The sequence below is a fragment of the Virgibacillus sp. MSJ-26 genome (assembly GCF_018918075.1).
Lineage (GTDB): Bacteria > Bacillota > Bacilli > Bacillales > Amphibacillaceae > MSJ-26.
Genome location: NZ_JAHLPW010000006.1, coordinates 1 through 115343, shown reverse-complemented (window position 1 = coordinate 115343; position 115343 = coordinate 1). Strand labels below are relative to the sequence as shown.

General features: G+C 35.3%; 118 protein-coding genes, 1 other RNA gene and 1 riboswitch (1 of these 120 running past the window's edge). Of the genes, 46 read left to right on the top strand and 73 right to left on the bottom strand.

Features of this window, described 5'->3' with window-relative positions; genetic code table 11:
- The 3 genes from spoVK to KQI49_RS07580 all read left to right on the top strand — a co-directional run.
- Positions 1–819: the 3' portion of a stage V sporulation protein K gene (gene spoVK / locus KQI49_RS07590; RefSeq protein WP_371817534.1), read on the top strand. Its footprint begins 93 nt before the window's first position; the window shows 819 of its 912 coding nt (coding positions 94–912); its start codon lies off the left edge, out of view; the stop codon is at positions 817–819.
- A gap of 95 nt (positions 820–914) precedes the next feature.
- Positions 915–2150, top strand: coding sequence for a GTPase HflX (hflX, locus tag KQI49_RS07585; protein WP_216487767.1), 1236 nt, complete (start codon positions 915–917; stop codon positions 2148–2150).
- 7 nt (positions 2151–2157) lie between these two features.
- Complete coding sequence (locus KQI49_RS07580) at positions 2158–3408, top strand: methionine gamma-lyase family protein (RefSeq protein WP_216487766.1); 1251 nt, start codon at positions 2158–2160, stop codon at positions 3406–3408.
- 72 nt (positions 3409–3480) lie between these two features.
- On the opposite strand, the gene lexA is transcribed toward KQI49_RS07580, so the two are convergent.
- Positions 3481–4104 (bottom strand): transcriptional repressor LexA, encoded by a 624-nt coding sequence (lexA, locus tag KQI49_RS07575; RefSeq protein ID WP_216487765.1) that lies wholly within the window; start codon positions 4102–4104, stop codon positions 3481–3483.
- A 198-nt stretch (positions 4105–4302) separates the two neighbouring features.
- On the opposite strand from lexA, the gene KQI49_RS07570 reads away from it, so the two are divergent.
- The 9 genes from KQI49_RS07570 to KQI49_RS07530 all read left to right on the top strand — a co-directional run bounded on the left by KQI49_RS07570 (position 4303) and on the right by KQI49_RS07530 (position 12578).
- The gene (locus KQI49_RS07570; protein WP_216487764.1) at positions 4303–4944 is read left to right on the top strand and encodes a YneB family resolvase-like protein; all 642 of its coding nucleotides are present in this window, start codon (positions 4303–4305) and stop codon (positions 4942–4944) included.
- 127 nt (positions 4945–5071) lie between these two features.
- Positions 5072–5305, top strand: coding sequence for a DUF896 domain-containing protein (locus KQI49_RS07565; RefSeq protein ID WP_216487763.1), 234 nt, complete (start codon positions 5072–5074; stop codon positions 5303–5305).
- A 139-nt stretch (positions 5306–5444) separates the two neighbouring features.
- Complete coding sequence (gene tkt, locus KQI49_RS07560) at positions 5445–7451, top strand: transketolase (RefSeq protein WP_216487762.1); 2007 nt, start codon at positions 5445–5447, stop codon at positions 7449–7451.
- Positions 7452–7928: 477 nt separating this feature from the next.
- On the top strand, positions 7929–8882 hold the full coding sequence (locus KQI49_RS07555; RefSeq protein WP_216487761.1) for a tRNA dihydrouridine synthase: 954 nt from the start codon (positions 7929–7931) through the stop codon (positions 8880–8882).
- 936 nt (positions 8883–9818) lie between these two features.
- Positions 9819–10286: a sporulation inhibitor of replication protein SirA gene (gene sirA, locus KQI49_RS07550; RefSeq protein ID WP_216487760.1), complete on the top strand. Its 468-nt coding sequence runs from the start codon at positions 9819–9821 to the stop codon at positions 10284–10286.
- Positions 10287–10338: 52 nt separating this feature from the next.
- Entirely contained in the window at positions 10339–10560 is a 222-nt protein-coding gene (locus tag KQI49_RS07545) for a YneF family protein (protein ID WP_216487759.1), read from the top strand.
- Between the two features lie 175 nt (positions 10561–10735).
- Positions 10736–11440 carry a cytochrome c biogenesis CcdA family protein gene (locus tag KQI49_RS07540; protein ID WP_216487758.1) on the top strand — a complete coding sequence of 235 codons (705 nt, stop codon included), beginning with the start codon at positions 10736–10738 and terminating at the stop codon, positions 11438–11440.
- A 27-nt stretch (positions 11441–11467) separates the two neighbouring features.
- Positions 11468–11905 carry a Na(+)/H(+) antiporter subunit B gene (locus KQI49_RS07535; RefSeq protein ID WP_216487757.1) on the top strand — a complete coding sequence of 146 codons (438 nt, stop codon included), beginning with the start codon at positions 11468–11470 and terminating at the stop codon, positions 11903–11905.
- Positions 11906–12086: 181 nt separating this feature from the next.
- Positions 12087–12578, top strand: a complete 492-nt coding sequence (locus KQI49_RS07530) for a CcdC family protein (RefSeq protein ID WP_216487756.1) — start codon at positions 12087–12089, stop codon at positions 12576–12578.
- Between the two features lie 29 nt (positions 12579–12607).
- On the opposite strand, the gene KQI49_RS07525 is transcribed toward KQI49_RS07530, so the two are convergent.
- The gene (locus KQI49_RS07525) at positions 12608–13072 is read right to left on the bottom strand and encodes a DUF2621 family protein (protein WP_216487866.1); all 465 of its coding nucleotides are present in this window, start codon (positions 13070–13072) and stop codon (positions 12608–12610) included.
- A gap of 223 nt (positions 13073–13295) precedes the next feature.
- On the opposite strand from KQI49_RS07525, the gene KQI49_RS07520 reads away from it, so the two are divergent.
- From KQI49_RS07520 to KQI49_RS07495, 6 genes are all read left to right on the top strand, one after another.
- Positions 13296–14396 (top strand): ATP-binding protein, encoded by a 1101-nt coding sequence (locus KQI49_RS07520; RefSeq protein ID WP_216487755.1) that lies wholly within the window; start codon positions 13296–13298, stop codon positions 14394–14396.
- Between the two features lie 289 nt (positions 14397–14685).
- Positions 14686–17397, top strand: a complete 2712-nt coding sequence (acnA, locus tag KQI49_RS07515; RefSeq protein ID WP_216487754.1) for an aconitate hydratase AcnA — start codon at positions 14686–14688, stop codon at positions 17395–17397.
- A gap of 509 nt (positions 17398–17906) precedes the next feature.
- Complete coding sequence (locus tag KQI49_RS18740) at positions 17907–18062, top strand: FbpB family small basic protein (protein ID WP_371817536.1); 156 nt, start codon at positions 17907–17909, stop codon at positions 18060–18062.
- Between the two features lie 120 nt (positions 18063–18182).
- Positions 18183–18407: a small acid-soluble spore protein Tlp gene (tlp, locus tag KQI49_RS07505; protein WP_216487753.1), complete on the top strand. Its 225-nt coding sequence runs from the start codon at positions 18183–18185 to the stop codon at positions 18405–18407.
- Positions 18408–18520: 113 nt separating this feature from the next.
- Positions 18521–18946, top strand: a complete 426-nt coding sequence (locus KQI49_RS07500) for a YbgC/FadM family acyl-CoA thioesterase (RefSeq protein WP_216487752.1) — start codon at positions 18521–18523, stop codon at positions 18944–18946.
- A complete protein-coding gene (locus KQI49_RS07495) occupies positions 18946–19245 on the top strand; it encodes a hypothetical protein (RefSeq protein ID WP_216487751.1) in 300 nt (99 codons plus the stop codon). Before KQI49_RS07500 ends, KQI49_RS07495 begins: the two co-directional genes overlap by 1 nt.
- A gap of 49 nt (positions 19246–19294) precedes the next feature.
- On the opposite strand, the gene yidD is transcribed toward KQI49_RS07495, so the two are convergent.
- Both yidD and plsY read right to left on the bottom strand, forming a co-directional pair.
- The gene (gene yidD, locus KQI49_RS07490; protein ID WP_216487750.1) at positions 19295–19519 is read right to left on the bottom strand and encodes a membrane protein insertion efficiency factor YidD; all 225 of its coding nucleotides are present in this window, start codon (positions 19517–19519) and stop codon (positions 19295–19297) included.
- 118 nt (positions 19520–19637) lie between these two features.
- Positions 19638–20222, bottom strand: coding sequence for a glycerol-3-phosphate 1-O-acyltransferase PlsY (plsY, locus tag KQI49_RS07485; protein ID WP_216487749.1), 585 nt, complete (start codon positions 20220–20222; stop codon positions 19638–19640).
- Between the two features lie 252 nt (positions 20223–20474).
- Here plsY and KQI49_RS07480 point away from each other — a divergent pair, with 252 nt between their 5' ends.
- From KQI49_RS07480 to KQI49_RS07405, 16 genes are all read left to right on the top strand, one after another.
- Positions 20475–21536 carry an ABC transporter ATP-binding protein gene (locus tag KQI49_RS07480; protein ID WP_216487748.1) on the top strand — a complete coding sequence of 354 codons (1062 nt, stop codon included), beginning with the start codon at positions 20475–20477 and terminating at the stop codon, positions 21534–21536.
- Positions 21537–21538: 2 nt separating this feature from the next.
- Entirely contained in the window at positions 21539–23062 is a 1524-nt protein-coding gene (locus KQI49_RS07475) for an ABC transporter permease/substrate-binding protein (protein WP_216487747.1), read from the top strand.
- A gap of 15 nt (positions 23063–23077) precedes the next feature.
- Entirely contained in the window at positions 23078–23500 is a 423-nt protein-coding gene (locus KQI49_RS07470; protein ID WP_216487746.1) for a CoA-binding protein, read from the top strand.
- A gap of 279 nt (positions 23501–23779) precedes the next feature.
- Complete coding sequence (parE, locus tag KQI49_RS07465; protein ID WP_216487745.1) at positions 23780–25735, top strand: DNA topoisomerase IV subunit B; 1956 nt, start codon at positions 23780–23782, stop codon at positions 25733–25735.
- Positions 25736–25759: 24 nt separating this feature from the next.
- Entirely contained in the window at positions 25760–28207 is a 2448-nt protein-coding gene (gene parC / locus KQI49_RS07460; RefSeq protein WP_216487744.1) for a DNA topoisomerase IV subunit A, read from the top strand.
- Between the two features lie 819 nt (positions 28208–29026).
- Positions 29027–29641: a TetR/AcrR family transcriptional regulator gene (locus tag KQI49_RS07455; protein WP_216487864.1), complete on the top strand. Its 615-nt coding sequence runs from the start codon at positions 29027–29029 to the stop codon at positions 29639–29641.
- Positions 29642–29742: 101 nt separating this feature from the next.
- Positions 29743–30885 (top strand): acyl-CoA dehydrogenase family protein, encoded by a 1143-nt coding sequence (locus KQI49_RS07450; RefSeq protein WP_216487743.1) that lies wholly within the window; start codon positions 29743–29745, stop codon positions 30883–30885.
- 25 nt (positions 30886–30910) lie between these two features.
- Entirely contained in the window at positions 30911–32545 is a 1635-nt protein-coding gene (locus tag KQI49_RS07445; RefSeq protein ID WP_216487742.1) for an AMP-binding protein, read from the top strand.
- Positions 32546–32555: 10 nt separating this feature from the next.
- Entirely contained in the window at positions 32556–33911 is a 1356-nt protein-coding gene (locus tag KQI49_RS07440) for an acetyl-CoA carboxylase biotin carboxylase subunit (protein ID WP_216487741.1), read from the top strand.
- 12 nt (positions 33912–33923) lie between these two features.
- The gene (locus KQI49_RS07435; RefSeq protein WP_216487740.1) at positions 33924–34139 is read left to right on the top strand and encodes an acetyl-CoA carboxylase biotin carboxyl carrier protein subunit; all 216 of its coding nucleotides are present in this window, start codon (positions 33924–33926) and stop codon (positions 34137–34139) included.
- Positions 34140–34188: 49 nt separating this feature from the next.
- On the top strand, positions 34189–34971 hold the full coding sequence (locus KQI49_RS07430) for an enoyl-CoA hydratase-related protein (protein WP_216487739.1): 783 nt from the start codon (positions 34189–34191) through the stop codon (positions 34969–34971).
- A gap of 16 nt (positions 34972–34987) precedes the next feature.
- Positions 34988–36517 (top strand): acyl-CoA carboxylase subunit beta, encoded by a 1530-nt coding sequence (locus tag KQI49_RS07425; RefSeq protein WP_216487738.1) that lies wholly within the window; start codon positions 34988–34990, stop codon positions 36515–36517.
- 187 nt (positions 36518–36704) lie between these two features.
- Entirely contained in the window at positions 36705–40319 is a 3615-nt protein-coding gene (locus KQI49_RS07420; protein WP_216487737.1) for a dynamin family protein, read from the top strand.
- Positions 40320–40338: 19 nt separating this feature from the next.
- The gene (locus KQI49_RS07415; protein WP_216487736.1) at positions 40339–41208 is read left to right on the top strand and encodes a 5'-3' exonuclease; all 870 of its coding nucleotides are present in this window, start codon (positions 40339–40341) and stop codon (positions 41206–41208) included.
- 26 nt (positions 41209–41234) lie between these two features.
- A complete protein-coding gene (locus KQI49_RS07410) occupies positions 41235–41495 on the top strand; it encodes a metal-sensitive transcriptional regulator (protein WP_216487735.1) in 261 nt (86 codons plus the stop codon).
- A gap of 168 nt (positions 41496–41663) precedes the next feature.
- Complete coding sequence (locus tag KQI49_RS07405) at positions 41664–41870, top strand: DUF1657 domain-containing protein (RefSeq protein WP_216487734.1); 207 nt, start codon at positions 41664–41666, stop codon at positions 41868–41870.
- Positions 41871–41930: 60 nt separating this feature from the next.
- Here KQI49_RS07405 and mgtE read toward each other — a convergent pair whose 3' ends face one another.
- The gene (mgtE, locus tag KQI49_RS07400; protein WP_216487863.1) at positions 41931–43292 is read right to left on the bottom strand and encodes a magnesium transporter; all 1362 of its coding nucleotides are present in this window, start codon (positions 43290–43292) and stop codon (positions 41931–41933) included.
- A gap of 207 nt (positions 43293–43499) precedes the next feature.
- Positions 43500–43664, bottom strand: a riboswitch (M-box (ykoK) riboswitch).
- A gap of 159 nt (positions 43665–43823) precedes the next feature.
- Between mgtE and KQI49_RS07395 the strand changes: the two genes are divergently transcribed.
- The gene (locus KQI49_RS07395; protein WP_216487733.1) at positions 43824–44012 is read left to right on the top strand and encodes a hypothetical protein; all 189 of its coding nucleotides are present in this window, start codon (positions 43824–43826) and stop codon (positions 44010–44012) included.
- 340 nt (positions 44013–44352) lie between these two features.
- On the opposite strand, the gene KQI49_RS07390 is transcribed toward KQI49_RS07395, so the two are convergent.
- The 6 genes from KQI49_RS07390 to KQI49_RS07365 form a co-directional block, all read right to left on the bottom strand.
- On the bottom strand, positions 44353–45885 hold the full coding sequence (locus tag KQI49_RS07390; protein WP_216487732.1) for an FAD-dependent oxidoreductase: 1533 nt from the start codon (positions 45883–45885) through the stop codon (positions 44353–44355).
- A gap of 167 nt (positions 45886–46052) precedes the next feature.
- Positions 46053–46475 carry a hemerythrin domain-containing protein gene (locus tag KQI49_RS07385; protein WP_216487731.1) on the bottom strand — a complete coding sequence of 141 codons (423 nt, stop codon included), beginning with the start codon at positions 46473–46475 and terminating at the stop codon, positions 46053–46055.
- A gap of 81 nt (positions 46476–46556) precedes the next feature.
- A complete protein-coding gene (gene narI, locus KQI49_RS07380) occupies positions 46557–47288 on the bottom strand; it encodes a respiratory nitrate reductase subunit gamma (RefSeq protein ID WP_216487730.1) in 732 nt (243 codons plus the stop codon).
- Between the two features lie 73 nt (positions 47289–47361).
- Complete coding sequence (narJ, locus tag KQI49_RS07375; RefSeq protein ID WP_216487729.1) at positions 47362–47901, bottom strand: nitrate reductase molybdenum cofactor assembly chaperone; 540 nt, start codon at positions 47899–47901, stop codon at positions 47362–47364.
- Positions 47876–49423, bottom strand: coding sequence for a nitrate reductase subunit beta (gene narH / locus KQI49_RS07370; RefSeq protein ID WP_216487728.1), 1548 nt, complete (start codon positions 49421–49423; stop codon positions 47876–47878). Before narH ends, narJ begins: the two co-directional genes overlap by 26 nt.
- The gene (locus tag KQI49_RS07365; RefSeq protein WP_216487727.1) at positions 49413–53093 is read right to left on the bottom strand and encodes a nitrate reductase subunit alpha; all 3681 of its coding nucleotides are present in this window, start codon (positions 53091–53093) and stop codon (positions 49413–49415) included. Before KQI49_RS07365 ends, narH begins: the two co-directional genes overlap by 11 nt.
- Before the next feature lie 268 nt (positions 53094–53361).
- Between KQI49_RS07365 and KQI49_RS07360 the strand changes: the two genes are divergently transcribed.
- Positions 53362–53631 (top strand): acylphosphatase, encoded by a 270-nt coding sequence (locus KQI49_RS07360; RefSeq protein ID WP_216487726.1) that lies wholly within the window; start codon positions 53362–53364, stop codon positions 53629–53631.
- A 268-nt stretch (positions 53632–53899) separates the two neighbouring features.
- Here the strand turns inward: KQI49_RS07360 and KQI49_RS07355 are convergent, their stop codons facing one another.
- From KQI49_RS07355 to KQI49_RS07315, 9 genes are all read right to left on the bottom strand, one after another.
- Positions 53900–54106: a DUF6501 family protein gene (locus KQI49_RS07355; protein ID WP_216487725.1), complete on the bottom strand. Its 207-nt coding sequence runs from the start codon at positions 54104–54106 to the stop codon at positions 53900–53902.
- A gap of 36 nt (positions 54107–54142) precedes the next feature.
- Positions 54143–55099: a peptide-methionine (R)-S-oxide reductase MsrB gene (msrB, locus tag KQI49_RS07350; protein ID WP_216487724.1), complete on the bottom strand. Its 957-nt coding sequence runs from the start codon at positions 55097–55099 to the stop codon at positions 54143–54145.
- An 84-nt stretch (positions 55100–55183) separates the two neighbouring features.
- A complete protein-coding gene (locus KQI49_RS07345; RefSeq protein ID WP_216487723.1) occupies positions 55184–55657 on the bottom strand; it encodes a YqfQ family protein in 474 nt (157 codons plus the stop codon).
- 221 nt (positions 55658–55878) lie between these two features.
- Positions 55879–56109 carry a YozE family protein gene (locus KQI49_RS07340; protein WP_216487722.1) on the bottom strand — a complete coding sequence of 77 codons (231 nt, stop codon included), beginning with the start codon at positions 56107–56109 and terminating at the stop codon, positions 55879–55881.
- 33 nt (positions 56110–56142) lie between these two features.
- A complete protein-coding gene (gene tatC / locus KQI49_RS07335; RefSeq protein ID WP_216487721.1) occupies positions 56143–56886 on the bottom strand; it encodes a twin-arginine translocase subunit TatC in 744 nt (247 codons plus the stop codon).
- Between the two features lie 123 nt (positions 56887–57009).
- Complete coding sequence (locus KQI49_RS07330) at positions 57010–57183, bottom strand: twin-arginine translocase TatA/TatE family subunit (RefSeq protein ID WP_216487720.1); 174 nt, start codon at positions 57181–57183, stop codon at positions 57010–57012.
- 107 nt (positions 57184–57290) lie between these two features.
- Positions 57291–57869 (bottom strand): molybdenum cofactor guanylyltransferase, encoded by a 579-nt coding sequence (gene mobA / locus KQI49_RS07325; RefSeq protein ID WP_216487719.1) that lies wholly within the window; start codon positions 57867–57869, stop codon positions 57291–57293.
- A gap of 12 nt (positions 57870–57881) precedes the next feature.
- The gene (locus KQI49_RS07320; protein ID WP_216487718.1) at positions 57882–58373 is read right to left on the bottom strand and encodes a dihydrofolate reductase; all 492 of its coding nucleotides are present in this window, start codon (positions 58371–58373) and stop codon (positions 57882–57884) included.
- A 27-nt stretch (positions 58374–58400) separates the two neighbouring features.
- Entirely contained in the window at positions 58401–59357 is a 957-nt protein-coding gene (locus KQI49_RS07315) for a thymidylate synthase (RefSeq protein WP_216487717.1), read from the bottom strand.
- A gap of 212 nt (positions 59358–59569) precedes the next feature.
- Between KQI49_RS07315 and KQI49_RS07310 the strand changes: the two genes are divergently transcribed.
- Together KQI49_RS07310 and KQI49_RS07305 are read left to right on the top strand one after the other, a co-directional pair.
- On the top strand, positions 59570–60631 hold the full coding sequence (locus tag KQI49_RS07310; protein ID WP_216487716.1) for a C40 family peptidase: 1062 nt from the start codon (positions 59570–59572) through the stop codon (positions 60629–60631).
- Between the two features lie 84 nt (positions 60632–60715).
- Complete coding sequence (locus tag KQI49_RS07305; RefSeq protein ID WP_216487715.1) at positions 60716–61078, top strand: DUF2512 family protein; 363 nt, start codon at positions 60716–60718, stop codon at positions 61076–61078.
- 147 nt (positions 61079–61225) lie between these two features.
- On the opposite strand, the gene KQI49_RS07300 is transcribed toward KQI49_RS07305, so the two are convergent.
- Positions 61226–61825 (bottom strand): HD domain-containing protein, encoded by a 600-nt coding sequence (locus tag KQI49_RS07300; RefSeq protein ID WP_371817533.1) that lies wholly within the window; start codon positions 61823–61825, stop codon positions 61226–61228.
- Positions 61826–63496 carry a formate--tetrahydrofolate ligase gene (locus tag KQI49_RS07295; RefSeq protein WP_216487714.1) on the bottom strand — a complete coding sequence of 557 codons (1671 nt, stop codon included), beginning with the start codon at positions 63494–63496 and terminating at the stop codon, positions 61826–61828. It lies immediately after the preceding gene.
- A 348-nt stretch (positions 63497–63844) separates the two neighbouring features.
- On the opposite strand from KQI49_RS07295, the gene KQI49_RS07290 reads away from it, so the two are divergent.
- The gene (locus tag KQI49_RS07290) at positions 63845–64045 is read left to right on the top strand and encodes a cold-shock protein (RefSeq protein WP_216487713.1); all 201 of its coding nucleotides are present in this window, start codon (positions 63845–63847) and stop codon (positions 64043–64045) included.
- 70 nt (positions 64046–64115) lie between these two features.
- On the opposite strand, the gene KQI49_RS07285 is transcribed toward KQI49_RS07290, so the two are convergent.
- From KQI49_RS07285 to KQI49_RS07280, 3 genes are read right to left on the bottom strand one after another with little or no spacing between them, the layout of a single operon-like run.
- Positions 64116–64631, bottom strand: coding sequence for an isoprenylcysteine carboxyl methyltransferase family protein (locus KQI49_RS07285; protein ID WP_216487712.1), 516 nt, complete (start codon positions 64629–64631; stop codon positions 64116–64118).
- Positions 64632–64633: 2 nt separating this feature from the next.
- Positions 64634–65014 (bottom strand): 3-oxoacyl-[acyl-carrier-protein] synthase III C-terminal domain-containing protein, encoded by a 381-nt coding sequence (locus KQI49_RS18555; RefSeq protein WP_253286718.1) that lies wholly within the window; start codon positions 65012–65014, stop codon positions 64634–64636.
- Complete coding sequence (locus tag KQI49_RS07280; protein WP_253286717.1) at positions 64984–65718, bottom strand: type III polyketide synthase; 735 nt, start codon at positions 65716–65718, stop codon at positions 64984–64986. Before KQI49_RS07280 ends, KQI49_RS18555 begins: the two co-directional genes overlap by 31 nt.
- Positions 65719–65980: 262 nt before the next feature.
- Between KQI49_RS07280 and KQI49_RS07275 the strand changes: the two genes are divergently transcribed.
- The 4 genes from KQI49_RS07275 to KQI49_RS07260 all read left to right on the top strand — a co-directional run bounded on the left by KQI49_RS07275 (position 65981) and on the right by KQI49_RS07260 (position 68970).
- On the top strand, positions 65981–66136 hold the full coding sequence (locus KQI49_RS07275; protein ID WP_253286716.1) for a cytochrome c oxidase subunit 2A: 156 nt from the start codon (positions 65981–65983) through the stop codon (positions 66134–66136).
- 21 nt (positions 66137–66157) lie between these two features.
- The gene (locus tag KQI49_RS07270; protein ID WP_216487711.1) at positions 66158–66643 is read left to right on the top strand and encodes a cytochrome c oxidase subunit II; all 486 of its coding nucleotides are present in this window, start codon (positions 66158–66160) and stop codon (positions 66641–66643) included.
- Positions 66640–68292, top strand: a complete 1653-nt coding sequence (locus KQI49_RS07265) for a b(o/a)3-type cytochrome-c oxidase subunit 1 (protein WP_216487710.1) — start codon at positions 66640–66642, stop codon at positions 68290–68292. The genes KQI49_RS07270 and KQI49_RS07265 overlap by 4 nt, the downstream gene beginning before the upstream one ends.
- Before the next feature lie 90 nt (positions 68293–68382).
- The gene (locus KQI49_RS07260) at positions 68383–68970 is read left to right on the top strand and encodes an SCO family protein (protein WP_216487709.1); all 588 of its coding nucleotides are present in this window, start codon (positions 68383–68385) and stop codon (positions 68968–68970) included.
- A gap of 177 nt (positions 68971–69147) precedes the next feature.
- Here KQI49_RS07260 and KQI49_RS07255 read toward each other — a convergent pair whose 3' ends face one another.
- The 6 genes from KQI49_RS07255 to KQI49_RS07230 form a co-directional block, all read right to left on the bottom strand.
- Positions 69148–70284 (bottom strand): THUMP domain-containing class I SAM-dependent RNA methyltransferase, encoded by a 1137-nt coding sequence (locus KQI49_RS07255; protein ID WP_216487708.1) that lies wholly within the window; start codon positions 70282–70284, stop codon positions 69148–69150.
- A gap of 118 nt (positions 70285–70402) precedes the next feature.
- Positions 70403–70782, bottom strand: an RNA gene (gene rnpB, locus KQI49_RS07250) — RNase P RNA component class B.
- Positions 70783–70850: 68 nt separating this feature from the next.
- Positions 70851–71153: a cell division regulator GpsB gene (gpsB, locus tag KQI49_RS07245; RefSeq protein WP_216487707.1), complete on the bottom strand. Its 303-nt coding sequence runs from the start codon at positions 71151–71153 to the stop codon at positions 70851–70853.
- Positions 71154–71308: 155 nt separating this feature from the next.
- Positions 71309–71704 carry a cytidine deaminase gene (gene cdd / locus KQI49_RS07240; RefSeq protein ID WP_216487706.1) on the bottom strand — a complete coding sequence of 132 codons (396 nt, stop codon included), beginning with the start codon at positions 71702–71704 and terminating at the stop codon, positions 71309–71311.
- Positions 71705–71776: 72 nt separating this feature from the next.
- On the bottom strand, positions 71777–72139 hold the full coding sequence (locus tag KQI49_RS07235) for a DUF1798 family protein (protein ID WP_216487705.1): 363 nt from the start codon (positions 72137–72139) through the stop codon (positions 71777–71779).
- Positions 72140–72218: 79 nt separating this feature from the next.
- Positions 72219–72482, bottom strand: a complete 264-nt coding sequence (locus KQI49_RS07230) for a hypothetical protein (protein ID WP_216487704.1) — start codon at positions 72480–72482, stop codon at positions 72219–72221.
- 579 nt (positions 72483–73061) lie between these two features.
- On the opposite strand from KQI49_RS07230, the gene recU reads away from it, so the two are divergent.
- On the top strand, positions 73062–73646 hold the full coding sequence (gene recU / locus KQI49_RS07220; RefSeq protein ID WP_216487703.1) for a Holliday junction resolvase RecU: 585 nt from the start codon (positions 73062–73064) through the stop codon (positions 73644–73646).
- Between the two features lie 13 nt (positions 73647–73659).
- Positions 73660–76368, top strand: coding sequence for a transglycosylase domain-containing protein (locus KQI49_RS07215; RefSeq protein ID WP_216487702.1), 2709 nt, complete (start codon positions 73660–73662; stop codon positions 76366–76368).
- Positions 76369–76404: 36 nt separating this feature from the next.
- Here KQI49_RS07215 and nth read toward each other — a convergent pair whose 3' ends face one another.
- The 16 genes from nth to KQI49_RS18890 form a co-directional block, all read right to left on the bottom strand.
- Entirely contained in the window at positions 76405–77055 is a 651-nt protein-coding gene (gene nth / locus KQI49_RS07210) for an endonuclease III (RefSeq protein WP_216487701.1), read from the bottom strand.
- Between the two features lie 3 nt (positions 77056–77058).
- Positions 77059–77736 carry a DnaD domain-containing protein gene (locus KQI49_RS07205; RefSeq protein WP_216487700.1) on the bottom strand — a complete coding sequence of 226 codons (678 nt, stop codon included), beginning with the start codon at positions 77734–77736 and terminating at the stop codon, positions 77059–77061.
- A gap of 151 nt (positions 77737–77887) precedes the next feature.
- A complete protein-coding gene (gene asnS, locus KQI49_RS07200) occupies positions 77888–79180 on the bottom strand; it encodes an asparagine--tRNA ligase (RefSeq protein WP_216487699.1) in 1293 nt (430 codons plus the stop codon).
- A 39-nt stretch (positions 79181–79219) separates the two neighbouring features.
- Positions 79220–80401 (bottom strand): pyridoxal phosphate-dependent aminotransferase, encoded by a 1182-nt coding sequence (locus tag KQI49_RS07195; RefSeq protein WP_216487698.1) that lies wholly within the window; start codon positions 80399–80401, stop codon positions 79220–79222.
- Between the two features lie 66 nt (positions 80402–80467).
- Positions 80468–81013 carry a cell wall elongation regulator TseB-like domain-containing protein gene (locus KQI49_RS07190; RefSeq protein ID WP_216487697.1) on the bottom strand — a complete coding sequence of 182 codons (546 nt, stop codon included), beginning with the start codon at positions 81011–81013 and terminating at the stop codon, positions 80468–80470.
- Between the two features lie 243 nt (positions 81014–81256).
- Positions 81257–84049, bottom strand: a complete 2793-nt coding sequence (gene dinG / locus KQI49_RS07185; protein ID WP_216487696.1) for an ATP-dependent DNA helicase DinG — start codon at positions 84047–84049, stop codon at positions 81257–81259.
- A 90-nt stretch (positions 84050–84139) separates the two neighbouring features.
- Positions 84140–84523 carry an aspartate 1-decarboxylase gene (gene panD, locus KQI49_RS07180; protein ID WP_216487695.1) on the bottom strand — a complete coding sequence of 128 codons (384 nt, stop codon included), beginning with the start codon at positions 84521–84523 and terminating at the stop codon, positions 84140–84142.
- Between the two features lie 11 nt (positions 84524–84534).
- Positions 84535–85410: a pantoate--beta-alanine ligase gene (gene panC / locus KQI49_RS07175; protein ID WP_216487694.1), complete on the bottom strand. Its 876-nt coding sequence runs from the start codon at positions 85408–85410 to the stop codon at positions 84535–84537.
- A 14-nt stretch (positions 85411–85424) separates the two neighbouring features.
- The gene (panB, locus tag KQI49_RS07170) at positions 85425–86249 is read right to left on the bottom strand and encodes a 3-methyl-2-oxobutanoate hydroxymethyltransferase (protein ID WP_216487693.1); all 825 of its coding nucleotides are present in this window, start codon (positions 86247–86249) and stop codon (positions 85425–85427) included.
- Between the two features lie 6 nt (positions 86250–86255).
- Positions 86256–87245, bottom strand: a complete 990-nt coding sequence (locus tag KQI49_RS07165; RefSeq protein WP_216487692.1) for a biotin--[acetyl-CoA-carboxylase] ligase — start codon at positions 87243–87245, stop codon at positions 86256–86258.
- Positions 87221–88429, bottom strand: a complete 1209-nt coding sequence (locus KQI49_RS07160; protein WP_216487691.1) for a CCA tRNA nucleotidyltransferase — start codon at positions 88427–88429, stop codon at positions 87221–87223. Before KQI49_RS07160 ends, KQI49_RS07165 begins: the two co-directional genes overlap by 25 nt.
- Positions 88422–89573, bottom strand: coding sequence for an N-acetyl-alpha-D-glucosaminyl L-malate synthase BshA (gene bshA / locus KQI49_RS07155; protein WP_216487690.1), 1152 nt, complete (start codon positions 89571–89573; stop codon positions 88422–88424). Before bshA ends, KQI49_RS07160 begins: the two co-directional genes overlap by 8 nt.
- Before the next feature lie 17 nt (positions 89574–89590).
- Positions 89591–89986 carry a methylglyoxal synthase gene (gene mgsA / locus KQI49_RS07150; RefSeq protein ID WP_216487689.1) on the bottom strand — a complete coding sequence of 132 codons (396 nt, stop codon included), beginning with the start codon at positions 89984–89986 and terminating at the stop codon, positions 89591–89593.
- Between the two features lie 40 nt (positions 89987–90026).
- On the bottom strand, positions 90027–90833 hold the full coding sequence (dapB, locus tag KQI49_RS07145) for a 4-hydroxy-tetrahydrodipicolinate reductase (protein WP_216487688.1): 807 nt from the start codon (positions 90831–90833) through the stop codon (positions 90027–90029).
- A gap of 25 nt (positions 90834–90858) precedes the next feature.
- Positions 90859–91206, bottom strand: a complete 348-nt coding sequence (locus tag KQI49_RS07140) for a nucleotide pyrophosphohydrolase (RefSeq protein WP_216487860.1) — start codon at positions 91204–91206, stop codon at positions 90859–90861.
- A 577-nt stretch (positions 91207–91783) separates the two neighbouring features.
- Positions 91784–91888 (bottom strand): IS3 family transposase, encoded by a 105-nt coding sequence (locus tag KQI49_RS18890; protein WP_371817532.1) that lies wholly within the window; start codon positions 91886–91888, stop codon positions 91784–91786.
- Between the two features lie 382 nt (positions 91889–92270).
- Here KQI49_RS18890 and KQI49_RS07130 point away from each other — a divergent pair, with 382 nt between their 5' ends.
- Positions 92271–93140: a YitT family protein gene (locus tag KQI49_RS07130; RefSeq protein WP_216487686.1), complete on the top strand. Its 870-nt coding sequence runs from the start codon at positions 92271–92273 to the stop codon at positions 93138–93140.
- 135 nt (positions 93141–93275) lie between these two features.
- On the opposite strand, the gene KQI49_RS07125 is transcribed toward KQI49_RS07130, so the two are convergent.
- The 26 genes from KQI49_RS07125 to KQI49_RS07000 form a co-directional block, all read right to left on the bottom strand.
- Complete coding sequence (locus KQI49_RS07125) at positions 93276–93962, bottom strand: zinc metallopeptidase (protein ID WP_216487685.1); 687 nt, start codon at positions 93960–93962, stop codon at positions 93276–93278.
- 59 nt (positions 93963–94021) lie between these two features.
- The gene (locus KQI49_RS07120) at positions 94022–94291 is read right to left on the bottom strand and encodes a sporulation protein YpjB (protein WP_216487684.1); all 270 of its coding nucleotides are present in this window, start codon (positions 94289–94291) and stop codon (positions 94022–94024) included.
- A 140-nt stretch (positions 94292–94431) separates the two neighbouring features.
- Positions 94432–95010, bottom strand: a complete 579-nt coding sequence (gene lhaT / locus KQI49_RS07115) for a lipoprotein heptaprenylglyceryl N-acetyltransferase LhaT (RefSeq protein WP_216487683.1) — start codon at positions 95008–95010, stop codon at positions 94432–94434.
- Positions 95011–95085: 75 nt separating this feature from the next.
- The gene (locus KQI49_RS07110; protein WP_216487682.1) at positions 95086–95862 is read right to left on the bottom strand and encodes a menaquinol-cytochrome c reductase cytochrome b/c subunit; all 777 of its coding nucleotides are present in this window, start codon (positions 95860–95862) and stop codon (positions 95086–95088) included.
- 15 nt (positions 95863–95877) lie between these two features.
- A complete protein-coding gene (gene qcrB, locus KQI49_RS07105) occupies positions 95878–96552 on the bottom strand; it encodes a menaquinol-cytochrome c reductase cytochrome b subunit (RefSeq protein ID WP_216487681.1) in 675 nt (224 codons plus the stop codon).
- 6 nt (positions 96553–96558) lie between these two features.
- Positions 96559–97071 (bottom strand): QcrA and Rieske domain-containing protein, encoded by a 513-nt coding sequence (locus KQI49_RS07100; protein WP_216487680.1) that lies wholly within the window; start codon positions 97069–97071, stop codon positions 96559–96561.
- A gap of 133 nt (positions 97072–97204) precedes the next feature.
- Positions 97205–97663, bottom strand: a complete 459-nt coding sequence (locus KQI49_RS07095) for a DUF2487 family protein (protein WP_216487679.1) — start codon at positions 97661–97663, stop codon at positions 97205–97207.
- A 73-nt stretch (positions 97664–97736) separates the two neighbouring features.
- On the bottom strand, positions 97737–98309 hold the full coding sequence (locus KQI49_RS07090; protein WP_216487678.1) for a ReoY family proteolytic degradation factor: 573 nt from the start codon (positions 98307–98309) through the stop codon (positions 97737–97739).
- Between the two features lie 42 nt (positions 98310–98351).
- Complete coding sequence (locus tag KQI49_RS07085) at positions 98352–99596, bottom strand: tetratricopeptide repeat protein (RefSeq protein WP_216487677.1); 1245 nt, start codon at positions 99594–99596, stop codon at positions 98352–98354.
- Positions 99597–99671: 75 nt separating this feature from the next.
- Entirely contained in the window at positions 99672–100958 is a 1287-nt protein-coding gene (gene aroA, locus KQI49_RS07080; RefSeq protein WP_216487676.1) for a 3-phosphoshikimate 1-carboxyvinyltransferase, read from the bottom strand.
- Entirely contained in the window at positions 100955–102034 is a 1080-nt protein-coding gene (aroB, locus tag KQI49_RS07075; RefSeq protein WP_216487675.1) for a 3-dehydroquinate synthase, read from the bottom strand. The genes aroA and aroB overlap by 4 nt, the downstream gene beginning before the upstream one ends.
- Entirely contained in the window at positions 102034–103197 is a 1164-nt protein-coding gene (gene aroC, locus KQI49_RS07070; protein WP_216487674.1) for a chorismate synthase, read from the bottom strand. Before aroC ends, aroB begins: the two co-directional genes overlap by 1 nt.
- A gap of 19 nt (positions 103198–103216) precedes the next feature.
- Positions 103217–103990 carry a CheR family methyltransferase gene (locus tag KQI49_RS07065; protein WP_216487673.1) on the bottom strand — a complete coding sequence of 258 codons (774 nt, stop codon included), beginning with the start codon at positions 103988–103990 and terminating at the stop codon, positions 103217–103219.
- A 100-nt stretch (positions 103991–104090) separates the two neighbouring features.
- Positions 104091–104537, bottom strand: coding sequence for a nucleoside-diphosphate kinase (gene ndk, locus KQI49_RS07060; protein ID WP_216487672.1), 447 nt, complete (start codon positions 104535–104537; stop codon positions 104091–104093).
- An 86-nt stretch (positions 104538–104623) separates the two neighbouring features.
- On the bottom strand, positions 104624–105595 hold the full coding sequence (hepT, locus tag KQI49_RS07055; protein ID WP_216487671.1) for a heptaprenyl diphosphate synthase component II: 972 nt from the start codon (positions 105593–105595) through the stop codon (positions 104624–104626).
- Positions 105596–105721: 126 nt separating this feature from the next.
- Entirely contained in the window at positions 105722–106438 is a 717-nt protein-coding gene (locus tag KQI49_RS07050) for a demethylmenaquinone methyltransferase (protein ID WP_216487670.1), read from the bottom strand.
- A gap of 3 nt (positions 106439–106441) precedes the next feature.
- A complete protein-coding gene (locus KQI49_RS07045; protein WP_216487669.1) occupies positions 106442–107236 on the bottom strand; it encodes a heptaprenyl diphosphate synthase component 1 in 795 nt (264 codons plus the stop codon).
- 112 nt (positions 107237–107348) lie between these two features.
- A complete protein-coding gene (mtrB, locus tag KQI49_RS07040; RefSeq protein WP_371817531.1) occupies positions 107349–107573 on the bottom strand; it encodes a trp RNA-binding attenuation protein MtrB in 225 nt (74 codons plus the stop codon).
- A gap of 122 nt (positions 107574–107695) precedes the next feature.
- Positions 107696–107968 (bottom strand): HU family DNA-binding protein, encoded by a 273-nt coding sequence (locus KQI49_RS07035; RefSeq protein ID WP_216487668.1) that lies wholly within the window; start codon positions 107966–107968, stop codon positions 107696–107698.
- A 386-nt stretch (positions 107969–108354) separates the two neighbouring features.
- Positions 108355–109833: a stage IV sporulation protein A gene (gene spoIVA, locus KQI49_RS07030; protein WP_216487667.1), complete on the bottom strand. Its 1479-nt coding sequence runs from the start codon at positions 109831–109833 to the stop codon at positions 108355–108357.
- A gap of 181 nt (positions 109834–110014) precedes the next feature.
- The gene (locus tag KQI49_RS07025) at positions 110015–110743 is read right to left on the bottom strand and encodes a hypothetical protein (RefSeq protein ID WP_216487666.1); all 729 of its coding nucleotides are present in this window, start codon (positions 110741–110743) and stop codon (positions 110015–110017) included.
- A 20-nt stretch (positions 110744–110763) separates the two neighbouring features.
- The gene (locus tag KQI49_RS07020) at positions 110764–110940 is read right to left on the bottom strand and encodes a DUF2768 domain-containing protein (RefSeq protein WP_371817535.1); all 177 of its coding nucleotides are present in this window, start codon (positions 110938–110940) and stop codon (positions 110764–110766) included.
- Between the two features lie 273 nt (positions 110941–111213).
- Positions 111214–111474 carry a stage VI sporulation protein F gene (locus KQI49_RS07015; protein ID WP_216487664.1) on the bottom strand — a complete coding sequence of 87 codons (261 nt, stop codon included), beginning with the start codon at positions 111472–111474 and terminating at the stop codon, positions 111214–111216.
- Between the two features lie 98 nt (positions 111475–111572).
- Entirely contained in the window at positions 111573–112610 is a 1038-nt protein-coding gene (locus tag KQI49_RS07010; RefSeq protein ID WP_216487663.1) for an NAD(P)H-dependent glycerol-3-phosphate dehydrogenase, read from the bottom strand.
- 14 nt (positions 112611–112624) lie between these two features.
- The gene (der, locus tag KQI49_RS07005; RefSeq protein ID WP_216487662.1) at positions 112625–113935 is read right to left on the bottom strand and encodes a ribosome biogenesis GTPase Der; all 1311 of its coding nucleotides are present in this window, start codon (positions 113933–113935) and stop codon (positions 112625–112627) included.
- Positions 113936–114049: 114 nt separating this feature from the next.
- Positions 114050–114637 (bottom strand): YphA family membrane protein, encoded by a 588-nt coding sequence (locus KQI49_RS07000; RefSeq protein ID WP_216487661.1) that lies wholly within the window; start codon positions 114635–114637, stop codon positions 114050–114052.
- Between the last annotated feature and the right edge of the window lie 706 nt (positions 114638–115343).

Genomic DNA, 115343 nt, shown 5'->3' with positions numbered 1-115343 from the left:
TATATTACTAAAAATCCTTTTAATCATATTGATGATAAATTTTCTTCTTTTGTGGGTCTTTCGAAGCTTAAACAAACCGTTAATGAAATATACGCTACAATCATTATTAATAAAAAAAGACAGGAAATGGGTTTATTTTCAACGAAACAAGTCCTTCATATGTTATTTAAAGGGAATCCAGGAACAGGAAAAACTACTGTAGCTCGTCAACTTGCCAAAATTTATTACGATTTGGATATCTTGTCTAAGGGACATTTTATCGAAGCGGAAAGAGCAGATTTGGTAGGAGAATATATAGGTCAGACAGCGCAAAAAACACGAAGCATCATTCAAAAAGCCATGGGTGGTATTTTATTTATTGATGAAGCTTATTCTCTGGCTCGGGGTGGGGAAAAAGACTTCGGCAAAGAGGCCATTGATACCTTAGTAAAACATATGGAAGATAAGCAAAACGATTTTGTACTCATACTAGCCGGATATCCATATGAAATGGAGCGGTTTCTAGATCAAAACCCAGGATTACAATCTAGATTTCCGTTTATTATTGATTTTAAGGATTATAATATTAATCAACTTATGGAAATTGCTAGGCAGATGGCATCCGAAAGGGAATACCAATTGACTAAAGAGGCTGAATGGAAACTGAAATCTTATCTATATAAACAGAAGTCTGAATCAATTCAAAACTTCTCTAACGCACGTTGTGTTCGAAATATAATTGAGCATGCTATCAGAATGCAAGCAGTGAGATTGATTTATTTAGACGAATGTACAACTGATGATTTGATTTATTTAACAGAAAAGGATTTAAACTTATAAGATAATGAAGAGATTTTGTGAAGTAAAATGATATTTGCTATGATGGAGTTGTGTGGCAGAAATTATCGCATGTATGAGAAAGAGGTATTGTCTTAATGTCTAAAGAAAAGATACTAGTAATCGCAGTGAAAATGCCTGATGACAATGAACATCGTTTTAAATCCTCACTTAAAGAATTAGCGGCATTAAGTGATACAGCTGGCGGAGAGGTTAAAGAAGTTGTCACTCAAAACCGTCAACATATCCATCCCGCTTTTTATCTTGGCGAAGGAAAAATTAATGAAATCAAACGATTAGTAGATGAACTGGAAATAGACTTAGTAATCTCCAATGATGAATTGTCCCCGGGTCAGCTCCGAAATTTAAATGATCGATTAGAAACACCAATTATTGACCGGAGCCAACTTATTTTAGATATCTTTGCTAAGCGTGCTCATACGAAAGAGGGCCAAATGCAAGTAGAACTTGCTCAATTAGAATATATGCTTCCAAGACTACACGGTAAAGGAATAGAATTATCAAGACTTGGCGGTGGGATTGGAACAAGAGGTCCGGGTGAAACCAAGCTCGAGACAGACCAAAGGCATATTAGGAGACGCATTCAGGATATCAAACGTCGTTTAAAGATTGTAGTTAAACAAAGGGACCAGTACCGGAAACGAAGAAGAACAAATGAAGCTTTCCAACTTGCTATTGTTGGATATACAAATGCTGGAAAATCGACTTTATTCAACCGATTAACGGAAAGTAAATCTTTAGAGGAAGATCAATTATTTGCGACATTGGATCCCTTAACACGTAAAATAAGATTACCTTCAGGGTTTCAAGCACTAATAACCGATACAGTAGGTTTCTTGCAGGAATTACCAACAACTCTTATAGCTGCTTTCCGTTCAACTTTAGAAGAAGTAACAGAAGCTGACTTTATTCTCCATGTTGTGGACGCCTCAAATCCTGATAATGAGCAACAGCAAAATACTGTAATCGAATTATTAAATGAGCTTGATGCCCAAAATGTCCCTATTTTAACAGTTTACAATAAAAAAGACTTACTTAAGAGGGAGCTAATCCCTATGCATTATCCATATATTTTTATAAGTGCCTTTAATGAAGATAGCCTTCAGGAACTTGTTGAAAAGATTGAATCGTTATTAAAAGAAGAGTGGGATAACTTTATTATTGAATTAAAACCATCTGAAGGTCAGTTATTAAATCGATTAGAAAATGAAACAATTATTAATGACAAATCTTTTGACGAGAACGCTAATAGGTATATTATCAAAGGATACATGCAGACTAATCATCCATTACAGCACATATTAAAGGAGTAAAAAGTTAATGATTGAACAACTAGCGAAACAAGCAGAAATTGACTGTAGAAACCAATTTGATGAAATTAATGCAATTGTTGAAGTTAACCAGCAACGAGTTTTAAATATATTTAGGGAAAATCGAGTAAGTGATACTCACTTTAATTCAACAAGTGGGTATGGTTATGATGACCTTGGACGAGAAACGTTAGAGCAAGTTTATGCAGATGTTTTTGGAGGAGAAGCAGCGCTTGTAAGACCGCAACTTGTCTCAGGAACACATGCGATTTCTACAACATTATTTGGTATTTTAAGACCAGGTGATGAACTGGTATATATTACGGGTAAGCCATACGATACGCTTGAAAAAGTAATCGGAGAACCGAATGATAGTACTGGTTCACTTAAAGATTTTAATATTAAATATAATGAAGTGTATCTCAATGATGATGGAACGGTTAACTTTAGTAAAATCAAAGAAGCGATAACAAGCGAAACAAAAATGATTGGCATTCAACGTTCAAAAGGATATGAAGATAGACCATCCTTTACGATTGCAGAAATTGAGGAAATGACTTCTTTTATTAAAAAAATTGATGAGAATCTTATTGTTTTCGTTGATAATTGTTATGGTGAATTCGTAGAAGATAAAGAGCCTACACATATTGGTGCAGACGTCATGGCTGGTTCGTTGATTAAAAATCCTGGTGGTGGAATTGTTCCCGCTGGTGGTTATATAGTTGGTAAAGAAGAGTTAATCGACATGTGTGCTAATCGTTTAACTGCTCCAGGTTTAGGTAAAGAAATGGGAGCTACTTTTAGCGTTTTACAGGAAATGTATCAAGGTTTCTTCCTTGCGCCACATGTTGTTGGAGAAGCTTTAAAGGGAGCAGTTTTTACATCCCGTTTTCTCGAACTGTTAGGTTATACAACAAAACCACATTATCAAGCAAAACGAACGGATTTGATTCAATCGATCACTTTTAATGATTCTGAGCAAATGATTGCATTCTGTCAAGCAATCCAAGAAAATTCACCTGTGAATTCACATTTTACGCCTTTTCCTAGTGAAATGCCGGGCTATGAAGATGAAGTGATTATGGCTGGAGGGACTTTTATTCAAGGTTCAAGTATAGAGTTGTCGGTGGATGGTCCAATTAGAGAACCTTATATAGCATTTTTACAAGGTGGCTTAACATATGCTCACGTGAAAATTGCAGTCATCGAGACGATCAAAAAAATGAAAGAAAAGAATTACCTAATAATTAAACAAGAATAGCGGTATTTTTAAAGAAATCTGCATAACAAGAAAAAGCTCTTTGATCTGTTCTGTGTCAAAGAGCTTTTTTTGTTATTTTATGTTTCGATATAAGGCAACTACTTTACCTAAAATGGTCACATTGGAATATATTAACGGCTCCATCGTGGCATTTTCAGGTTGGAGACGTATGAAATTCTCTTCTTTGAAAAATCGTTTAACTGTTGCTTCATTTTCTTCTGTCATGGCCACAACAATGTCCCCATTCTCAGCTGAACTTTGTTGCTTAACTATAACCATATCATTATCAAGTATGCCGGCCTCTATCATACTTTCACCTTCAATCGTAAGGACGAATACATTGTCATCGGCTCCAGCAGTAGTATTGGGGATCGGAATGAACTCTTCAATATTTTCTACAGCAGTAATAGGGATACCAGCGGTTACTTTACCAATAAGTGGTGCATAACGCACTTCCTCTTTTGGTATATTAGCTTCTTGTGATTGATCGAGAATCTCTATGGCCCGGGGTTTTGTAGGATCTCGCCGAATATAACCCTTTCCCTCCAACCTGGACAGATGGCCGTGAACCGTAGAACTAGATGCCAACCCGACGGCTACCGCTATTTCTCTAACAGAAGGAGGATATCCTTTTGTTTGAACTTCTTCTTTTATATAATCTAGAATTGATTGCTGTCTTTTTGATAGTTTAGTCATCTTCTTATCATCACCTCGCACATATGTTTTATTAAAATAATTGTACCATTCATAATAACATTAAGCAAACGTTCGTTCGAATTCCATTGACAAGATCGTACGTTCTATTATAATGGTATATGCAAACGAATTATGAGAGGTTCACTATCTTTAAACAGTGCATAGTACTAACAGGAATGTTAAATAGGAGAGAACTATATGAAGGTTATTATCTATTGTAGGGTAAGTACAAATAAAGAGACTCAAGAGGTTTCTCTGGTAAGGCAAAGAGAAGAATTGATAGAGCATGCAAAGCGGAATCAATTTAAAGTTATTGACATTATTGAAGAGCAGGCTAGTGGATATGATATTGATCGTGATGGGATTTTTAAAATGCTAAAATACTTTTCTGAACATCAAGCTGATGGGCTTTTAATCCAAGATGAAACTAGACTTGGAAGAGGCAATACAAAAATAGCATTACTTCATCAACTTCAAAAAATGTCGATAACAATTTATACAGCAATTCAAGATGGTGAACTGGAAATAAGTGACTCAGATTCGATGGTCCTGCAAATAGTTAGTATTGTAGAGGAATATCAACGTAAAATCCATAATATAAAAATAAAACGAGGGATGAAGCGAGCACTCTCAAGAGGGTATGATCCATCTAAAAATCTTACTAACAAAGATGAAGCTCCCGGTAGAAAGAGAATTGAATTTCCTATTGAAGAGGTTGTTCGTCTAAAAGACAACAACAATATGACTTTTGAAGAAATTACAAAAACATTAAACGGCTTAGGTTACAATGTCTCCAAAGCAACAGTTCATAGAAGATATAAAGAACACCAAAATGCTTGAACATGGTTAAATATCACGTTATGATAAAAAAGCAAGACTTATACAGTTCTTGCTTTTTTATAATGCACAAAAGTAATTTATATAAAAAGGGATTTAACCTCTTGTTAAAAGTAAGGGAGGGTAAAAGTTGCTTGATAAGAAGAAAATAGAACGAATAAACCATTTAGCAAATAAATCAAAAAGTGAAGGGCTTACGGCTCGAGAAAAAGAGGAACAGCAGAAATTAAGAAAAGACTATTTAAAAAACATTCGTCAATCATTTAAAAATCAATTCAAAACAATGACAGTAATTGATCCAGAGGGAAACGACGTCACTCCAAAAAAAGTAAAGGATTTACAAAATCGACATAAAGATGATTAATGTATAATATTTTGTGTCTTTTTATCGATTAATATTGATATTATATAGAATGTCATTTTAAATAACTTGTTATTACAACCTAGCCATAATAAGATAATAATAGAAAGAACCTTTTAAATAAAGAAAGGGGTAAATATAATTGTCAATTAATGTAGAACAATTATCTATTAATACAATCAGAACCTTGGCCATTGATGCTATAGAAAATGCTAACTCCGGTCACCCAGGACTCCCAATGGGAGCAGCACCCATGGCGTATACGTTGTGGACAGAGTTTATGGACCACAATCCAAAACATTCGAAGTGGTTTAACCGGGACCGTTTTGTATTATCTGCGGGACACGGCTCAATGCTTCTTTACAGTTTACTCCACCTATCAGGATATGATGTAACGATGGAAGATTTGAAAGGCTTTCGCCAATGGGATTCCAGAACGCCTGGACACCCTGAAGTCCATCACACTGATGGTGTTGAAGCTACGACAGGACCTCTAGGACAAGGTATTGCCATGTCAGTTGGAATGGCAATGGCTGAAGCACATCTTTCAGCAAAATATAATAAAGAAGACATCTCAATCATAGATCATAACACATACGCGTTGGTGAGTGATGGTGATTTAATGGAAGGTATTTCACATGAGGCTGCTTCTTTAGCAGGTCATCTCGGTTTAGGAAAGCTTATAGCATTATATGACTCAAATGATATTTCATTAGATGGGGATTTGGATAAATCATTTTCTGAGAATACCGCGCAGCGTTTTAAATCATACGGTTGGCAATACTTGCGTGTGGAAGATGGTAATGATTTAAACGAAATTAGATCAGCCATAAAAGAAGCTAAAAGTAACCTAAATCAACCGACAATTATTGAAGTTAAAACGATAATTGGCTATGGTTCTCCAAATAAATCTGATTCCAGTGCGTCGCATGGTGCTCCATTAGGTGCAGAAGAAGTTAAACTTACGAAAGACTATTATAAATGGACATTTGAAGAAGACTTTCATGTCCCTGAAGAAGTTTACAATGATTTTGGTGAGAAAATTGTAAAACAAGGTGAACAAAAAGAAAACAAGTGGAACGATATGTTTAAATCATATAAGGATAAATATCCAGAAGAAGCTAAAGAACTTGAATTTGCTATGAATGGTGAATTACCGGATGGATGGGATAGTAAACTTCCAGTATACCATCCTGGTAATGATGAGTTAGCCACAAGAGCTTCATCCGGAGAGGTTTTGAATGCCATCGCAAAGTCAATTCCTAACCTATTCGGTGGTAGTGCGGATTTGGCTGGTTCCAATAAAACTAAAATGGAAGCCGATGACGATTTTACAAGAGATAATTATAAAGGAAGAAATATTTGGTTTGGAGTTCGTGAACATGCAATGGGGGCGGCTTTAAACGGAATGGCTCTCCATGGTGGGTTGAAAGTTTATGCTGGAACATTCTTTGTTTTCAGTGATTACTTACGTCCAGCGGTACGTTTATCTTCGATTATGCAAACGCCAGTCACGTATGTGTTTACCCATGATTCGATTGCTGTAGGAGAAGATGGTCCTACACATGAACCGATTGAACAATTACCTTCATTGCGAGCAATGCCAGGCCTATCTTTGATAAGACCTGCCGATGGAAATGAAACGCAAGCTGCATGGCGTTTGTCCCTTGAATCAACAGACCAACCAACCGCACTTGTCTTAACTCGACAAGGGTTACCGACCTTAAATGGGACAAAAGATAAAGCGTATGAAGGTGTTAAAAGAGGAGCTTATGTCATTAGCGAATTGGATAAGGAAAATCCTGATGCCCTACTTTTAGCTACCGGATCAGAGGTTCAACTCGCGGTTAAAGCACAGAAAGAACTCAAAGAAAAAGGCATTAATGTTAATGTAGTGAGCATGCCTTCATGGGATCGTTTTAATAAACAAGACAAAGACTACCAAAATTCAGTGATTCCTCCGCATGTCACAAAACGTGTTGCTATCGAAATGGCTTCTCCATTTGGTTGGGAACGTTATATAGGTGACGAAGGAAAGGTTATAGGAATAACAACATTTGGTGCCTCTGCGGATGGCAACAAAGTGATGGAAGAATATGGTTTCAATGTTGATAATGTAGTTAAACATGTTGAGTCTCTTATAAAATAAATATAAATAATTATAGACTTAACTGACAAAATAACTTAAAATGGTTCCAGTCGTCAAAAACGATGACAGGAACCATTTTTATTTATTATTGGTAAATTATACTATTTAAAACTGTGGATAACTTTATACTGAAATTGGCCACGTCCAGCTTCAGCGACCAGCCCCTCTAGGTCTTAAGCAATAATCCTACGTGGCAAAGATCGCCACTGCGGTTTTTTGCTTAAGCTTCTCGGGACTATCCGGGCGCTTCAGCTTATGATTGTCCAGCTGGGGGCGCCCCGCGCTTTTGTTTATTGGCTTATCTTTATTATTTTATTACAAAAAAGGCTGCTGGATTTCCAGTCAATTTGTTTTGTATTTTTAATTCACTTATATTAAAGTATATAATGATTAAGAATTACATTAATTTAAAAAGGGTTTGACTTTGAGGGCAAGTATTTTTTAATGCCTTCTAAATGAAAGGAATTAGACTAAGTTATGAAGAATAATTTTTGGCGGGATTTACCACGACCGTTTTTTATATTAGCACCAATGGAAGATGTTACAGATGTCGTTTTCCGACACGTAGTGAGTGAAGCAGCTAGACCTGATGTGTTTTTTACAGAGTTTACAAACACGGAAAGTTACTGCCATCCAAAGGGTAAACAGAGTGTGCGTGGGCGTTTGACTTTTACAGAAGATGAACAGCCAATAGTGGCCCACATATGGGGAGATAAACCCGAGTATTTTCGCCAAATGAGTATCGGTATGGCAAAACTAGGATTTAGTGGTGTCGATATTAATATGGGCTGCCCTGCTCATAATGTAGCGCCTAAGGGAAAAGGATGCGGTCTGATTCGACGTCCCGATGTTGCAGCAGATATCATAAAAGCAGCAAAGGCTGGAGGATTACCCGTCAGTGTGAAAACTCGTCTAGGTTATCTAGAAGTAGACGAATGGCGCAGTTGGTTAACCCATATATTAAAACAAGACATCGTCAATCTTTCTATTCATTTGCGTACTAAAAAGGAAATGAGTGATGTGGACGCCCATTGGGAATTGATTCCGGAAATTAAAAAACTTCGTGATGACGTAGCTCCACATACTCTTTTGACCATTAATGGAGATATTCCTAACCGTCAAACTGGCTTGGAACTCGTGCGAAAATATGAGGTTGATGGCGTCATGATCGGACGAGGTATTTTTAAAAATCCGTTCGCTTTTGAAAAGCAGCCGATAGAGCATAATAGTAAGGAATTGCTTGGTCTCTTAAGGTTGCAATTAGATCTTTTTGATAAATATTCAAAAATAGAGCCACGTCAATTTAGGCCGTTGCGTCGCTTTTTCAAAATATATGTCCGTGACTTTAGAGGAGCAAGCGAATTAAGAAATCAATTGATGAGTACAGAATCAACAGATGAAGTACGTGAATTACTTGATAACTTTGAGTAAAGATGTGGAGGGGTAATAATATTGCCCCTCCATTTTTATTTAAAAAATAATACATAAAATACATATAATGCGCAGTAACATTAGACTGAATTTCCCCTATCCTATCCTCTTGAAAAAGTATTAGGCCATCGCTACGGAAATACATTTCGCTTTCCAGGGACGGCTGGTGAGCCTCCGAATGCTAACGCATTTCGGGGTCTCACCGAGGCCTCAGCTCCCCTAGGAGTCTCCATGTATTTCCTCCACTATAAATATGATTCCTGATTTTAGTAAATACAACTACTATTATGGTGGTGGTTGTTTAGAGTGAAGGACCGTTGACTCCTGCGGGAACAGCAAATGGTTTTCGATGGGACGAACGTTTAGTGCAGTCCCACGAGTCTGAAGACCCCGCAGAGAGGGCACTACTTGAATTAATCTTCTTTGTTCCCTTGCGCCGAGGAAGCCTGCTGCGTAGCGTTACTAGAAGACGCAGGCGCACATACAGTTTTCTCGAGGAGGCTGAAGTGGGAAGAATAAACACCAAATTCTTCCTGGCACCGCAGAAAGCAATGGTCTGGAGCGGAAAACAATCTCGCACTTTTCTAAGCTTCGTAAATTTGTGATAAGTCTTAGAAAGAAATTACTGCATATAATATATCAAATGCTCAGTAATTAAGATTTTGTGGGCTTGATAATCCAGTTTTCTTAGGATTAGTTCATCAAAAAGTCAACTGGTGTTGTGTATTTTTATTCCTCCGCCATGATCCAAAGGATTATATGTTAAATTTATTCTGTGAAAGTTGAATACTTAGCCTATGAAAGATTTAAATAGTTTCTAAAATCTATCAATTAAATCTCCCTCCGACAAAACTAGTGCTTTTTTCAAACAAGATATGACAGCATTTGTACAATCATATCTTTATAATAGAATAAAACATAGTAGGAGGGACCGTTTTGAAAGATTATTATATTTATTGTATAAAAGATGAATTTGCCGATCATTACTATTATAAATGTGATTTATTATATAGATTTATACAAGCTTACCAGGAAGAAAAAAATAGATCCGATTTAGCTTTACAATTTAATTATATTACAAGTCATTTTCCAAGTGACTTAATCGTTGCGATTAAATCTAAATTAAAAAAGTCCTATTCTTATAAAGTAGAAAATGAGGGAGTAAATTGTCTCGAACTAATAAGTAAGGGTAGATGTTTATATATATACATATACAAAGAGAAAATGATATTGAAATGTGAATCTTTACATGATGCAGAAACAATTCTCTTTCCTTCTCTTAGAGGTGTCTATCCATACCTGTTTGTTATTGGTCCTCTATTAAATGAATATGGATGGATTTCACCTGATTTAAACAAATTTCCCCTTATAGAAAAGAAAGAAGTATTGTATTCTTTTCTTTGATTTACTATACTATATAAGAGATAGGAGACAACACGAAGGAGGAAAGTTTGGCATGAGCACAATTTGGGTCGTATTAATTGCTTTATTAGCATTGATTGCTGGTGTTGCTCTTGGGTTTTTTATTGCAAGAAAGTATATGATGAACTACCTAAAAAAGAATCCACCAATTAATGAGCAAATGCTTCGTACACTAATGATGCAGATGGGTCAAAAACCATCCCAGAAGAAAATTAATCAAATGATGCGCGCAATGAATAATCAAAACACGAAATAATTAGCAATTATAGGAAATTAATCGATATTGAAATATGATTGCACATTACCCCGTACTGTTTCTAGTAGGGGGTATTTTAATGAAAGAGTTGTTATTTTGTCAGATTTGTTTCGTGTAGATTCGTTAACTTTCTGTTAAAATAAACTAAGAAGTTTATCTGGGAGGTTCGATAGTAGTGTCTGACGTTAATGTTTTTATAGCCTTTGGAGCCGGCTTCTTATCATTTATTTCTCCATGTGTATTACCGCTATTTCCAGCATTTTTATCGTATATCACTGGGATGAGTGTCAGTGAACTTAGAGATGACAATAAATCATTAAATAAAAAGAGTGTTTTACATACAATTTTCTTTTTACTTGGTTTCTCGAGTGTTTTTATAATGCTTGGTTTTACCACTTCGTTTATATCGGAATTTTTACTTACCTATCAGGATATTATAAGACAAATAGGGGCTATTTTAATTATCTTTTTTGGTCTTGTTATTGTAGGAATCTTCAATTTTGAATTTCTAATGAAGGATCGAAAAGTATCGTTTAAAAATCGGCCAGCAGGGTTTTTTGGTTCATTTATTATCGGACTGGCTTTTTCAATGGGCTGGACTCCCTGTATGGGACCGATTCTGATGATTGTTATAGCTTTAGCAGCAACGGAGCCTCAACTCGGTATGATTATGATGATAAGTTATACATTAGGTTTCGCAATTCCTTTTTTAGTGCTATCATTCTTTGTGGGCAAGATGAAATGGATTAGAAAACATAGTTCAAAGTTGGTCAAAATCGGCGGTTATATTATGATATTGGTAGGGGTTGCTCTGTTCTTCGATTGGATGACAAAGCTTACTTCTTTCCTTGCTAGTTTATTTGGATTTTATGGTTTTTAACGTAATCGTAAGAAAAGGAGAGCATATATGTATAAAACAAATAATATTATATTAAAGACAACTACAAGTCTTATTGCATTTATTTTATTAGGATTTGCTGTATATTTATTTTTTGCAGGACATAACTCACCAGGGGGAGGCTTCGTTGGTGGCCTTGTTACGTCAGCGGCTATTGTGCTTTTGTATATGTCTTACGGCATGGATGCAATTGAAAAAATTCTCCCCATCGATTTTAAAATTCTTATACCGATAGGCTTAATTATAGCTCTATTTTGTGGGGTAGGTGCCTTTGCGTTTAATATGCCTTTTTTAACACATACATTTGGTGAGATTACAATACCGATTTTAGGAGAGTTTGAACTGGCTACAGCAATGATTTTTGATTTAGGCGTCTATCTTACTGTTTTAGGAACGACCGTTTCAATTATTATCAATATAGCGGAAAATCAAAATAGAACCGAATAAGCAATCAAGAGAGATGAAACATGTGGGCGATGCTTTTTTGCTGTGTTTCATCTTATTTATCTTTGACCTGAGGGTCAACACTTCAAAAGCACCCCCGAAACTTTATTACAAAAAATTAAATAACAGCCTGTCATATTTGGAAGGCTAAAATAAACTGATTGAAAGAAGTGTGATTTACTGTATGTTCTGGGCTGTTGCAAGTACTGTTATCGCTATGATTATGGCCATTACTATGATATTTTATCGTTTAAAAGCTGCTAAAAAACCTGCAACTGTTAAAAAAATTATTTTACCGCCTGTCTTCATGAGTACCGGGGCATTTATGTTTTTGTTCCCGACGTTCCAGGTAAGCTTCATGCAAGTAGTTGAGGCTATAGTTGTGGGAATGATTTTTTCTTTATTTCTAATAAAAACTTCAAATTTCGAAATAAAGGATAAAGAAATTTACCTCATACCGTCCAAAGCTTTCGCGTTTATTTTATTTGGATTATTAGGTGTTAGAATCATTGCTAAACTTATAATAAATAGCCAGATTTCGTTAGGAGAAACAAGTGGTATGTTTTTTCTACTAGCTTTTGGCATGATTGGAACTTGGCGTCTAGCTATGTTATATAAGTTTAAAAAAATAGAAAAGAATTTAAAAAAGACACCTCGACAAGCTAGGCGTCTTTAGTTGTTTTTATATTCATCTTTGTTGATATATCATCGTTGATTATATCGTGATTTCCAGTTGGCTGAATAATCTTTTTGAGATAGTTCAAATAAATGTTCGTAAGGAGCTGCGTCAATATTTTCCTGTTTTAATTTTTTACGTAAAAATTTATGATCTCTTTTCGGAGTAGCAAGAATATAGCCTTCAATCAATGATTCTTCAGTAATCTTCTCATGGTTCTTATTTAAAGCTACTTCCCCGATTTTACTAGCTATTTTATGCCTCGCCACATCTCTGAAAAGTTCTGGTACAGGAGAGACCAGTTCCTCAAGTAACTCTTTTTCTTTGGAATCCCACATATGGATTGTTTTTTCCATGTAATATTCTTCCCAATCCATCATCGACTTTCCATCTTCTTTTGGGAGCCGTTTTAGAAACTTTCGGAACATGAAAAATCCGCCAATCCCCATAATGACAATTAAGAAAAATCCCCAGAATACAACAAACCATTCCATAATACTCGCCAAAATTATCACCTTTTCTATATTTAACAATTTCTAGAAATAAATACAACACTCTATAATATAAAAGTTTGCCCACTATTTTCCTTATTCATATGATACTATAATTATAAATGGAATGATTTACATAAACAAGTTTCATATTTTGTCGGGTTCAGCATATAAATTAAGAAAGAAGATAAATATTGTTGTATTTTAGGCAAAAGGGGCGAATGTGATGGTCTCGGATTATGAACTGAACAAAGATTCATCAAAAAAATTAAGGGGAAGTAAGTATACAAATCTAATTTCCTCTCAATCTTTTGATAGGTTATTTAATTGGATTGAAGAGACGGCAAACGATGTTTACTTAATTCTGGATGAATCCGGAAAAATTATTTATGCAACAAAATCTATAGAATGTTTATTAGGATATAACCAACATGAAATTAAGGGAGTAAACTGGAGAAACTTACTTAATGAAGAAGAAGCTGATATGTTAGGACAAAAATTTAATAAACATTCAGATGAAAAGCAGTCGTTTAAGATTAATGTCCCACATATGAATAAGAGATATATTTGGTGTGAAGGCACGATTGGTAGAGATATTGATCATGATAATAATACGATATATTTTCTATGCACACTTAAGGACATTTCAGAGAAAAAAGAAGTTGAAGAGATGATGATTCGTTCTGAAAAAATGTCCATAGCTGGGCAGTTAGCAGCTGGTGTAGCACATGAAATACGTAATCCTTTAACGTCGATAAAAGGTTTTCTACAGTTGCTGCAAGCTGGAATAAGTAAAAAAGAGGAATATTATAAAATAATGATTGACGAAATAGAAAAAATGGAAGCAATTACGTCAGAAATGCTCTTTATTTCCAAACCGTTGACAGATCACCAAGAAGAAGAGAGCGTTAACGAAATGGTCGAAGATGTGCTTATATTATTAGGAGGACAGGCTAAATTAAAAGATATTGAACTCATACATAGTGAAGCTATGGATACTTTTATCTATTGCGATAAATCTCGGATAAAGCAGGTTATCTTAAATATAATTAAAAATGCAATTGAAGCAATGCATCATCCCGGAGATATATTAATAAACCATATAAGGAAAGATGCTTATGTGGAAATTAACATTATTGACGAAGGAGAAGGAATACCTGAGGAAATTATCCACAAACTAGACGAACCTTTTTTCACTACTAAAGAAAGTGGAACAGGCTTAGGGTTAATGATATCTAAAGAAATATTAAAGCAGCATAATGCTACGATGCACATTAGCCAAAATGAGACTAAAGGAAGTACCTTTCAATTAAGATTTTATAAATAATCAAGCAGATGTTAATATTTTCGCAAAAATACTAGACTTGTAGTATAACATTTAGTTATCATGTTAAATAAAAAATTAATATATAATAAATCACTTGTAACATTTGTCTTATTCGGTAGATTCATTTAATATATACATTGGATGGAGACTTCTTTCTTACGGTATCAATGCTGAGTTCTCTATTTACTTTGTGGGAAAGTATTTCTTATATAATCTATGAAAATACTTTTCCTTTGAGTGTGTTCATCTTTAGAATATTGTTATTAAACATGAAAGGGGTATTTTTTTAATGGGTGAGAATTCTTTATTTAATTCAAAAAAGCAATTTGAATCTAACGGTAAAACGTATAATTTCTATGAATTAAAAGCTCTAGAAGACGCAGGAATTGGCAAAATTTCACGTCTGCCATTTTCTATTCGGATTCTTCTAGAATCACTAGTCCGTCAATATGATGGTCGTGTAATTAATGAAGAGCATGTTAAAAGCTTAACAAACTGGGGAACTAAAAAATCTGAAGGTGGAGATGTGCCATTTAAACCTTCACGAGTTATCCTGCAAGACTTTACAGGGGTTCCTGCTGTCGTTGACCTCGCATCACTTCGTAAAGCTATGGTTGATTTGGGTGGAGAGCCTGACAAAATTAATCCAGAAGTTCCGGTCGATTTAGTTATTGACCACTCTGTTCAAGTAGACCAATACGGAACTGCAAATGCTCTAAAAGCAAATATGGAACTTGAGTTTGAGCGAAATGCTGAACGTTATGAGTTTTTACACTGGGCACAAAAAGCTTTTGATAACTATCGTGCTGTACCACCAGCTACGGGTATTGTTCACCAAGTCAACCTTGAGTACATTGCAAATGTCGTTCATGGTTTAGAAAATGACAATGGTGAGTATGATGCTTTTCCAGATACACTTGTAGGAACTGACTCTCACACAACTATGATTAACGGTTTAGGAGTACTAGGGTGGGGTGTAGGAGGAATTGAAGCCGAGGCAGGAATGCTTGGACAGCCTTCTTATTTCCCAGCGCCAGAAGTCATTGGTGTTAAATTTACTGGCAGTTTTCCACAAGGAACAACAGCCACCGATCTTGCTTTAAAAGTGACACAAGTACTTCGTGAGAAAAATGTTGTAGGAAAATTTGTAGAGTACTTTGGTCCAGGTTTAAAAGATATGCCACTCGCAGACCGTGCTACAATTTCAAATATGGCTCCAGAATATGGAGCAACATGTGGTCTTTTCCCAGTTGACGAAGAAACGTTAAATTATTTACGTCTAACAGGTAGAAGCGAAGAGCAAATTGATTTAGTCGAAACATATTGTAAAAATAATAATCTCTGGTATTCTTCAGATCAAGAAGATCCGGATTATACAGAAATTGTCGAAATCAATCTTTCTGAGTTAGAACCAAATCTGTCAGGACCAAAACGTCCACAAGATTTAATTTCATTATCGAACATGCAGAAAGAGTTTAACAAAGCTATTACAGCTCCTTCAGGAAACCAAGGTTTCGGCTTAAACAAATCTGAGTTTGAAAAAGAAGTTCCTGTTGAATTACCAAGTGGAGATAAACCGACGTTAAAAACGGGATCACTTGCCATTGCTGCGATTACATCTTGTACAAACACATCTAACCCCTACGTTATGTTAGGTGCGGGATTACTTGCTAAGAAAGCAGTGGAAAAAGGATTAGAAGTGCCTAGTTATGTGAAAACGTCACTTGCACCTGGATCAAAAGTTGTTACTCGCTATCTTGAAGATTCCAATTTAATGACTTATCTAAATAAATTAGGCTTTAATCTAGTTGGTTACGGTTGTACGACATGTATTGGTAATTCTGGACCATTATTACCGGAAATCGAAAAAGCAATTGTTGAAAATGATTTGACAGTTTCATCAGTTTTATCTGGTAATAGAAACTTTGAAGGGCGTATTCATCCTCTAGTTCAAGCTAACTATCTTGCATCACCACCATTAGTAGTAGCATATGCACTAGCAGGATCGGTCGATTTCGATTTAACCAAAGATGAAATCGGAAAAGATAAAGATGGAGAGTCTGTATTCTTAAAGGATATTTGGCCATCAATGGATGAGATTAAACAGGAAGTTAATAAAGTTGTGACTCCTGAAATTTTCCGTAAAGAATACGAAAGTGTATTCGACTCGAATGAAAAGTGGAATGAAATTGACACAACGGATAAACCTTTATTCGATTGGGATCCAGAATCTACTTATATTCAAAATCCACCATTCTTTGAAAACTTAACAAAAGAAGCAGGTACAGTGACACCGCTTAAAGATCTCCGTACAATTGGATTATTCGGTGATTCTGTCACAACTGACCACATTTCACCTGCAGGTGCGATAGCAATGGATATGCCTGCTGGACAGTATTTACAAGATAAAGATGTGTCACCAAGAAACTTTAACTCTTACGGATCACGTCGTGGAAACCACGAAGTTATGATGCGTGGAACATTCGCTAATATTCGTATCCGTAACTTAATTGCTCCAGGAACAGAAGGCGGCTACACAACGTATTGGCCAACAGGTGAAGTCATGCCTATTTATGATGCTGCTATGAAATATCAAGAAAATAATACTGGCTTAGTTGTTATGGCGGGTAAAGATTATGGTATGGGATCATCACGTGACTGGGCAGCAAAAGGAACGGATCTGCTTGGTATAAAAACAGTTATTGCTGAAAGCTATGAACGAATTCACCGTTCAAACTTAGTAATGATGGGTGTTCTACCACTTCAGTTTGAAAAAGGCCAAAGTGCGAAGAAACTAGGTCTAACTGGGAAAGAAACAATTAATGTTGAAATTGACGAAAATGTAAAACCACATGATCTTGTTAAAGTAACAGCAACTGCAGAAGATGGAAAAGTTACTGAATTTAACGCGGTCGCAAGATTCGATAGTGAAGTCGAAATTGACTACTACCGTCACGGTGGTATCTTACAAATGGTATTACGTCAAAAACTTAATGCATAATAAATCAAAAGATATCTCCTACTTTTATAGGAGATATTTTTTTGATTTTTTTTATATTAGTTAGTTCACTTTATCCATAAACTTGAGTGTGTGCACCTCGCTCCGGCAGAATACTTCGCTTTCCATTGGCCAGGAAGAATTGGGGTTCATTCTTCCCACCTCAGCCACCTTGCCCCGGCAAGGGGTATGCCGCCGTTGTCCCCAAAGGACGGTTTTAGTCGGTCTTCATTAGATTTACCATCCTGCGAGGCTTCAGGTTCGCGCTATTCCCATAGGATAAGGAAGGCTTAGAAACATTTGGATTACCGCTTACTTTAACAGGACGGGAAGAGAGTCTTCGTTAAAACTATGTCGCAGTTTATATCCACAGCACAGGGACAACAGTACATCGTTAAAGTGAAGGTATCTGATAAAATTTATTTTATTTATTTAAAATAATTTTTTAAAAATTGTAATTTTGATTATAAACTTTGAAGGAATTGGCAATACTTATTAGTAAAAAGGGGTGAATTGCCATTTCTTTAAAAAGAAAACCTTCATTTGAAGAACTTGTTAGGGAAAATCGGGAACAAATTCTGCAGGATAAACAAAGATTAGCGGAAATTGACCAAAATATAGAAGTGAGAATGGAAAAAATTATTAGAGAATCAAAAAAAAATGCTTAAATATTTAAATCTCTTTTACCGGATAACCCTTGGTGAAAGAGATTTTTTGTATATTAAATCAATTATCAGGAAAAATAAAACTAGCCTAAGAAGGCAAAATTTTAGGGGAGGGAAAATACAATGAGAGATAAGACACCAAAACCAGATGATCGAAGTGATAACGTAGAAAAACTTCAGGAAATGGTTCAAAATACCATTGAAAATATTGAAGAAGCACATGAAACCATGGAGTATTCCTCCAGAGAAGCAAAAGATCAAATTAAAGCAAAGAATAAACGTCGCGAAGAAGCAATCGAAGGTATGCGTGCCGAAATTAAAGACGAATATCATGACCAACAAGAGTAAAATTGATAAAAACGTTGTAGATTATCTCCGTTTTCCTGGAGGTTCTACAGCGTTTTTCTTAGTTTAATATGATAAACTAAATTCAATTCATATAATTGTTTGGAGGGATATCATTGGAGGAAGTAAGTACGTCGACAGAAATCAGATATCAAAAGATAGAACAAATGGGGGCAGTATATCATGCGAATTATTTGGTCTGGTTTGAAATAGTCAGAACAAAATTCATTGAGAAATTAGGGTTTCAAATTGCTGAAGTTGAAGAGTGTGGCGTAGTTTCTCCAGTTGTTGATGCGAAGATATCGTTTAAAAAACCAATAAGGTATGGAGATAAGGCTACTGTTGAAACATGGCTAGAAAATTATAATGTCCTTTGTACCATTTATGGTTATCATGTAAATAAAGTTAATCAAGAAGTTGCTGTTTCAGATACGACTGAACATGTCATTGTAAAAAAAGATTCTCTTCGGCCTTTATCATTGCGAAAAGTATTTTCAGATTGGAATCAAGCCTATATTAAAGTATTAAATGGTGAATTTTAATGGCATTCGGTATTAAAAAAGAAGAACTTTCACAATGGCAAAATCAAGTCAAAAATGGTAATATAGCTATCTTAACCCACTACTGGATGGATGCTCGGTTTCCTAATTGCTATTCAGTGACAAAGGTTGGCTGCTCTAATATTAACAAGCTCATCGAATGGGGTAGTAAATACCATCTCAAGGCAAATTGGATACATAGAGATAAGAACTACCCTCATTTTGATTTATTTGGAGAAAAACAAAAAGAAGTACTTGAGAGTGAGGAAATGTGGGATCAAATTCAGCGGTTTAACATATAAAAAAAGCTACGTCTTTTTTATATAAACGTATTCATTACGCGATTACATTTTATTGTTTCTTTTTATCGGGAACTAAGTCTACTCCGCCCTTATGAAATGGATGACATTTACTCAGTCGTTTTATCGTTAAGTAACTGCCTTTAAAGAATCCAAATCGTTTATAGGCTTCCAATCCATATTCAGAACATGTGGGATAAAAGCGACATGAAGGTGGTTTAAAAGGACTAATGGCTTTTTGATAAAATTTAATTAATCCAATAAAAATATATTTCATTATATAACCTTCTTATTTTAGTATATTAAAAATAGATAAAATGACATCTATAAAGGTGAGAATTTAAGTTAATTATACTTAAACTCTCACTATAATTCAATTGCCCTGTTTAATGAGCTTACATCCATGTTATCTTTGGTTCTGTCCTATCTTTAATTCGCTTAATATTATCTTTATGTCTAAGGAAAACAAAAATAGTTAATACACTTGTTATAATAATTAAAGGTATGTCTTTAAAAATAATCGAAGCAATGATGGCAACTATTCCCGTAATCATTGAAGATAAGGATACGTATTTTGAAAAATATAATGTAATCAAAAAGGAGAGAACCATGATTACGAATAATAATGGATTGACCCCTAAAACAATCCCTCCTGAGGTTGCTACGGCTTTACCGCCTTTAAACTTAGCAAAAACCGGATAAGTATGTCCTAGAACAGCGAATAAACCAATAATTAGCCGGTTTAGTTCTAAATCAAATAAGATAAATGGTAAAAGAGTAGCAGCCGTCCCTTTTAAAATGTCCGCTAAAGTAACGATTGAGCCAGCTTTAATTCCAAGCACTCTAAATGTATTAGTTGCCCCCATATTTCCGCTTCCATGTTCTCTAATATCTAATTTAAAACCTATTTTACCAACAAGTAAGGCAGACGGGATCGATCCTAATAAATATGCTAAAAGAGCTAAGATAAAAAATTCCATAAAATCAATACACCTACTTTCTTTTCAATTACTTTAGAAGAAATAATGAGATCAGTGTATTTCATTTTACCATGAAGTAAACAATGATAGAACTAATAATTTATAAATGAAAGTTTTTATCATTTAATTTAGTAGTGAAACCAGTGGTATAGATTGCATTTTAAAAAGAAACTATTGTGTTTAGATTGTTTATTAATACTTATAAAGGGTAAAAACTTTAGGAACTAAAAAACTTTGAACAAGGAGTTTATGATGATATCTTTTAAGAATATTAATAAAGTCTATAGTGACGGGACTAATGCAGTAAATAATCTTTCATTTGAGGTTGAAAAAGGTCAATTTACAACAATCATAGGTCCTAGTGGATGTGGTAAAACAACCACTCTAAAAATGATTAATCGCTTAATTGAACCTTCTTCAGGTCATATTTTTATCGAAAATCGGGATATTAGAGACTATGATATTCATGAACTGCGCTGGAATATCGGTTATGTTCTCCAAGAAATTGCTTTATTTCCCCATATGACAATAGAAGAAAATATATCAATTGTTCCAGATATGAAAAAATGGTCTAAGAAGAAAATGAAGGAGAGAAGTAGAGAGTTACTTGAGTTGGTTGGGCTCGACCCTTCTATATACGAAAAAAGAAAACCCGAAGAACTCTCTGGAGGTGAACAGCAAAGAATCGGGGTCATAAGAGCTCTTGCAGCAGATCCAAACATAATTTTAATGGATGAACCATTTAGTGCACTTGATCCCATTAGTAGGGAGAATCTTCAAACAGACATTAAAACATTACAAAAAGAAATAAAAAAAACAATCATATTTGTTACCCATGATATGAATGAGGCAACAGCACTAGGAGATAAAATTTGTTTAATGAGAGACGGAGAAATAATCCAATACGATACACCAGAGAATTTGATATTAAACCCTATAAATGAATTTGTGAAGCAATTTATTGGCAATAAAGAGTCACCTTGGCAAACGGCAGTTGGAGTGATTGCAGATCGAAATAATGAATTTATAAAAAATGAAAATGAATGGCGCCAAATACCCAGTAACCCCCAACAAACTGTGATTTTAAAAGATAACAATGGAAATTACATAAACATGGTTAAAAATAGCGAAATTTATGATGGTGAAACGTTGACAAGTGATATGTCACTTTATGAAGCAACAGAAATATTTAAGACAAGTGATCAACAACTATTCCCTGTTATAAAAAATGAAAGATTAATCGGTGCTCTAACCTATCGAGATATTGTTGTTTATCTTAGAAATCACTCAGATATAAGAACGGGGAGTGTCTAAAAATGAGAGAGTTTATGTCTGTCTTTCAAGAAAGACAAGATATTTTATTAAAAACAATATGGGAACACTTACAAATATCCCTATTATCCCTAATTATCGCAATTGTTATTGCAGTGCCTTTAGGAATCATATTAACAAGATACAAACGGGTATCAGAACCAGTTATTGGTCTAGCTGCTGTTGTGCAGACAATTCCTAGCTTAGCTATTTTAGCATTTCTAATTCCTTTGTTTGGTATAGGTACTGTTCCAGCAATAGTTGCACTTACTGCTTATGGGCTATTACCGATATTACGTAATACATACACAGGAATTCGCGAAGTCAGTCCAGCTTTAAAGGAAGCAGCAACTGGAATGGGGATGACATCTGTTAAAAGGCTAGTGAAGATAGAGTTACCTATAGCCATGCCGGTAATAATGGCGGGGATTCGGACATCTATGGTATTAATTGTCGGTACAACGACAATTGCTGCTCTTATAGGTGCTGGAGGGTTAGGCGAATTGATTTTACTAGGTCTTGATCGAGGGGCAGATATTAATCTTATATTATTAGGAGCTATTCCTGCTGCATTGTTAGCAATTATCCTTGATTTAATACTAAGAGGTTTCGAGCATCTCTCCAAACGGGCTGGTTTTAAATCCTTTATTGCTATGTTTCTTATTGCGGTATTAATCATAACTATGCCATTTATTGTTCACACTGAAGAAAAGGTTGATATAGTAATTGGAGGTAAACTCGGTGCAGAACCTGCAATACTAATTAATATGTACAAACTATTGATTGAAGAAGATACAGATTTAAACGTAGAGTTAAAAGCCGGACTTGGTAAAACTGCTTTTGTATTTTCCGCTTTAAAAGAAGGAGATATAGACATATACCCAGAATTTACAGGAACAGTCATTAACACTCAATTAGAGGAAGGAGCGGTTAGCAATGATGCTAGTGAAGTATACGAGCAAGCTCGTATAGGAATGTTAGATCAATATGATATGCTATTATTAAAACCAATGTCGTTTAATAATACGTATAGTGTAGCCATAACAGAAGAGACTTCTTCTAAATATAATATTGAATCAATTGGTGACCTGCAAAAGGAAGAGGATGATTTAGTTGCTGGGTTTACATTGGAATTTAAAAATCGGCAAGATGGTTATGTTGGCATGCAGGAACTTTATAATTTAGATATCAAAAACATTCGAACGATGGAACCGGGCGTTCGCCAAAAAGCATTAAAAAATGGTGAGGTTGATATCATTGATGCATATGCAACCGATAGTTATATGATAGAATTAAACTTGAAGACATTGGAAGACCCTGAAAATCTCTTTCCACCTTATCAAGGAGCCCCACTCTTAAGGCAGGAAACCCTTAAGAAATATCCTGAATTGGAAAACATTTTAAACCAACTGGGCGGAGAAATTACAGATCAGGAAATGAGAGAAATGAATTATGAGGTCGATTATAAAGATAACGACCCTGAACAAGTGGCTCGAGATTATCTACAGAAAAGGGGTTTAATCAAATAAAAAGGAGGAATTAAATTGAGTTGGGAAAATCCACAAAATGAGGAAATAAAAAAGATACTTGAAGAATCAAAAACGATTGCCGTTGTGGGACTATCTGATAATCCAAATCGAACATCTTATGAAATATCAAAGATTATGCAAGATAATGGATATAAAATTATTCCGGTCAATCCAATGGTAGATGAAGTATTAGGAGAAAAAGCATACACCTCGTTAACTGAAGTTAAAGAAAAAGTTGATATTATAAATGTTTTTAGACGATCTGAGTTTTTGCCAGAGATTGCTAAAGAAGCTGCTAAAATAGATTGTAAGGTATTTTGGGCACAACAAGGCATTATTAATGAAGAGGCATATTACTATTTAAAAGAACATGATGTTACAGTAATCATGGATCTATGTATTAAAGTTGCTCATTCGGTTCTAAAAGTTAATAATTAAGATAAAGCAATATCAAAACGTATCCGAACAAATCGAATCTTCCAGATAAGACTCGAATGATTGTTCGGATTTTATCATTCATTTACACCTCAACTTTTTCATCTTTATAAAATAAACACCAAGAAACTATGGTCTATACATTTTTAATGTGATTGTAGTATACTAAAGAGCGTATTCTTATACGGACAATCGAAAAGCGTAATATTTATTTACAAATGAAAACACTTGTTCTACAATTGGAATAACCTAATAACACAATTAAAAGGGAGTCGATGGGATTTGGTAAAAAATACAGAAACATATTCAGATGATTCCATCCAAGTATTAGAAGGGCTGGATGCAGTTCGAAAAAGACCTGGTATGTATATCGGAAGCACAGATCATCGTGGTCTGCATCATCTTGTCTTTGAAATTGTAGATAACGCCGTGGACGAAGCATTAGCGGGATATGGAAATGTTATAAAAGTTACCATACATAAAGACAACAGTATATCTGTTGAAGATGGCGGTAGGGGAATCCCAACTGGAAAACATAGCACCGGGAAATCTACAATGGAAGTTATTTTTACTATTTTACATGCTGGAGGAAAGTTTGGCCAAGGAGGCTATAAAACAAGTGGTGGTCTACATGGTGTAGGTGCTTCAGTTGTAAATGCTTTATCAGAATGGATGGAAGTTACCACTTTCCGTGATGGTCATGCATATTTTCAACGGTTTGAAAACGGGGGTCATCCTGTAAATACATTAGAAGTTAAAGGACGAACAAGGAAGACTGGAACGATTATCCACTTTAAACCTGATACATCAATTTTTTCTACAAATGTGTATGATTTGGAAGTTATCGCAGAACGCCTTCGTGAATCCGCCTTTCTGTTAAAGGGCTTAAAAATTCAGATATTAGATGAACGTGTTGATGTTGAGGAAAACTTTGAATACCCCAACGGCCTCCAGTCTTTTGTTCACTATTTAAATGAAGAAAAAGATACTCTGCATGAAGTAGTATCCTTTGATGGTGAACAACAAGAAATTGAAATTGAATTCGCTTTTCAATTTAATGACGGCTATGCCGAAAACATGCTGAGCTTCGTCAATCATGTTCGGACAAAAGATGGCGGAACACATGAATCTGGCGCTAGAGCTGCCATGACACGAACATTTAATGATTATGCAAGGAAAACTGACATATTAAAAGAAAAAGACAAGAATCTGGAAGGCTCTGATATTCGTGAAGGCTTAACAGCTATTGTATCTGTTAGAATACCAGAAGATAAACTACAATTTGAAGGACAAACTAAAGGGAGATTAGGAACTTCAGAAGCTCGTTCAGCAGTTGATGCAGTAGTATCTGAGCAACTAACCTATTTTCTGCAAGAGAATCCAGATATTGCTGGTCTATTAATTAAAAAGTCACTTAAAGCAAAACAGGCTCGAGAAGCCGCAAGAAAAGCACGAGAAGACGCCAGAAACGGAAAACAACGACGTAAGAGAGATGCATTGTTAAGTGGGAAGTTAACCCCTGCCCAATCCAGAAACCCAAAGCGGAACGAACTATACCTTGTTGAGGGAGATTCTGCTGGTGGTTCAGCAAAACAGGGTCGTGATCGTAAATTTCAAGCAATATTGCCTCTACGTGGAAAAGTGATTAACACTGAAAAGGCGAAATTAGAAGATGTAATGAAAAATGAAGAAATATCAACTATCATTCACACTATCGGTGCAGGTGTTGGTGGTGACTTTAATTTGGATGATGTTCAATACGATAAGGTCATTATTATGACGGATGCTGATACGGATGGTGCTCATATCCAAGTTCTTTTATTAACTTTCTTTTACCGTTACATGCGCTCACTCGTTAAAGCAGGTAAAGTGTATATTGCTCTTCCACCTTTATATAAAATTTCAAAAGGGAAAGGAAAACGAGAGAAAATTATATACGCTTGGGACGAACAAGAAATGCAAGAAGCCATTAAAACATTCAAAAATGGTTATATGATTCAACGTTATAAAGGTCTTGGAGAAATGAACGCAGATCAACTTTGGGAAACAACGATGAATCCGGAGACAAGAACATTAATCAGAGTCACAATAGATGATCTTGCAATCGCTGAGCGAAGAGTGACCACCTTAATGGGGGATAAAGTAGTCCCAAGAAGGAAATGGATAGAAAATAATGTAGCATTCGGGTTGGATGAAGATGATAATATTTTAGAAAACGATAAAATTCAGTCAGAGTAATTGAATATTTGAGGGGGAGTTAGTTTGTCACAATCACAAAACTACCTTGACCTTCCTTTAGAGGAAGTTATTGGCGACAGATTCGGTCGCTATAGTAAATATATTATACAAGATCGTGCGTTACCTGATGCGCGTGACGGTTTGAAACCTGTGCAACGCCGAATTTTGTATGCGATGTTTCAAGAAGGTAACACGCATGATAAAAATTTCCGAAAAGCTGCCAAGACGGTCGGAAATGTGATAGGTAATTATCACCCGCACGGGGACACATCTGTCTATGATGCGATGGTACGATTAAGTCAAGATTGGAAAGTGCGAAATGAACTTGTTGAAATGCACGGTAATAATGGAAGTATTGATGGAGACCCTGCCGCTGCGATGAGGTATACTGAAGCTAGACTATCAAGTATTGCTTCAGAATTACTGCGGGATATAAAGAAAGAAACAGTAGATTTCATGCCTAACTTCGATGATACAATTAATGAACCCGTTGTCTTACCAGCTAAGTTTCCAAATTTGTTAGTTAACGGCTCAACAGGGATCTCAGCAGGTTATGCAACAGATATTCCTCCCCATAATTTAGAGGAAGTTATCGAGGCTGTCATATTAAAAATTGATAAGCCGAATGTAGATGTCAATGGTCTGATGAAAGTCATCAAAGGACCTGATTTTCCAACTGGAGGAATAGTCCAAGGGATCGATGGAATTAAAAAGGCTTATGAAACTGGAAAAGGAAGAGTCATTGTTAGAGGCCGAGCAAATATAGAAAAATTACGTGGTGGCCGTGAACAAATTGTAATAGACGAAATTCCTTATGATGTAAACAAAGCTAATATGGTGAAAAAAATAGATGAGTTAAGACTAGATCGAAAAGTAGAAGGAATTGCTGAAGTAAGAGATGAAACAGACAGGACGGGGTTACGTGTTGTTATAGAACTCAGAAAAAATGTTAACGCAGAAGGGATTCTACATTACCTATATAAAAACACTGACCTACAGGTATCTTTCAACTTCAACATGGTAGCTATTCAAGATAAGACGCCAAAACTCTTATCTTTACCTAATATGCTCGATGCTTATATAAATCACCAAAAGGATGTTGTTACAAGACAGACGACTTTTGATCTAAAGCAGGCTACAGATCGTGCCCATATTGTCGAAGGACTTATAAAGGCTATTTCTATTTTAGATGAATTAATTGATACGATTCGAGCGTCGAAAGATAAAGCAGATGCTAAAAAACGAATCATCGAGAAATATGAGTTTTCAGAGCCACAAGCTGAAGCAATTGTCACGTTGCAGTTGTATCGGTTAACAAATACAGATATAACGTCACTCGAAGAAGAGGCAAAGGAACTTAGAGAACAAATAAAAGAGCTAAAATCAATACTTGAAAGCGAAAAAAAATTATTACAAACAATCAAGAATGATCTCAGGAAAATTAAAAAGACTTTCGCTTCACCACGTCGCACCCTAATTGAAGATGAAATAGAAGAAATCACAGTGGATATAGAAGTGACTGTGACAAGTGAAGATGTTCTTATTTCTATAACTCGTGAAGGTTATATAAAGCGTACAAGCCTTAGATCTTATGCTGCTTCCAATGGTGAAGATTTTGCAATGCGAGAAGATGATTATCTTATCAAGTTAATGGAGATCAATACAACAGATCATATATTATTATTTACAAATAAAGGTAGATACATATACCTGCCAGTACATGAATTACCAGATATAAGATGGAAAGATATTGGGCAACATATATCAAATATTATCTCAATTGAACGTGATGAGTTCATTGTACAAAGCTTTCCTATTCGTGACTTTAAGACAGATGATTTTCTTATTTTCTTTACTAAAAATGGCATGATCAAGAAAAGTGAATTGAAATTATACGAAGCACAGCGCTATTCACGAGCTTTAATTGCTATGAATCTTAAAGAAGAAGATGAGTTGATTAGTGTAAGTCGAACTGACGGGAATTCGGATATATTTATTGCCTCCAACACTGGTTATGGATTATGGTATCATGAGTCAGAAGTCACACCAGTAGGCTTGAGAGCAGCAGGTGTGAAGTCAATGCAATTAAAAGAAAATGAACACGTGGTCAATGGGCTAACCTTTGATGATATGTCAGACCCGTCACTAGTATTAGTGACCCAACGTGGGGCTTGCAAACGAATGACACTTAAAGATTTCGAGAAAACTAGTAGAGCAAGACGAGGTTTACTCATGTTGCGCGAATTAAAAAGTAAACCACATCGTATTGAGGGCTTTTTTGTCACAGGTGAAGAAGATACAATTGCTTTCCGTACTGAAAAAGATGAAAAACATGAAATCTATCCAATTGAATTACCAATAAGTGATCGCTATAGTAATGGATCATTTGTCATTGATTCAGATAGGCACGGAGAAATTAATACTGTCTGGAAAGATGCAAAATATAAAGCACCATATAATACCCAAAGCTAATCAAACAAAAGATACAAGAACTAGAATGAATTTTCTAGCTACTTGTATCTTTTTATTTTGGTAAGATGATTCTATTATCTATGTTAGAGTAGCATTTAATTTACTTAATCCATAAACTGCGACACAATGAGAATTATATTGTCTGGTTTTTCGTAACAAATTAAGTGCGTAGCCATCGCCCCGGCAGAATACTTCGCTTTCCGCGGGCACGGCTTCAGCCTCCTTGCCCCGGCAAGGGGTATGCCGGCGTTGTCCGCAAAGGACGGTTTTAGTCGGCCTTCATTAGCTTTACCCTCTCTGCGGGGTCTTCAGACTCGTTGGACTGTACTATCGTTCGCCCCATCGAAAACCATTTGCTCTTCTCGCAGGAGTCTTCGTATTCTGCCACGCTAACATAGACTCTACGATTAATGATTAAGCATTCTTGGGAAAATTATTACGGACGTTATCACACTATGGAAGAGAGTTTCTATGAGGCTCCTGGAACTGCAGCTAGCTTCGTCCCACCGAAACCCTTTTTGGGAGCTACTGTTTTCGGTGGGACGAGCATTTAGCGCAGTCCCAGAGGCCTAGATGATGCCCCGGAGTGCGGTATGTAGTACGTAGAGGCTCATCAGCCGCCCACGGAAAGCATAGCGTTTTTTTCGTAGCGTTTTATCTTATCGCTTACTTTAACAGAGCGGGAAGAAAGTCTTCGTTCAAACTATGTCGCAGTTTATATCAACCACGTTAGGTCTTATTTTTTGAGTTAGAATCTAATTTTGCACTTTATTTATTCTGAAAAATATGATAAAGTTATATAAAAGTTTCTGAGGAGGGATTGGAACGGGGTTACGGGAGAAGATTATTGATACTGCCTTGCATTTATTTGAAGAACACGGTTTCCATGGAGTCACTGTTAATGAAATTGTAAAAAGTGTCGGTACTTCAAAAGGCGGGTTCTATCACCACTTTTCATCTAAAGAAGAACTATTATTTGTCATCCATGATACTTTTATTTCATATGTTTTAGAAAAGGCTACAGTAGCTAACGATACTTATAAAGCCCCAGCTAAGAGACTACAAGCCATTCTTAAAAGTTTTGTGAAAGTATTTGATTTGTATAAACCACACATAACAGTATTTTATCAGGAATACATTTATTTGAACGAACACTATGAATCTTTAATAAAATGTAAGCGTAATCAATTCAAGGGTATCATCATTGAAGTAGTCCGGGAAGGGAAGAAAGAAGGAGAGTTTAGAGAGGACCTGGCAGTGGAGATTACAGCAATGGCTATCTTAGGCATGGTGAACTGGACTTATAAGTGGTATAAACGTTCTGGTAATAAATCAATCGGGGAAATTGCAGATATTTATATTGATTTAATTCTACATGCAGTACTTGAAGAATCAATCTTAAGCAAAGAGAATTTCTATCAGTTGCTAATTTAGGGAGAAACTTGGATAATTTGCTATCCATTATTTTTTAAACAAATACAGACCAACCAGTCGGTCTTTTGGGAGAATTAGAAATATATAGGGGGGCTAAATTTATGGATTTTAATTTAACAAAAGAACAAACAATGATTCGTAAAATGGTTCGAGACTTTGCTGAAGAAGTAATTAAACCAAGAGCAATTGAGATTGATAAACAAGCTAAGTTTCCAAAAGATATATTTGACGAAATGGGGAAACTCGGTCTTATGGGAATACCTTTTCCGGAAAAGTATGGTGGTTCTGGAGGCGATACAGTTTCTTATGCGATTGCGGTAGAAGAAATTGGTCGAGTGTGTGGAAGTACAGGTTTAAGTTATGCAGCTGCTGTATCACTTGGCGCTAGTCCAATATTTTATTTCGGTACCAAAGAACAAAAACAAAAATTCCTCACGCAAAAGGCCGAGGGTAAAACTTTAGGTGCTTTTGGATTAACAGAGCCAAATGCTGGTTCAGATGCTGGTGGGACAAAAACAACTGCGGTACTTAAGGATGATAAATATGTAATAAATGGTGAAAAATGCTTTATTACAAATGCTAGTTTTGCAGATACAATCATTGTTACGGCTGTTACAGGCAAAAATGAAAAAGGTAAGAATATCATATCGGCATTAATCGTTCCGGCTGATGCTGAAGGTTTAACCATAACGAATAATTACGATAAAATGGGCGTACGAGGTTCTGATACCGCTGAAATTGTGTTAGACAATGTTAAGGTACCCAAAGAAAATTTACTTGGTGATCCGCAAAAAGGATTTAAACAATTCTTGTACACACTTGACGGTGGAAGGATTTCCATCGCAGCATTAGGGCTGGGTATTGCTCAAGCTTCTTTAGATAAAGCATTATCCTATGCAAAAGAACGTACGCAATTTGGTCAGTCCATTTCTAAGTTTCAGGCCATACAATTCAAGCTTGCTGACATGGCAATGGAAGTGGAATTGGCTCGAAATATGATTTATAAAGCAGCTTGGCTAAAGGATCAAGAAAAACCTTTTACAAAGGAAGCAGCGTATGCAAAACTATTTGCTACTGAAACAGCATTTAAAAATGCTAATGAAGCAATTCAAATTCATGGTGGCTACGGTTATATGCGCGATTACGAGGTGGAAAGATATTTACGAGATGCGAAGCTACTAGAAATCGGAGAAGGCACATCAGAAGTGCAACGCCTAGTAATATCTCGCCAACTAGGATGTTAAAATAAAATTGGGAAAGGGGACTTTCATGAGTCTAATTAACTTTACTGTCGGTGAGTTACTTGAAAAACAAGTGAATTTATATCCCCATCATGAAGCAGTTATCTACCCAGAATTAAATTTGCGTAAAACTTATCTTGAGTTTGATGAAATGGTTGATGAAACAGCGAAGGGGTTAATGGCTTTAGGTATTGAAAAAGGTGAAAATGTCGCTATATGGTCGGACAATAAACCTGAATGGATCACATCGCAATTCGCTACTGGTAAAATGGGGGCAGTGCTCGTTACTGTGAATACGAACTATCAAGCGGCCGAACTAGAATATTTATTAAAACAGTCAGAATCCACAACGCTTATTATGGCCGAGTCTTATAAAGGTACTTCATATTTAGATGTTTTAAAACAAATTTGTCCAGATTTAAACTCATCAATAAAAGGAGAGTTATCCTCTGACACTTTGCCACATTTAAAAAATGTAATCCTGATAAGTGATGAGAAAAAGCCTGGTTGTTATACTTGGACTGAAGTTATTGAACTAGGTAAAAACGTGACAGATGACATGTTAGCTAAAAGAAAGCAAGAACTTGATATTCATGATGTCATCAACATGCAATACACCTCTGGAACAACCGGGTTTCCGAAAGGTGTTATGCTAACTCATTATAATATCGTTAATAATGGAAAACAAATTGCTGAATGCATGAGTTTTTCCCATAGTGATCGCTTATGTATCCCCGTTCCTTTTTTTCATTGTTTTGGTTGTGTCCTTGGTATTTTGGCTGCTGTATCAAAAGGGGCAACCATGGTTATTTTAGAACAATTTGATGCTACGAAAGTATTACAGGCTGTTTCAAATGAAAAGTGTACAGCATTACACGGCGTTCCAACAATGTTTATTGCCGAGCTAAACCATCCTGACTTTGAAAAGTTTGATCTATCACATCTGCGTACAGGGATCATGGCAGGTTCCACATGCCCAGTTGAAGTCATGCGAGATGTTATGAATAAAATGGGGGCAAAAGAAATTACGATTACTTACGGCCAAACGGAATCATCGCCTGCTATAACGCAAACAAGAACTGATGACCCGTTAGAACTCAAAGTGAGGACAGTTGGAAAGCCTCACCCTAACGTTGAAGTCAAAATTACCATTCCAGGCACAAAAGAAGAACAAATCACCGGTGAGCCGGGAGAATTATGTACACGTGGTTATCATGTGATGAAGGGTTATTATAACAACCATGAAGCTACCGAAGAAGTTATAGATAAGGATGGCTGGTTACATACTGGCGATTTGGCAATCATGCACGACAACGGCTATATAGAAATTACTGGAAGAATAAATGATATGATCATACGTGGTGGCGAAAACATATATCCAAGAGAAATAGAGGAATTTCTCTATCAACATCCAGATATTTTGGATGTTCAAATAGTAGGGATTCCAGACGAACGTTTAGGTGAAGAGATAATGGCCTGGATTATTCTAAAAGAAGGTAAGGAAGCAACACCTGAATCCATTATTGAGTTTTGCAAGGGGGAAATTTCCCATTTTAAGATACCAAAATATATTGAGTTTATCGAAGAGTATCCGATGACAGCGAGTGGAAAAATACAAAAATACAAATTAAAAGAAAAAGCTGTAGAAAAACTTGAATTGTAGGAGGGATGCTATGATTAAAAAAGTATTAATAGCTAACCGAGGAGAAATCGCTTCTCGTGTCATAAGAACTTGTAAAAAATTAGGCATTAAAACAGTTGCTGTTTATTCTGAAGCCGATCAACACGCTCCATATGTTAAAATAGCAGATGAAAGTTATCTTTTGGGGCCACCACGGGTAAATGAAAGTTATTTAAAAGGTGATAAAATTATCTCAATTGCTAAAGCGGCAAAAGTAGATGCTATTCATCCAGGATATGGGTTTCTCAGTGAAGATTATGAGTTTGTTCGAGCCTGTGAAGCTGCTGGATTAATTTTCATTGGGCCGAGTAGTGAGATAATGAAACAAATGGCAAGTAAAATAGAAGCACGAAAAACAATGGAGCAAGCAGGTGTCCCAATTATTCCAGGAACAAAGGAAGCCGTAATTAGTTCAGATGAAGCGATAGAAGTTGCTCAGAAGATTGGCTATCCTCTCATGTTAAAAGCCTCTGCAGGGGGCGGGGGTATCGGAATGCAAATAGTTCATTCAGATAAAGAATTAGAACAGGCATTTTCGAGTAATACAAAAAGAGCAGAGGCCTTCTTTGGAGACGGCTCGATGTTTTTAGAGAAAAAACTAACGAATGCGAGACATATCGAAGTGCAGGTATTAGCAGATGAGCATGGTAATGTCGTTCATTTATTTGAGCGCGAATGTTCTATTCAAAGAAGGAATCAAAAGGTTATTGAGGAAGCGCCTTCATCATTTATCTCAAGTGATGTACGACGTAGTATGGGAGAATCAGCCGTTAAAGCAGCTAAAACACTTGGTTATACGAGTGCCGGCACTGTTGAATTTTTAGTTGACCAACACGGAAAGCACTATTTTTTAGAGATGAACACCCGTATACAAGTTGAACATCCAATTACTGAAGAAATTACCGGCGTGGATATCGTAGAAGAGCAAATTAATATTGCCAATAATCTACAACTCGCATTTACTCAAGCCGACCTGCGGATGGAAGGGCATGCAATTGAAGCAAGAATTTATGCGGAGGATCCGAAAACCTTTTTCCCTTCCCCCGGCCATATTACAACATTTGATCTGCCGGAAGCCGGGTATATTAGGCATGAAACAACAGTAACAAGTAATTATCAAGTGACTCCTTTTTATGATCCTATGATTAGTAAATTAATTGTAAAAGGGGCAAACAGAAAAGAAGCAATAAGTAGATTAAGTGATGCATTATCAAAGTGCAAAATAGAAGGAATTAAAACAAACATTCCTATGGTAATTGATATTGTAAATAATCAAGAATTTAAAAATGGAAACACAACAACAGCGTTTGTAGATGAACATTATTTACCAATGCTCGCTAAAAACTAAGGAGGAATAATCATGAAAGAAGTAAAAGCAAATATGGCAGGTAACGTATGGAAAATAACAGTAAGTGAAGGGGACAAAGTAGACGAAGACCAAGATGTGGTTATTTTAGAATCAATGAAGATGGAAATCCCTATTGCTAGTGAGTATGAGGGATCTGTGAAAGAATTAAAAGTTGCAGAGGGCGACTTTGTCAATGAAGGAGATCCACTTCTTGTTATCGATGAGTAATCCATTACTTTTAATACTTGGAAATCTTGAGTAGAAGAGGGGACTATACATGGCAACGCTTATGAAGTTTGAAAAAGTTGAAAAACATATCGCCTTAATAACTTTAAACCGACCAAAGGCTGCAAATTCTCTTTCAAAAGCCCTACTCCAAGAATTAGACAATATAATTGATCAAGTGAATCAAGATAAATCTATTTATTGTACCATTATTACAGGGGCAGGGGATAAAGTTTTCTCAGCAGGAGCAGATTTAAAAGAAAGAAAAGGAATGAACGATGAAGAAGTCATTTCAGCTGTTCGGTATATTGGTCAAACAATTGATCGTATCGAAAAGATGGATATGCCAGTCATTGCCATGATTAATGGAGCTGCCTATGGTGGAGGACTGGAACTAGCGCTTGCATGTGACTTTAGACTTTCTGCCAACGATGTCAAGCTGGCATTAACAGAAGCATCTCTTGCAATTATTCCCGGAGCCGGAGGAACCCAAAGACTCCCCCGTATAATTGGAGAAAGTCAGGCGAAACGTTTAATATTTACTGCGCAACCAATCGATGCAAGTGAAGCGCTAAATATTGGTATTGTAGAGCAAATTACTGATAAGGATGCTTTGTATGATGTTTCTATAAATCTGGCAAAAGAAATTACTCAAAATGGCCCAATTGCTTTAAAGCAAGCGAAAAGAGCCATTAATCAAGGGCTTCAAACTGATATTACAAATGCTCTTGAAATAGAACATGCTTGCTATAAGGAGACTATTCCAACAAAAGATAGAATTGAAGGTTTAACTGCTTTTAAAGAAAAGCGAAAGCCAATCTATCATGGTGAATAAGACTAGGAGGATATGAATGTCTTACATTGAAGAACTAAATAAACGAATAGAACGTATCGAAGAGGGTGGAAAAGAAAAATATCACGAACGTAATGAAGAAAAGGGGAAGCTGTTTGTTCGAAAGAGATTAGAACTATTGTTTGATGATGGGTTAAACGTTGAAGATTCATTTTTCGCCAATTGCATGGATGATAGCTTACCAGCAGATGGGGTTGTGACAGGGATTGGTAAAATCAACGGTCAAGATGTATGTGTCATGGCAAACGACTCCACTGTGAAGGCAGGTTCATGGGGAAAACGAACTGTCGAAAAAATTATTAGAATACAAGAAACAGCTTTAAAACTCGAAATTCCAATGCTTTATTTAGTAGATTCCGCTGGTGCGAGAATTACCGACCAAATTGAAATGTTCCCAGGTCGTCGAGGGGCAGGACGTATTTTTCATAATCAAATAAAGCTATCAGGACGTGTACCACAAGTTTGTCTTTTATTTGGCCCATCTGCAGCGGGAGGCGCATACATACCAGCTTTTTGTGATATCGTTGTTATGGTCGATGGGAATGCCTCAATGTATTTAGGTTCTCCAAGAATGGCTGAAGCGGTTATTGGTGAAAAGGTGACCTTAGAAGAAATGGGTGGCGCCAATATGCATTGTTCTGTGTCAGGATGTGGAGACGTATTGGTTCAATCTGAAGAGGAAGCACTCGAATATGCACGGGCATACTTGTCATACTTCCCACCTAATTTCAGAGAGAAACCTAAATTGTTAGAATCTAGGGAAGTTAAATACTTAGAAAAGGGCATAGCTGATATCATACCTAAAAATCAGAACGCTGCATTTAATATGCACGACCTCATAAACCGTATTATTGACGAAGATAGCTTTTGTGAAATTAAGAAAAAATTCGCACCAGAGCTTATCACGGGCTTAGCAAGAATAAATGGTAAATCTGTTGGAATTATTGCCAATCAACCGAGAATGAAAGGGGGAGTTCTATTCCCTGACTCAGCTGATAAGGCAGCTAAATTTATTCAACTATGTGATGCTTTCAATATCTCACTTCTATTTTTGGCTGATATACCAGGTTTTATGATTGGAACTCATGTTGAACGGGCTGGAATTATCCGTCACGGAGCAAAAATGCTTGCTGCTATGAGTGAAGCGACGGTACCAAAAATTTCAGTTATCGTTCGAAAAGCGTATGGAGCTGGTTTGTATGCCATGGCTGGGCCTGCGTTTGAACCAGATTGCTGTTTAGCATTACCTACAGCACAAATAGCAGTTATGGGACCAGAAGCAGCAGTTAACGCGGTTTATGCGAATAAAATTGCCGAGCTCCCAAAGGAAGAGCAAGCAAAGTTTGTTGAAGAAAAGCAGGCTGAGTATAAAGATGATATTGATGTCTATCGCCTAGCTTCAGAAATGATTATCGATGATGTTATTGATCCTAATAAATTGAGAGATGAGTTAGCTAAACGTTTTGAAGTATACGAAGCAAAACAGGTAACTTTTACAGAGAGAAAACACGGTGTTTATCCAGTTTAATTTTTAATTACAGATCTTAGCGTAACATTAAGCTAGGATCTTTTTAATGATTACATATTTACTTGTTAACTATAAATATATTATGTAAACTTAAACCTAATTAAATTTAGAAAGCTAGAAATTAACACTCACATTAAGTATAATTAATATCGTAATCATGAAACGTGGAGAAAGGATTGTACAACTATTGTCAATATTTAGCTTGGAAAAGTCAGAACTGACGCTTACACATATTGCAGCACTTTATGAATTCATGAGCGATAATCAAGATGAAAATAATGCCGGTAAAATATTGGAGTTATATGAAAAGAAAATGAAGGACGAAAAAGTAATCGGTTTTGCAGGACATTTTTCAGCAGGGAAGTCCTCGATGATTAATGCTCTGATGGGTGAGGAGATTTTACCGAAGAGTCCTATCCCCACAAGTGCTAATATTGTTAAGTTAACATCAGGTGAAGGCGTCGCCCGAATTTTTTTTCATCAAGATGACCCAATAGAATATAACGAGCCATATGATTTTGGAATTATAAAAAATTATTGTAAAGATAAGGATGCAATCAGTAAAATTGAATTAAGTACGTCTAAAAACGTCATACCCAGAAATAGCGTCATTTTTGACACACCTGGGATTGATGCTGCCGATGACACGGATCGACTTATAACTGAGTCATCGCTTCACTTAATCGATTACTTGTTTTATGTCGTCGATTATAATCATGTTCAATCAGAAGTTAATCTTCAATTTTTACAATCAATTCAGAAGATGAATATCCCGTATTATCTAATAATCAATCAAGTTGATAAGCATAATGAACAGGAAATTCCATTTTCAGTATTCAAAAATAACATTAAACAAACGTTTGATCAATGGCAAGTTAAGCCAATAGATATTTATTTCACTTCTTTATTGGACTACTCGGCAAAGTATAATCAATTTGCAGAACTCAAAAATATAGTTTTCACATTATTGAATAGTAATACAGAAAGTGTCTCCCGTATCGAAAATAGTGTAAAACAATTAGTTGAAAGCCATGAAATATTTTTAAATGATTCATTTGAAGAAAGTGTCAACCAATTGAATTTAGGAGAACAAGAACCTGATCAAAATCGTTTGGATAGGTTAAATGATGAGATTGAGAAGATCAATAATAAACCTAATAATATTGAGTCTCACTTTAGAATGACACTTAATCAAACATTTAAAAATGCTTATTTAATGCCCGCGAACTTACGCGAAAAAGCAAGATTGTTTTTGGAGTCACAACAAAAAGATTTTAAAGTAGGTTGGTTCGGTTCAAAAAAGAAAACAGAAATTGAAAAAGAACGTCGTATCGAGGTATTTTTTAATAGTTTGCAAGAGAGTATAGAAGCACATCTTCATTGGAAAGTGCGTGATAAACTCCAGCAACTTGTAAAAGAATATCATCTTGAAACGTCTATTTTAATGCATGAAATTCAAAATATAAAAATCATCTATACGATTAATGATTTACAAAACTTAACAAAGTCCGGTGCTACGGTAAACGGTGATTATGTTCTAAATTATACGAATGATGTAAGTGCAAATATCATTCAAAAATATAAGCGAAAATTAAATTCAATATTTCAATTGATTTATGATTTAACCGAGAAAAAATGGGCGGAAACTTTAACTCACTATAAAGAAGAGCAAAAAGACCTTGAAAAAGCGGTTGAAGATTCCAAAGTTGTTGCAGATCTTGAGAGAGACTTGAAATCTAAATTAACTGAGCTAAATAATCAGTTACTTAACCCTAAAATAACTGAAAGTGTTCTTGAGGAACTAGAACGAAAAATCAACGAAAAATATGATTCAATTTCAAAGGCTGATACATTAAATCATTTAACTACAGACTCAAATGTAATAAAATCTAAGAATATTGACACGAGTCGTCTAAATAACAACAAACAATCAGCGGAGTCAACTATTCAATCAATCGATGAAACAATGACTATTATTAATAATTTGCCAGGATTTGAATCAGTTATATCCGAGTTAAAAAATAGTCGAGAACGATTAAATAATCGTGAATTTACCATTGCACTTTTTGGAGCGTTTAGTGCGGGTAAATCATCTTTCGCTAATGCTTTATTAGGATCCCGATTATTACCGACATCACCAAATCCAACAACAGCAGTAATTAACAAAATAACGGCACCCACTCAAACTGACGTGCATGGAACCGTTAAAATCAAATTAAAGAATGAATCAACTCTGATAAACGATATTAAACCCATTGTTAAATCCGTATCGAAGAAAAGTCAAGAACTTACTGAGTTTACAAGTATGATTGAGTGGATTAAAAATAATAACGGTAATATTAAAAAACATATTTCTAAAATACATCAATCGTTTTTACAAGCATTATTATCCGGCTATGCTGATAATAAAAAGGTTATAGGTGAAAAAATTGAAATTGATCTAAAAAATTTTAGTGAATATGTCACTGACGAAACAAAAGCATGCTATATTGAAGAGGTTACAGTTTATTATGATTGCCCAATTACTAATAAAGGAATTACTTTAGTCGATACGCCAGGTGCTGATTCAATTAACGCTCGACATACAAACGTTTCTTTTGATTATATAAAATACGCAGATTCAATTTTGTATGTAACCTATTATAATCACGCATTATCTAGAGCTGATAAAGATTTCTTACTGCAATTAGGTCGAGTGAAAGAAGCATTTGAATTAGATAAAATGAACTTTATAATTAACGCTGCTGATTTAGCAACCGACCAAGATGAGCTAGACTTGGTTTCTAATTATGTTGAAGAACAGTTGCTTGAACTGGGGATTAGACAGTCTAAGATTTATACTTTATCAAGTAAGAAGGCATTGGAAGACTTATTAAACCAACGTAAAAATAACCAAATGGCAAAATTTAAGAATGATTTATTTAATTTTATAGAATTTGAGTTAACAGGTCTTATTATACAATCTGCTTTTCATGAGATGAATCGAGCGAAGCATATTCTTGCTAATTACATTGATACAGCAAGTCTAGATGTTAAACAGCAAGAACAATTGCGTATTGATTTATTAAAAGCACAAGAAGAGATGGAAGCTGCGATTCACGATTTGCCAAACGATTTGTATATCAATCGTCTTGAGCAGAAAATATCTAAGCAATTATATTATGTAGAAGATCGGTTATCTATTCGGTTTCATGATATGTTTAAAGAACATTTTAACCCGACTACTATTAATGAGACAGGGAGAAAGGCTAAATTACAATTAGAAAATAGTATGCAGAAGTTATTAGATTATACGGGATATGAATTACTACAGGAAATTCGAGCCGTTGCTCTTCGTATGGAAGCTTATATGCGTGATTTGTTCCAAGAAGCCGATAGTGGGCTTGAAACGGATACGAACAAAATCGATCCAAAATTTATTGCTTCAAGTGCAACTGAACCAGAATGGGAAACGCCTAATTTTGATATGGCGTTTAAAGAAATGAATGTAGATGTATTTGAAACTGACTTGGCGATTTTTAAAGGGACAAAATCCTTCTTTGTAAAAAATGAAAAGGACATAATGAAGGAAGCGATTTACCAAACGCTAGTACCTTATATAAAAGATTATATTGTTGATGCCGAAAGCAGTATGAATCAATCCTATTCAGCGCAATGGCAAAAAGGTATGGAAGATAGAAAAAATGGAATGAGAACCGAAGTGTCATCGTTTGTTGATAATAGTCTAGAAATAATGGGAACAGCCACAAATGTTAATGAATTGAAAAGAAAATATACAGAAATGAGCACGATTTTATTATAATGCAAAAGGAAGATAGTCAATGAAAAAGAAAGTATTATTAGTCGATGGAATGGCATTGTTGTTTAGAGGTTTTTATGCAACAGCTTATCGTGGAAATTTTATGAAAACAAGCAAGGGAGTTCCCACGAACGGAGTTTATCAATTTTTACGTTATTTATTTGACGCTATAAATAAATTTGAACCAAATCAAATTGTATGCTGTTGGGATATGGGCAGTAAAACATTTAGAACTGAAATTTATGAAGGCTATAAGGCAAATCGATCTTCACCTCCTGAAGAACTCGTGCCACAATTTGATCTTGTTAAGCAAGTTACAGAGATTATGGATATACCGAATATTGGTCTTGTGAATTATGAAGCAGATGATTGTATTGGAACATTAGCACGTCGATATGCTGAAGAGAATCAAATCATTATTTTAACAGGTGACCATGATCTTTTACAGCTCGTCGATAAAAATATAGAAGTAGCCATTATGAAAAAAGGTCAAGGTAATTATGAAGTGTTTGATCACCTGAACTTTTATGACAAAAAGGGAATTAATCCTAATCAAATCGTTGACTTAAAAGGATTAATGGGTGATTCTGCTGATAATTATCCTGGGGTTAAAGGAATTGGTGAAAAAACTGCTTTAAAATTGCTTAAAGAGCATGAGTCAATTGATAATTTACTTGAACGTCTAGATGATTTACCAAAAGGAGTTCAAACAAAAATAAAAAACAATCTTGATATGCTCGAACTATCAAGAAACCTGGCAGAAATAAATTGTAACACACCGGTCACGCATGAGTTGAATCATAAAAAGTGGATACCAAATCATCACGTTATCCAAGAAAAACTTACACAGCTTGAGTTAAACCATATGACGCGTTTGATTAATTCTAATTAAATAAAAATTGAATAGGAGGAAATATCTTGGAATACCCACAAGCAATAAAAAATCGATTGAAAAGAATAGAAGGACAAGTTCGTGGCATTTTAAAGATGATGGAAGAAGGAAAAGAATGTAAGGACGTAGTTAGTCAATTATCAGCTTCACGAACAGCAATAGACCGAGCTACCGCACAAATTGTAGCACAGAATTTACAAAAGTGTGTGCAAGAACAGCAATCCATGGGTGAAGACTCATCTGAAGCCGTTGAAGAGGCTATTCAGCTATTAGTCCGAAGCAGATAAAATAATTAACATACCCCCTTACCGTACTCCTTGTACGAGTAGGGGGTATATTTTTCGTGAAATTTAACTAGAGGGGTATATACCTATACCCCCTAGAAAGTTATGTTGGTTTAATTACATAGAAAATTGTCTTCATGGTCATTATAAAACTGTAGGAGGTGATCTTTAATGACAGTTGGAACTCAATTACAACAAACAGTAGCAGATTGCCACAGTCTGTTGGGGAGCCTCAACAGCTTTGCTTTAGAAACGCAAGACCAGAACGCGAAGCAAATGTTTCAAAACTTAGCGCAGCAACAACAAACCATTTTAGATAATTTAAATGCACGATTACAATATGTACAATCAGAAGAGCCACAGTATAAGCAAAATTAATTATATCTCAAAAATAAAAAGATCATCTACTTAAGAGATGATCTTTTTATACTAATTAATTTATAGCAAATTAATTAAGTTAGTCGCGATAGTAAAATAAATAAGCAAACCAATAATGTCATTCAAAGTGGTAATAAAAGGACCTGATGCAATCGCTGGATCAAATTTCAACTTATCAATTATTAATGGAACTGTCGCTCCTACAACCGCAGACACACTTAAAGTACAAAGAATTGAAAAACCAACAATCAATCCTAAAGCTAGGTGCTGATAGAATAAAGCAACTAAAAGTGTTATAACAATCATACATATAAGTCCAATTAAAAATCCGGAACCTAGTTCTCGTCTGATCATTTTAAAGTAACTGTTTTTTTCAATTGTTCCTAGAGCAAGACCGCGAACAGATACGGCTAGGGATTGTGTCCCAACATTTCCAGCTGAATCCATGATCATTGGAATAAAAACGGCTAGTAATACTACGGACTCTAGTGTTTCTTCGAAGCGACCAATCACACTACCCGTAATGAGACCAAAAAACATAAGTGCAATAATCCATGGTGATCTCTTTTTCGCTGCGGCAAATGAACCTATATTAACGTCTGTTGCCCCTTTAGTAGCAGAAATCTCCCCAAAATCTTCAGTCGTTTCGTCTTCTAGAATATCCATAATGTCATCAACCGTTACAATACCTAATAGGTGATTGTCACTGGAAACAACTGGGGCGGCTAGAAAGTCATATTTTTTAATTAGCATCCCTACATCTTCTTGATCCATATTATCTGGAACGGAAACAACCCTAGTACTCATAACATCCTCAATAATTTCATTTGGTTTTGAAATAATCAAATCCCTTAAAGAAACCACACCAACTAAGTGACCTTCCTCATCTATAACATATAGATAATATACGATTTCTGCATCAGGGGCTTTATCTCTCAACATATCGAGCACATCGGATACTGTCTCAGCACTAGATATACTGATCAATTCCTTTGTCATAACAGCTCCGGCTGTTTCTTTCTCATACGATAAAAGATTCTTAATTTTATCTGCTTTAGGTTTATCTAAATTCTGCATAAGTGCATCAGAACGTTCCCGATCTAGTTTAGACAAAAAATTAACTATATCGTCGGTAAACATACTATTGAACATATCTGATGCGTAATCTTTATCCATTTCATCTACATAATCGATTTGCTTATTAAACTTCAACCCACCAAATATGTCAGCCATTTCTTTAGGGGACAAAAATGTATAAACCGTTTGACGATCTTCTGGGCTAAGAGTGATGAAAATATCGATTTGATCTGATGGATGAAGATCTAAAAAGGTGTCCCTGAAATCAATTAGCTCTTCTTCATGAAGGGCAGTTAAGATTACTTTACTGTATTGTTCTCTTGTCTTATCAGTGAGTTTTATCATTGTCACTCATTCCTCCTTAGTAAATTTTGAAGTTAAATTAACATGTTAGGAGGTACCTGTTTGTTCATTTATAAGCTAATAATTCACCTGTAAATATATACCTGTTATTAACAATAAAAAAACACCAACAATGCGTGAAGGTGTTTTGTATATTAGCAAGGATAAAATTATACGCTACGCTAAAATAAGCTAAAATAGCCTAAAACAAATGTCCTCCAATCGTAGAGCTTTAGCACTGTGAGGCATAGGATTAAACCAGCTACATTAAAAATTACCTTAAGTCGATAATTTCTGCTGACCCATTGGCGTCTTTGGACGTTTTTGGGCAGTAGCGTATCTCCACCACAGGAACCTTACCTAACGAGGGATATTTAATTCAGATATGATATTACATGAACTATTCCTATTAGTCAATGGGTAAGGATAAAATAGATTATTTGCCTATGCTAAATATTGTAATTTTCCATTTTAGGAAGATACAATGTACTTAATTAATGATTAATTTATTTTTTAGGTGGGACGGCTTTTAAAATGAATAGAAATCAAGTTAAGCAGGAAATCAAAAAGTGTTCAGTAGATGAATTAAAACAATGGAGAAATCATGCGGTGAAGTGTTTAAACTATTTCTTAAAATATCGTGATGAATTTGAATTAGAAGAATGTAACTTTGTCATTTCACATATTGATAACAGGCTAGATCAATTAAGTGAGACGGATTAAAGACAAAATTAAATGTTATCTAAGTTTATATGAAGCTTATGATAGGTCGATAGAAGGTAAGGCGGCTGTTGATGAAAGTCGCTTAATTTTAAAAGAGGTTGACCACTTCTTTACGGAATTAAAAGAATCGTTTCAACAAAACAATGAAAGGGAGTTGATTAATCGATCCTTACATAAATAATTATTTCCTTGTTTACATAATATATATTATCGGAAGTTAGTGCGAAAAAGATAAAATTAATCTCATATACCAAGTATACTTATGATAGTGAGATAAGATAAAAAATTACGTTACAACAACATAAATTATTGTAACGTAATCTCTTAATACTTTTTTAAATTAATCATTTAGTGATCTTTTTTCCAGTGGTTCTTTTGCTGGGCCTTCAATAACTTCTCCAGTGTATGAAAATCTCGATCCGTGACATGGACAATCCCATGTTCTTTCACCTGAGTTCCATGCAACTTCACACCGTAAATGTGTGCACGTTGTATCAACTAAATGAAGTTCAGCATTCTTATCTTTATAAACGCCCGTACGTTCACCATTGACTCTAGTTATGGTAGCTTCATCTATATCTAGATTATTTATATTTTCTTTTGTATCATCAAGTTTGCCTTTAATTAAAGATTTAGCCACATTAGTATTAAATTGTGCAAACTTTTTCACAGATGGATCCCCCTGAAATCTCGCTGGTGTGTAAAGATTTTTGTACGGGTTTTCTTTTTCTAAAATGGAATCTGCAAGAATTTGGGCTGCAATTGTTCCATTGGTCATTCCCCATTTCCTATAGCCAGTAGCAACTAATACTGAATCTTGGCCTTTGGTAACTGGCCCAATGTAAGGAAGTTTATCAAGGGTTGTCAAATCTTGTGCTGACCAGCGGTAAATAAAATCTTTAACTCCAAATTGTTTTTCAGCAAAGTTTTGAAGTGCAACGTAGTGATCGATTGTTGACTTACCTTGACCTGTTCTATGATTTTCTCCTGCGATTAACCATAAATTCTCATCATCAATAGGTGTGCTTCTTATAGAACGTGTTGGTGATTCTGCATTTATATACATACCACCAGGATATGACTTATCTGTCTTAATACCAATAATATAGGAACGCTCTGGTTTTAAGCGTGTCGGATAAAAGCCTTGCCCATCGTAAAAAGGATAATGCGATGCCTCGATGACATAACGGCATGTAACTCGATAACCATCGCGTGTAATAATCGTAGGATGTTTGTTATATTCAACGTCAATTGCTGCTGTATTTTCATAAAATTGAACGCCATTGCTGACACTTTCATCAACTAGTTGCTTTAAATACTTTAAAGGATGAAATTGACCTTGGTTTGGCATAACAAGTGCAGACTTTATTGGTATATCTAACGGGATATTCGTTTTCGTTTCATGAGGTATTTTAACTTTATCATATGCTTTTTGCTCATGTTCCAACTTCAATAAATAATCATCTGAATTGGTATAAAGAAAGGCATTTTCTTCTTTATAGTCGCATTTCAAATTATATTGGTCAATCGTTTGTTTGATGAATTTTTTCGCATCCATATTAGCTTGATAATATAATTGTGTTTTTTCTAAACCGAAATGAGATATAAATTCGTCATATATCAAGCCATGCTGGGCAGTCACTTTAGCTGTTGTATGCCCGGTAGTACCATTTAAGATAACATTAGAATCTAACAACGCTACATTAATATTTTCTTTAGCTAGTAAATAGGCAGTAGTTATGCCTGTAATTCCCCCACCGACAATCCCTACGTCAACCTTCAAAGAATCTTTCAATTTGGAAAATGAAGGTAAATCAATTAATTCTCGCCAAAAAGGTTCGGGGTTTTCAGGCATATTATTATGTTTAGTCATTTATACACCTCGCTCTCCGGGTTGATAAACATATTGTTCCCTTTATTTCGGAAAGTATAAACGATAGGTATCAGGATGTTTTAATACTTAGCTAATTCCATATCGAATGAGCAAAAAAGCTGTAAATCATTATGATTTACAGCTTCTGTTCCGCCACTTTTTATTCTTTAATCTTCCAACAATTTCTCTTCTTCGCTTCGACTATGTATTTCGTTAACAATTAAAATAGCGTTAAATTGATTGATCATTGTACGAGTGACTTCTTTTTTACTTTCTAACTGTTCTTTGATTTTACTTAAAATCACTCTCATTAAATCATGATCTCGAGTCAGCATATGTATATCTGTCGTTAGTTTCGGGTTTTCTTCTTGAATTTCTTGATACAGTCCTTCCTCTTCTGCATCCGCGTGGGCAATGATTCGTGATTCAATATATTCAATCAATGCCTCGGCTGCTTTTAAGCAATCTTCCATGCGATTATCTTGAAATAATTTTTCAGTAACGTCAGTAAGATCTCGAGCCTCTGCATGTGCTCCATCGTGTATTGACCGATGGGCAGCTAGTTTCCTTAAAGCTGGTCCTGTAGCCATCAATATTTTCCCCCAATAAATGAGTTTCTTATATCTTATCATAATTCCCCACAAACTAGAATGATTGTGGGGAATCTTTTCTTAATTTAATTCTTTTCTTTCTGGAGCTTGGCGTTTATTATAAGGTTTAGCATTCCGATAGACTACATACCTTCTATTCAAATATTTCAATGGGAGGCTAAATACATGAACAAGTCTAGTAAAAGGCCAAGCTGCAAACAACACGAAAGCTAAAAATATGTGGAGCTGAAAACCTATTGGAGCCTGAGCCATCGCAGCAACCATGCCTTGTGATGGTCGCAGTGTTAACAATTCCCTTGCCCATGGACCTATGACAACTCGGTAATCAAAAGTACCTCCTGATGCATTATAGCCCGCTGTGTTCGTAAACCCAACAAGCACTACTGCACCAAGAATAATTAATGATACATAATCACTCACTGAACTATTCTTAATAACTCTCTTTACAGACACACGGCGAAGAAAGAGAAAAAAACCACCAACCACTACTGCAAGTCCAGCTAAGCCCCCAAACCAAATAGCTCCGAAATGGTACATATCTTGTGTGATCCCAATCCAATCAAACCATGCTTTGGGAATTAATATTCCGGCAACATGGCCAAAAAACACAAAAATAATACCCCAATGAAAGACCGTACTTCCAAAACGTAATCGCTTTTGTTCTAAAAATTGGCTTGATTTGGCTGTCCAACCAAATTGGTCTGTATTATATCGATAAATATGACCAAGAACAAATATCGTCAATGATATATATGGAAAGACAATCCATAAGAAGATGTCAAGGCTTGACATGAAACCAACCCTTTCTAGTAGTATAAAAGTGATAAGATACAGATTACTCAAATGAAAACACATCTTACTTAGCTTAAGAAGAAATTTGTTCGTTCTTTAAAAAAGTATTTAAAGAAATTTCAATAACCGCCTTAAGTAAAAAATGATAAGGACTATCATTTTTGACGAGTTCTTGTTCCAAGTGTTTTAAAGAATTCAAATGGAGTCTTAGCAAACGAATTGCATATTTCTCATCAGCAATTGCTACAAATTCTAATATCATTGGTAAATAATCAGGTAACTCATCAGACTCAGCTTCTAAATCTGAGTCTGATAAGATTTGCCTTAGTTTCACTAAAGCTTCTCCTCTTTTTCTAGAGTCTTTAAACACATTATAAGTTAGGTTTAAAGTTGTTACTCCGTGAAAATCGAATGTGTAGACATAGTTTAAACATAATTGTTCAAATGGTGTTGTTTCCAAGTAGTGAATAAAAGAATTTAAATAACTATTTACTAAGCTGTTATGATAGGTTGATATTTCTTCTTTCACCGCAGTTAATTGCTCAATCCATTGTCTTTGTGGGTAAAGCATAAGTGTTGAGGTTAACTTAAAAACCTTTTGGTGTGCTTTCATCTAGCTCCCTCCAAAATCCACTTTCGTAATAGGAGAGCGGATCTGCTGCTTGGCCGCCATCCATACAACTTTTACATGCTTCCATAAATTCGAAGCCTGCAGAACCTTGTCTTGCGTGCATATCACCAGCATCTTCACGATGAGATTTAGGGATAACGTAACGATCCTCGTATTTAGCAATCGCAGAAAGTTGATACATTTCTTCCGCCATCTCTTCAGTCATGTCTGCTTCATCAAGGATTGACTTATCAAATTCTTTATCTAGCTCTTTATATCTCATATATGTTCTCATAGCTACTAATTTTTGTAACACCTTTTTGATAATTTCTGAGTCACCTGCAGTAAATAGACTTGCCAAATAATCAATAGGTATACGGAATTGATTAATGGTTGGGAAAATCACATTAGGATCTAACGTATTCACCTGTTCACCTAAAGCATTCATAAACGGACTTAATGGTGGCACGTACCATACCATGGGCATTGTGCGGTATTCAGGATGAAGTGGTAAAGCTATACGTTGTTCAACTGCCATTTTATAAACAGGTGATCTTTGTGCTGCTTCAAGCCAATCTTCAGGAATACCTTGTTTGATAGCTTCTTTTTGAATCTCTGGATCAAATGGATCTAAAAAAGTGCTCAACTGTGCTTCATACAAATCTTTTTCATCTTCTACTGAAGCTGCTTCCAGGACCTTATCGGCATCATATAAAACAATACCAATATATCGTAGACGACCAACACAAGTTTCCGAACAAATGGTTGGTTCTCCCGTTTCTATTCTCGGAAAACAAAATGTACACTTTTCTGCTTTGTGTGTTTTCCAATTGAAATAAACTTTTTTATAAGGGCATCCAGTCATACAAAAACGCCAACTTCTACATGTATCTTGGTCAACCAAAACAATACCATCTTCTTCTCTTTTATACATTGCACCTGAAGGGCAGGATGAGACACAAGACGGGTTTTGACAATGTTCACAAATACGCGGTAAATACATCATGAACGTTTCTTCAAACTCAAATTTAATCTCTTCATCTAAATTGCGCATATTAGGATCATTTTTCCCTGTTACATGAACACCTGCAAGATCATCTTCCCAGTTAGGTCCCCATGTGATATCCATGTATTCACCTGTCAGCTGTGAAACAGGACGTGCAACAGGTTGATGTTCTTTTTCTGGACTATTAATTAAATTATCATAGTCATAAGTCCAAGGTTCATAGTATTCATCGATTTGGACTAAATCTTTATTATAAAATATATTAAGTAGCTTACTGACTTTTCCTCCTGCTCTTAATTGGAGTTTACCATTTTTTACATGCCAGCCCCCTTTTCTGGCATCATTGTCTTCCCACTCTCTTGGGTAACCAACCCCTGGCTTAGTCTCAACATTATTCCAATACATATATTCTGTTCCAGGACGGTTCGTCCAAGTATTACTACAAGTAACACTACATGTATGGCATCCGATACATTTATCTAAGTTCATTACCATTCCAAACTGTGCTTTAATCTTCAAGCCAATCCACCTCGTCCCTTTCCATTTTTCGAATAATAACCTGTTCATCACGTTGGTTGCCGGTCGGTCCATAATAATTAAATCCATAGCTTAATTGAGCATAGCCGCCAATCATTTGCGTTGGTTTAATATGAATTCGCGTTGGACTGTTAAATGTACCTCCGCGTGTCTTGGTTATTTTTGAACCGGGAACATTTATCAAGCGGTCTTGAACGTGATACATATAAACTATCCCACTTGGAATTCTATGGCTAACCACTGCACGAGCAACCACAACACCATTTCTGTTATACATTTCAATCCAATCATTATCTTCAATGCCTACTGAAGCAGCATCATTGTTATTCAACCAAACATGGGGTCCACCTCTAAACAGTGTCAGCATTGGTAATGTATCACCATACGTTGAGTGATAAGACCATTTAAAGTGTGGTGTTAGATAGCGTAATGTAATTTCATTTTCAACTGCTTCTGGCTTCTTGTCATTATTATAAAATGTTAACTTTTGAAGTGGTGGTTTGAATGTCGGTAGTTCTTCGCCAAATTCAAGCATAACATCATGATCCAGATAAAAATGTTGCCTGCCTGTCAAGGTTCGAAATGGAACCAACCTTTCGATATTCGTCGTAAACGAAGAATACCTTCTATCATCTTCATTCGTTCCACTAAATACAGGAGTTGAAAGGACACGTCTTGGTTGATTTGAAATATCATTAAAAGTAATTTTCTCTTCTGCACGCCCGCTGATTAAATCAGTTAACTCTTGGCCTGTGTTCTCTTCTTGAGCTTTCCAAGCTTTGACAGCCATGTCACCGTTCGTTGCACTTGAGAGCGTAAGAATTCCTTCGGCAACTTTCCTATCAGATTCAAGGCTTGGCAAATGTTTATAATGCTGTAACCGTTTATTTGTACCAAGTGTTTTTCTTAACCTATCATGCTCTTCTTCAGCTTGCCAACTAACTCCGTGTGCACCAATTTGATTACGCACATTTTCACCTAAAGTAATAAATTTCTCGTATACTTTGGAGTAATCTCGTTCCACGACTTGGATTCTTGGGAAATTCACCCCTGGCGTTGGTTCGATAGAATCATCGTATTTCCAATCAGGTACTTTCCCGTATGCTTGTGCAATTTCGTCTTTGGAGTCATGCTGCAAAGCAGTAGCAACAACATCTTGTACAGGTTCTGAAAAGTAATGCTCAGACATCTCAGAGAATTTTTTAGCAAGTAATTTAAATGCATCCCAATCTGATCTTGACTCCCACGGAGGAGTGATAGCTGGATTGAATGGATGAACAAAAGGATGCATATCTGTACTTGACAAGTCGTGTTTCTCATACCATGTAGCAGCTGGAAGGACAATATCCGAGTATAAACCTGTTCCACTCATTCTAAAATCATAATTTATGAGTAAATCAAGTTTCCCCTCTGGAACATCTTCAATCCACTTTATTTCGTTTGTTTGCTTTTCTTCTTCTTGCTCACTTAACGTTCCTTCATGTGTTCCTAGTAAATGCTTCAGAAAATATTCATGGCCTTTTGCAGAACTACCGATAAGATTAGCTCGCCAGACGAACAAAAGTTTAGGAAAATTAATTGGGTTACTTGGGTCATCACTTGCAAACTCCAACTCTCCAGATTTAATTTGCTCCACAACCATTTTTGATACTTCCTCGTTTGATTTTCCGTTCGCCATATTAATCGAGTTTTTATTAAACTGCGGATAAGATGGAAGCCAACCAAGTCGAGTCGCAAGAGAGTTATAATCTCCTAGATGTTTGTAGCGAGCTTCTTTTGTTAAAGGAGAGGTAAGCTGATCGACTTTTTGATCTTCATAGCGCCATTGTTCAGTTGCAAAATAGAAAAATGACGTACCCGCATGAAGGCGAGGTGGACCTCCCCAGTCACGAGCCATTGCTATAGATTGCCATCCTTCCAGCGGACGAACTTTTTCTTGTCCTACATAATGTGCCCAGCCGCCTCCATTAACACCTTCACATCCGGTCAGCATAACTAGATTCAATATTGTCCGGTATATTATGTCTGAGTGATACCAATGATTGATGCCTGATCCCATAATAATCATGGATCGACCATTGGAATCAATTGCATTTTGAGCAAATTCTCTAGCAATTTGAGCAACATCTCCGCCAGGTACTCCTGTTAATTTTTCTTGCCAAGCAGGAGTGTATATACTGTTTTCATCAGTATAGTCTAGTTCTTTTTCACCAAGTTGTTCTCTTGTTACCCCATTATTAGCTAAAAGAAGGTCGAACACAGTCGTAACATATTGTTCGTTCCCGTCTATTTCTATTTTTTTCACAGGCACTTTTCGGGAAAATGTATCTTTTGTATTAACCATAAACTGAGGAAAGCTAACCTCAACTACCTCATCTGCATTATCAACAAAACTAAGTAAAGGATCGATATCCCCAAGTTGATTATCTGTATCCTTCAAATGTAAATTCCAATTTTTATTATCTTCCCAGCGGTGTCCAACCGTACCATTTGGCGTCGCAAATTTATTTGTTTTTCGATCAAACATAACTGTTTTCCATTCAGCATTCGAGATTTCCATGTCAAGATTTTCCGCACGAAGAAATTTGCCACTACGAAGTGTATCTCCTTCTTTGGATAAAGTAATTAAAAATGGAAGATCAGTATATTTCTTAACGTACTCTTTAAAATAAGGAGTTTCTTGCTGAACGTAATATTCATTTAAAACAACTTGTGTCATTGTCATACCAAGAGCTGCATCCATACCTGCTTCAACTGGCAGCCAAGTATCTGCAAATTTAACGTATTCAGCGTAATCTGGCGCAACGGCTACTACTTTAGTTCCTTTATATCTCGATTCAATCATAAAGTGGGAATCTGGAGTTCTTGTTTGTGGTAAATTAGATCCCCAAACTAATAAATAACTAGAATTATACCAGTCCGAGCTTTCAGGAACATCAGTTTGTTCTCCCCATACTTGAGGAGAAGCTGGAGGTAAATCTGCATACCAATCGTAAAAACTAAGCAGAGAACCACCTATTAAATTTAAAAAACGTGAACCCCCCGCATAACTAACCATTGACATAGCGGGAATTGGAGAAAATCCAAAAATTCGATCAGGACCCTCTTTTTTTATTGTATGGATCAAAGAGGCTGAGATTAACGTGTTAATTTCCTCCCACGTTGTGCGAACAAAGCCACCTTTTCCTCGTGCAGATTTATACTTGTCTGCTTTTTCTGGATCTTCTATTAAGTTCTGCCAAGCCTTAACTGGATCTTTCTCTTCGTTAAGAGCCTCAGACCACAAAGACAATAATGAAGAGCGAATATATGGATACCTAACACGATGTGGACTATATGTGTACCAGGAGAAAGAAGCTCCCCTTGGACAACCCCGCGGTTCATATTCCGGCATGCCAGGCCCTGTTGAAGGATAATCTGTTTGCTGGGTTTCCCATGCAATAATTCCATCCTTAACATGTACCTTCCAACTACAAGACCCTGTGCAGTTTACCCCATGTGTTGTACGAACCACTCTATCATGCTGCCATCTGTTACGATAAATTTGTTCAGAATGTCTGTCTAATGGTGATCGTTCATATTGATCATTTAACTTCTCTGACTTACCAAAATACGATAATCTTTTCCAAAAAGGTGTAGAAGATTTTACCATGACGCCACCTCCGAAATCTTTTTTTACTTTATTAATGTCCAAATAATTTGTTTCTTTTTACCATATCATGTCTAAATATATACACCAAGTAATATTAATGATTATTTCAATGAGTGTGATAATTGTCACACTTTTAGTTTAAGACAGAATAAAACATTAGTATGCAGTTTACCCTTACTTTTAGTTTTTTATAATTCTTGTTAAACTTTAAGTTAGTAGTTTTTCAGTAGTGGTAAAGAATAGTATCTATATTAAGGAGTGTATATCAATGCATTTTCATTTAATTATTAGCGGTCATGTACAAGGTGTAGGATTTCGATATTCTGCCCAACAAAAAGCGAATGAATATAATCTTTACGGGTGGGTCATGAATCTGGAAGATGGAACAGTAGAAATGGAAGTTGAAGGACCTGAAAACCAAGTGAATCAATATGTAACAGAAATTAAAAATGGGTTTCACCGCTTTATTCGAGTTGATGATATTAATATAGAAAAAACAGAGGGAGAAAAAGGTTATAAGCAATTTACAATTAAATAAAATGACCTGTCACCACTAGAGAACAAAAGCGCGTGGCGCCCGCTTAGCAACGCACGGACTGCGCCTCGCCAAGCGAGGTAGGGTCAATGTTGATGCTCAGGAGCATCGGTTTTAATTGAGACTATTCATTACGTAGGAGATAAAGGAAACATGCCCCTGCAAAAGGGGTATGCCGACGTTGGTCGCAAAGACCGACTTTAGTCGGCCTTCCTTATTATTTTGAGCCGATGTTGACTTTTATAAACTAAAAATAACAGGCTTTAGCCTGTTATTTTAACTCTTTAAAGTATTCCTTTTTAAAACCACCGATTCGATCGCTATTGTCGATGATAAAATAAAATTCTTCAGTTTCATTTTTAACATCGTATTTTTTTCCAGGAGTTAACTTATTATGAACAATGAATTTTTTAGCATCGGCATGTACACATTCGATTTGTTTAATTACCGGTGATTTTTCCCAATTCCAATGAATCATGTATAGAACACCCCCTCTTTTTTTGACAGATTACACCTATTTAAAAAGATATAAGTAATCGCTATAGCCTTCTTCTTTCATGTCACTTTTTGGTATGAATCGCATCGCAGCTGAATTCATGCAATAGCGTAATCCACCATGTTCTTTTGGCCCATCGTTAAACACATGTCCTAAATGCGAATCCGCCTCTTTACTTCTAACTTCCGTTCTAATCATACCGTGAGTTGTATCCACTTTTTCTTTTAGTTCATAATTATCTACAGGCTTGGTAAAGCTTGGCCATCCACAACCCGCATCAAATTTTTCTTTTGACGAGAACAATACCTTACCAGAAATAATATCTACATAAATCCCCTCTTCTTCATTGTCCCAATATTTATTTTGAAAAGGAGGTTCTGTTCCATTATTTTGTGTGACCTCATATTGTAATGGAGTTAATTTGTCTTTTATATTTTCTTTTTTATCATTATTCCAATGAGTATCTATAAATTCTTCTCTTCCAGATCCCTTTTTGTATAATCGGTAATGGAAAGAATGTTTTTTATAGTAATCCTGATGTTCCTTTTCAGCTGGATAAAATGCTTTAGCTGGCAAGATTTTAGTAACAATAGGATCAGAGAATTTGCCACTTGTTTCAAGATTTTGTTTTGAATCTTCGGCTACTTGTTTCTGATTATTATTATGATAGAAGATTGCAGTCTTATATGATTCACCTCGGTCGTTAAATTGACCCTCGGGATCAGTTGGATTTATTTGCTGCCAAAATGTTTCAACGAGTTTTTTATATGGCATAATATGAGGGTCATATGTGATTTGCACAGCTTCCATATGACCTGTTGTATTTGATGTAACTTCATGATAACTAGGATTTTTAACATTACCTCCGGTGTAACCTGAAACAACCGAAATAATTCCTGGTCTTTCATCGAACGGTTCAACCATACACCAAAAACAGCCACCTGCAAATGTTGCTACTTCGTATGATTTACTCAAACGAATCCCTCCTTAATTGATGTTAAGTTCTATTTTCCTTTATTTACTGTAAAAATCAACCAGAATGTTTTATAATTTATTCATTTATATAAAGAGTTTTGGTTTTGATTGACCAAGTGTACTGGTTTTAGATTGTTCTTGTTTATTGCTTTCATTCTTTAAGTTATCTATTTCTATATCTGGGGAAATAGCGTCTGATGAGACTTCTTGATTTAGCTCACCGGATTCTAATGAATCCCCAGTCCCAAAATTATCAGCATCATTAAGTGCTTTCATCATTTTAAGCATGGCAGGAAGATTTTTTACAAGAGGGCCGTATTGCCTTATGAGAGGGGCTGTTGTTTCAACTACTCTAAGTACTTGCTGAACATTATTTAATGTTTTAGACATCCCCCCTATTCCCTTGCTTGCTATATCAGTAAGTGCTGGCTTCGCTTGTTTAAATTGCTCTATAATATTACCTGTTCCCTGTGTTGATGCAGGTAAGTTATTACTCATAGGTCTTAGAGGCCGATGCCCTGGTGGTATTTGATTTGATGGACGTGGTCGGAATACCATATATATGCCTCCTATCACGATAATATATTCTAAAGTTATAGTATGCCCTATTTATATTAGTGTGTAGGCAATAATATATAAAAGAAGGGAGAATGGTCGGTTAATATTTCCCGGGCAAGCGCAAGAACTAACAAAATTCCACAACACAATAGTCATTAAATGACGAATAACCAAGAAAAAACTCCCTATTTATCTGCAAAGGGAGTAACATACGTTCAAATTTATAGATCAGGATTGATTTTTAAATTGTAAGCTTCAAAAAGATCGTCAAACACAGTTAGCGCATTTGAAAAGGGACTATTCATTTCCAAATAATCACTAATCTCATGATAAGATGTAGCTTGTTTTGGAAAACCATGGTCATTAAAAATCCAATCGGCTAATTTACTCTTGTCATCAGGTATTGTTTTACCTCGATAGGCCATGACAAAATGATAAAATGAAATTTTCAACGTTCTCCCCCTCAATTAAGCTTATTCTTTTTATCATAACTCCTGTTGTTTTCGAAGTTTTTTTCTGTAGATGATTGTTGATAAATAGATACTGACTTCATATAGCAACATTAATGGGACGGCTACGACAATCTGTAACACGACATCCGGTGGTGTAACCAAGGCACCCACAATAAGTAAAATAAAATAAGCATACTTACGATATTTTCTTAAAAACTGAGGTGTTAGAATACCGATACTAGTAAGAAACATTGTAATGACTGGTATTTCAAATAAAACAGCAAAGGGTAATGTCAACCGGAACATAAACTTAAAGTATTTATCAACCGTAAATAACTCATTAAACATCCCATCGTTTAAAGATATTAAAAACGGTAGAATTAAATTTATAAAAATAAAATAACCGAATACAAGCCCTATAACGAACAAAAGAAAGACAGATGGAATATAAGCTAAGGATACTTTTTGTTCAGATTTTGTTAATCCTGGTTTTACAAATAACCATATTTGCAGACATAAAATTGGAAGTGTAAGGACAATGGCCATAAGTCCTGCAATGGTAAAATAGATCCAAATTGTATCTCCAGGACTTGTAATATTAAGGACAAAGTCAATATCCTTTTCAAAAAATTGGTAAATATCTTTTACAAAAATGAAACTAACTATAAAAGAAACGATAAAAAAGATGGCTGTCATGATCAGCCTTTTCCTTAATTCCGACAGATGATCAACAATGTTCATTTCAATGTCGCTATTCAGCTCTGTATTCGAAGGCATACTTCTTCACTCTCCCTATCGATGAAGCTACTTTTTTAATCAATCTAGATCAATAAACAAAATAAAAAATTTAGCATAAAAGAAGATGTAAGGTCATCCCCTACACCTTCCCTGAGAATATGATTATTTATCTTTTTCCTCTTTTGACTCATCATCCACTATACCTTTGGTAGCATTTTTAAATTCTTTTAAAGAACTTCCTGCAGCTTTTCCAATCTCCGGTAGTTTAGAAGGACCAAAAATAATTAACGCAACAACAAGAATTAGAATTAAACTAGGAATTCCAATTTGTGCCATTTATATCACCTCAGAAGTTTATTTGCAAAATCTTTTGATCTTACTCACATACTTAAATAAGGATTTTCCCTCATTATTTTAACATGATTTGATTATGAATGACAAGCTTAATAACCCCTCGCTTGTTGGTATTCCTCAGGATTATTCATATTGAAAAAGTGCTTTTTAAGCAAAGTCTCATCAATGTCATTAAATTTTTTAACAAATTTAACATTTAAGAAATCAAAAAAACTTTTCACTCTTAAATTACCCCGTTCTATTTGACTTTTTATAACATTTAAAGCATTTCTACGAAAAATACCAGAAAGAGGATGTAATTGGTCATCATATTCAGGTACGATTGCATCGTAAATCCCAAGATTATCAAGTAAATATTGGTAAACATGGTGATTAATAAACGGCATATCACATGCAGAAATTATATAATGATCTGCCTCAAAATGGTACATGGCGGTTTCAATACCAGCAAGAGGGCCTTTATTTGGATAACGATCGCTCACTAAAGGTAAATTTAAGAACTTATAATCTGCGGGTTCATTTGTAACAACGATAATTTTATCACTTACTAATTGAAGTTCCTCCGCTATTGTTTCGATAACAGTCTTATTATCTATTGTTAATAAAGCTTTATTCGTCCCCATTCGCGAAGATTTACCTCCTGATAAAATCACACCACACGTGTTCATTTTAAACCCCTCTCAAGATCTATCATATTGTAAAAAGAAATAGTCATACGGATTTTTTTCATCTTTCTCTCCCGCAACCTTAGAAGTCAATGTCCATTCTTCCTCAGAAAAATTTGGGAAATAAACATCCCCTTCAAATGTTTCATCAATAAGTGTAACATACATTCGATCAGCAATTGGTAACACTTGTTCGAATACTTTCCCGCCACCTATAACAAATAATTCGTCATTTGGATGATTATTATCAAGGTCTTTAATCCCAGAAATATCATAAATTACTTCTACACCTTCAGGAAAAGTCACATTCTTATTTCTAGTGAGAATCACATGTTTTCGATTTGGTAAAACACGACCAATTGAATTAAATGTCTTTCTTCCCATAACAATAGTATGTCCGACTGTTTTTTGTTTAAAAAATTTTAAGTCTTTCGGTAAGTGCCATGGCATATCATTATTTAAACCGATAACACGATTTTGATCCATGGCTACAAGTAAAGAAATCATTTATAATTACGCTCCTTGATATAATATTTAAACAGCTATAGGTGCTTTTATAGTTGGGTGTGGATTATAATCAATGATCTCAAAATCATTAAGTTCAAAATCAAAAATTGATTTTTTATCTGTCTTGATTTTCAACGTCGGAAAAGATCTCACATCACGTGTAAGCTGAGTATTTACTTGTTCAACATGGTTGGTGTATATATGCGTATCCCCAAATGTATGTATAAATTCTCCTACCTCAAGTCCCACTTCATGTGCAATGAGATGTGTTAGCAAAGCATAGCTTGCGATATTAAATGGAACGCCTAGAAACACGTCTGCACTTCTTTGATAAAGCTGACATGAAAGTTTGCCATCAGCAACGTAAAATTGGAATAAAGTATGACATGGAGGTAAGGCCATAGATGGAATATCTTCAGGATTCCAAGCCGACACAATATGTCTACGTGAATGAGGTGTTGTCTTGATGGATTCAATTACTTCATGTAGTTGATCAATCGTTTGATTTGTAGATGTTTTCCAGTCCCGCCATTGTTTGCCATACACAGAACCTAAATCACCGTACTTATTGGCAAATGATTGGTTATTTAAAATTTCTTGCTTAAAGTTCTCCATCTGTGTTTGATACTCTTTTTTAAATTGACTATCTTCAAGACTCTTAATGCCGAAGTCAGTCATATCTGGACCGTTATATTCATCGCTTTCCACCCATTTTTTAAATGCCCATTCATTCCATATATTATTATTATTCTCTAGTAAATAACGGATATTCGTATCCCCTTTTATAAACCACAATAGTTCACTTGCAATGAGCCGAAAAGGAACTTTTTTTGTAGTCAATAATGGAAATCCTTCATTTAAGTTATAGCGTATTTGATAGCCAAAAATAGAATAGGTTCCTGTTCCTGTTCTATCCGTTTTTTGTGATCCATTCTCTAAAATATAATTACATAAATCTAAATAAGCTTGTTCTCCGGTCCTCATTGGATCTCCTCCATTTTAGTTATATCCGTACCCCATTACTTAATGTAAGAATACCTTAATATAGTAAGTCAATCAACAATTTTAAATTATTCGTAGCGACTTAGTCAAACAAAAATTGGTTATTGTAATTTATTTGTAACTTACTTGTAACTCATATAGACGGAACTAGACCATAAAATAATTTTAGATGGTCAACAGAAAGGAGCTTTTATATGAATGGCACTGCTGCGCAAGTCCTTAAACATTCATTCCTTTATAGCTTTGCGGCTACACAACCATTTGCAGTTTATGTTGATGCTTATCCCGCTTTAGAAAATAAGTTATTAATCGAATCTGAAAAGCTTAATTACGGGGAACACAGCCAGGTTGTTCGTCTACTTCAAGAAAAACTTAGTCATTTATCCTATTATAAAGACCCAATAGATGGAGAGTTTGACGTCATAACTGAGCACGCACTGAAAAAGTTTCAAAAAGACTTTGATATAGATGTAACTGGCTTAGCTAATCCACAAACTGTCCATGCTGTCGTTAATGCGGAAAAGAAAAAGTTACTATCCAAAGTAGAAAATTTAACAGAATCAATAAATATACAGATGCAAAGTGAAGAAGTTGAGACCGTGCAAGAAGTAATGCAATACTTCGGTTATTATGAAGGAGAAATTGATGGGATTTATGGTCCACTAACTGAAAATGCTTTAAAAATTGCAGAAGAAAACCATAATATAGAACTATTAAACAACTTAGCAAATGTGTCTTTAAAGGAATTATACGCATCTGAAGAAAAAGATAATGAGCAAAACGAAGTGACTGTAAATGATTCACAGTCTGAGAATGCCGGTGAGAACGAAGATACAACAAAAAATGAAAATGAGGATGATGAGCAAGAAACAGTAAAAAGTGTTCAAATCGAAGGAGCGAATGATGTTGGAATTATTGAAACCGCTCAATCTTTAGTAGGCACACCTTATGTATGGGGTGGAGATTCTCCAGGTGGCTTCGACTGCAGTGGTTTTATTCATTATGTTTATCAAACAAGAAATATAACTATCCCCAGAACTGTTAGTGATGTTTGGAATTTTGGCGAACATGTTGACAATCCTTCAGTAGGTGATTTAGTGTTTTTTGAAACATATAAAGCTGGTCCCTCTCATATGGGTATTTATCTTGGTGATAACAAGTTTATTCATGCAGGTGAATCTCGTGGAGTAGAGGTAAGCGAAATGTCCAATTCTTACTGGAGAGATAAATATATAGGGGCAAAACGTATTAATTAAAATATGTTAAATTTTTGTTTATCTATTTAATAATTTTCGCTTTATAACAAATACTAATCCTATTACACTCAAGGTGGGATAAAAATGGGATTAGTAGTGAAACTTATTATTACTCCAATTGGCATTATCTTTGCTTCATGGATTTTACCCAATGTGAATTTTGCTAATTGGTATCAGCCAATCATATTAGGTATCGTAGCAGCGCTTATTGGCTACTTTTTGGAAGTCGCCATGTTAAGAGAAGACACGAATTGGATGATGGCAATTATAGATTTTGTACTGTCTTCTGCTATCATATATTTTGGAGCTATGTTTTTCGCTGATTCATTTGTCACATTTTGGGGTTCCCTGTTAACAGGTGCCATTTTGGCTGTAACTGAAATTTTTCAACATAATTGGTTACTAAATAGCGGTCGGGCAGAAAAAGAAGGATCAGTAAGTAGTTAGAAAGAGAATTTATAATTTTATTTAAAGAGATTGGAAAAATAAAATAACCTTTATAAATTATAGTTCAAAAGCCGAACGTTTGGATTGAATATTATCCACCGTTCGGCTTTAATTTTCACTCGGATAGTTATATTCCGATTTCTTTTTTTATCCTTCCCACTCTTCATAAAAGTGATCTAAAAATTCCATCATGATGGTGTGTCTTTTCATCGCTAGACTTTTTCCTGTACTCGTATTCATTTTGTCTTTTAATAATAATAATTTATCATAAAAGTGTTGAATGGATGTGTTGGGATGCTTGTCTGGGTGGTGGATCAATTGATTACGAGCTCCTCCAAAAGCAAATGTTCTAGCAATCCCGATAGCACCAAGGGCATCAAGACGATCAGCATCTTGAACAATTTCCCCTTCCAATGTGGTAGGTGTTTTAGCTCCTTTACTGAAAGAAACATCCTTCATGGCAACTTGGATTTGATGGATTTCATGATCACTAATTTGAATGTCCTTTAAAAAAGTATTCATTTCTTTTACTGCCTCATCAGGAGTGTCAAATAGCTTTTTATCCCCAATATCATGAAGCCAGCCTGCCGCTTCACAGATGAATGTATCTCCGTGTTCTTCACTAGAGATAAACTTGGCCATTTTAGCTACTCTTCTCATGTGATAGTAATCATGCCCGGTACTATCATCATGAAATAACCTATACACATAGTCGTGGATTTTTGCTAACTGTTGTTTTTTCTTCACTTAAAAGAGTCCTGTCACTTTTCCATCGTTAGTGACATTCATATTAAGAGCCGCTGGTTTCTTTGGTAATCCTGGCATGGTCATAACATCTCCTGTTAAAACAACAATAAACCCTGCACCAACCGATGGATGTAATTCTCGAATATTAATCGTAAAATTCTCTGGTCTTCCTGTAAGTGCTGGATTGTCTGATAAGGAATATTGCGTTTTAGCCATACAGATTGGCAACTTGCCCCACCCTTGCTGTTCATAAAACATCATTTGTTTTTTAGCTTGTGGTGATATTTCAATATCATCTGCCCCGTATACTTTTTGGGCAATTTTTCTAATTTTAGTTTCTAGTGTTTCGTTCAAGTCGTACACTCTCTTAAAGTTTCGTTCTTCTACTTCAATTTTTTCAATCACTTTTTCAGCAAGGGATATACCGCCTTCTCCTCCCTTAGCCCAAACATCAGTTAGAGCAACTTGAACGTTTCTTGACTCGCACCATTCTTCTATAAATTCAGTTTCCGCTTTTGTATCTGTAGGAAATTTATTAATTGAAACGACGAATGGTAGACCAAATTGCTCAATCGTTTCAATATGCTTTTCTAGATTTTCCATACCAGCTTTTAATGCCTCGACATTTTCTTCAGTTAAGTTATCCTTATCTACTCCACCATGTAGTTTCAAGGCACGGACAGTTGCCACAATGACGACAGCATTCGTTTCAATATCTCCTGCACGCGTTTTTATATCTAGAAACTTTTCAGCACCTAAATCCGCACCAAAACCAGCTTCAGTGACAACATAATCACCTAACTTTGAAGCGGTTTTAGTTGCCATAATACTATTACATCCGTGTGCGATATTGGCAAATGGACCACCATGAATAATGGCAGGTGTATTTTCGATAGTTTGTACTAAGTTTGGTTTCATAGCATCTTTAAGTAATAAAGCCAGGGCACCTTCAACAGCCAAATCCTTAACCGTAATCGGCTCTTCATCATAAGTATAAGCAACTACCATTCTTGCTAATCTTTCTTTAAGATCGTCTAAGCTCGTCGCCAAACATAACACCGCCATGATTTCTGATGCTACTGTTATGTTGAAGCCATCTTCTCGTGGGACGCCTCTTAATGGCCCACCTAAACCAACAACTATTTGACGTAAAGCTCTGTCATTCATATCCATTACTCGTTTCCATTCGACTCTTCTAGGATCAATGTTTAGATTATTTCCGCGCTGGATATGGTTATCGATTAAAGCAGAGAGCGCATTATTTGCTGTGGTGATCGCATGGATGTCTCCCGTAAAGTGCAGGTTTATATCTTCCATTGGTAGAACTTGTGAGTTGCCTCCCCCTGCTGCCCCGCCTTTTAATCCCATTACAGGACCTAGTGATGGTTCACGTAAAGCAATGACCGCTTTTTTCCCTATACGATTCAATGCTTGGCCTAACCCCACAGTGACAGTTGATTTTCCTTCTCCTGCCGTGGTTGGATTAATAGAAGTCACTAAGATAACTTTTCCATCTTCTTTCGAATCCAATTTTTTTAGTAAATCAGTAGATAGTTTAGCTTTTGTATTACCATATGGCTCCCAATCTTCAGATGATAATCCAAGTTGATTAGCGATATCTTTTATTGGTTTTAGCGTTGCTTGTTGAGCAATTTCAATATCTGTTTTCATATGTAAGGTACACTCCTTTATATTTTGACTAGGTATTCTATCATTATTTTAACATTATACAGATAATTATTCATTTTATAAGCGCTTACAATATTAAATATACAGCAAAACTTAAAGTTAAATATATATTGAGAAAGTTCTACTTTTTAATGTTAAAATCTTGACTGAGTTTATGAAATGGGCTATATTAAAGGCAAGCAATGAAGATTTGAGACTAAAAAGAAGTATGCGCTCATAAAGCACCAATCTGATGATTCATTTTAATGATTATCAGTTTATCTTTTTTATTTTCATATCTGATTTGTATTAACACGTTTGACGTGAAAGTTTTTAGGAGGCTTATTTAACATGGAAAACGGAGTAGTAAAATGGTTTAACGCAGAAAAAGGTTATGGTTTCATTCAAGTTGAAGAGGGAAATGATGTTTTCGTACATTATTCCGCTATTCAAGAAGAAGGATTTAAAACGCTTGAAGAAGGTCAAGAAGTAACTTTCGAGATTGTTGAAGGTGAACGTGGCCCGCAAGCTGCTAATGTAGAAAAGAAATAAATAAAAAAATACAAAGCGGTAATCATTTATGATTACCGCTTTTTTTGGTGTCATTGTAAGTTTTAGAGTTTTAATTTAGGGATACACTTTCTAAAGCCTTATTTTCTTTAGGAATCCGTACACGCAATAAAATATAGTGTAAGACAGGAAAGACGATCGCTGTTATATATGAACCGAACATCAAGGGGATAATTAATAGCTCCATCCCTACTATAATATAATTAGGGTGTTTGACATACTTATAGGGACCATTCCTTATTAAAGTAACGTTTGGAAGGATAATAATTTTTGTATTCCAAAAACGACCTAATGATGCAATACACCAAACTCGTCCTAATTGAGTGACAATGAATAAAAAAAGCAATAAATAATTTAAACTCCTATTAACTTGATTGTATATAGTCGATTCAAAAAACAAACTAACAAAGAAAAAAACATGTAGGATAATAAACCATTTATAATGGCCTTCCCCAAGCTCTATTCCACCTCGTTCTTTCATCCATTTCTCATTATTTTTAGCAATAACTAATTCTCCTAAACGCTGACTAATAATAATAAGAAGCATCATCCACATCCATATTGCCATACTTATATCCACTCCAGTAAAAGAAGTTCCGAACTAAATCCTGGTCCTAAAGCTGACAAAATACTATAAGATTGATCAGGAATTGAATCTTTCATCCATTCATTTAAAACATATAAAATGGTAACAGACGACATGTTTCCGTGGTTTTTTAATACTTCATAGGAATGACTGAGTTTATTCACCGATGTATTTAGAGCTTCTTTCATAGCCTCTAGCACCTTTTTTCCGCCCGGATGAGCAATAAATGAATGGATATCTGGTTCCGTCAGACCATGATAGTTTAAAAATTCTTGGACATGTTTTTTCCACATTGAGTTTACAAGAGAAGGTATACTTTTTGAGAATATTACTTCTAAACCTGTATTAGATACTTTCCATCCCATAACATCCATACTATTTTTTTAGTATAGGAATGTACTTGTTTTATTTTAGGTTGAGTCCCTTTACTCTTAGAAAGGTGTGATGAGTCTTCACCCATAACTAATAAGGCTGCGGCACCATCTCCAAATAGAGCTGTACCTATTAAGTTGCTTTTTTTAACGTCTTCTTTTTGAAAGGTTAAACTGCATAATTCGCAACAAACAAGTAGAGCTGTTTTAGTCGGATTAGCTGAAATCCAGTCATAGACTCTTGACAATCCAATCGCTCCCCCGGCACATCCCAGCCCCCATAGTGGCATACGGGCAATATCCTCTCTAAAAGGCCTTTTGTTGATTATTTGCACATCTAATGAAGGCGTTGCAATCCCTGTACTAGATACATATACAAGTAAATCAATTGCCTTATAGGGTATAGAGGATTCAAGATGATTGTCATTATCTAGGCAATGGTCGATCGCTTTTAATGATTGTTCTTCAGCATACTTCATATATAAATTATTTTTCTCTTCAAATGGATGCTCTTCTAAAAACCAATCTTTTTCTACAACCAACTGTCTTTTTTGAATATTTGCGTTATCAAAAACGGGAATTAGTCGATCCATTTTCCTTTTAGAATATGGAAACAGATTTCTTACCAAATCTTTTACTTCTTCTTGTTTAATTTCGTAGGATGGGATACCCACTCCTACAGAACTTATATTCGCCATTTCTTTCCACCTCGTTAAGCTAGTTTTTGCTTTATTTCAATTTTTATCCATTAAAACGTCATGAAAAAGACAAATACTTTTTAAACCAAAAGGTTATATAAAACGTGGTATAAGCGCGTGTAAGCGTTATTGAATAAATTGTGAAATGTCCATAAAAACACCAAATACTATAGCAGTATTGTGTATGATAAAAATAGAACTTATTTCAAATGAAATATCAATATTTATTACCATGATCAAACTCAGAAAGGAGTGAACAACATTGGCTAATCCTCAAACTCAGCATCACATCGAAAAGAAAGAAGTTCATAAAGAAAAAGGCAATGATTATAAAGGTACATTTATGTCAGTAATGTTGTTAGGTGGATTTTTAATTTTATCTTGGGTTGGTGTTTGGATCTTATACTTAATTCGTTAGTAACGGGAGGGAGTTAAACAAATGAATATGCATAAATATGAAAAAGTCTGGCTTTTATTCGGAACTGGTACATTACTTATTTTCCTGATAATAGTCGGAATTAGTGCCTTTTACATGGGGAATCAACCACCAAGTTGTGCGGTTACGTTAAATCCAGACAAGGTTGATGAAACAGAACCTTTTAATGAGCCAGGTTTAAAACAAATTGGTGATGATGAATATCAACTTACCATCGTTGCGTCCGCTTTTAATTATGATGTGGGAAGTGATGATAAAGTCATCGAGATTCCTAAAGGAGCAACTGTTCACTTTAATGTAACAACTAAAGATGTAATTCATGGTTTCGAGTTGGCTGGAACTAATGTCAACATGATGCTAGAACCAGGTTATATTAGCACTTATACAAATACCTTTAAAAATGCCGGAACATATACATTACTATGTAATGAATACTGTGGAGCTGGTCACCATTTGATGGCAGCAACAATTGAGGTGGTTGAATCATGATAAAAAAATCGATTAGAAGTATTAATACACAAGATGCCAAATTGGCAATGGCTCATATGTATGTAGCATTTATAGCTCTTTTCATCGGTGCTTCAGCAGGTTTGATACAGACGTTAGAAAGGTCTGGTAAATTGAAGTTACCAGCAGGTATTGGATATTATCAAATTTTAACAGTCCATGGTGTTATTTTAGGTCTAGTTTTAACGACATTTTTTATACTAGGATTTATGCTTGCTTCCCAAAGTAAAACAGCTGGTAAGTACACATCGGGAGAAAGAAAATTTGCTTGGATAGGTTTTTGGATGATGACTATTGGGGTTGTTATTACAGCTACATTTATTCTATTAAATGAAGCTTCTGTCTTATATACATTCTATGCTCCAATGATGGCCCATCCAGGATTCTATATTGGCTTGACCTTGGTTATCGTAGGGAGCTGGTTTGAAGGTTTCGTTATTTTCAAACGTCATGCCAGATGGAGAAAAGAAAATCCAGGTGAACGTACACCGCTACTCAGCTATATGTCTGTCATCACCATGCTCATGTGGCAAATTGCAACACTTGGTGTAGCTGCAACGGTATTAATTCAGTTTATACCTTGGTCTTTAGGACTTACTGATTCTATTGATGTACTAGTAAGTCGTACACTATTCTGGTATTTTGGTCACCCTCTTGTTTATTTCTGGTTATTACCTGCTTATATGGCTTGGTACGCTATTATCCCAAAAATTATCGGTGGAAAAATATTCTCTGATTCACTAGCTCGTCTATCATTTATTTTATTACTATTATTCTCTATTCCAGTCGGATTTCACCACCAGCTTACTGAACCTGGAATCGATCCATTTTGGAAATATATTCAAGTTGTCCTAACATTTTTAGTCGTTATTCCATCACTGATGACCGCTTTCTCACTGTTCGCAACATTTGAAGCTAGAGGCCGTGAATTAGGCGGTAAAGGATTATTTGGATGGATAAAAAAGATGCCATGGAAAGATGCGCGTTTCTTAGCCCCATTTATTGGAATGTTATGGTTTATTCCTGGGGGAGCTGGTGGAATAATTAACGCTTCCAACCAAATGAACCAAGTTATTCATAATACAATTTGGGTTACTGGACACTTTCACTTAACTGCAGCTACATCTGTTATGTTGACATTCTTTGGTTTAGCTTATTGGTTAATCCCTTCTTTAACTGGAAGAACATTAACCGCCCGTATGAATAAATGGGGAATCATTCAAACAATAGTTTGGTCATTAGGTATGGCTATTATGTCAGGCGCTATGCATTGGCAAGGCTTATTAGGTGGACCACGACGTTCCGCATACTCAGAGTATTTAGGTAATGCTGATACAGCAGCTTTTGGTCCTTACCAACTTGCTCAAGCTGTTGGTGGATCCATTCTATTTATTGGTATGATCATTATGTTAGTCATCTTTGTTAACTTAGCATTCTTTGCACCTAAAGGTGAACAAGAATTCCCTGTTGCAGTTGAAGGTGAAACATCTGGTACAACACCTGCCGTATTAGAGAATTGGAAACTATGGATTGGTGTGACATGTGCTTTAATTCTATTTGCGTATACTATACCGTTTATCGATATTATTCAAAATGCGCCTCCAGGATCACCTGGATTCAAACTCTGGTAATATAGGGGGAAGCTTCTCCCCTCCCCTCTATACTAATGTAAAGAAGGATGTCTCTCGCTTATTTGGGTTATTAATAGAGGAGGAAAAAACTTGAAGAAATTATATATTTCATTTGCAATATTATTTGTTGTTGGTGTAGGAATAGGAGTTTACTATTTACAGGTCATTAGACCAGGAAGTGCTGAATTACCTGACGATGTCGTAATGGAAACAATCTTTGATGAAGATTACGCGTTTAGTGATATGCCCAAAAAAGCTAGATTGATCGAATTCATGTATACTAATTGTCCTGATGTCTGTCCTACTACAACGTTAGAAATGTCAAAACTTAGACATGAACTGGAGGAAGAAGGTGTCTTCGGAGATGATATTGAATTTATAACGATTACTATTAATCCACGAGATGACACACAAGAAGTCCTAAAAGACTATGCCAGTCGCTTTGAAGTAGATTCTCCTGATGACGGATGGATTTTCCTAAGAAGTTCTGAAAAAGACACCCAAGAAGTTGCTGATGCATTAGGATTTTTGTATAGAGACCCTGGAACCGGAGATATTATTCATTCTACTTTTACTTACTTCTTAGATGAGAATAATAATTTATTAGAGAAGTTTGCAATGGGCAACGGATTCGATAAGGATAAAGTATATAAAAGAATTATGAGTACAATTCATTAAAATTCTTAATTGTTAACAAAAACAATGAAGAACCTTAAAGTGGACCCCATGTCAAGGACATTTTGAAAAAAACTACTATCTTTTATCACTTTTACCTCCTATGCTTGTTCCAAAGGAGGAGCGGTGGCAAAGGAAAGCACACGCTCAAAACTTAGAGCGTGTGCTTTTGTTCTTCGATTATTTATTTTCTTTTCGGCCAAAATACTGATAATAGTCCGTTTCTATGAAACCATTGAATAGTTTTCTTTTTTTAGTTGCTTTTTGTCCGTAATATTTTTCGAAGTTTTTTGCAGCAGTCAAAATATAAACACTCCATGACGAATGTTCGCGAAGCCCTAGACCTAGTTCTTGATATGTTTTGTTAACGGCTTCTCTATCTCCTATACGTTGTCCATATGGTGGATTACTAACAAGGTAACCATTCTTTTGTTTAACAGACAAGTCACTCACTTGCATCTGTTTCCAATAGATTAGGTCGCTTAACCCTGCTTCTAAAGCGTTGTCCTTCGAAATTTTGATCATATTATGATCAACATCAGAACCTGTAATGTTTAATCCTTGGTCATAGTTTGCCATATCTTCGGCTTCTTCAAAAGCTTGATCCCATAACTTATGATTTATAAAAGGCCACTCTTCAGAAGCAAACTCTCGGTTAAAACCTGGTGCTATATTCTGCCCGATTAATGCAGCTTCTATGGGAATTGTTCCCGAGCCACAAAAAGGGTCGACAAAAGGTTCATCTGGTTGCCAATTCGTAAGCATGATTAAAGCTGCAGCTAAAGTTTCTTTAAGAGGTGCCTCTCCTTGTCCAATACGATAACCACGTTTGTGCAACCCAGCTCCCGAAGTATCAATTGTCCATGTTGCTATATCTTTGTGCAGAGCTATTTCAATTTTATATAACTGTCCTGTCTCAGGCATCTTTGATGCAATCCCATGCTTTAACTTTAATTTTTCGGCCGTAGCCTTTTTTACGATAGCTTGACAATCAGAAACACTGTAAAGTTTAGATTTAACTGATTTACCAGACACAGGGAATTTGCCTGTTTCATCTATAAATGCCTCCCATGGAAGAGCTTTGGTAGCCTCAAACAATTCGTCAAAAGTCGTCACTTTTTGTTCCCCTACAAAAATTTTGACCCTGTCAGCACTTCTAAGCCATAAATTAGCGCGGGGAATAGCTATTAAGGGGGCTTTGAACAACACGCGTCCATTTTCCGTTTTTGGGTCGTATCCGAGTTGTTTGACTTCATTTGCAACAATGGATTCAAGTCCCATCGCAGCTGTAGCAATTAATGTTACTTCTCGTTTCATAATGATTGTCCTTTCAGCTTTAAACTCTATGTCTAGTATTACCTAATTTTGTGTAAAAAAATAACCTTCCCATGTACATTAACTACTGGAAGGTGTGTGTCTTTATGACCATTGAATACTCGATAAGCCATGTTCTGTCCTTTTGTACTACTAGCGATGGTCAGTCTGGTACTAAAGGTGTAATCATCTATCTGCAAGCGATAACTTGCCCCTTTTTCGGTTGAATTCCCTAATCAAGGATGCCCCTACCTTTGTTTGGGTTGCTCACTCGTGGGGTTTACCTCGTTCCACCCAATATGTTTCCAGATTGGCTCCGTCACTGTGGCACTTTCAAGGATCTCTTCCATATCAGTTAAGACTTAGGAATTACCCTGCCGTTTACCATCATATCGGTAACCTTGACTTATGAATTGATCAAGCACGAACACTACAAACATCTCAGTTTGTGTGAGCATGGACTTTCCTCTACAGTATTTCATGTAGCGATTACGTGAGTATTCAATTTATCAACATTCGTTATTATAACATATCCGAAAGAAAATTACACGTTATTTTTTTAAACAACATTAGTAATCTGAATTAACATGCTTTCGTCCGAATACTTCTTTCTCCAAATTAGAAAGCCGTTTTAATACATCGTAGTTTACTTGATGGTTCGTATTGTTTGAACGCATTTTAGTTCGGTCTGCGTTCTCTTTTAGGTTTTCGATTTCTTTTTGTAACGTGTCAATTTTTTCTTGAAATGCATTATAATCCATTATAACTTTATCAAGAAATTCATCGACTTCTTCTTGATTGTAACCTCTCATCGCTGTTTTAAAATCTTTTTCAAGTATTTGTTTGCCGCTTAATTGAATTTGATCACTCATTATTAACACCTCTTATTTTTTAAATATGAAATAAGTATTTTTTTACCTCAATAATATCAGTGTATTACTTATATTACCCTTTATGTGTAAATTCTAGTTTATATTATAACATTAAAATAGAGACCTGAGAAATCAGGTCTCTATCAAAATAGTTTTTATTTCAAGTCTTCTGGTTCAAATGAAAACGGCAGCAACTCCTGCATTGTTACGATTTTCGTTTTTCCATTTAAATTTGTTAAAGTTATAGGCATGTCTTTTTGAAAAAACTCACTCATAACTTGCCGACAGGAACCACATGGTGGAACGGGGCGATCAGTGTCTGCTGCTACAGCCATTTCATCAAAATCAGTAAAACCTTCTGATATAGCTTTAAATATAGCTACTCTTTCCGCACAACAAGATACTGGATAAGCAGCATTTTCGATATTACAACCTGTAAAAATTCGACCTGATTTTGTTCTTAAAGCGGCGCCTACGGGAAATTTGGAGTAAGGCACATATGCTGCATCTTTAATCGCTTTTGCTTCTTCAATCAATTGTTTATTAGGCATCTCGACTTCCCCTTTTTATCATCTGTAAGAGTAATTATAAGATAAGTATTACAAAATGTAAATCGATTTCAATCACTTATTTAACACGGATAATTCGCTAATAATTTGGTCGAATATATACAGAACAGATTGACTAAGTTCCATATATCTTTTGCGCCTGGCATCGATATAATAACTGTGCATCAGCACAAGTTCCATATTTTCTCTTGTTCTTGTTACTTGTTGTGGATGAACGTTAATCTCCCTCTCCTTTACTTTTTCTAACGCCATTTCTTCCCATTCTTCCAGTAAGCTATAAACAGGTGTCGTTTCTCTTTTTACTAATTCAAAAAAATCTTTATCCCTTCTGTTCTTAGGTGGCTCAAGATGATTATATCTTTCTTTCAATTTATTTAAATGCTGTTTTAATTGTTGAGTTAATATTTTTAATTCCATAATAAGTGACCTTCTTTCTTAATTCAATAGAGTTGATGTACGGTTAAGTTTATCACCTAAAATGAAAATTAGCACTGAATCAAACTAAAGCAGACTCTTCTTTAATATATGAGTGATTCGATTGGATAACATGCCGATCATAATATAGTTGATTCTTAATACGTTTTAATGGCTGCATAGTAAAAGTTACCGCATTATCGAGTTGCTGAAAACGAGACAAAATCTCTAAATCGATATTTACGGATAACTTTTGTTCAACCTTTCTAAACTGTTGATTTAATTGTTCAAACTCTTCTACAAACTTTTCTTTGGTAACACCGTAACACATATTATTTTTTACCATTATCATCGTCTCTCCCCATCCATAAATTATTTCGCTATTATCCTTATTCTCTACGTTTATAGAATCTCCTTCTCAATCGACAAAACTAGAAGTTAACAGGCAAAGTTTGTCAAGAACTTATGTTATTTTTAGAAAGGTATATACTACTTAAAAGGATAGATAAAATGAAGAAAAAGAATTAAAAAATATACAAAAGATTGAGAGAGTAAATATAAATCTACCATATATCGTTTCAGACAGTGTGCTCTTTTACGCTCCCCTAGTATGTTTAAATATAAGTCTGTCATATTCCAACTTGCATTTTGAGACACAACGCTTGCCAGTAAAGCCCGTCTTATCTCAAGAATTTTATATAAAACTCCTGAGACGATTTTGTTCGAGTAACATTGTCTCGATTATGACGTAAGGACGCATTTGTTATATAATGTATATAATCATTACCAATCCATTTATAGGTCAATCGATAACTATCTTCTTTGTTTATTAATAAAAAACTACATTTATATTAAATTTTTGGTTTAGTAGTTATCATTTGCTATCTTTTCTGATATGATACTGTAAATGTTAGGAGGGCTCTCAATGAATTATCCAAATGGGCAGCGTAAGAATAAGTCAGCATCTCACACTAACGTTCGCCTTGGATATGGAAATAGAGGAATGACACTTGAAGAGGATATTAATGCAACAAATCAATTTTATCTTGATACGGATAAGGCAATCATACATAAAAAGCCAACGCCTGTTCAAATTGTTAAAGTTAATTATCCAAGACGAAGTGCTGCAAAAATAACTGAAGCTTATTTCAAGCAAGCTTCCACAACAGATTACAATGGAGTTTACCGAAATCGATATATAGATTTTGAGGTGAAAGATACAAAAAATAAAACATTATTTCCTTTGGCGAATGTTCACGAACACCAAGTAAAGCATATGGAATCAATTATTCGCCACGGCGGGATAAGTTTTATCATCATTAGATTTTCTTTATATAATGAAACTTACTTACTAAAAACTGAAGCTTTATTAGCATATTGGTATAATATGAAAAAGAATGGAAGGAAGTCAATTCCTTACGAAAACATAAAACTTGAAGGTTATGTTATCCCATTTAAATACCAAGCACGAGTTGATTATTTATCTGTTATTGATCAACTGTATTTCTAGGAGGAATGAATGCATGAGTTCAAAAGGCCAATCTCGTATGGGTAGAAGACAACAAAAGACTAAAGACAAACCACTTTGGAAGAAAATCATGAGAATAGCATTAATTGCAATATTAGTAATCGGGGTTGGAGTTGGAACTCTCTTTACTTATTATATTGTGACTGCTCCATCTATTGACGCTGAAAAATTATCAGACCCTTTTTCTTCGACTCTGTTAGATATAAATGGTGATCCATTTGCAGATCTTGGAGCAGAAAACAGGACTAAGATTGAATATGATGATTTACCCGATGTTTTAGTAGATGCTGTTATTGCAACCGAGGATTCGAGATTTTTCAAACACCCAGGGATTGATATTAGAAGAATTGGTGGGGCAATCAAAGCAAACTTCACCCGTGGATTTGGTGCAGAAGGTGCTAGTACAATTACCCAACAAGTAGCTGAAAACTCTTTTTTAACAAATGAAAAGAAAATTAAACTCAAAGTTCAAGAACAATGGTTGGCGTTAAAATTGGAACGCAAATTTACTAAAGAAGAAATTTTAGAAATGTATTTAAATAAAATATTCTATGGCAGCAACGCATATGGTGTGGCTGAGGCATCAAAAGTATATTTTGGTAAGGATGATTTACATGACCTTACCCTGCCTGAAGCTGCTATTTTAGCTGGTTTGCCCCAAAGACCGTCTGCATATAATCCGTATCAAAACCCAGATTTAACTGCTGAACGAATGAATACCGTTTTGAAGTTAATGGTCAGACACGGAAAAATTACTGAAGAACAAGCTGAAGAAGCGCGTGAAGTTGATGTTGAATCGCTTCTTGCTGGTAAAAAACCAGAAACAAAAGAGTATGAAGCTTTTATTGAACAAGTACGTCGAGAAATTAAAGAAAAAGTCGATGGTGCTGATATATATACAGATGGCTTAACGGTTCATACAACACTTGATCCTGATGCCCAATCTCATGTGGAATTCTTATTAAGTGACAGCGAGGATAACCCTATTAATTATCCAGAAAATGTTACGGATGCAGAAGGTAAAGAGCATAAAATGGATACTGGCCTTGTTGTTTTAGATACGAGTTCAGGAGAAATCAGAGCAATTGGCGGCAGTCGAGGTAACGATGCTACAAAAAATAATGCCTTAGATGCACATCGTCAACCTGGTTCAACGTTTAAACCGCTACTAGCTTATGCTCCTGCTATCGAATATAATAAATGGTCTACTTACCATCAATTAAATGATGATAAACCTTACCGTTTACCAGGCACTGACTTAGATGTAAGGAATTGGAACCGTCAATATCAAGGATGGATGAGCGCACGTTATGCGCTCACACAATCACTGAACGTGCCGACATTAAAAACAATCGAAGAGGTCGGCCCTGCTAAAGCACAAGAGTTTGCTGAAGGATTAGGACTTCGATTTGAAGAATCTGCTAACCTTCAATCTGCTATTGGAGGAGGAGAAGCTTCTGCAACACCTTTAGAGTTAGCTGGTGCTTATCAAGCCTTTGGTAATGAAGGAATTCATTCAGATCCTTATGCTGTTACAAAAGTTGAATTTCCTGATGGAAAGACGATTGACCTAAAGTCGGAACCAGAAGCAGCAATGGCTGATTACACAGCTTACATGATAACTGATATGTTGAAATCAGTTATCAATGAAGGGACTGGGACTGAGGCTAATGTACCTGGACTCCCAGTGGTTGGAAAAACAGGAACCACAAACAGAAAAGATGTGGATGGCAGTCCAGATTCCTGGTTTGCAGGCTATACAACCAATTATACAGTAGCTATTTGGACGGGATATAATAATAATAATATCCCACTACCTGATACTAAAATACCACATGCTTTATTTAAAAACATTATGACAGAACTCTCTAAAGATAAAGAGACAAAGGATTTTGTAAAGCCTGATTCTGTTGTAGAGGTGGATGTTGAAAAAGGATCAAACCCAGCATCACTACCTAGTGACTATACACCTAGTTCCAACATTGTCACAGAACTATTTGTCAAAGGAACAGAGCCAACGAAAACATCAGATAAATTTTATAAACTCGATCCTGTCAGTAACCTTTCTGCAAGTTATGATGAAGATGACGATATCATCAAGGCTGAGTGGGATTATGACGATGATGATGACGTATCATTCGAAGTTAGTCTTAGTACAGAAGGCGGAGAAATGAAAGTACTCTCTACTAGCGAAGATAAATCCATCGAAATAGAACAAATAGAATCTGGCTCTGAATATGAGATTCAAGTAGTCGCCATTAAAGATGACAGCCGAAGTGATCCAAAGTCCACTAAAGTATCTCTTGAAGATGAAGAAGAAAATCAAGAAGATCAAGAAGATATGAAATCAGTCGAGAACTTAACTGCTGAATATAAAGAAGACAGTTCAATTATCGATGTGTCATGGAGTTATAACGGCCCTACTGCTTCCTTTGAAGTGGATGTTAATGGTCAAACACAAACGGTAAGTTCTAATGGTCTGGAAGTCAGTGGCGCCACCCCAGGCACAGACTACACAATTACGGTGACACCTATTGGCGAAGAAGGTGCTAATGATGGCGTTAAAGGCGAATCAAAATCAACAACCGTCCAAGTCCCTGAAGAAGATGATGAAGAAGTTGATAATGATGAGGATGGAAATGAAAGTAACCTTGACGACGATCAAGCTGACGATGAGGGCGACTCTGAGAATAATGAAGAATAATAGCTAAAAAAAGTCAAGTGGAAGCCCACTTGACTTTTATTTTTCTTTTTTCATTCTCTTTTGTCCTTCTCTACATATGTCTAAAAGCGGACATTCAGAACAATTGGGATTCCTAGCTTTACAATGATAACGTCCGAAAAAAATCATTCGATGATGCGTAGCACTCCATTCCTCTTTAGGCACTTTTCTCATTAAAGTCTTCTCTACTTCAAGAACAGAGTCTTTCCAACGGCAAATGCCTAGACGTTTAGATACACGCTCAATATGTGTATCAACAGCAATTGCAGGTTCTCCAAAAGCTACTGACATTACAACATTAGCGGTTTTACGACCAACCCCTGCCAATGAAGTTAATTCTTCACGTGTCTCTGGCACTATACCATCATATTCGTCGATTAGACTTCGGCAAAGTTTTTGAATATTTTTTGCTTTATTTTTGTATAAGCCAATCGATCGAATGTCCTGCTGAAGTTCTTCAACTGATACAGCTAAATAGTCTTCAGGGGTTTTGTATTTTTCAAACAAACTTTTAGTTACTTTATTAACAAGAACATCCGTACATTGTGCTGATAATAAGACAGCAATTACAAGTTCGAAAGGATTATCGTGTACAAGTTCACACTCAGCATCAGGAAACATTTGCTCCATTTGGTCTAAACAATACCTTATTTGCTTTAAATTTAACATTAATTAGTCTTCCCCTTCTAACCAATTATAGTAAAAAGATGTATCGCGTTTTCTGACATCTGGTTGATGTTTAGATTGCTTTTCATGAAATGACTTACTTGCCTCACGAGCATCTTCCACCGACTGTATCCCTTTTTGTTTCCAATTCCTCAAAATGCGATCAATATATTTAAAATTCAATTTCCCCATTAATACGGATTCTCTAAGTCCTGCCTTAATTAAAGAAGGTGGTAAATTATCTTCGTCTAACCACACATTAATTGTCTCTATTTCAAATGGAGATAGCGGTCTCCCGAACTCTTGTTCAAAAAGAATAAAAATAGTTCCATCTATCGAATCTTTTTCTTCTGTCTCTTCGAAATACAATTTTTCCCATAAAGGATCTAATGAGTATATTTCGCTCAATTGGTTTTGTTCATTATTTACTTGCTTGATAGAAAGTAGATCTTTTTGAATAAGCTTTCTTAATATGTTAGCACACTCTTCTTCAGAAATAGTTAAATAACCAGCTAACTCAGCTGGTGTTGGAAAATAAATGAAATTCATTAGAAACCGGTGTAATTGCAAAATAACAACTAATTCCTTTTCATTAACACCTAAAGATTTAAATGACGTTAATAATTTTGATGGTATAGTAATTTGGCTTTGTAATATTTCTTGTATTGAAGATTTTTTCGGCATCAAATAAGCACCTCATTCATATTATAGCATGAGTTAATAATGTATGATCTAGATTGAGCGACATTTAGCTAAAGCAGTACTTATCTAATCGAAACGAATCCCCTGCAAATACTTTGCAAGGGACTCATTAGTTTATAGATTTGATTTCTACTCATGGATATAATCGATTTAATAAACGCGGGAAAGGAATTGTCTCACGAACGTGTTCAACTCCAGCTAACCAAGCAACGGTTCTTTCAAGTCCCAGTCCAAATCCTGAATGTGGAACACTTCCGTATTTTTGTAAATCCAGATACCATTCATAGGCTTCAGCAGTTAACCCATGCTGTTCGTATCTTTCTTTCATCATTTCAAGATCATCAATTCGCTGTGAACCTCCAATAATCTCTCCATAACCTTCAGGCGCAATTAAATCTGCACATAATACGACATCAGATCGTCCGGGTGCTGGTTTCATGTAAAAAGCTTTAATTTCAGCAGGATAATTAGTAATGAACACAGGCTTATCAAAATGATCAGCAATAGCAGTCTCATGAGGTGCACCGAAATCATCGCCCCAATCAATATCCGTAAAACCCTTTTCTTTTAATAAATCAATTGCATCGTCATAAGATATTCTTGGAAATGGAGCTTTTATTTGTTCTAATTTTGATGTATCACGTTCCAACGTCTTTAATTCCATTTGACAGTTATTTAAAACGGATTCCGCTAAAAAGCTAACATAGTCTTCTTGTATTTTTAAGCTTTCTTCATGATCTACAAAAGCCATTTCTGGTTCAATCATCCAAAATTCAATCAAATGTCTTCTTGTTTTGGACTTTTCTGCTCTAAACGTCGGGCCAAAAGAAAATACTTTACCAAAAGCCATTGCTGCAGCTTCCATATAAAGCTGTCCACTCTGTGATAAATAGGCTTCTTCATCAAAATATTCGGTATGGAATAATTCAGTTGTCCCTTCTGCAGAAGAGGCTGTTAAAATTGGCGGATCAATCTTTACGTAACCGTTATCTTGATAATATTGGTACGTCGCTCTTATTATTTCATTTCTAACTTTCATAATAGCATGTTGTTTTCTGGAACGCAGCCATAAATGGCGATGGTCCATTAAAAACTCAGTTCCGTGCTCTTTAGGTGTAATTGGATAATCAACCGCTTCATGAATGAGTTCAATATCTTGCACATGCATTTCAAATCCAAGTGGAGAACGTTTATCTTCAACAATTTTTCCTGTTATGTAAAGGGAAGATTCTTGATGAAGATTTTTGGCCAGCTGAAACGCTTCTTCACTCACATCATTTTTAGCTACGACACCTTGCATATATCCCGTACCGTCACGTAATTGTAGAAATGCAATTTTACCACTGGATCTCTTATTTTCAAGCCAAGCTCCTATTGTAACTGTTTTTCCTTCATATTGTTTTACTTGATTTATTGTTGTTTTCAAAGGAATGACCTCCATTTTCTTATAAGTAATAGTATATAATTATTGATGTGACGTAACAAAACGTTTGATTCTCTCCGCGGCTTCGATTAATAAATCTTTTGAAGTCGCATAGGATAAGCGAACATTGTCTGGGGACCCAAAACCTGAACCAGGTACTAATGCTACCTTTTCTTCTTCTAACAATGCCTTCACCCATTCGTCAGTACTTGTAAAGCCATTCATTTTGACTGCTTCTTTGACATTAGGAAATAAATAAAAGGCACCGCTTGGTTTATCGCAGGTAATACCTGGTACATTAATAATCATATTATATAATGTATCAAGTCGATCCGAAAAAACTGTTCGCATTTCTAAGGTTGGATCTGTATCTGTTTCGTAAGCAGCCAGTGTAGCATATTGAGAAATGGAAGTTGGATTGGAGGTTGCGTGAGATACAAAGTTTGTCATCGCCTTCACAATATCTTGAGGACCTGCAGCATAACCTATTCTCCACCCTGTCATTGCATGTGATTTTGATACGCCGTTAATGATAACAGTATTTTTCTTTAACTTTGGTGATAGCTGTGCCATTGAAACATGCTTTTCAGCGGTATAAATAAGTTTTTCGTAAATTTCATCTGATACAATTATAATGTTATTTTTAAGACAAATTTCTCCAATTGCCAACAATTCTTTTTCATCATACATCATGCCAGTTGGGTTACTCGGTGAGTTGATTATAAGCGCTTTTGTTTTCTCAGTAATTTGTGATTCTAATTGTTCGGGTGTTAATTTAAACTGACTTGCTTCGGATGTTTCTACGACAACAGGTTCCCCACCTGCTAGCTTGATTTGTTCGGGATAACTTACCCAATAAGGGGCAGGGACAATCACTTCATCTCCTTTGTTTAATAAAACTTGAAAAAGTGTATAAAGTGCGTATTTAGCTCCTGTTGTCACAATAATTTCTTCAGGATTATAAAGTAAGTTATTGTCTTGTTTTAATTTTTTGCTGATTGCTTGCTTTAATTCAGGAATGCCGCTTGAAGGGGTATATTTTGTTTTACCTTCATCCATAGCTAGCTTTGCTGCTTCAATAATAAAGTTCGGTGTATTAAAATCTGGCTCCCCGACTCCTAATCCAATTACATCGTATCCTTCTTTTTTAAGCTGCTGTGCCTTAGCAGAAATCTCCAATGTTGGCGAAGGTGTTAAACTTTTAACCCTACTTGCTAATGACATTTTCATACCTACCTTTCATATATTAAACACCAATGTTTGTTGTCGTACTATGAAATAATTACAATTTTATTTAAATGTTCGTTTGAATCGGTATTGTTCATATCGTGATCCATCATCCATCGATAAATAGTCAATAATATAGTGTTGGTCAGCATCTTCGTATGTTAATTCCCACAATGCTTTTTTATCTATCATAGCGGCATTTACTTTAACGAATTTACAACTGCTACACTCATCCCGCCATAAGCTAAGTATATTTTCTTCTGATATCATTTCTTCACTATCAAAAGTTTCAATGTGTTCATTGTCATCATTATTGTCGTTTTTTTCAACAAAAGCAATTTCTTTAACATCATCTGCGGTATGACCGAAAACAATATGATATACTTTCTCACCATAATAATGCGTTGTCTTGTCAATTGTCACTATGTCTGTTTTGTCCAACACTATTTTTTCAGTTTGAGAATAATCTTTTGTCTTGGCTTCTTGAATATTTTTATACAAAATGATGCCATAAATCGCTAAAATAAGTAAAATTAGCACTACAATACTAAATAACCACTTTATCCATGAAGGAATTGTTCTTTTATTCTTATAATAATTGATTTGCATAGCATACCCTGACTTCTTGGAAATAGTTTAAACGTTTTAAATTAAAAAGGAAATTCTTTTTATGATACATATTAGATTCTCCTCATTTTTATCCTTTTATTTCTAAGCATATTGAAAGATTCGGGGTAAATAATAAGATGTACGTTGAGATTTCAATTCAACAAATTTACCCTGACCTATACCATTATAGATTGCTTTAGTGTACTGATACAGCCAAAATTATGGGTGTATCAGTATATATTTTTAAAACCAAACTTTCGCATTTTGCATTAATACACTGGTCGAGTCATAGGATATAGGCACATCTGGTATAGATTTCGTAAAAAAGCTTCCATATCTTGCTTTAACGATGCGAGCATCACATATAAATACGATGCCACGATCATTTGTCGATCGTATTAATCTTCCAAAACCTTGCTTAAAACGCAAGACAGCATGAGGTAGAGCCAACTCGAAAAAAGGATTTTTACCATTAGCCTCCAAATTTTTAGATTTAGCTTCATACAAAGGATGATTAGGAGGTTGAAAAGGTAATCTGGCTATCATTAAACAGGATAAATTTTCGCCTGGTATATCAATTCCTTCCCAAAAGGAGCTAGTCCCCAATAAAATCGCTTTATCATATGTTTGGAAATTTTTTTTAAGTCTTGACCGACTCCCACTGGAAATGCCTTGAGCAATTAAGTTAAAACCATAGAACTCTGAAGTCTCTTTTAATAAGTAATATGTTCTACGCAACATATCATAGGAAGTGAATAGGACAAGCATCCTACCGCTCGTTATTTCAGCTAAAGATATGATTGCCTCAGCTACGGAATAAATAAAATCATCTAATTTACCATACTTAATATCGGGAAAATCATTCGGAATCATAAGTTGAACTTGATTTTGGTATGAAAAAGGTGACTTTATTTTTTCTTTAATCAGACGCTCCTCAGGAATACCTAATCTTTTTTGTATATATGAAAAAGAATTTCTCATGGTTAGCGTTGCGCTTGTTAATATAACGCTCTTTTTCTCATTAAATAAATCAGTAGAGAGTATAGTTGAAACATCTGTTGGTTCACTATATAAGTATACCGCATTTTTAGCTCCATACACTTCTACTTCTATCCATTTTACATGTTCTGATGATTTTCCCTCAATAAACAAGTGTTCAAATGAATCAATATATGTTTGGAGCTCTACGAGAAAGGCTTGCATTTCATCCTCTTCATGTTTATCAAGCTCAATGTTTTGGTTAATTTGAATTAAGAAATGTATCATATCCCTAAAATAGAACGTCAAACGATTTATCATTTCTTTTATAAGAGACCAAGATGTTTTTTCTTCTTTCTCTTCCTCAAAACGATATTGCAGGCGCCCAATATCACTTGTTGATTTGTCCTTTTTGTGTTGGTCAACAACGTATTGAAATATAGTTCTAAATAACTGGTCAAGCTCATACTTTAAGTCATTCATCAATTGATCCCATTTATCAATAGGAATGTCGTTCTTTATAGACGTATGGTTGTCAATTAGGTTATGAAACCATCCATTATCCTCACTTCCTCCAATTTGGTTTAAACTATAGATGATATCAACATAGTCTAACTTTAGGCCATAATGGTGAGAGGCCGTATCTTCCAAATGATGGGCTTCATCAATTATCGTCTTCTGGTAGCTAGGAATAAATGAGTAATCATTGTACATATCTGTACACAATAAAGCATGATTTACAATGATAATGTTTGCTTTTTGAGCCCTTTCACGAGCTTTTTGATAAAAGGAATAATTAAACCATGGAGAGGATGGCTGAATCGCTCCTTCTATATCACTAGAAACCTTATTATAAAAATAATAGCCGCTCGAAGGTAAACTGATTTCATCAATATCGCCTGTTTCAGTTTCTGTAAGCCACACTAAAATCATTGCTTTTGTAAGAGCAACGTCATAATTGTCTCGTTGTTCAGACCTCAGCTCTTTCTCAAATTTTTCTAAACTAATATAATGACGTTTCCCTTTTAATAAGGCCACATGAAAAGGAAAAGGCAACAATTTTTTCATCAATGGTGTCTCTTCATCTAATAATTGGCTTTGCAGTTGGGTGGTAAATGTACTTATAATAATTCGTTGACCAGTTTTAACTGATTCGTATATAGCAGGTAATAAATAACCTAATGATTTACCCGTGCCCGTTTCAGCTTCAATTAACGCATGGTAATTTGACTGAAACGCATCATAGATATGTTCAGACATATCACGTTGACCTTCTCGTTTCTCATAAGTTGGCAAGAATTGTTTTAATGCTCCATCATCCTCATAGATATCGTCTAAGAATGCGCCGTAAGATAGTTGAGGCGTACTTTCTTCAGTTGAAAACTCAACCGGTCTTTTAAATGCCAGGCCTTTATAAGTATGTATCGAACTATCTTCAGATAGAGAAAAAGAAAGTTTGTTTTTAACATTGGTCAAAATTGAAAATAAATCAGATTTCAAAACAGATTCAAGTTTTAATAAATGAGTTATTGTTTCATAAGGCATTTTATATAATTTAGTTTTTAAGATTAGAAAAAGCTCAGCTGTAACGTAAGCATCAGAAAGTGCTCGATGTGGATCACGGTGTTCTAATTTAAAGTATTCCGCAAGTTGACCTAATTTAAATCCTGGAGCGTATGGAAATAAAACTCTTGATAATTCTACAGTATCTAATACCGGATTATTTAAAGGTTTATATAATAGTTCCTGTAATTCACCATTCAAGAACCCTAAATCGAATGATACATTATGAGCCACAATATAGGCATCTTTTAATATCGCAACTATGTCATTCGCTTTATCATAAAAATGAGGGGCATCTTTAACATCGGTGCTTGTAATACCAGTTAAATTAGAAATAAAAGAAGGGATTTCTTTATTTGGCTGAAAGAAGCTTGAAAATTGATTTGTAATAACATCATTTTCAATGACAACCATACCTATTTCAATAATTTTATCTCCCTTTGCTGCTGAATGTCCGGTTGTCTCTAAATCTATAACAACATATTTATTTTTCATTTTTTACCTCCTTTCACTAAAGGGTTTAAACTTAAAATAAGGCTCTTATCAGATGATAAGAGCCTTTTTATGCGTTAAGATATCTCCCTATCAAACTTTGGTTAAAGGCATTTCTTGATCAATCATTTGTTCTATCTCGTTTTTATCGTTCATTATAGCTATTTTTGGGTTAAAAGAGTTAACATTTGCTTCTGGTATCATGGCGTACGAGATAATGATAACAGTATCACCTTTTTGAACTAAGCGAGCAGCAGCTCCATTCAAGCAGATAATGCCTGTTCCTCTTTCCCCTGCAATTACATATGTTTCCAAACGAGCACCATTATTATTATTAACAATTTGTACTTTCTCATTAGGGATAATATCGACACTATCCAAGATATCTTGATCAATTGTTACACTACCTACATAATTTAAATCAGCATGAGTTACTGTTGCACGATGAATTTTTGATTTCATTAGTGTGCGGTACACGAAACTTCCTCCTAATCCAATCGTTTTAGGACTTGTCCATCCATATTTAAAATAAGATTATCAATTAGGCGAGCATACTTGAAAAATATAGCTACGGCGATAATAATTTGTTTTTTATCAATTACAGAAACTGTGTGTAATGAAGGAAATTCAAGAATTTCCACATAATCAATACCCACATCTATATGTTGCTTTAATGTATTGATAATCTCTTTTTTAATGATAACAGGATTTTCCTCACCGTCAACTATTAATTGCTGGCCTATTTTTAAAGATTTATATAACCAAATGGCTTGGTCTCGTTCCTCTTTAGTTAGATTAATATTTCGACTACTCATAGCTAATCCACTGTTGTCTCTTACTGTGGAAAGACCAACGAGGTCTATTGGAAAATTCAAATCCGTAATCAATGCATCAACAACTGCCACTTGTTGTGCATCTTTTAAACCGAAGTATATTTTATTTGGTTGAACAATATGAAATAGCTTTGTTAAAACCGTAATAACTCCATCAAAGTGACCAGGCCGAGATCGTCCACATAACGCGTTAGTGCGCTCTGTTGCAGCCATTTTAATTACCATTTCCGTTGGATACATCTCTTCTATCGTAGGCATAAACAAATAATCCACTCCCATTTGTTTTGCCAAATTAATATCGCGTTCTTCATCTCTCGGATAGCTATCATAGTCTTCATTCGGACCGAATTGCAACGGATTGACAAAGATACTTACGATACTGATTTCATTTTCGTGTTTAGCCTGCTTCATCAGGGACAAATGCCCTTTATGAAAATATCCCATAGTTGGGACAAAACCGATTGTTTTCTTGGACTGATGGAGTTTCGTTGTTATTTGCTGTATTTCCAGTATAGATTTAATTATCTTCATATGTAGCGCCTTTCTTATTCTGGAAGTAAACTTGCATCTTTAATTAAAAATGAATAATCATCCGTTGGAAATGATGTTTCTCTTACTTCTTTAATGTATTTTTTTAACGCTTCTACGCCAACTTTATTAAAATCTGCATAAGGTTTTACAAATTTCGGTAAACGATTCACGCCATATTTAAGAATATCATGGTAGACTAGAACTTGACCATCGCAATCGACACCCGCACCAATGCCTATTGTAGGGATGTTTAATTTTTCGGTAACAATTTTACCTAGCTCTTTAGGAATACACTCCAAAACTAAACCAATTGCCCCAAATTCTTCTAATTTCATGGCATCTTTAACAAGTTTCTCACCCGCTGTTTTATCTTTTCCTTGAACTTTATAACCTCCAAGTACGTTTACAGTCTGTGGGGTTAAACCTAGATGTGCTATGACAGGAATTCCCGCCTCTGTCAGACGTTTCGTTAGGGTAAGAATATCTTCTGAAATACCTTCAAGTTTTAGAGCTTGGGCCCCAGTTTGTTGAAAAAGCTTTTGAGCATTTTTTAATGACTCCTCCATCGATATATGATATGACATAAATGGCATGTCAACAACCATAAACGTATTTGTTGCACCACGCTTAACTGCCCTAGCATGATGAATCATATCATCAACTGTGACTTCTATGGTGGAATTGTATCCAAGCACAACCATTCCAAGCGAATCACCGACAAGTATCATGTCAACCTCCGCTTCTTCAGCTTGCTTTGCTGAAGGATAATCATAGGAAGTCACCATTGTAATCTTTCTGTTTGATTGTTGCATCTTTTGAAGATCATTTCGACTTAGCATAAATTATTAACCCCTTTCATCAAACCAGTCTATTTCTGCGGAATATAATTTTTCAGTCATACCATCCGAGTTTTTAACTAATAATGCTCCATCCGCGGCAATACCGTGAAAAACTGCCCTCCATTCACGTTTTAAAGTTTTAATAAAAACAGGTTCTCCTATTCTAAATCCATAACTTTCCCATTTTAATTTTATTTCTGAAAACCCATCATTTAAATAAAGTGAATATGTAGATTCGAATGTTGATAGAATTTCTTGTATGAATTTAGTGATATCTATGTCTGTCTTCGTTGTTAATTTAATCGAGGACATCTTGTGCTGTAAGTCTTTTGGTAAATCAGCCTTATCATGTAATATATTTAGACCAACCCCGATAACGACATACTGAATTTGATCCTGTTCTGCCTGCATTTCGGTTAATATCCCTGCTACTTTTTTCCCTTTTATTAAAATATCATTAGGCCATTTAATTTGTGGCTTTTCGCCCGTAACCTTGTAAATAACATCAGCAAGAACAGTTGCAGTAAGTAATGTTAACTGGGGCGCTAAATGTGGTGAGATGGAGGGTCTAAGTATCAGACTCATCCAAATACCTTTATCTTTTGCAGAATACCATTCTCTGTTCATTCGTCCTTTACCCTGTTTTTGTTCATCAGCAATGACAATGGTTCCATGCTTAGCATTCTCTTGGGCTAGTTGGTGTGCTATCGTTTGTGTGGAGCTTGTTGTTGTTTTATGTACTATCGTGTTTCCCATCCACTTTGTTCTCAAGCCCCATTTAAGTGTGTTCTCACTGATTTTATCAGGAAAACTAATAATCCGGTATCCTTTGCGTGGGATGCCTTCGATGATATACCCATCCTTTTTTAATTCATTCATATGTTTCCACACGGCATTTCGAGATATATTAAGATACTCAGACAGTGCCTGCCCTGATATATAATTTTCTTTACTATTGGCCAACAGATTAATTAATTGTCTTCGGGTGGATTCCATTTTATCCATTCCTTTAATTTTTCGTAATTATTATCGATATTGCCTAACACCACTTTTTTTTCAAGTTGATTAAAGACTTGTTGTATCCATGGCCCCTTAATTCTCTTAGGGAACATCCGAATAATATCATTCCCATCAATATCAAGTTCTTTTTTTGATTTGATTGGTAGTTGTTTTACTAGTTGCATAAATTCATTTTCATCTATCAATAAATTGTCTTTAAATATTGCATTAACCAATCTTATAAAACTGTGATATAAATTTGTATTAAGATTATAGATAAGCCACGAATCTAAAGTTTGAGTCTTTTTATAATAAAACAATGCATCAACTAGATTGAGGGCTATGTTTTTAATTCTATTCGAATTTTTCCATTGTTTGATCCAGGTTTTAACGGAAATATTTGGTTCAATAAAATGAGCTAAAGCAATAAATTCTCCAAATGATTCCATCGGTTCTAATTTATCAGGAAGTTTATTGATTATATTAGGATTTTCCCTTACAGTTGGCAAATATCTATAAACCCCTGTCTCTCTCAAATAGTAAATACCTTTATTTATATCTTTTCCAGCAACTAATTTTTCCAGTTCATTTGTAATACGCTCAACAGCAATCTTTTCAAGTGAAGGTTTTACTTCTTGTATTGCGCTTAAGGTCTTTTTTTCAATAGTAAAACCTAATTGGCTAGCAAAACGTATAGCCCGAATAATTCTTAAAGGATCTTCTTTAAATCGCTCAACCCCATCACCGACAGACCGGATTAGACATTGATTTAAGTCTTCTTGACCGTTAAATAAATCAATTATTTTCCCCTCTTTATCCATAGCTAAAGCATTTATAGTAAAATCTCTACGCTGTAAATCTAAATTAATGTGATCAATAAATTCGACCTTATCTGGATGGCGCTGATCACTGTAAGTTCCCTCTAACCTGAAAGTAGTTACCTCAAATGAAGTTTTTTTATGTCGGACAATAACGGTTCCATGTTCTACACCTAAAGGGATAACTTTGTCAAAAAGTGCAATAATAGTATTTGGAAAAGCAGATGTAGCAATATCAATGTCTTTAGTTTGATTATCTAACAATAAATCTCTAACACAGCCTCCAACAAAATATGCTTGATAGCCATATTGCTCAATTTTATTAATGACTTCTTTTCCTACTAAAAATTGTTCATCAAACATTTTTATCACCGAATTCTCTGGTACTTGACATTACATCTTCATATAAATCCAAATATTGTCCAACAATCCTCTTGGAATTAAATTTACTGTTAACTGATTGTAAAGCATTTTCAGATAGGCTTCTCATTTTTTCTTCATCTTTTAACAAATCAATTGCATAAATTGCTGCTTGAGTCGTGTCTCCAAGCTCAACAATATAGCCTGTTTTCTCATGGTCAATAACTTCTGGTATTCCCCCTACATTCGTACCTATACAAGGGACCTTACAAGCCATCGCCTCTAGGAGGACAAGGCCAAAACTTTCCTTTTGTGACAATAGTAGCATCAAATCTGATATTGACAACAGATCTGTAATATTCTTTTGCTTACCTAGGAAAAGAACGTTGTCATCTAGTCCCAGTTCTTTAACAAGTTGGTAAATCTGATTGAACTCTGGTCCATCACCAACTAAGAGTAGTTTAGCACTTAATTCGTCATTTACTTTTTTAAAAGTGTAGATAATATCTTCAATACGTTTAACTTTACGGAAATTTGATATGTGAATAATGACTTTATCATTTTTATTAATCCCATATTCCATCTTAACACTGGGTAAGTCTCGTTTAAAGTACTCCTCTTCATTAATAAAGTTATGAACCACTTGAATGTTCTTTTTAATTCCGAGCATGTCCTTTGTTTGCAACACTAAGTTGTTTGATACAGCGGTGACTGCATCAGACTGTTCTATTCCATATTTAATCATATTTCGGAATGTATCATCAATTCCTAAAACAGTTATGTCTGTTCCATGCAAGGTCGTGACAATTTTAACATCATGTTTAGCTATGTCTCTTGCTAAAATTGCACAGATGGCATGCGGCATAGCGTAGTGAACATGTAATATATCCAATTTTTCACGATCGACCACTTCTGCCATTTTGGATGCCAGTGCTAAATCGTAGGGTGGATATTTAAAAACCGGATAGTGACTTGGCTCTACCTCATGAAAGTATATTGAAGGATGAATCTGATTTAATCTAAATGGTAAACTTGATGTAATAAAATGTATTTCATGTCCTTTTTCTGCTAATTTCATCCCAAGTTCAGTAGCTATTATTCCTGACCCTCCTACTGATGGGTAGCATGTTATACCAATTTTTTTCATAGGTCTCTTCCTTTATGTTATTTTCTTACTTTCCGCCAACTTAAATCCTCACGATCTAATCCTTTTATAACAATTTCTGCCGCTGCGATATTCGTAGCCAGAGGTATAAGATGAACATCACATAAGCGCATTAATGCACTAACATCTGGTTCGTGTGGTTGCGCTGTAAGTGGATCTCTAAAAAATATGATTATATCCATTTCATTATTTGCAATCATAGCACCAATTTGCTGATCACCACCTAAAGGTCCCGATTGAAAACATGTAATAGACAGTCCAGTTGTTTCCTTAATCCTCGTTCCTGTAGTGCCTGTAGCAAAAAGGTTATATTTTTTTAAAACATGACTATAAGCCGTACAAAACTCTATAATCGTTTCTTTTTTCTTATCATGGGCTATTAATGCAATATTCACGGAAGAGCCTCCTCAGGTTAACAAAAGCCATATAGCAAATTTACTGCTCGAAGTCCATAATATTTTCGAGTCCGTAAATTAATGAGTTAATCGACAAGACATGCTCCACAGCAAGCTTTACACCAGACATGAACGAAGATCGGCTAAAGGAATCATGTTGAATGGTTAGCGTTTGTCCTTCTCCACCTAATATAACCTCCTGATGAGCTACTAATCCTGGTAATCTGACGCTATGAATTCTTATCCCGTCTTTTTCCGCTCCTCTAGCTCCAGGTAGTACTTCTTCTTCATCTGGATGTCCTTGTGCTTTAACCGGTCTTACTTCATTAATTAAATCGACAGTTTTCATAGCTGTCCCAGAGGGAGCATCTAATTTCTGATCGTGATGTTTTTCAATAATCTCGATATCGGGAAGAAACTTTGATGCCATCTGAACAAATTGCATCATTAGCACAGCGCCCACTGCAAAGTTTGGAGCGATAATACATCCTACTTCATTTTTAACAGCCAAATCGGCCAATTCTTCAATTTGATTATTAGTAAGTCCCGAAGTTCCTACAACTGGCCGAACTTTATGCTTAATAGCAAGCATTGTGTGATTGAATCCTGCTTCAGGAATGGTTAAATCAATAAGAACATCTGCCTCAATTGAGGCCAAACATTCCTCTGCATTTTCAAAAATAGGGACGTCAATGTTTGGTAATGATTCAATATCATTTAAGGTTTTTCCGTTATTTTTTCTATCAATACAAGCAACTAATTGAAAATTAGGTTCTTCATTAATCATATTGATTGCTTCAGACCCCATGCGCCCTCTAGGACCAGCGACGATGATTTTGATGTGCATATTACTCCTCCTCAACTACGATTAACTACAATTGTATATTATCTTGTTTACGTGTCCATCTATTTTTATCACGTGTTTCAAATTTAGTCATAGATTTATGGAATGCTTCAGATAGATCTATATTTAATGAGTTACCAAAGCACGCTAGTACGAAAATTATATCTCCGATTTCTTCTTCAACAGTTTTTTCTTTTTCTGTTGTTTTTTTTGGTTTTTCACCATAGTAGTGATTAATTTCGCGAGCCAGTTCGCCAGCTTCTTCAGTTAATCTAGCTGTTAAGCTCAGAGGGGAAAAATAACCCTCTTTAAATTGCCCTATATATTCGTCAACTCTTTTTTGTATTTCTTTTGTATTATACGTTGAATTTTTAATCCTAAAAACCCCACTTCATTTAGACTCTCTTTTTATGTTAGCTAATTGAATTCAATTTGACAAATTATATATTCTATCAACCAAAATCCCCATAATTCTCCCCATCCCAATTTCGTAATAGATGTAAACTGCATGGTAATTCTTTTTAAGATTGATCACAAATTTTTGAAGCTTAGAAAGGTGCTGGATTGTTTTCCACTCCAGACTATTGCTTTCCGCGGGCACGGCTTCAGCCTTCGACGCACAGGACGCGCTAGTGCAGGTGTTGCGACAGGATGTCGCGTACTTAACCTGCCTCAAGAAGGCCGTAAGTGCGCCTACGATTTCTAGTAACGCTACGCAGCAGTTTCCTCGGCAAAAGGGAGCAAAGAAGATTATTCAAGTAGTACCTTCTCTGCCGGATCTTCAGTCTCGTGGGACTGCAGAAAATCCTACCGAAAACCCATTGTGGAAGCTGAGGCTCATCAACCACCCACGGAAAGTGAACCGCCCCCTGTCAAGTAGACAGTATAAATAAAAAGATAAACAATTAGGCGGATAGCTCTGTATATTCCAGTGGGGCTAGTCTGTCTAAGTTCTATTGAAAACGTTCATAATTGTAAAAATGAATGTATTCATCTATAGCCTCTTCCAGCTGTTCAAACGAGGGTCTTCCCTCGTATATAAATAATACTTCTCGCACTTCAACGTTCCCCAAAAACCTTCTATAGACCCGTTATCAATACACTTACCAGGGCGAGACATACTATGTTGTAATTTCGCATTCTCCATGATCCGTCTAAAACCATTTGATGTATATTGAACCCCCTACTCAAAAGGGAGCATATCAAAGCGTAGCGTATTTCCGTAGCGATGGTTTATCGCATTGTTTTAATAGATAGTGTTAAATTACCGCTCAGTTTATGTATATTGCGTAATTTATCATTAACTTATCACAGAAATTGCTTTAGTAATAAGGAGTATTATATTGAACTTAAGAAAGTTTGTTCATTAATGTTATATTGTTTATAATGAGATATCATAGTCTACGGATTGAACACCTGAGAAAAGTGAGGGATTAGCCCATGGTTTTTGGTTTACGATTGAAGAATATTTTTTTCATTCTACTTGGCTCGGCAATAATGGCCTTTGGTCTTGTACACTTTAATATGCAAAATAATCTTGGTGAAGGTGGCTTTACGGGAATCACATTATTACTTTATTTTGCCTTCAACTGGGATCCTGCTGTTATGAATATTGTATTAAACGTTCCAATCTTCTTTATTGGTTGGAGGTATCTTGGGCGTAACGCTTTTTGGTACACCATCATAGGAACATTCGCTGTTTCTGCTTTTTTGAAAATATTTCAAATTAAGCCCTTTCCAACCTATTTGCAATCAGATATGACCCTTGCCGCTCTATTTGCGGGAGTCTTCGTAGGAATTGGCTTAGGAGTAATTTTCAGATATGGCGGAACAACTGGTGGTTCAGATATCATCGCCCGCATCGTGAATAAATATGTTGGTTGGAGTATGGGAAAAACCATGTTCTTAATTGATTTTATAGTAATTGCCACTTCAATCTTTACTATTTTAGAATTAGTTGAAGGTATGTATACTCTCGTAGCTGTATACATAGGTGCACGTGTTATTGACTTTATCCAAGAAGGAGCTTACTCTGCAAGAGGAGCAACAATTATTTCTAATTCGAGTGATATCATAGCAAAAAAAATCCACGAAGAAATGGACAGAGGCGTAACGGTACTTACAGGGCGAGGAAGTTATACTGGAGAGAATCGAGATGTTTTATATTGTGTTGTAGGTAAAAATGAAATTGTGCGTCTGAATAATTTAATAAACGCTGTCGATCCTCACGCTTTTGTCGCTATTAGTTCGGTGCATGATGTCGCTGGGGAAGGTTTCACCTTAGATGAGAATAAAAATCCAATAGAATAATCGTCTTCTAAAAATTCATGTAATTTATTAATTTGCACATGCTTTCTTGTATTACGTAGCGTAAACCATCAGAAAATACCAAAAAGGATAACGAGAAAATATCGTCATCCTCTTTGGTATTTTGTATATAAATAATTAATCTCTGTTACCTAAAAAGATAAGAACAAATCTTAGCAACTCAGCTACAGCTACTAAAGCTGCTGCAACATATGTCATAGCGGCTGCATTTAATACCTTTTTAGTTTCTCGTTCTTCGTCGTTACGGATGATACCACCTGATACAAGTTGAGTCATCGCTCGATTGGAAGCATCAAACTCAACTGGTAATGTAACGAGTTGGAATAACACCGCGGCCGACATGAAAATAATCCCAAGTAGAAAAAGATTCATAAAATTTAATAAAATACCGCCCAGAATTAAAAATATAGACATATTGGAACCTAAACTTGCTACAGGTACGAGAGCTGTTCTAAACCTTAGGAATGCATATTCTTGTTGGTCTTGGATAGCATGTCCAACCTCGTGTGCAGCAACAGCAGATGAAGCCATAGATTGTCCATGATAATTATTACTAGAAAGCCTAACTACTTTTTTTCTAGGATCGTAATGATCTGAAAGGAACCCTTTTGTCTCTTCTACATTTACATCGTAAAGCCCGTTTTCATCTAAAATTTTTCTTGCCACTTGCGCCCCTGACATCATTGAAGATGTTGGTTTTTTCGAATATATTTTATACGTATTTTTTACCTTTGATTGAGCCAACATAGGAATAATCATTAGTAACGCAATATATATAAGATATCCTCCAAAGCTGCTAAACATTCATCATTCCTCCAAAATAAAGTAAGTGTATATGGTCAATTTTAGTCAAATTTTAGAGATCAGTCAACTGATTTATCCTTATTCTTTTTTTTTCTCTGTTGTTCTCCTTTATACTTTCTCCAACTCACATAAGAAAGTGTAACAGCGATACAACTTCCAACGATAAGGATCATCCAATAAAATGGTATCATTTCTTTCCCTTTTGCTGGATTTTCTTCGAGTGTCTTTGCCAGGACAGGATTGGCAAATATAATATTTAACGAGATAATGACACTATTCACTATGAGTATTACTCGCCAGAAATACTTTTTTATCTTTATATTGTTCATAGAGAGCAATCCCCCATACCCTTTTAAAACTACTATATGTTTAGGCAACAGGAGATATAACAGAACAATGCTAAATAAAGTGAAATTTTATTTATAAAAACATTGGCTACATCATTAAAGCACTTATCTTTCACGTTCATTCAAACCATAACTTGCTTGTTTTTTTGCATCACTTTATATGCAATATAAATTGATAATATACTAAGCCAAAAAGTGAAATAACCTATCTCATTCATGTATTGAGTTAAAGAAGCATAAATAGGCATTTGTTCAAAGACGTAATCAATCACATCATTATGCAGTGTCCATACAGCCGCCACTACTACATGACGTAACTTTAACCGATAAAATGGAGCATAGAGCAGACCCTGCACAGCCATGGCTGCGTGTGAGGCAATAAGCATGTATCCTTGGGGACTTAAACTCCCTGTTGTAATCAGAGTTAAAATATTCATCACAACAGCCCATATACCGTATTTAAATAATGTGATCAAAGCGAGTGATTCTATGTAAGGTACTTTTTTATCAAAGAGAAAAAATAAGAGAAATATCGTAAAAAACATACTTGCCATCGGACTGTCAGGTACAAAAATCAAGAAAATGTGTGGTGTTATTGCAAGTTGATATTTATACCATATAAACCCATAAATAGTACCGAATAAATTAATTAAAAATAACATGAAAACAAAACGTTTATCTGCCAGTAATAATTTCAACATAATTTATAACCTCTTCTAGTACGTATAGAATTTAAAAAACACCTTCACCACGTAATGGCAAAGGTGTTTAGATAGTTATTCCGCATCTTCATTCACAGATAAAATAAATTCTACCAATTGGTCTAATTCTTCATCTGATCCATCAAACATATCAGCAGGCATTGAACCAATACCTTCACGGGCAATTGTTGCAATTTCATCTCCGTCATGTTCTGTCCCGATAAGAGCTGGCCCGTTGCCTGTTCCACTCAAATCATCACCATGACAGCTCATACAATTGTTTTCATATACAGCGTACCCTGGATCTTCTGTATCAATTTCAATATCTGATTCAGGTATTGGCTTGTTAGCCTCAGCTCTTGCTTCCCAATCTACAACTGAAGATGATTCATATGTTAACCACATAACTCCTGATACTGCAAGGAGCATCATTGCAACAGCGATTGGTCGCTGATGTGGTCTACGTCCAGGCCCATTGTCTAAGAATGGTGCAAGAAAAAGGCCACCAAAGGCAAGACCTGGGATTACTAAGATACCCATGATAATGAATGGGCCACTAGCAAATTTATACTTTAACAGTTCATATAGAAACAAGAAGTACCAGTCTGGCAAAGGTATATAAGCAGCATCTGTCGGATCAGCAACCCCTTCTAAAGGAGCTGGATGTGCTAGAGTTAAGCATAAAAATCCAACTAAGAATACTGCTCCTATCAACCATTCCTTTAATAAATAGTTGGGCCAAAAAGCTTCTGTTCTACCAGGATATTCGGAATAATCTTTGGATGCATTTGGCTTTTTCTCGGCGGATATTCTAGAATCGCCGACAAACTTCATCCCTTTACCCTTTTTCACAGCTATCCCTCCTTCTTATAGTGGTCCTGAGATACCTTGTCTACGAATTAAAATAAAGTGTACAGCGAGTAGTGCAAACAAAGCTGCTGGCAAGAAGAACACGTGAATTGCAAAGAACCTCGTTAGAGTTTGCGCTCCTACAATTTGTGCGTCCCCTGCTAATAATGTTTTTAAATCGTCACCAATAAGCGGTACTTGTTCTGCAATCTCAAGTCCAACTTGTGTCGCAAAATATGCTTTGTTATCCCAAGGTAATAGATAACCTGTAAAACCCAATCCAAGAATGATGAAAAAGAGTAAAACTCCTACCATCCAGTTAAGTTCTCTTGGTTTCTTATAAGCACCCTGGAAAAACACTCTTAAAGTATGTAATAACAACATTACTACTACAACACTTGCTCCCCAGTGGTGCATTCCTCTTACGATTTGCCCATGAGCAACTTCAGTTTGTAGGTAATAAACAGATTTCCATGCGTTCTCAATATCTGGAACGTAATACATTGTCAGGAACATTCCTGATAGTATTTGGATGACAACAACGAAAAATGTTAAACCACCAAAACAATAAACAAAGGCTGAAAAATGGTGAGCAGGATTAACATGCTCAGGCACTTCGTGGTCTGCGATATCTCGCCATATAGGCGTAACATCAGCACGTTCATCAATCCAGTCATATATCTTTTGTAACATGTAGGTTTAAGCCTCCTCTCTTGGTTTTGCATCTCCTAAGAATAACATTCCATTTTCCACTTTTTGCGTATAGCGATGTAGCGGTTCCAATGGAGGTGTTCCAGGAATATTTGTACCATCCTTTTCATAACGTCCATCATGACATGGGCAGAAAAATTCATTTGGATGTTGGTCACTACCTTCCCATGAAACAACACAACCAAGGTGTGTACAAATTGGGGAAAGTGCGATAATATCATCATTATCATCTTTATATACCCATGCTGATTTACTTACTTCGGATTCATACCATCCATCTACTTGGTCAATTTTCCAATCAACTCTTTGTGGCTCAGTAGTAATATCGTCTACAGACAAGCCGATATTTGCATAATCTCCAGAAGCTGATGGCTGTAGAACTGGATCAACTGCCATTCTTAACATCGGAACAAGCATACCAGCTGCCATAAATCCACCTACTCCTGTAAGAGTATAGTTCAAAAATTGCCTACGGGATACTTGTTGCTTTTTTTCACTCATGATTCTCCCCCCTCTTTTACAGTAATCACGGACAAAATATTATTAATCAGATTACTAGGACATAACCATGATAGCGTAAACTATCTTTTCGGTCAATATATAATGTTATTTTAACCTAATCATATAGAGTCGTCTACCAATAAGAACGAATAAGTTCACAAATTTGTAAAACTTGATCCCTAATTATTGATACAACTTCCTTAGACTCGAGGTCTTCCGACTGGACACTTGGAAACCAAAGTAAATGACTGTCTAAGTCTTTTTCATACCTTTTCCAATCCATATCAAAAGTAATAAAAAACGTATGGGTAAAAGGTTGTTTTGATAACTCTGCTGACAATACATTAAGTCGAGTTATTTCACTGTCTTTTTCAGCTGATTTAATATAATAGTAATTCGGTAATAGCATGACTCGTCCACTTAATTCTTTTTCAATCTCATTTGAAATAATGGATAAAGATTCATTTTGAATGGCTTTTTTGTTTGCATCCTCATCTGGAGCTATTTGAAACGGTATAAGTGGCATAATAATGGTATCTACATATTCTTTTGCTTGGGTATATCGTTTAAGATCTTGAGAGACCCACTTCATTTAATTATCATCCTTTTCCGAGGTAATTATTCAACAATCTAAAGTTTATCGTATTTCAACAAAAAAAATCAACCTATTCCTCAGAATAAGGCTGATAATTACTTCCCTTATTTAACTGTTCTAATTCTTTTCTCCAAAACAAAAAATTTTTATAATTTTTTTCGTCTAAAGATTCATCGATATTCTTTTTAATTCTTTTTAATTGATATTCATATAATGATCGTTCTAAAAATTTCTTAGCCAAAAGACGGTCTGTTTCAGTTAAATTACAGTCGTCAGGGTGGTGTGGATTGTCTTCCAAAACTCTAGCATATATAGGGTTCTGGTTGGCATTTTTAAAATTAAGCTGAATATATAGTGGTTCATTTTGGTTTAGCCTGATATCATGAAATGATTTATCCGCATCAGTCGTTACGATTTGCTTTTTATTAAAACGAAAAGGCACTTCAGACGAACAATAGCAAGTCATAATAATTCCTCTAGGAGAAAACCTAGCATCTCGAACAAAATGCACATGGGTTAAGACTTCGTCATGGTTTAATAAATAATTTAAAATCCACACGCTTTCACGTTTTTTTAATTGATAATTATTCAAAAACCAACGAATAAAGTTTTTCTTATCGCTGACTGAAACAGGAGCTTGCATCGTCAATCCACCTCCTAGTAAACTTACAAACCTTTTGATTAATTATTGTTTAAATCTAGCCATTAGTTCTTCGACTTCAAAATCATCAGGTTGTAATTGTAAATAAGTTTCAAAGACAGTAATTCCTTTATTCGTCCTCCCTTCTTCAAACAAGAAATAGCCATACTCTTTAAGAAAATCAGCGTCTTTACTAAAATGATTATATGCTATGTTATAGTGATTTAATGCATTATTATATGATTCTGTTTCATAAAACGCGCGTGCTAACTCCCAATCGTAAAGTGGATCTGTTAACCCCATTGCGTGAAGATCATGGATGAATTTAATAATGCCTAAAAAATCTTCTACTTCCTTTAATGATTCAATTTTAAATAACACAGCATCTTTATAATCTGGATCAAGGGCAATTGCTTCACTAATCCATTTATCACTTTCCTCATGCTTGCTAAGTTGATGAGCTAGTTTTCCTGCCAGATAATAAAGCTTTTTATTAAACTCGTCATTTTTTAGTCCTTGTAGAGCTATTTTATAAGCTTTGTCAGGGTGTTTTTCCTCTTGATATACTTTAGCTAGCTCATAAAACACTGAATGGTAATATGGATCCTTTTCAATTAACGTTTCCCAGGAACTGATCGCGATATCATTTCTTCCTGCACTAGCTGCAGTAAAACCATATTTAAATAAGGTGTCGGCATCATCAACGTTTATTTGCTGATAGTAGTTTAATGCTTGCTCATATTCACCAATTAAAGCATTCGCTTCCGCTAAACGATTATGAATTGAAATTTCAGCAATCGTTGCTGTGTTTATTTTTTCATAATAAGTGATTGCTTTTTTGTACTCACCCATAGAGAAATAAAGTTCACCAAGTGCAAAATTAATAATTTTTTCGTTTGGCAGTAAATTCTTCGCCGTTAATAATTTTTGCTCTGCTACTTCAAATAATCCTTGAGCTTGATAAAGATCGGCCAATTGTAATAAAGATTGAATATAAGTATCGTCCTCTTCAGGTATTTCATTTAGTAAAACCATTGCTTGTTCATCTTGATTATTTTCAATATAAAGATCAGCTAGCATTATTTTTATTTCATTTTCTCTTGGATACTTACTTAGCAGATTTGTTAAGATAGTGATTGCTTCCTCGTTAAAACCCCATTGCATATAGATTTCAACAATCATCATTTTTTCATCATCTTGTGCTTGGGGCATATAATTATTAAGTAAATTAAGAGCCTGGTCTGGTTGTCTATTTTCAAGAAGTTGCACAGCTTTTGTAATTGTATTCACTAATTGACACCCTTTCGTGCTCGACCTCACATTAATTTTATATTGATTGAAGGTATAAGTAAAATAGTAAAACTATTATTCTGTTAGTTGCTTAAGATCTTTAAAAAAACGTGGATATGAGATTGATATGGATGATAATTTATCTATATTAACTTTTTGATTTGTTATAAGTGATGCTATCACAATCATCATAGCAATGCGATGATCATCATAAGATGAAACATCGCCTCCGGTAAGAGACGTTTTTCCTTTAATGATCATCCCGTCTTCAGTCGGCTTAATGGTTGCTCCTAACGTCGATAACACAGTAACAATTGCTTTAATTCGATCGGTCTCCTTCACACGAAGTTCCTCAGCACCTCTAATGATTGTTGTTCCCTCGGCTTGGGTCGCCAGTAAGGCTATTATTGGAATTTCATCTATCAAACGAGGTATCAAATCACCTTCGATAGTAGTAGCCTTGAGTGGTTGATGTTTGATGGTTAAAGTGCCTGTTCTTTCTCCTGCTTCTTCAGTGATTTCTTCAAGCAAGACATTGGCACCCATTTTCCTTAGTACATCTAAAATACCTGTACGCGTATCATTTAAACCTAAATCCTTAATTCTAACATGACTACCAGGGACGATTAGCGCTCCTACTATCCAAAAAGATGCTGATGAAATATCTCCAGGGATAAACAAATTGCCTGCAATCAAGGAGTCAGTAGGCTTTATAGTAATTGCATGCTTTTCAGTTATAATATTGCTCCCAAATTCCTTTAGCATAATTTCTGTATGATTTCGCGTTTGAGCTAGTTCAGTGACAGTGGTTGCACTATTTGCCAAAAGCCCAGCAAATAGTAAAGCCGATTTTACTTGAGCACTTTTGACTGGAATTGTATATTCGAAACCATGTAGCTGTCTTCCTTGAATAGTAAGTGGTAATGTCATATCTCGCCCTTGACTTGAGAGGATAGCACCCATTTCCTTTAAAGGTAGAATAACACGGTCCATTGGACGTTTTGTTAAAGAGGAATCTCCAGTTACTTTAGAATTAAATGGTAACCCAGCCAGCAAACCAATCATTAAACGAGCAGTGGTCCCAGAATTGCCAAAATAAAGAGGTTCTTTTGGCTCCTTTAATCCCCTTATTCCTTTAGATTTGATTACGTAGACTGGGCCTTTCTTTTCAATTTCTACTCCCATGAGTTTAAATGCATTAATTGTTCTAAAAACATCTTCACTTTCAAGTAAATTATTTATACGCGTTGTCCCATTGGCAAGCGAAGCAAGGATAATTGCACGATGTGAAATTGATTTATCCCCTTCCAGCGATATCGTACCAAATAAGGGACGACTATTTTGTAAAAGTTCTATTTTCATAATACATCACTTCCTAAATTACTGAAAAACTCTCTCAAATACTTTTCAAGTTCATGATTGTCAATTTTACGAGTTAAAGGAGAACCAACTCTACTTAAAAGAACCATTTGAATTGACTGGTTTACTGCTTTTTTGTCAGATTTCATTAATTTAATTAGCCTTTTCAAATTTATTGCTTTCAACTTCAAAGGATAATCATTCTCTTTTAACCATTTAAAGAGAGCTTTTGTCGGTAATTCAGCACTTAGCAGTTGTTCACTAACATAAAGGGAAAAAAGCAGGCCAATGGCTACTGCTTCACCGTGTGTCAATGTATGATACTCAAAATATGTTTCTAATCCGTGGCCAAGCGTATGACCCAGATTTAAGTGCATTCTCACGCCATGTTCTTTTTCATCCTGTTCAACAATGATTGCTTTAGTTTCAATTCCCTTTTTAAGATGGTTTTGAAGATGATTAAAATTTACCGAATGGACGGAAACTGCCAATAAATTATTAAAAAAAGAGTCATTAGCTATTAACGCTTCTTTAATGAGCTCTGCATAACCTGACCGAATTTCTTTTATAGATAAACTTTTAAGCGTCTTAATATCATAAATAATTAAACGTGGTGCATGAAAATTACCAATTAAATTTTTGCCATATTCATGATTAATGGCTACTTTTCCTCCTACACTACTGTCATGTGCCAGAATGGTTGTCGGAAGCTGAATATAGTCAATGCCTCTCATATATGTTGCAGCTACAAATCCGGCCAAGTCACCTACCACTCCTCCGCCTAAAGCAATCATAAGGGAATTGCGATCACATCCCATTTCTATTAAATATGAATGCACATCATAAAAGACATCAATTGTTTTCGATTCTTCTCCAGGTTTAACAACCTTTGTATAGACAGTATAGTCATGTAAACTTTCTTCTACCTCTTTAAGATATAATTTTTTAACATTTTCATCTGTTAAGATTAAAATAGAAGAATAATGGGTGCTTAAATGTTGAGGAAGGTTTTTGTAGATGTCATATCCTAGATAAATAGAATAATTATGTTCAGTTGATTTGATTTTTATTTCATCCATTAAAAACACCTTACTTCTTCTCGATAACGCTTTATATTTTCTTTTAAGACGGGAAATGAATCACTGTGGAACTGTTCGATGATAGCCTTAGCAATTTCAATAGCAACGACATGTTCCATCACGACTGCAGCAGCTGGGACAGCACAGGCATCTGAACGCTCAACACTCGCATGGAATGGTTCTTTTGTCTCTATATCAACACTCTTGAGTGGCTTGTAAAGAGTAGGGATAGGTTTCATAACCCCTTTTACAATAATTGGCATACCTGTTGTCATGCCTCCTTCAAAACCGCCTAAACGGTTTGTTTCTCTATAGTAACCATTTTCTTTAGTCCAGGAAATTTCATCATGTACTTGACTCCCCGGGTTCCTTGCCGCTTCAAAACCAAGACCGAATTCTACACCTTTAAATGCATTAATACTTACAACCGATGCTGCTATACGGCTATCTAATTTACGATCATAATGAACATAAGATCCAAGACCTGCCGGCACTCCCTTAACAAAAACCTCGGTCACTCCACCCAGCGAATCTCCTTCTTCTTTCGCTTTATCAATAGCCTTCATCATATCTTGATCAACGTCTGGATCAAGCGTTCTTACTTGGGAAGCCTCAGACCTTTCTTGTCTTTCTTTCATCGTTAAAGAAATGTCTTTTGCCTGGATTCCACCAATTTCTTTAACATAGCCAATCACTTCGATACCTAAATGTTTTAACAGCGTTTTAGCAACTGCTCCTGCCGCCACCCGCGCAGTGGTTTCTCTGGCCGAGGAACGCTCTAAGACATTCCGCATATCCCGATGTCCATATTTTAAACCTCCGTTTAAATCTGCATGACCCGGTCTTGGTCTAGTAACAACCCTTCTAATTTTTGCATTATCAGATAAAGGTTTTTCCCCCATAATGTCTGTCCAACGTTTGTAGTCATCATTATGAATAACTAGAGATATGGGTGAACCAAGTGTATATCCATGTCTTATACCACTCGTTATATCTACTAAATCCTTTTCAATTTGCATCCGTCTTCCCCGACCATATCCTTTTTGCCTTCTGAGTAAGGATTCGTCAATGTTTTCTTTTAGTAATGGCATGTTAGCAGGAATACCTTCGATAATTGTAGTTAATTGTTTGCCATGTGACTCTCCTGCTGTTAAAAAACGCATAAAGTGCACTCTCCTTTAGTTAATTCTTTTGATAGAAAAATGTATCGACTAACTTTAAATTGTATCTTTCAGAATTAAATATTTGTTCTGTACTACCTACAAATAATATTCCTTGCTCATTTAATGAAGAGCTAAACTTCTGATAAATATTATCTTTTGCTTGATCTGTAAAATAAATGAGGACATTACGACATATGAGCAAGTCGACATTTTCAGGATATGTATCAGCTAATAAATTATGTTTTTTAAATGTAACCTGATTTTTAACCGAATTATTTATATGATACAATTTATTTTTATATGTAAAAAATTTATCCTTAAAATTAGTTGAAAGATTTTTTAATGATTGTTCTGGATATACGCCTTGCTTAGCCTGTTTCAATACAAATTCATCGATATCGGTTGCTATAATCGTTGCTTGAACCTCTGGAAACAATTCAGTCAATAACATAGCAATACTATAAGGTTCTTCACCCGTAGAACATGCAGCACTCCAAACAGTGAGTTTGTTTTTCTTTTTAGTTAGTAATGGAATAATGTCCTTTTCTAATGCATTCCATCGTTTTGGATTACGATAAAATTCAGATACATTTATGGTAAGTCGTTTAGTAAACTCTTCTAATAATGTCTCACTTTCTTCAAGTGCACGATAATATGTTACAAAGTCTTGGTATCCTCTTTTATTTCTTAATGAGGTTATTCGTCGCTTCATCTGTGCTTCTTTATACAAACTTAAATCAATGCCTAGTTTTCTATTTATACGTGAAATAAATTGAATGTAATCTTGTGACATGAGTTTTCCTCTTTTATATTTATTTTCTTTTTTAATTTTTGATTATCATATTTTAAAAATGCCTCCGTATTAACGGAGGCGTAAATTGTATACTCTTACTCTAATAAATCCATTCGCTATCTTGTTTGTTATAAGTTAAAAATTCATTTTCATTGAAAAATAAATTAACTTCTCTTTCTGCACTTTCCACTGAGTCAGATCCGTGGATAACGTTCTTACCAACCGTAACTCCGTAATCGCCACGTATTGTTCCTGCATCTGCTTCTGCTGGATTTGTCGCCCCCATCATATGGCGAGCTGTAGCAACGACATTTTCACCTTCCCAAACCATTGCAAATACTGGACCTGATGTAATAAACTCAACAAGTTCCCCGAAGAATGGACGTTCTTTATGTTCAGCATAGTGTTCCTTTGCTAATTCCTCTGAGACAAGCATTAGCTTAGCACCAACTAGTTTAAACCCTTTCTTCTCAAATCGGCCAACAATTTCACCGACCAAGTTACGTTGTACCCCGTCAGGTTTTACCATTAAAAAGCTTTTTTCCATAACTACACCTCTTTTAATATGTATTTCTTGCAAAATGTAACCGCTAAAATTTTACCAGATTTCATAGGAAATGACAATATATACTGTTAAGAGCGACGTTTCCCAATATATCTTGCTATATTTTCCAGTGTTTGCTTTGCTCTATGATTTGGGAAGTCATGAATCGTGTCTAACGCCTTTAGTAAATATCTCTCACTTAATTGATAGGATTGTTCTATAACATCTGATTGATTAATTTTAGTTATAAGTTCTTTAATATCTTCATCTTTTATTTCACTTGGAACGTGAAACACGTTAGTTAATAATTCAGCAAAATTATGATCACGCATAGCTATTAACACGGGAAGAGTTATATTCCCCTGCCTTAAATCATTTCCTGATGGTTTACCTAAGACTTTGGATGTTGAAGTGAAGTCGAGAATATCATCTATAATTTGATAAGACATGCCAATATAATATCCATACTTATATAACTTATTTATATGTTCCTCTGATAAGCCTGCTGAAATGGCACCTAATTTACAACTTGTTGCAATCAGTAAAGCAGTCTTTCGTTTTATCCTTCTTAAGTAATGTCTCAAGTTTTGATTTATATTATATTTATCTTTTATTTGCTCAATTTCCCCTACACAAACTTCGACAATAGCTTGTGATAAAGATTGGTGAATCGCTGCCTTTTCTATCGTAGTTATACTTTCCAGAGCACGTGCTAAAATATAATCGCCTGTGTACATAGCAACGCGGTTTCCATAATGGTGTTTTATTGTTGGTTTTCCTCTTCTTAACGTTGCCTCATCAATAACATCATCATGAACGAGTGTAGCCATATGAATGAGTTCAAGTGAGACAGCGATAGTCTTTATTTCATCCATGTTAAAGTCTCCAAATCTGCCAGACAGCAACACAAAAACGGGACGAATTCGTTTTCCACCCGCCCTTAATAGCTGCGTTGAAGCTTCTCTTAAAACAGGATGTTCTGCTTGGATGACCTTATTCAGTGCGTCTTCAATTGTGTTTAAATCATTTTTTAAATAACTGTATGTTTTAGCTAGATTCATGTAAGTCACCTTTTGTGGATGATTACAATTTTAAAAGTTAACAAATTGCCTAAGTTTTACGATTGATTCATAATCACTATCATTTCTGAAGCATAGTTAACTAAAACATCATCCCATATTTCAATCTTATTTTATCCCCAAATGCATCGCTGCTACACCACCGGTATAGCTTTTTACTTTCACATGTTTAAAACCAGCATTTAAAAACATTTTTCTAAGCATGTTTTTATCTGGAAAGTCTTTTGCTGATTCATGTAACCAAGCATATTCTTGATAACTTTTCGCAAATATTTTACCAATTAATGGCATTATGTATCTAAAGTAAAAATAGTACCCTTGTCTAAATCCCAACATAGTAGGTTGGGACGTTTCTAAACAAACGACTAAACCACCTGGTTTAACAACCCTATACATTTCTTGTAAGACCGTCATATAATCAGGAACATTTCTAAGTCCAAATCCTATAGTCACATAATCAAACTTATTATCTTCAAACGGCAATTTCATAGCGTTACCGTGCATGAACTCTAATTGAGGCATTGGAGGGTGTTGTTTTTTCTTTTGATTAGCAACCATTAACATATTGTCACTAAAGTCTAATCCTATTACCTTACCTTCAGGACCAATTTCTTCGGCCAGAGAAATTGACCAATCGCCTGTGCCAGCACAAACATCTAGTGCTTGCGCCCCCCTTTTAACATCCATTTTTTCCATAACGTTCTTCCGCCAAGCAGTATGTCTTTGAAAGGAAATGATTGAGTTCATTGAGTCATACTTATTATAAATTTTCTCAAAAACATGGTGGACACGTTCTTCTTTTGTTTGTTGTTCATTTTCAGACATAATTTATCCTTCTTCCGTTCTTTGAATAATTACCATATCTATTTTCATGTGATCAATTTTATTAAAAATATATGATTTCAATTTTACATAACTGTCAGGAATTTGTTTCGCTGACTTTTCAATGTTTTTTATAGATATGGGAATGTCCCGTTTAAGAAATACATCTAAATCTTGATTTGAATAGTATGGAGATTCTCCTAACCAATTTTCTAAGAAATGTGACTGGTTAGATTCTACATTTTCTTTAAGACTGTAAAGTTTATCTAAAAGAAGCCAATCGCTTACGAACTCACTTAATATAGGCTCATTAATATGACTTGCCACATAACTAATAGATAAGGAGTTTATATCTTTCACACATTCCATAAATTCATCAAAAGAAGAAAACTCTTGATAATAGAGTTTCATTTTTTGTTCATTGATAACTTTAATCGCATCGGCTAATGTATGAATCATCTTAAAATCATCTATTTCAGATAGCAATAAGTAGTATAAACCACTATAATAATCACCCGCCAGCACACTCAACTGTTTAGATACTCTTTCAGGCATATGTTCCGGTAGCTCAGGGCCATCATTAACACTATCATGGATTGTCAAGGCTATATCAATAAGCATTATGGTTACGATGTAACTTTCTTTTTTATATGTAGGTAAATGGTTTAATATTTCATTTAAAAATATAAGTTTTTCATCTTCTATGATTGGTCTTTGAATATATTGATCTAAATAGGTATGTTTTAATTTATTCTTAATAAGATTCTTAAGATATTTGATTTCATTTTCATTTTCATACAAAGTCATCACCCTGACTCTTTCCAAAATTCCTGCTTACTTTCGCTATTATAACATAATTATCGATTGTTAGATAATGTTGGAGTGGAAACAGTAGCAAGAAATTTATGACAAATTAATCATTTTTAATTTCCCCATGTTGGGTTTGGATTAATGCTTTTCCTCTCACTTTTACTGCAGATGTATGTTCTGTAAATTGTGCCAACATGATTTCACCTTTATCCAACTTTTCGGTGTGATGAAAGCGTGTATCAGTTCCTCTCGTCAATCCAATAACATTAACCCCATCTTCTAATGCTTTTACAATAAAAAAGTCTGTTTTTGAAATTGGTTTATCCACATAAAACACTCCTTAAAAAATATAGTGTTATATCAAAATTATAATAATGATGAATGATGGCCTCTAAGACAACAAAGAAAAAAGGGTGCGTCATGACGCACCCTTTATAGCCCTATGTACGATTATTTCACGCTATCTTTAAGGGCCTTACCTGCTTTAAATGCAGGAACTTTGCTTGCCGGAATTTCAATTTCTTCCCCAGTTTGAGGGTTACGGCCTTTACGAGCTGCACGCTCACGTACTTCAAAGTTACCAAAACCGATTAATTGAACTTTTTCACCTTTACTAAGTGAATCCATGATTGTTTCGAAAACAGAATCAACGGCTTTGCCTGCATCCTTCTTGGATAGTTCGCTCTTTTCAGCTACTGCATTAACTAAATCCGTTTTATTCATGATATTCACCTCCTCCCAATAGGTTAAATCGACATTGGAACAAATCAATTCATATCTTCATTTGTTTACCAAGTTGCCTTTTTTTATACTAGCTTGCTACCATTAATGGTAACAAAGCTTATATTAACTGAGTTTGTATTTAAATTCAACATATTTATGCATATTTTTCATTTTTTTATGGTAAAACGGTTACAATACTAAAAATACAGCAAAAATGAACGTCCCTTATTAGATATATACGACATTGACAGCAGTTTTCCTGCTGTCATACAAAACTTTTTTATAACCCGCCCTAGATAATAAAAAAGAATTTATATAATAAAAGAAAAAAACAGCAACCTTGTTAAGCTGCTGTCTAAAAAATCATGCTAAAAAGCATTTGTTTTTTATAAAATAATTGCAATCAATCCGCCAGAACCTTCGTTAATAATACGTTCAAGTGTATCTTTTAATTTATACCTGGCGTTCTCAGGCATCAAGGCAATTTTAGCCTGGATTCCTTCGCGTACTATCGAGCTTAATGAGCGTCCAAAAATATCAGATTCCCAGATAGATAAAGGGTCTTCTTCAAAATCTTGCATTAAGTAGCGAACAAGCTCTTCACTTTGCTTTTCCGTTCCAATAATTGGAGCAAATTCAGATTCTACTTCAACTTTAATCATATGAATTGAAGGAGCCATCGCTTTTAATCGTACCCCATAACGAGATCCCTGCCGAATAATCTCTGGTTCATCTAATTCCATATCTTCAAGAGTAGGTGCTGCAATTCCATATCCGGTCTGCTTTACCATTTGAAGTGCACCTGATACTTGATCAAACTCCCGTTTGGCATGGGCGAAATCTTGCATCATTTCTAATAAATGATCCTTCCCCCTTATTTCCTCACCGACAATTTCAGTTAGAATTTGATCATATAAATATTCAGGAGCGTGTAAATCTATCTCTGCAATTCCATCTCCCATTTCCATCCCGGCAATATTCGCTTTATCAATATAGTCATATTCAGAAAATTCGCCAATAATTTGGTCGACATCTCTTAATCGTTTAATATTTTTCACCGTTGATTCAATCGCTTCTTGGTAACTTTTTCTTAACCAATGTTCCTCTCTTAAAACCATAACCCAACTCGGTAGATTGACATTCAGCTCTAGTACCGGAAACTCATAAAGCGCTTCACGTAACACATTATGCACGTCGTGTTCTGTCATTGATTCGATACTCATTGACAGAACTGGGATATCATAATCCCTAACCAAGTCTTGTCTCAATAACTCCGTCTCCTCACTTGAAGGTCTGACGGAATTGATCACCATAATAAATGGTTTACCAACCTCTTTTAGTTCCTCAATCACTTTTGCTTCTGCATCTACATAATCAGATCTCGGTATCTCACCAATCGTTCCGTCTGTGGTAACGACGACGCCAATAGTAGAATGCTCCTGAATCACTTTCCTAGTGCCTATTTCCGCAGCATCATGAAATGGAATGGAGTCTTCATACCATGGTGTATGAATCATTCTAGGGCCATTTTCATCTTCAAATCCTTTTGCTCCATCCACCGCATAACCGACACAATCAACCAATCGTACATTCACATCCAAACCATCCTCCACATTAATAGAAACAGCTTGATTTGGAATAAATTTTGGTTCTGTAGTCATGATTGTTTTACCTGCAGCACTTTGAGGCAGCTCGTCATGTGCCCGGCTTCTTTCACTTTCATCCTCAATGTTTGGTAAAACAATTTGCTCCATAAACTTTTTGATGAAAGTAGACTTGCCTGTTCTTACTGCACCGACTATTCCTAAATAAATATCTCCATTTGTTCGTTTTGAAATATCATTAAAGATATCGAACTTTCCCAAAAGATCCCCTCCCAATATCACTTACAAATTATTATTGAACACAGATTACGACTAATTGACATTACAAGTCTATGATGTTGTCCTATTAAATTATGACTTAATATGTGTAAATAAATTTCAACCTTGTTTTTTATCAATAAAAAACCCTTGAAACAATATATGTTTCAAGGATACTAATATGCTAATTATTCATAAAAACAGGTTCATCATCCTCAATAGTATAAGGAACGGAGTAAGCTGGTAAGAAAGGGGAATTTTCGGCTAGTATATAGCGAATATCATCACCATGTTTATAATCGTACTCATCAAAAGTCTTCAACGCCTCGTTTAAATCAATTCTATAGTCTATAAACAACTTACCTTCTGTGTTCATAATAATAGGTAACTGGTTGTCGAAATAGGGACTTTTCACATGAGGAGATGAGTCTAATCCTAATTTCTCATAGTCAATTGTAAACATCCCTTTGTCAATCTCTTCTCCAAAAGGCGGGTAAATATGTTTGTCCCGATAAAGATCAAGTTGTACATTAACTCGTCTAATCTCCTCAGTCATCCTTAAATCAATCAATTTTACTTGTGGATCATCTTCTGGATATAAGATTGCATATTGATAAGTTCCGCCATTTTCATATGCATTTCCCGGTACTTCTGAAATTAGATTATGTTCTTTTAAAATATTAAAATCAATTAAATACTTCTCGAAAATCGGAGTCTCATTATCTTTTGTTTTTATTGGTATGAGACCATTATTTTCTTCTATATAAGTGTCTACTGCTGTTTGAATTGTATTTAATTGCTGTTCATTAGGAACTTGATTTTTACCTAATTCATCATTAGGATATAAACAACCGCTTAAGAGCAATAAACAAAATGGTAAAATAAACAGCTTAATATATGTAGTTTGTTGCACTATACTTTCCTCCTGCCTGTTTATCTTGTGGGACCACTAAAAACTATATAAACAATTATAATACCACCGACTAACAAAGAAATATAAGCTAATAACGAAACTATCCCAGCAAACCATCCTTTCAGACGGTTTCTACCCAACCATATTAGCCCTAGAGCCAATAGTAAAAAGAATATTCCTGCAAAGGAAATCCACATTTTCAGCATTGATAACGACAAGTTTTTCACCTCAAATACAAACCTTATTACATATCTCACAGTATTATAACACGACTGATCAAATAAAATAAATCGATTAATCTAGTTATATCCCATTTTATACTATTAGATGAAAAAACCGGGAAAAGAGGAGCTATCTCTTCCCGGAGATGACTAAATATTTATCCATTGTAGCCCTATCTATGAATGCTTGTGCAATTCTATTATATGTGAGCAAAGTTTAAAACGTATACTCACATGCCCAGTAAAGGCCTATTTTTTAAACATTTGACTTAGCGTTTGCATATCCATTGGTACATTTTGGTTCGTGATTGTTTTAACAAGTTTATCTTCTTTCTCTTTGGACACGGGTTTATTTGCCATTCTTGCTAATTGGCGTATTAATTTTCTCACTGTTCTTTCATCTGAGAAATCAGCATTCTTTACCGAATCTGCAACTTTATAAATTTCACTTGGATTAATGGATGAATTTTTTTGAATTTTACCAAAAAGATTATCTTGATTATTAGCCACATGCTCGCCTCCTTGCTTTGTTCATTCAATACATGATATGCAAGGAAAGCTTTTTTGTTATGACCTTTTAATATTTTAATTCATGAGCAAATTGCTTATTATTTAACATCTCTATTTCTGATCAAAGATGCTAAATCATCCATTTCTTCTCGTTTATCACGATTCATCAATTGTTCAACTATCTCTTTCGGCTTTTTATCATTAAATAAAATTTGATATATACCACTGGTTATTGGCATATCCACATTTTCTTTCTCAGCAAATTTGTAGGCGGCTTTAGTCGTACGCACTCCTTCAACGACCATGCCCATTTGATCTAGAATTTCTTCTAATTTCATACCTTTACCTAGCATGTTCCCTGCACGCCAATTTCTACTGTGTACACTCGTACATGTTACGATTAAATCACCTACACCAGGTAAACCTAAAAAAGAGAGCGGATTGGCTCCTAAAGCTGTTCCAAGTCTAGTAATTTCTGCTAACCCGCGTGTTATAAGAGCAGATTTAGCATTATCTCCATAACCCAACCCATCTGATATGCCAGCACCAAGCGCTATAATATTCTTTAATGCGCCACCTAATTCAATACCTATCATATCTTTACTTGTATATACCCGGAAAGATTCATTGAAAAATAAATTCTGTGCATATTTGGCATTATCTTCATTAATAGATGACACGGTTACTGTTGTAGGATGTCTTAAAGCAACCTCTTCAGCATGACTTGGTCCTGATAACACAACTATATCTTCATAACTGTAATGATCCATTTCTTCACTTATCATTTGTGAGACACGTTTTAATGATCCAGGTTCAATACCTTTAGAAGCATGAATAATAGTAACTTGATGATCTAAAGTGTCATTTAGCTGTTGGCACACTTCTCTCACTGCTTTTGTAGGCACAACCATGACTATACTCTCAACATCATCTGTAGCATGCTTTAAATCATTATAAGCACGAATGTTCTTAGGTAGTATGGTATCTAAATATTTTTCGTTTTTATGTGTTTCGTTTATATGCTCAGCCTGCTCTTTCTTATACGTCCAAAGACGCACATCACAATTATTATCTGCTAATACAATAGCAAGAGCAGTTCCCCAGCTTCCAGCTCCTAACACTGCTATTTTTTTCATATATTAGTTCCTCCTCACTGACGCTTTCTTGCATAAATATTTATTGGCGTTCCAACAAATCCAAAAGCTTCTCGAATTCTGTTTTCTAAAAATCTTTTATAAGAAAAGTGCATGAGTTCTGGTTCATTAACAAAGACAACAAAACTTGGTGGTTTAACAGAAACTTGGGTAGCATACAATACTTTTAATCGTTGTCCTTTAATTGTTGGAGTAGGGTTAATAGCAATTGCATCCATAATCACATCATTAAGTGCATTCGTAGGAATCCTTTTTGCATGATTTTCACTTGACTCTTTAATCATTGGCAATAAAGTGTGAAGCCTCTTTTTAGTCTTCGCTGATAGAAAGGCGATAGGCGCATAATCTAAAAACTGAAAATGTGTTCTTATTTTCTGTTCAAAATCTCTCATGGCTTCTTGACTGGATGCTACTGTATCCCATTTATTAACAACAATAACTATAGCCCGTCCAGCTTCATGGGCATAACCTGCAATTTTTTTGTCTTGTTCTCTAATACCTGTTTCTGCATCAATTAAAACCAGCACAACATCAGAACGATCAATGGCTTTAAGCGCTCTTAATACACTGTATTTTTCTATGCTCTCATAAACTTTTCCACGCTTTCTCATGCCTGCTGTATCAATAATTAAATAATCTTGTTCATCTATCGTCAAGTAGGTATCTACTGCGTCCCGTGTGGTTCCTTCAATATTACTTACAATGACCCGATTTTCATTCAAAATAGCATTGACCAAAGAGGATTTGCCCACGTTTGGTCTTCCGATAACACTAAATGCAATCGTGTCATCGTCTACCTCACCTTCGTTCAGGTTAGGGAAATGTTCTTTTACTTCATCAAGTAAGTCTCCAAGTCCAAGCCCATGGGCTCCTGAAATAGGGAAGGGTTGTCCAAAACCTAAAGAATAATATTCATAAATCTGGTCTCTCATTTCAGGGTTATCTATTTTATTGACTGCTAGAACGACAGGTTTATTAGACTTAAATAATAACTTGGCTATCTCTTCATCAGCACCAGTGACTCCTTCTTTACCATTAACCATAAAAATAATCACATCAGCTTCATCTATAGCAATTTCTGCCTGTTGTCTAACATTCGTAAGTAAGGGCTCATCACCCATTTCAATACCACCAGTATCGATAATATTAAAAGGTGTTGTTAGCCATTCGCCTTCAGCATAAATACGATCTCGAGTTACACCTGGCTTGTCTTCAACAATTGATATTCTTTCACCAACCATTCGATTGAAAATGGTTGACTTTCCAACATTTGGTCGGCCAACAATAGCAATAACAGGTTTACGCATGAAAGGAACATCCTTTCTAAATTATAATTTTAGCTTTATTTAGTTTAGCAAAGTAATTTGTTTTAAACAATTTTTTAGTAGCCTCATATCGATTTAATATATGTCAAGATTATTCTAATTAATTTGTCCCTGATTTATAAGTGTATTTAGACGATGCTTTACACGCTGGTATTGATTCAGTAGAAATAATAAAAATAGAGTCAATAGCAATGTATCCATAAATTCTAATTCACCGAATGTTTTAGGTGAAAAATAATTTGACACAATCAAATTGTAAAGCACTTCACCGGAACTTAGTCCGACTAAAGTTACCATGGTTTTAGAATAAAAGCCTTTTGTTAAAGTGGTAACTAAAATAAAGCTCATTATAGCAAGAGTAAGATATCGTGGTCCAAATATCCAAATGGGGGCATTCTTCTCTATTAGCAAAACACCTGCATAACCAATCATCATGATGAATGATACAATTAAATGATAAAATGGCTTTTTTAATGAAGCTAGACCAAGAAAAGAACCAAGAAAAATTATAATAAAACTTAATGAAATAGTGTACATATCAATAGTGATGAACTGATTGACCAATATAATAGAAATTAATACCCAGTATGAGAAATATGTACGTCTTTTACCTTTTTTCATAAAAAATAATATAATAACGCAAAAAATCCAACTAATCCAATGAAACAAAATCCCATCCATCATAGCTAATCACCTACCATTCACATTATGGCAATTGGTGACTTCTTTTAAACAAAGTTGTTAAGATAAATTAAACCAGCTTAGAATTATCATTTCTTATATGTAGTAGGATTTTTCCGAATTTAATTTTAAGGTGTTTCGTATTAGATATATGATGTGTAGTAATTCTTTCTTTCTGGAGCTTAGAAAGGTACTAGGTTGTTTTCCGCTCCAGACCATTGCTTTCCGCGGGCCAGGAAGAATTGGGGTTCATTCTTCCCACTTCAGCCTCCTCGAGAAGACCGCTCTGCGGGGTCTTCAGACTCGTGGGACTGCACTATCGTTCGTCCCACCGATAACCATTTGCTGTTCCCGCAGGAGTCAATGGTCTTCCGCTCCAAACAACCATCATAGTAGTAGTTATTACATTAATCAAAGAGAAATTATAATTATAGCGGAGGAAATACGCGGAGACTCCTGGGGCTGCAGCAAGCTTCGCCCCACCGAAAACCTTTGTGGGAGCTATGGTCTTCGGTGGGGCGAGCATTCACGCGCAGTCCCAGAGGCCTAGATGAGACCCCACAGAGCGTAGCTCGAGGAGGCTCATCAGCCGCCCACGGAAAGTGAACCGACCCCTGTCAAGTAGACAGTATAAATAAAAAGATAAACAATTAGGCGGATAGCTCTGTATATTCCAGTGGGGCTAGTCCGTCTAAGTTCTGTTGAAAAC

Bases quoted from the DNA above. Each gene is read 5' to 3' on its own strand.
- KQI49_RS07345 (WP_216487723.1), bottom strand. From the start codon at position 55,657: ATGGTATTCCGACCACGTCCATCAAATCAAATACCACCAGGGCATCGG.
- KQI49_RS07205 (WP_216487700.1), bottom strand. From the start codon at position 77,736: ATGCCGAAAAAATCTTCAATACAAGAAATATTACAAAGCCAAATTACT.
- KQI49_RS07120 (WP_216487684.1), bottom strand. From the start codon at position 94,291: ATGAACAATATAAAGATAAAAAAGTATTTCTGGCGAGTAATACTCATA.
- narI (WP_216487730.1), bottom strand. From the start codon at position 47,288: ATGTCAAGCCTTGACATCTTCTTATGGATTGTCTTTCCATATATATCA.
- der (WP_216487662.1), bottom strand. From the start codon at position 113,935: ATGCGTAAACCTGTTATTGCTATTGTTGGCCGACCAAATGTTGGAAAG.
- KQI49_RS07010 (WP_216487663.1), bottom strand. From the start codon at position 112,610: ATGAAAAAAATAGCAGTGTTAGGAGCTGGAAGCTGGGGAACTGCTCTT.
- KQI49_RS07495 (WP_216487751.1), top strand. From the start codon at position 18,946: ATGGCATTCGGTATTAAAAAAGAAGAACTTTCACAATGGCAAAATCAA.
- KQI49_RS07390 (WP_216487732.1), bottom strand. From the start codon at position 45,885: ATGACTAAACATAATAATATGCCTGAAAACCCCGAACCTTTTTGGCGA.
- KQI49_RS07160 (WP_216487691.1), bottom strand. From the start codon at position 88,429: ATGTTTGATGAACAATTTTTAGTAGGAAAAGAAGTCATTAATAAAATT.
- plsY (WP_216487749.1), bottom strand. From the start codon at position 20,222: ATGGAATTTTTTATCTTAGCTCTTTTAGCATATTTATTAGGATCGATC.
- dinG (WP_216487696.1), bottom strand. From the start codon at position 84,049: ATGAAAAATAAATATGTTGTTATAGATTTAGAGACAACCGGACATTCA.
- KQI49_RS07360 (WP_216487726.1), top strand. From the start codon at position 53,362: ATGCATTTTCATTTAATTATTAGCGGTCATGTACAAGGTGTAGGATTT.
- KQI49_RS07440 (WP_216487741.1), top strand. From the start codon at position 32,556: ATGATTAAAAAAGTATTAATAGCTAACCGAGGAGAAATCGCTTCTCGT.
- bshA (WP_216487690.1), bottom strand. From the start codon at position 89,573: ATGAAAAAAATTGGTATAACATGCTACCCATCAGTAGGAGGGTCAGGA.
- KQI49_RS07050 (WP_216487670.1), bottom strand. From the start codon at position 106,438: ATGTCTGAAAATGAACAACAAACAAAAGAAGAACGTGTCCACCATGTT.
- KQI49_RS07445 (WP_216487742.1), top strand. From the start codon at position 30,911: ATGAGTCTAATTAACTTTACTGTCGGTGAGTTACTTGAAAAACAAGTG.
- KQI49_RS07065 (WP_216487673.1), bottom strand. From the start codon at position 103,990: ATGTCACAAGATTACATTCAATTTATTTCACGTATAAATAGAAAACTA.
- KQI49_RS07315 (WP_216487717.1), bottom strand. From the start codon at position 59,357: ATGAGGACCGGAGAACAAGCTTATTTAGATTTATGTAATTATATTTTA.
- KQI49_RS07365 (WP_216487727.1), bottom strand. From the start codon at position 53,093: ATGGTAAAATCTTCTACACCTTTTTGGAAAAGATTATCGTATTTTGGT.
- KQI49_RS07435 (WP_216487740.1), top strand. From the start codon at position 33,924: ATGAAAGAAGTAAAAGCAAATATGGCAGGTAACGTATGGAAAATAACA.
- KQI49_RS07475 (WP_216487747.1), top strand. From the start codon at position 21,539: ATGAGAGAGTTTATGTCTGTCTTTCAAGAAAGACAAGATATTTTATTA.
- KQI49_RS07430 (WP_216487739.1), top strand. From the start codon at position 34,189: ATGGCAACGCTTATGAAGTTTGAAAAAGTTGAAAAACATATCGCCTTA.
- KQI49_RS07285 (WP_216487712.1), bottom strand. From the start codon at position 64,631: ATGGCAATATGGATGTGGATGATGCTTCTTATTATTATTAGTCAGCGT.
- KQI49_RS07020 (WP_371817535.1), bottom strand. From the start codon at position 110,940: ATGTGGATTTCCTTTGCAGGAATATTCTTTTTACTATTGGCTCTAGGG.
- KQI49_RS07280 (WP_253286717.1), bottom strand. From the start codon at position 65,718: ATGGCGAATATAAGTTCTGTAGGAGTGGGTATCCCATCCTACGAAATT.
- KQI49_RS07090 (WP_216487678.1), bottom strand. From the start codon at position 98,309: ATGCAAGCTCCTGTTTCAGTCAGCGATAAGAAAAACTTTATTCGTTGG.
- KQI49_RS07320 (WP_216487718.1), bottom strand. From the start codon at position 58,373: ATGATTTCTTTACTTGTAGCCATGGATCAAAATCGTGTTATCGGTTTA.
- KQI49_RS07480 (WP_216487748.1), top strand. From the start codon at position 20,475: ATGATATCTTTTAAGAATATTAATAAAGTCTATAGTGACGGGACTAAT.
- ndk (WP_216487672.1), bottom strand. From the start codon at position 104,537: ATGGAAAAAAGCTTTTTAATGGTAAAACCTGACGGGGTACAACGTAAC.
- KQI49_RS07570 (WP_216487764.1), top strand. From the start codon at position 4,303: ATGAAGGTTATTATCTATTGTAGGGTAAGTACAAATAAAGAGACTCAA.
- KQI49_RS07195 (WP_216487698.1), bottom strand. From the start codon at position 80,401: ATGTCATTAGCAAGTAGGGTTAAAAGTTTAACACCTTCGCCAACATTG.
- gpsB (WP_216487707.1), bottom strand. From the start codon at position 71,153: ATGAGTGATCAAATTCAATTAAGCGGCAAACAAATACTTGAAAAAGAT.
- KQI49_RS07295 (WP_216487714.1), bottom strand. From the start codon at position 63,496: ATGAAAACAGATATTGAAATTGCTCAACAAGCAACGCTAAAACCAATA.
- lhaT (WP_216487683.1), bottom strand. From the start codon at position 95,010: ATGTTGAAATTATTACTGGCAGATAAACGTTTTGTTTTCATGTTATTT.
- KQI49_RS07415 (WP_216487736.1), top strand. From the start codon at position 40,339: ATGAAAAAGAAAGTATTATTAGTCGATGGAATGGCATTGTTGTTTAGA.
- aroB (WP_216487675.1), bottom strand. From the start codon at position 102,034: ATGGATGAAATAAAAATCAAATCAACTGAACATAATTATTCTATTTAT.
- cdd (WP_216487706.1), bottom strand. From the start codon at position 71,704: ATGCCTAATAAACAATTGATTGAAGAAGCAAAAGCGATTAAAGATGCA.
- KQI49_RS07000 (WP_216487661.1), bottom strand. From the start codon at position 114,637: ATGATGGATGGGATTTTGTTTCATTGGATTAGTTGGATTTTTTGCGTT.
- KQI49_RS07425 (WP_216487738.1), top strand. From the start codon at position 34,988: ATGTCTTACATTGAAGAACTAAATAAACGAATAGAACGTATCGAAGAG.
- KQI49_RS07520 (WP_216487755.1), top strand. From the start codon at position 13,296: ATGGTCTCGGATTATGAACTGAACAAAGATTCATCAAAAAAATTAAGG.
- KQI49_RS07100 (WP_216487680.1), bottom strand. From the start codon at position 97,071: ATGAGTGAAAAAAAGCAACAAGTATCCCGTAGGCAATTTTTGAACTAT.
- KQI49_RS07580 (WP_216487766.1), top strand. From the start codon at position 2,158: ATGATTGAACAACTAGCGAAACAAGCAGAAATTGACTGTAGAAACCAA.
- panB (WP_216487693.1), bottom strand. From the start codon at position 86,249: ATGCTAAGTCGAAATGATCTTCAAAAGATGCAACAATCAAACAGAAAG.
- tatC (WP_216487721.1), bottom strand. From the start codon at position 56,886: ATGCCTTCGAATACAGAGCTGAATAGCGACATTGAAATGAACATTGTT.
- KQI49_RS07125 (WP_216487685.1), bottom strand. From the start codon at position 93,962: ATGTTTAGCAGCTTTGGAGGATATCTTATATATATTGCGTTACTAATG.
- tlp (WP_216487753.1), top strand. From the start codon at position 18,183: ATGAGAGATAAGACACCAAAACCAGATGATCGAAGTGATAACGTAGAA.
- panC (WP_216487694.1), bottom strand. From the start codon at position 85,410: ATGAAGATAATTAAATCTATACTGGAAATACAGCAAATAACAACGAAA.
- KQI49_RS07165 (WP_216487692.1), bottom strand. From the start codon at position 87,245: ATGGAATCCACCCGAAGACAATTAATTAATCTGTTGGCCAATAGTAAA.
- KQI49_RS07235 (WP_216487705.1), bottom strand. From the start codon at position 72,139: ATGGAATTAAAAATATTAACTCAACAATTAAAACAGCATTTAAATAAA.
- KQI49_RS07290 (WP_216487713.1), top strand. From the start codon at position 63,845: ATGGAAAACGGAGTAGTAAAATGGTTTAACGCAGAAAAAGGTTATGGT.
- recU (WP_216487703.1), top strand. From the start codon at position 73,062: ATGAATTATCCAAATGGGCAGCGTAAGAATAAGTCAGCATCTCACACT.
- KQI49_RS07130 (WP_216487686.1), top strand. From the start codon at position 92,271: ATGGTTTTTGGTTTACGATTGAAGAATATTTTTTTCATTCTACTTGGC.
- KQI49_RS07255 (WP_216487708.1), bottom strand. From the start codon at position 70,284: ATGAAACGAGAAGTAACATTAATTGCTACAGCTGCGATGGGACTTGAA.
- KQI49_RS07525 (WP_216487866.1), bottom strand. From the start codon at position 13,072: ATGGAATGGTTTGTTGTATTCTGGGGATTTTTCTTAATTGTCATTATG.
- hflX (WP_216487767.1), top strand. From the start codon at position 915: ATGTCTAAAGAAAAGATACTAGTAATCGCAGTGAAAATGCCTGATGAC.
- yidD (WP_216487750.1), bottom strand. From the start codon at position 19,519: ATGAAATATATTTTTATTGGATTAATTAAATTTTATCAAAAAGCCATT.
- hepT (WP_216487671.1), bottom strand. From the start codon at position 105,595: ATGAATCTAGCTAAAACATACAGTTATTTAAAAAATGATTTAAACACA.
- nth (WP_216487701.1), bottom strand. From the start codon at position 77,055: ATGTTAAATTTAAAGCAAATAAGGTATTGTTTAGACCAAATGGAGCAA.
- mgtE (WP_216487863.1), bottom strand. From the start codon at position 43,292: ATGATAAAACTCACTGATAAGACAAGAGAACAATACAGTAAAGTAATC.
- qcrB (WP_216487681.1), bottom strand. From the start codon at position 96,552: ATGTTACAAAAGATATATGACTGGATTGATGAACGTGCTGATGTTACG.
- narJ (WP_216487729.1), bottom strand. From the start codon at position 47,901: ATGAAAGCACACCAAAAGGTTTTTAAGTTAACCTCAACACTTATGCTT.
- KQI49_RS07535 (WP_216487757.1), top strand. From the start codon at position 11,468: ATGTATAAAACAAATAATATTATATTAAAGACAACTACAAGTCTTATT.
- mobA (WP_216487719.1), bottom strand. From the start codon at position 57,869: ATGAACACGTGTGGTGTGATTTTATCAGGAGGTAAATCTTCGCGAATG.
- KQI49_RS07405 (WP_216487734.1), top strand. From the start codon at position 41,664: ATGACAGTTGGAACTCAATTACAACAAACAGTAGCAGATTGCCACAGT.
- KQI49_RS07330 (WP_216487720.1), bottom strand. From the start codon at position 57,183: ATGGCACAAATTGGAATTCCTAGTTTAATTCTAATTCTTGTTGTTGCG.
- KQI49_RS18555 (WP_253286718.1), bottom strand. From the start codon at position 65,014: ATGGGATGGAAAGTATCTAATACAGGTTTAGAAGTAATATTCTCAAAA.
- KQI49_RS07305 (WP_216487715.1), top strand. From the start codon at position 60,716: ATGGGATTAGTAGTGAAACTTATTATTACTCCAATTGGCATTATCTTT.
- KQI49_RS07230 (WP_216487704.1), bottom strand. From the start codon at position 72,482: ATGGTAAAAAATAATATGTGTTACGGTGTTACCAAAGAAAAGTTTGTA.
- lexA (WP_216487765.1), bottom strand. From the start codon at position 4,104: ATGACTAAACTATCAAAAAGACAGCAATCAATTCTAGATTATATAAAA.
- aroA (WP_216487676.1), bottom strand. From the start codon at position 100,958: ATGAAAATAGAACTTTTACAAAATAGTCGTCCCTTATTTGGTACGATA.
- KQI49_RS07530 (WP_216487756.1), top strand. From the start codon at position 12,087: ATGTTCTGGGCTGTTGCAAGTACTGTTATCGCTATGATTATGGCCATT.
- KQI49_RS07270 (WP_216487711.1), top strand. From the start codon at position 66,158: ATGAATATGCATAAATATGAAAAAGTCTGGCTTTTATTCGGAACTGGT.
- KQI49_RS07095 (WP_216487679.1), bottom strand. From the start codon at position 97,663: ATGAAGTGGGTCTCTCAAGATCTTAAACGATATACCCAAGCAAAAGAA.
- KQI49_RS07395 (WP_216487733.1), top strand. From the start codon at position 43,824: ATGAATAGAAATCAAGTTAAGCAGGAAATCAAAAAGTGTTCAGTAGAT.
- KQI49_RS07190 (WP_216487697.1), bottom strand. From the start codon at position 81,013: ATGCAAATCAATTATTATAAGAATAAAAGAACAATTCCTTCATGGATA.
- dapB (WP_216487688.1), bottom strand. From the start codon at position 90,833: ATGCACATCAAAATCATCGTCGCTGGTCCTAGAGGGCGCATGGGGTCT.
- KQI49_RS07215 (WP_216487702.1), top strand. From the start codon at position 73,660: ATGAGTTCAAAAGGCCAATCTCGTATGGGTAGAAGACAACAAAAGACT.
- KQI49_RS07265 (WP_216487710.1), top strand. From the start codon at position 66,640: ATGATAAAAAAATCGATTAGAAGTATTAATACACAAGATGCCAAATTG.
- KQI49_RS07545 (WP_216487759.1), top strand. From the start codon at position 10,339: ATGAGCACAATTTGGGTCGTATTAATTGCTTTATTAGCATTGATTGCT.
- KQI49_RS07555 (WP_216487761.1), top strand. From the start codon at position 7,929: ATGAAGAATAATTTTTGGCGGGATTTACCACGACCGTTTTTTATATTA.
- KQI49_RS07035 (WP_216487668.1), bottom strand. From the start codon at position 107,968: ATGAATAAAACGGATTTAGTTAATGCAGTAGCTGAAAAGAGCGAACTA.
- KQI49_RS07385 (WP_216487731.1), bottom strand. From the start codon at position 46,475: ATGGCTACAGGACCAGCTTTAAGGAAACTAGCTGCCCATCGGTCAATA.
- aroC (WP_216487674.1), bottom strand. From the start codon at position 103,197: ATGCGTTTTTTAACAGCAGGAGAGTCACATGGCAAACAATTAACTACA.
- KQI49_RS07450 (WP_216487743.1), top strand. From the start codon at position 29,743: ATGGATTTTAATTTAACAAAAGAACAAACAATGATTCGTAAAATGGTT.
- KQI49_RS07310 (WP_216487716.1), top strand. From the start codon at position 59,570: ATGAATGGCACTGCTGCGCAAGTCCTTAAACATTCATTCCTTTATAGC.
- KQI49_RS07355 (WP_216487725.1), bottom strand. From the start codon at position 54,106: ATGATTCATTGGAATTGGGAAAAATCACCGGTAATTAAACAAATCGAA.
- acnA (WP_216487754.1), top strand. From the start codon at position 14,686: ATGGGTGAGAATTCTTTATTTAATTCAAAAAAGCAATTTGAATCTAAC.